Source organism: Hyphomicrobium sp. (genome assembly GCF_036833075.1).
Taxonomy (GTDB): Bacteria; Pseudomonadota; Alphaproteobacteria; order Rhizobiales; family Hyphomicrobiaceae; genus Hyphomicrobium_C.
The window spans coordinates 1-114171 of the sequence record NZ_DAITQL010000002.1; the positions used below are offsets into that span (position 1 = coordinate 1).

105 protein-coding genes (1 of these 105 only partly in view) are annotated in these 114171 nt (G+C 65.0%); 51 read left to right on the forward strand and 54 right to left on the reverse strand.

The window, feature by feature from the left end; all coding sequences use genetic code 11:
- The 15 genes from flgA to V7082_RS01105 all read left to right on the forward strand — a co-directional run.
- The coding region (flgA, locus tag V7082_RS01035) for a flagellar basal body P-ring formation chaperone FlgA (RefSeq protein WP_334145571.1) at nt 1-209 on the forward strand (209 nt) is incomplete at its 5' end.
- Nucleotides 206-1318, forward strand: a complete 1113-nt coding sequence (gene flgI / locus V7082_RS01040) for a flagellar basal body P-ring protein FlgI (RefSeq protein WP_334145572.1) — start codon at nt 206-208, stop codon at nt 1316-1318. The genes flgA and flgI, both read left to right, overlap by 4 nt.
- Nucleotides 1315-2346: a MotE family protein gene (locus V7082_RS01045; protein ID WP_334145574.1), complete on the forward strand. Its 1032-nt coding sequence runs from the start codon at nt 1315-1317 to the stop codon at nt 2344-2346. Before flgI ends, V7082_RS01045 begins: the two co-directional genes overlap by 4 nt.
- On the forward strand, nt 2343-3113 hold the full coding sequence (gene flgH / locus V7082_RS01050) for a flagellar basal body L-ring protein FlgH (RefSeq protein ID WP_334145576.1): 771 nt from the start codon (nt 2343-2345) through the stop codon (nt 3111-3113). The genes V7082_RS01045 and flgH overlap by 4 nt, the downstream gene beginning before the upstream one ends.
- Before the next feature lie 11 nt (nt 3114-3124).
- Entirely contained in the window at nt 3125-3631 is a 507-nt protein-coding gene (locus V7082_RS01055; RefSeq protein WP_334145577.1) for a flagellar basal body-associated FliL family protein, read from the forward strand.
- On the forward strand, nt 3628-4368 hold the full coding sequence (gene fliP / locus V7082_RS01060) for a flagellar type III secretion system pore protein FliP (RefSeq protein WP_334145579.1): 741 nt from the start codon (nt 3628-3630) through the stop codon (nt 4366-4368). The genes V7082_RS01055 and fliP overlap by 4 nt, the downstream gene beginning before the upstream one ends.
- Before the next feature lie 220 nt (nt 4369-4588).
- Nucleotides 4589-5512, forward strand: a complete 924-nt coding sequence (locus tag V7082_RS01065) for a flagellin N-terminal helical domain-containing protein (protein ID WP_334145581.1) — start codon at nt 4589-4591, stop codon at nt 5510-5512.
- Between the two features lie 240 nt (nt 5513-5752).
- The gene (locus V7082_RS01070; protein ID WP_334145583.1) at nt 5753-6676 is read left to right on the forward strand and encodes a flagellin N-terminal helical domain-containing protein; all 924 of its coding nucleotides are present in this window, start codon (nt 5753-5755) and stop codon (nt 6674-6676) included.
- 161 nt (nt 6677-6837) lie between these two features.
- A complete protein-coding gene (locus V7082_RS01075; RefSeq protein ID WP_334145585.1) occupies nt 6838-7791 on the forward strand; it encodes a flagellin N-terminal helical domain-containing protein in 954 nt (317 codons plus the stop codon).
- Between the two features lie 273 nt (nt 7792-8064).
- Nucleotides 8065-9747 carry a flagellar basal-body MS-ring/collar protein FliF gene (gene fliF / locus V7082_RS01080; protein ID WP_334145586.1) on the forward strand — a complete coding sequence of 561 codons (1683 nt, stop codon included), beginning with the start codon at nt 8065-8067 and terminating at the stop codon, nt 9745-9747.
- Nucleotides 9744-10346 (forward strand): hypothetical protein, encoded by a 603-nt coding sequence (locus tag V7082_RS01085; RefSeq protein WP_334145588.1) that lies wholly within the window; start codon nt 9744-9746, stop codon nt 10344-10346. The genes fliF and V7082_RS01085 overlap by 4 nt, the downstream gene beginning before the upstream one ends.
- Entirely contained in the window at nt 10343-11512 is a 1170-nt protein-coding gene (locus V7082_RS01090) for a flagellar motor protein MotB (RefSeq protein ID WP_334145590.1), read from the forward strand. Before V7082_RS01085 ends, V7082_RS01090 begins: the two co-directional genes overlap by 4 nt.
- Nucleotides 11509-12789 carry a hypothetical protein gene (locus V7082_RS01095; RefSeq protein WP_334145591.1) on the forward strand — a complete coding sequence of 427 codons (1281 nt, stop codon included), beginning with the start codon at nt 11509-11511 and terminating at the stop codon, nt 12787-12789. Before V7082_RS01090 ends, V7082_RS01095 begins: the two co-directional genes overlap by 4 nt.
- A complete protein-coding gene (locus tag V7082_RS01100; protein ID WP_334145592.1) occupies nt 12786-14246 on the forward strand; it encodes a flagellar hook-length control protein FliK in 1461 nt (486 codons plus the stop codon). The genes V7082_RS01095 and V7082_RS01100 overlap by 4 nt, the downstream gene beginning before the upstream one ends.
- An 84-nt stretch (nt 14247-14330) precedes the next feature.
- Entirely contained in the window at nt 14331-14690 is a 360-nt protein-coding gene (locus V7082_RS01105; RefSeq protein WP_334145594.1) for a hypothetical protein, read from the forward strand.
- On the opposite strand, the gene V7082_RS01110 is transcribed toward V7082_RS01105, so the two are convergent.
- Complete coding sequence (locus tag V7082_RS01110; RefSeq protein ID WP_334145596.1) at nt 14638-14862, reverse strand: hypothetical protein; 225 nt, start codon at nt 14860-14862, stop codon at nt 14638-14640. The two genes, V7082_RS01105 and V7082_RS01110, sit on opposite strands and share 53 nt — an antisense overlap.
- A 176-nt stretch (nt 14863-15038) precedes the next feature.
- Nucleotides 15039-15332, reverse strand: coding sequence for a hypothetical protein (locus tag V7082_RS01115; protein WP_334145598.1), 294 nt, complete (start codon nt 15330-15332; stop codon nt 15039-15041).
- 154 nt (nt 15333-15486) lie between these two features.
- Between V7082_RS01115 and V7082_RS01120 the strand changes: the two genes are divergently transcribed.
- Nucleotides 15487-16263, forward strand: coding sequence for a lysozyme (locus V7082_RS01120; protein WP_334145599.1), 777 nt, complete (start codon nt 15487-15489; stop codon nt 16261-16263).
- Nucleotides 16264-16296: 33 nt separating this feature from the next.
- Here the strand turns inward: V7082_RS01120 and V7082_RS01125 are convergent, their stop codons facing one another.
- From V7082_RS01125 to V7082_RS01215, 19 genes are all read right to left on the reverse strand, one after another.
- Nucleotides 16297-17226: a CheR family methyltransferase gene (locus V7082_RS01125; RefSeq protein ID WP_334145601.1), complete on the reverse strand. Its 930-nt coding sequence runs from the start codon at nt 17224-17226 to the stop codon at nt 16297-16299.
- A gap of 75 nt (nt 17227-17301) precedes the next feature.
- Entirely contained in the window at nt 17302-17667 is a 366-nt protein-coding gene (locus V7082_RS01130) for a response regulator (protein ID WP_334145603.1), read from the reverse strand.
- A gap of 71 nt (nt 17668-17738) precedes the next feature.
- On the reverse strand, nt 17739-18209 hold the full coding sequence (locus V7082_RS01135) for a chemotaxis protein CheW (RefSeq protein ID WP_334145605.1): 471 nt from the start codon (nt 18207-18209) through the stop codon (nt 17739-17741).
- Complete coding sequence (locus V7082_RS01140) at nt 18206-20815, reverse strand: chemotaxis protein CheW (protein WP_334145607.1); 2610 nt, start codon at nt 20813-20815, stop codon at nt 18206-18208. Before V7082_RS01140 ends, V7082_RS01135 begins: the two co-directional genes overlap by 4 nt.
- 40 nt (nt 20816-20855) lie before the next feature.
- Nucleotides 20856-21392 carry a hypothetical protein gene (locus V7082_RS01145; protein ID WP_334145609.1) on the reverse strand — a complete coding sequence of 179 codons (537 nt, stop codon included), beginning with the start codon at nt 21390-21392 and terminating at the stop codon, nt 20856-20858.
- Between the two features lie 218 nt (nt 21393-21610).
- Nucleotides 21611-22570, reverse strand: coding sequence for a flagellar motor switch protein FliM (locus tag V7082_RS01150; protein WP_334145611.1), 960 nt, complete (start codon nt 22568-22570; stop codon nt 21611-21613).
- Nucleotides 22567-23607: a flagellar motor switch protein FliG gene (locus tag V7082_RS01155; RefSeq protein WP_334145613.1), complete on the reverse strand. Its 1041-nt coding sequence runs from the start codon at nt 23605-23607 to the stop codon at nt 22567-22569. Before V7082_RS01155 ends, V7082_RS01150 begins: the two co-directional genes overlap by 4 nt.
- A gap of 322 nt (nt 23608-23929) precedes the next feature.
- Nucleotides 23930-24526 (reverse strand): L,D-transpeptidase, encoded by a 597-nt coding sequence (locus V7082_RS01160; protein WP_334145615.1) that lies wholly within the window; start codon nt 24524-24526, stop codon nt 23930-23932.
- A gap of 173 nt (nt 24527-24699) precedes the next feature.
- Nucleotides 24700-25086 (reverse strand): DUF4186 domain-containing protein, encoded by a 387-nt coding sequence (locus V7082_RS01165; protein WP_334145616.1) that lies wholly within the window; start codon nt 25084-25086, stop codon nt 24700-24702.
- Nucleotides 25087-25180: 94 nt separating this feature from the next.
- Complete coding sequence (locus tag V7082_RS01170) at nt 25181-25390, reverse strand: hypothetical protein (RefSeq protein ID WP_334145617.1); 210 nt, start codon at nt 25388-25390, stop codon at nt 25181-25183.
- A gap of 164 nt (nt 25391-25554) precedes the next feature.
- Entirely contained in the window at nt 25555-26931 is a 1377-nt protein-coding gene (locus V7082_RS01175) for a sensor histidine kinase (protein WP_334145619.1), read from the reverse strand.
- Nucleotides 26918-27595 (reverse strand): response regulator transcription factor, encoded by a 678-nt coding sequence (locus V7082_RS01180; RefSeq protein WP_334145765.1) that lies wholly within the window; start codon nt 27593-27595, stop codon nt 26918-26920. Before V7082_RS01180 ends, V7082_RS01175 begins: the two co-directional genes overlap by 14 nt.
- A 458-nt stretch (nt 27596-28053) precedes the next feature.
- A complete protein-coding gene (locus tag V7082_RS01185; protein ID WP_334145621.1) occupies nt 28054-28650 on the reverse strand; it encodes a hypothetical protein in 597 nt (198 codons plus the stop codon).
- 55 nt (nt 28651-28705) lie between these two features.
- Nucleotides 28706-28963, reverse strand: coding sequence for a DUF883 C-terminal domain-containing protein (locus V7082_RS01190; protein WP_334145623.1), 258 nt, complete (start codon nt 28961-28963; stop codon nt 28706-28708).
- 120 nt (nt 28964-29083) lie between these two features.
- Complete coding sequence (locus tag V7082_RS01195; RefSeq protein ID WP_334145625.1) at nt 29084-30670, reverse strand: GTPase family protein; 1587 nt, start codon at nt 30668-30670, stop codon at nt 29084-29086.
- Nucleotides 30667-31947, reverse strand: a complete 1281-nt coding sequence (locus V7082_RS01200; RefSeq protein WP_334145627.1) for a YcjF family protein — start codon at nt 31945-31947, stop codon at nt 30667-30669. Before V7082_RS01200 ends, V7082_RS01195 begins: the two co-directional genes overlap by 4 nt.
- 220 nt (nt 31948-32167) lie before the next feature.
- On the reverse strand, nt 32168-34699 hold the full coding sequence (gene secD / locus V7082_RS01205) for a protein translocase subunit SecD (protein ID WP_334145628.1): 2532 nt from the start codon (nt 34697-34699) through the stop codon (nt 32168-32170).
- 92 nt (nt 34700-34791) lie between these two features.
- Nucleotides 34792-35163, reverse strand: coding sequence for a hypothetical protein (locus V7082_RS01210; protein WP_334145629.1), 372 nt, complete (start codon nt 35161-35163; stop codon nt 34792-34794).
- 131 nt (nt 35164-35294) lie between these two features.
- Nucleotides 35295-35873 (reverse strand): sugar transferase, encoded by a 579-nt coding sequence (locus V7082_RS01215; RefSeq protein ID WP_334145631.1) that lies wholly within the window; start codon nt 35871-35873, stop codon nt 35295-35297.
- 257 nt (nt 35874-36130) lie between these two features.
- Between V7082_RS01215 and V7082_RS01220 the strand changes: the two genes are divergently transcribed.
- The 14 genes from V7082_RS01220 (at nt 36131) to V7082_RS01285 (ending at nt 54677) form a co-directional block, all read left to right on the forward strand.
- The gene (locus V7082_RS01220; RefSeq protein ID WP_334145632.1) at nt 36131-37378 is read left to right on the forward strand and encodes a glycosyltransferase family 2 protein; all 1248 of its coding nucleotides are present in this window, start codon (nt 36131-36133) and stop codon (nt 37376-37378) included.
- Nucleotides 37379-37494: 116 nt separating this feature from the next.
- Entirely contained in the window at nt 37495-38640 is a 1146-nt protein-coding gene (locus tag V7082_RS01225; protein WP_334145634.1) for a DegT/DnrJ/EryC1/StrS family aminotransferase, read from the forward strand.
- A gap of 10 nt (nt 38641-38650) precedes the next feature.
- Nucleotides 38651-39412 carry a cephalosporin hydroxylase family protein gene (locus V7082_RS01230; protein ID WP_334145635.1) on the forward strand — a complete coding sequence of 254 codons (762 nt, stop codon included), beginning with the start codon at nt 38651-38653 and terminating at the stop codon, nt 39410-39412.
- Nucleotides 39413-39469: 57 nt separating this feature from the next.
- Nucleotides 39470-40195, forward strand: coding sequence for a WbqC family protein (locus V7082_RS01235; RefSeq protein WP_334145636.1), 726 nt, complete (start codon nt 39470-39472; stop codon nt 40193-40195).
- Nucleotides 40192-41052, forward strand: coding sequence for a phytanoyl-CoA dioxygenase family protein (locus V7082_RS01240; protein ID WP_334145638.1), 861 nt, complete (start codon nt 40192-40194; stop codon nt 41050-41052). Before V7082_RS01235 ends, V7082_RS01240 begins: the two co-directional genes overlap by 4 nt.
- Nucleotides 41049-42200: a methyltransferase domain-containing protein gene (locus V7082_RS01245; RefSeq protein WP_334145640.1), complete on the forward strand. Its 1152-nt coding sequence runs from the start codon at nt 41049-41051 to the stop codon at nt 42198-42200. The genes V7082_RS01240 and V7082_RS01245 overlap by 4 nt, the downstream gene beginning before the upstream one ends.
- A gap of 322 nt (nt 42201-42522) precedes the next feature.
- A complete protein-coding gene (locus tag V7082_RS01250; RefSeq protein WP_334145642.1) occupies nt 42523-43830 on the forward strand; it encodes an O-antigen ligase family protein in 1308 nt (435 codons plus the stop codon).
- A 384-nt stretch (nt 43831-44214) separates the two neighbouring features.
- The gene (locus V7082_RS01255; RefSeq protein WP_334145644.1) at nt 44215-46332 is read left to right on the forward strand and encodes a heterodisulfide reductase-related iron-sulfur binding cluster; all 2118 of its coding nucleotides are present in this window, start codon (nt 44215-44217) and stop codon (nt 46330-46332) included.
- Complete coding sequence (locus tag V7082_RS01260; protein ID WP_334145646.1) at nt 46304-47716, forward strand: variant leucine-rich repeat-containing protein; 1413 nt, start codon at nt 46304-46306, stop codon at nt 47714-47716. The genes V7082_RS01255 and V7082_RS01260 overlap by 29 nt, the downstream gene beginning before the upstream one ends.
- Nucleotides 47717-47748: 32 nt before the next feature.
- Nucleotides 47749-48543 carry an electron transfer flavoprotein subunit beta/FixA family protein gene (locus V7082_RS01265; RefSeq protein ID WP_334145647.1) on the forward strand — a complete coding sequence of 265 codons (795 nt, stop codon included), beginning with the start codon at nt 47749-47751 and terminating at the stop codon, nt 48541-48543.
- 2 nt (nt 48544-48545) lie between these two features.
- Nucleotides 48546-49523 carry an electron transfer flavoprotein subunit alpha/FixB family protein gene (locus V7082_RS01270; RefSeq protein ID WP_334145648.1) on the forward strand — a complete coding sequence of 326 codons (978 nt, stop codon included), beginning with the start codon at nt 48546-48548 and terminating at the stop codon, nt 49521-49523.
- Nucleotides 49524-49879: 356 nt separating this feature from the next.
- Nucleotides 49880-52090, forward strand: coding sequence for an oxidoreductase (locus V7082_RS01275; protein WP_334145649.1), 2211 nt, complete (start codon nt 49880-49882; stop codon nt 52088-52090).
- A 264-nt stretch (nt 52091-52354) separates the two neighbouring features.
- The gene (locus V7082_RS01280; protein ID WP_334145651.1) at nt 52355-52618 is read left to right on the forward strand and encodes a cupin domain-containing protein; all 264 of its coding nucleotides are present in this window, start codon (nt 52355-52357) and stop codon (nt 52616-52618) included.
- A gap of 280 nt (nt 52619-52898) precedes the next feature.
- On the forward strand, nt 52899-54677 hold the full coding sequence (locus V7082_RS01285; protein WP_334145652.1) for an APC family permease: 1779 nt from the start codon (nt 52899-52901) through the stop codon (nt 54675-54677).
- Nucleotides 54678-54985: 308 nt separating this feature from the next.
- On the opposite strand, the gene V7082_RS01290 is transcribed toward V7082_RS01285, so the two are convergent.
- The gene (locus V7082_RS01290; RefSeq protein WP_334145654.1) at nt 54986-56368 is read right to left on the reverse strand and encodes a PAS domain-containing protein; all 1383 of its coding nucleotides are present in this window, start codon (nt 56366-56368) and stop codon (nt 54986-54988) included.
- A 22-nt stretch (nt 56369-56390) separates the two neighbouring features.
- Between V7082_RS01290 and V7082_RS01295 the strand changes: the two genes are divergently transcribed.
- The 3 genes from V7082_RS01295 to V7082_RS01305 all read left to right on the forward strand — a co-directional run bounded on the left by V7082_RS01295 (nt 56391) and on the right by V7082_RS01305 (nt 60434).
- Nucleotides 56391-58268: a histidine kinase gene (locus tag V7082_RS01295; RefSeq protein ID WP_334145655.1), complete on the forward strand. Its 1878-nt coding sequence runs from the start codon at nt 56391-56393 to the stop codon at nt 58266-58268.
- Nucleotides 58269-58287: 19 nt separating this feature from the next.
- Nucleotides 58288-59040: a two-component system response regulator NarL gene (narL, locus tag V7082_RS01300; protein WP_334145657.1), complete on the forward strand. Its 753-nt coding sequence runs from the start codon at nt 58288-58290 to the stop codon at nt 59038-59040.
- A 386-nt stretch (nt 59041-59426) separates the two neighbouring features.
- The gene (locus V7082_RS01305) at nt 59427-60434 is read left to right on the forward strand and encodes a lipid A oxidase (RefSeq protein WP_334145659.1); all 1008 of its coding nucleotides are present in this window, start codon (nt 59427-59429) and stop codon (nt 60432-60434) included.
- A gap of 403 nt (nt 60435-60837) precedes the next feature.
- Here the strand turns inward: V7082_RS01305 and V7082_RS01310 are convergent, their stop codons facing one another.
- The 9 genes from V7082_RS01310 to V7082_RS01350 form a co-directional block, all read right to left on the reverse strand.
- Nucleotides 60838-61359, reverse strand: a complete 522-nt coding sequence (locus V7082_RS01310; RefSeq protein ID WP_334145661.1) for a DUF2478 domain-containing protein — start codon at nt 61357-61359, stop codon at nt 60838-60840.
- Between the two features lie 201 nt (nt 61360-61560).
- Nucleotides 61561-62871, reverse strand: a complete 1311-nt coding sequence (locus V7082_RS01315) for a porin (RefSeq protein WP_334145663.1) — start codon at nt 62869-62871, stop codon at nt 61561-61563.
- Nucleotides 62872-63002: 131 nt separating this feature from the next.
- Complete coding sequence (locus V7082_RS01320) at nt 63003-64295, reverse strand: beta-ketoacyl-ACP synthase (RefSeq protein WP_334145664.1); 1293 nt, start codon at nt 64293-64295, stop codon at nt 63003-63005.
- A 7-nt stretch (nt 64296-64302) separates the two neighbouring features.
- Nucleotides 64303-65526 carry a beta-ketoacyl-ACP synthase gene (locus V7082_RS01325; RefSeq protein WP_334145666.1) on the reverse strand — a complete coding sequence of 408 codons (1224 nt, stop codon included), beginning with the start codon at nt 65524-65526 and terminating at the stop codon, nt 64303-64305.
- A 16-nt stretch (nt 65527-65542) separates the two neighbouring features.
- The gene (locus V7082_RS01330; protein ID WP_442909739.1) at nt 65543-66568 is read right to left on the reverse strand and encodes a zinc-binding dehydrogenase; all 1026 of its coding nucleotides are present in this window, start codon (nt 66566-66568) and stop codon (nt 65543-65545) included.
- A gap of 84 nt (nt 66569-66652) precedes the next feature.
- Nucleotides 66653-67936 carry a beta-ketoacyl-ACP synthase gene (locus tag V7082_RS01335; protein ID WP_334145669.1) on the reverse strand — a complete coding sequence of 428 codons (1284 nt, stop codon included), beginning with the start codon at nt 67934-67936 and terminating at the stop codon, nt 66653-66655.
- Nucleotides 67937-67947: 11 nt separating this feature from the next.
- Nucleotides 67948-69165: a beta-ketoacyl-ACP synthase gene (locus V7082_RS01340; RefSeq protein ID WP_334145670.1), complete on the reverse strand. Its 1218-nt coding sequence runs from the start codon at nt 69163-69165 to the stop codon at nt 67948-67950.
- A complete protein-coding gene (locus tag V7082_RS01345) occupies nt 69162-69614 on the reverse strand; it encodes a 3-hydroxyacyl-ACP dehydratase FabZ family protein (protein WP_334145671.1) in 453 nt (150 codons plus the stop codon). Before V7082_RS01345 ends, V7082_RS01340 begins: the two co-directional genes overlap by 4 nt.
- 30 nt (nt 69615-69644) lie before the next feature.
- Nucleotides 69645-69926: an acyl carrier protein gene (locus tag V7082_RS01350; protein ID WP_334145673.1), complete on the reverse strand. Its 282-nt coding sequence runs from the start codon at nt 69924-69926 to the stop codon at nt 69645-69647.
- A gap of 229 nt (nt 69927-70155) precedes the next feature.
- On the opposite strand from V7082_RS01350, the gene V7082_RS01355 reads away from it, so the two are divergent.
- From V7082_RS01355 to V7082_RS01400, 10 genes are all read left to right on the forward strand, one after another.
- Nucleotides 70156-71349 carry an SDR family oxidoreductase gene (locus V7082_RS01355; RefSeq protein ID WP_334145675.1) on the forward strand — a complete coding sequence of 398 codons (1194 nt, stop codon included), beginning with the start codon at nt 70156-70158 and terminating at the stop codon, nt 71347-71349.
- A gap of 11 nt (nt 71350-71360) precedes the next feature.
- Nucleotides 71361-73598 carry an HAD-IIIC family phosphatase gene (locus tag V7082_RS01360; protein WP_334145677.1) on the forward strand — a complete coding sequence of 746 codons (2238 nt, stop codon included), beginning with the start codon at nt 71361-71363 and terminating at the stop codon, nt 73596-73598.
- Nucleotides 73599-73853: an acyl carrier protein gene (locus V7082_RS01365; RefSeq protein ID WP_334145678.1), complete on the forward strand. Its 255-nt coding sequence runs from the start codon at nt 73599-73601 to the stop codon at nt 73851-73853. It abuts the gene before it with no gap.
- A gap of 235 nt (nt 73854-74088) precedes the next feature.
- Nucleotides 74089-74781, forward strand: coding sequence for a Crp/Fnr family transcriptional regulator (locus V7082_RS01370; protein ID WP_334145680.1), 693 nt, complete (start codon nt 74089-74091; stop codon nt 74779-74781).
- 174 nt (nt 74782-74955) lie between these two features.
- Nucleotides 74956-75072, forward strand: a complete 117-nt coding sequence (gene pqqA / locus V7082_RS01375) for a pyrroloquinoline quinone precursor peptide PqqA (protein ID WP_334145682.1) — start codon at nt 74956-74958, stop codon at nt 75070-75072.
- A gap of 43 nt (nt 75073-75115) precedes the next feature.
- Nucleotides 75116-75403, forward strand: coding sequence for a pyrroloquinoline quinone biosynthesis peptide chaperone PqqD (gene pqqD, locus V7082_RS01380; protein ID WP_334145684.1), 288 nt, complete (start codon nt 75116-75118; stop codon nt 75401-75403).
- A gap of 10 nt (nt 75404-75413) precedes the next feature.
- On the forward strand, nt 75414-76514 hold the full coding sequence (gene pqqE / locus V7082_RS01385; RefSeq protein WP_334145686.1) for a pyrroloquinoline quinone biosynthesis protein PqqE: 1101 nt from the start codon (nt 75414-75416) through the stop codon (nt 76512-76514).
- Nucleotides 76515-76534: 20 nt separating this feature from the next.
- The gene (locus V7082_RS01390; protein WP_334145688.1) at nt 76535-77041 is read left to right on the forward strand and encodes a urate hydroxylase PuuD; all 507 of its coding nucleotides are present in this window, start codon (nt 76535-76537) and stop codon (nt 77039-77041) included.
- An 11-nt stretch (nt 77042-77052) separates the two neighbouring features.
- Entirely contained in the window at nt 77053-78120 is a 1068-nt protein-coding gene (serC, locus tag V7082_RS01395) for a 3-phosphoserine/phosphohydroxythreonine transaminase (RefSeq protein ID WP_334145690.1), read from the forward strand.
- Nucleotides 78121-78122: 2 nt separating this feature from the next.
- Nucleotides 78123-78899, forward strand: coding sequence for a dihydroorotate oxidase (locus tag V7082_RS01400; protein WP_334145692.1), 777 nt, complete (start codon nt 78123-78125; stop codon nt 78897-78899).
- Nucleotides 78900-79015: 116 nt separating this feature from the next.
- Here V7082_RS01400 and V7082_RS01405 read toward each other — a convergent pair whose 3' ends face one another.
- Genes V7082_RS01405 through ubiT form a run of 4 tightly spaced genes read right to left on the reverse strand, consistent with a single transcriptional unit; the run spans nt 79016 to nt 82500 of the window.
- Entirely contained in the window at nt 79016-80011 is a 996-nt protein-coding gene (locus V7082_RS01405) for an FAD-dependent oxidoreductase (protein WP_334145694.1), read from the reverse strand.
- A 15-nt stretch (nt 80012-80026) separates the two neighbouring features.
- A complete protein-coding gene (ubiV, locus tag V7082_RS01410) occupies nt 80027-80914 on the reverse strand; it encodes a ubiquinone anaerobic biosynthesis protein UbiV (RefSeq protein ID WP_442909740.1) in 888 nt (295 codons plus the stop codon).
- Between the two features lie 27 nt (nt 80915-80941).
- The gene (gene ubiU / locus V7082_RS01415; RefSeq protein ID WP_334145697.1) at nt 80942-81943 is read right to left on the reverse strand and encodes a ubiquinone anaerobic biosynthesis protein UbiU; all 1002 of its coding nucleotides are present in this window, start codon (nt 81941-81943) and stop codon (nt 80942-80944) included.
- Nucleotides 81940-82500: a ubiquinone anaerobic biosynthesis accessory factor UbiT gene (ubiT, locus tag V7082_RS01420; protein ID WP_334145698.1), complete on the reverse strand. Its 561-nt coding sequence runs from the start codon at nt 82498-82500 to the stop codon at nt 81940-81942. The genes ubiU and ubiT overlap by 4 nt, the downstream gene beginning before the upstream one ends.
- 98 nt (nt 82501-82598) lie before the next feature.
- Here ubiT and V7082_RS01425 point away from each other — a divergent pair, with 98 nt between their 5' ends.
- The 4 genes from V7082_RS01425 (at nt 82599) to V7082_RS01440 (ending at nt 86975) form a co-directional block, all read left to right on the forward strand.
- Nucleotides 82599-84143: a UbiD family decarboxylase gene (locus V7082_RS01425; RefSeq protein ID WP_334145699.1), complete on the forward strand. Its 1545-nt coding sequence runs from the start codon at nt 82599-82601 to the stop codon at nt 84141-84143.
- Nucleotides 84143-84739, forward strand: a complete 597-nt coding sequence (locus tag V7082_RS01430; protein WP_334145701.1) for a UbiX family flavin prenyltransferase — start codon at nt 84143-84145, stop codon at nt 84737-84739. Before V7082_RS01425 ends, V7082_RS01430 begins: the two co-directional genes overlap by 1 nt.
- A gap of 263 nt (nt 84740-85002) precedes the next feature.
- Nucleotides 85003-85545, forward strand: a complete 543-nt coding sequence (locus tag V7082_RS01435; RefSeq protein ID WP_442909737.1) for an iron transporter — start codon at nt 85003-85005, stop codon at nt 85543-85545.
- Nucleotides 85542-86975 (forward strand): 4Fe-4S binding protein, encoded by a 1434-nt coding sequence (locus V7082_RS01440; protein WP_334145703.1) that lies wholly within the window; start codon nt 85542-85544, stop codon nt 86973-86975. Before V7082_RS01435 ends, V7082_RS01440 begins: the two co-directional genes overlap by 4 nt.
- Nucleotides 86976-86984: 9 nt before the next feature.
- Here V7082_RS01440 and V7082_RS01445 read toward each other — a convergent pair whose 3' ends face one another.
- From V7082_RS01445 to V7082_RS01515, 15 genes are all read right to left on the reverse strand, one after another.
- On the reverse strand, nt 86985-87278 hold the full coding sequence (locus V7082_RS01445) for a hypothetical protein (RefSeq protein WP_334145705.1): 294 nt from the start codon (nt 87276-87278) through the stop codon (nt 86985-86987).
- Nucleotides 87279-87289: 11 nt separating this feature from the next.
- A complete protein-coding gene (locus V7082_RS01450) occupies nt 87290-88123 on the reverse strand; it encodes a peptidylprolyl isomerase (RefSeq protein WP_334145707.1) in 834 nt (277 codons plus the stop codon).
- A gap of 6 nt (nt 88124-88129) precedes the next feature.
- A complete protein-coding gene (gene narI / locus V7082_RS01455; RefSeq protein WP_334145709.1) occupies nt 88130-88870 on the reverse strand; it encodes a respiratory nitrate reductase subunit gamma in 741 nt (246 codons plus the stop codon).
- Between the two features lie 10 nt (nt 88871-88880).
- Nucleotides 88881-89630 (reverse strand): nitrate reductase molybdenum cofactor assembly chaperone, encoded by a 750-nt coding sequence (narJ, locus tag V7082_RS01460; protein WP_334145711.1) that lies wholly within the window; start codon nt 89628-89630, stop codon nt 88881-88883.
- Nucleotides 89630-91150, reverse strand: a complete 1521-nt coding sequence (gene narH, locus V7082_RS01465; protein ID WP_334145713.1) for a nitrate reductase subunit beta — start codon at nt 91148-91150, stop codon at nt 89630-89632. The genes narJ and narH overlap by 1 nt, the downstream gene beginning before the upstream one ends.
- Entirely contained in the window at nt 91147-94911 is a 3765-nt protein-coding gene (locus tag V7082_RS01470) for a nitrate reductase subunit alpha (protein ID WP_334145715.1), read from the reverse strand. The genes narH and V7082_RS01470 overlap by 4 nt, the downstream gene beginning before the upstream one ends.
- A 16-nt stretch (nt 94912-94927) precedes the next feature.
- Nucleotides 94928-97663 carry a nitrate/nitrite transporter gene (locus V7082_RS01475; RefSeq protein WP_334145717.1) on the reverse strand — a complete coding sequence of 912 codons (2736 nt, stop codon included), beginning with the start codon at nt 97661-97663 and terminating at the stop codon, nt 94928-94930.
- Between the two features lie 358 nt (nt 97664-98021).
- Entirely contained in the window at nt 98022-98555 is a 534-nt protein-coding gene (locus V7082_RS01480; RefSeq protein ID WP_334145720.1) for a hypothetical protein, read from the reverse strand.
- Between the two features lie 34 nt (nt 98556-98589).
- Nucleotides 98590-99213, reverse strand: coding sequence for a Crp/Fnr family transcriptional regulator (locus V7082_RS01485; RefSeq protein ID WP_334145722.1), 624 nt, complete (start codon nt 99211-99213; stop codon nt 98590-98592).
- Nucleotides 99214-99518: 305 nt separating this feature from the next.
- Complete coding sequence (locus V7082_RS01490) at nt 99519-99863, reverse strand: hypothetical protein (protein ID WP_334145724.1); 345 nt, start codon at nt 99861-99863, stop codon at nt 99519-99521.
- A gap of 173 nt (nt 99864-100036) precedes the next feature.
- The gene (gene mog, locus V7082_RS01495; RefSeq protein WP_334145726.1) at nt 100037-100564 is read right to left on the reverse strand and encodes a molybdopterin adenylyltransferase; all 528 of its coding nucleotides are present in this window, start codon (nt 100562-100564) and stop codon (nt 100037-100039) included.
- 256 nt (nt 100565-100820) lie between these two features.
- The gene (locus V7082_RS01500) at nt 100821-101192 is read right to left on the reverse strand and encodes a PilZ domain-containing protein (protein ID WP_334145727.1); all 372 of its coding nucleotides are present in this window, start codon (nt 101190-101192) and stop codon (nt 100821-100823) included.
- A gap of 140 nt (nt 101193-101332) precedes the next feature.
- Nucleotides 101333-102157 carry an SDR family NAD(P)-dependent oxidoreductase gene (locus V7082_RS01505; protein WP_334145729.1) on the reverse strand — a complete coding sequence of 275 codons (825 nt, stop codon included), beginning with the start codon at nt 102155-102157 and terminating at the stop codon, nt 101333-101335.
- On the reverse strand, nt 102154-102591 hold the full coding sequence (locus V7082_RS01510) for a hypothetical protein (protein ID WP_334145730.1): 438 nt from the start codon (nt 102589-102591) through the stop codon (nt 102154-102156). Before V7082_RS01510 ends, V7082_RS01505 begins: the two co-directional genes overlap by 4 nt.
- Before the next feature lie 154 nt (nt 102592-102745).
- Complete coding sequence (locus V7082_RS01515) at nt 102746-104410, reverse strand: acyl-CoA dehydrogenase family protein (RefSeq protein WP_334145731.1); 1665 nt, start codon at nt 104408-104410, stop codon at nt 102746-102748.
- Between the two features lie 559 nt (nt 104411-104969).
- Between V7082_RS01515 and V7082_RS01520 the strand changes: the two genes are divergently transcribed.
- Nucleotides 104970-105821 carry a YihY/virulence factor BrkB family protein gene (locus V7082_RS01520; RefSeq protein WP_334145732.1) on the forward strand — a complete coding sequence of 284 codons (852 nt, stop codon included), beginning with the start codon at nt 104970-104972 and terminating at the stop codon, nt 105819-105821.
- A 12-nt stretch (nt 105822-105833) separates the two neighbouring features.
- Complete coding sequence (locus tag V7082_RS01525; RefSeq protein ID WP_334145734.1) at nt 105834-106247, forward strand: hypothetical protein; 414 nt, start codon at nt 105834-105836, stop codon at nt 106245-106247.
- 50 nt (nt 106248-106297) lie between these two features.
- On the opposite strand, the gene ccrA is transcribed toward V7082_RS01525, so the two are convergent.
- Nucleotides 106298-107626 carry a crotonyl-CoA carboxylase/reductase gene (ccrA, locus tag V7082_RS01530; RefSeq protein ID WP_334145735.1) on the reverse strand — a complete coding sequence of 443 codons (1329 nt, stop codon included), beginning with the start codon at nt 107624-107626 and terminating at the stop codon, nt 106298-106300.
- 355 nt (nt 107627-107981) lie between these two features.
- Here ccrA and V7082_RS01535 point away from each other — a divergent pair, with 355 nt between their 5' ends.
- Both V7082_RS01535 and V7082_RS01540 read left to right on the forward strand, forming a co-directional pair.
- Entirely contained in the window at nt 107982-108356 is a 375-nt protein-coding gene (locus V7082_RS01535; RefSeq protein ID WP_334145736.1) for a hypothetical protein, read from the forward strand.
- 92 nt (nt 108357-108448) lie between these two features.
- Nucleotides 108449-110452: a protein meaA gene (locus V7082_RS01540; protein ID WP_334145737.1), complete on the forward strand. Its 2004-nt coding sequence runs from the start codon at nt 108449-108451 to the stop codon at nt 110450-110452.
- Nucleotides 110453-111119: 667 nt separating this feature from the next.
- Here the strand turns inward: V7082_RS01540 and V7082_RS01545 are convergent.
- The 3 genes from V7082_RS01545 to V7082_RS01555 all read right to left on the reverse strand — a co-directional run.
- Entirely contained in the window at nt 111120-112955 is a 1836-nt protein-coding gene (locus V7082_RS01545; protein ID WP_334145739.1) for an SLC13 family permease, read from the reverse strand.
- 363 nt (nt 112956-113318) lie between these two features.
- Nucleotides 113319-113792, reverse strand: a complete 474-nt coding sequence (locus tag V7082_RS01550; RefSeq protein ID WP_334145741.1) for a hypothetical protein — start codon at nt 113790-113792, stop codon at nt 113319-113321.
- Between the two features lie 92 nt (nt 113793-113884).
- Nucleotides 113885-114171, reverse strand: partial view of a cupin domain-containing protein gene (locus tag V7082_RS01555; RefSeq protein ID WP_334145743.1) — the 3' portion only. 199 nt of this gene lie beyond the right edge of the window; 287 of the gene's 486 nt are visible here — the last part of the coding sequence; its start codon lies off the right edge, out of view; its stop codon occupies nt 113885-113887.

Below are 114171 nucleotides of genomic sequence, written 5' to 3' on the forward strand. Positions count from 1 at the left end.
TCGGCGGTGTCCGCGAGCCCTATGCGGTTCAACAGGGCCAGCCGGCCGTCATCTTCTTCAAGTCGGGGGGGCTCGTCATCTCCGCGACGGCGACCTCCCTCCAATCGGGGGCGCCCGGGGATATCATCAGTCTGCGCAACACCGATAGCGGAACGACCATCCGCGGTCGGGTGCAGGCCGATGGCACCGTGCTCGTAGGGATACCATGAGGCGCACGCTCGCAGCTCTCGGATTTCTGCTGCTGACATGCCTGCCCGCGCTCGCGGGCAGCAGCGCGAGCGTGCGGATCAAGGACATCACCGCCGTGCAGGGCGTGCGTCAGAACCAGCTCATCGGCTATGGCCTCGTGGTCGGCCTCAACGGCACCGGCGACAGCCTGCGCAACGCGCCCTTCACCGAGCAGTCGCTGCAATCCATGCTCGACCAGATGGGCGTCAATATCCGCAGCACGAACGCGCGCACGCGCAATATCGCGGCCGTGCTCGTTACGGCCGACCTGCCGCCGTTCGCGGGCAACGGCTCGCGGATCGACGTGACGGTGTCCTCGCTTGGCGATGCCACCTCGCTCTCCGGCGGATCGCTGGTGATGACGCCGCTCTCGGGCGCCGATACCCTGGTCTATGCCGTCGCACAGGGGCCGGTTCAGGTCAGCGGCTTCAGTGTGACGGGACGGGCGGAATCGGTCAGCCAGAACGTTCCCACGACGGGGCGGATCCCCAACGGCGCGCTCGTCGAGCGCGAGGTCGCGGGCATGCTCGACGACGAGCAGATGCTCGTGCTCGAGCTGCGCAACCCTGATTTCACTACGGCCGTGCGCATCGCCGACACGATCAATGCCTTCGCGACGGAGAGATACGGCCGGCAGGTGGCGCGCGAGCAGGATCTGCGCACCGTGGTGCTGCAGCGGCCGCGCAACGTGGGGGCGGCCCGGTTTCTCGCCGAGGTCGGCGAGCTCTATACGGAGGCCGATGGGCCGGCGCGGGTGGTGATCGACGAGCGGACCGGGACGGTGGTCATCGGCCGCGACGTGCAGATCCACACGGTCGCGGTCTCGCACGGCAGCCTCACGGTCCGGATCACGGAAGGCGCCAATGTCTCGCAGCCGGAACCCTTCTCGGATGGGCGGACGGTGGTCGTCCCGGACACGCTCGTCTCCGTCAACCAGGAGGGCGCGAACCTCGCGATCATGGGTGGCACCAACCTCGAGACGCTGGTGCGGGGGCTCAACATGATGGGCCTCAAGCCGACGGGGATCATCGCGATCCTGCAAGCGATCAAGACGTCGGGGGCGCTTCAGGCAGAGCTGGTGGTGCAATGATGGCGCTCCGTCAGGCTAAGAGCAGGGTCCGGGGTCTGGTCGCGGCGGGCGTGGCGGGGCTTCTGCTCGCCGTGTCGGGTGCCGCAGGCTGCCTCGTGCCGCCTGCTGCGGCCCAGGGCTGGACGCCGACGGTGGCGACGGCGCCGGGCGGGACGCTCACCGTGCCGATGCCGCAGGGCTCCATGAACCGCGTGCCGGCCTATGTCGATCCCCGCTACTTTCCTTCGCCGCACTCCACCGCTCTGTCGTCTCGTCCTGCTGCGCCACAAGGCGCGTGGTCGCCGATCGTGACCGGGGCATTGCCCCAATCGGGGGCGCAGGCGCCGGCGACGATCCAGGGGGTGCCTCCGGCGGCTCAGGGGGCGGCTCCGCGCGGCGTGCCCGAGATCGGCCGCGACAGCCTTTCGCCCGTGCGGCCCCTCGCTCCCCAGGCGGTGGCTGCGGCGGGTGGGACGAGCGCCGTCGAGACGGGCGCCTCCTCGCTCCCGGGCGACGGTGCAGAGGGGCTTTTTCAGAAGCCCGGGCCGCTCGATGCGCTGCCCTCCAATGCCAGCACCGCCCAGCAATACTGCTTCAATACCGCCGACAGCGCGGCCGACGCGCGCTTTGCGTGGCAGGCGAAAAAGATCGCCGACATGGAGGCCGAGCTCGACAAGAAGGCCCGGCAACTCGAGATCAGGACCGAGGAGTACAAGCGCTGGCTCGAGAGGCGTGACGACTTCTCACGCAAGGCTCACGAAAAGCTCGTGGGGCTTTATACGCGCATGCGGGCCGATGCGGCGGCGGTGCAGCTGGCGACGCTCGACGAGGAAATGGCTGCGGCCGTGGTGATGAAGCTGGAGACGAAGGTGGCAAGCCAGATCATGAGCGAGATGGATTCGGAGCGCGCCGCCAAGATCGCTTCCATCATTTCGGGCGCGGGGCGGGTTTCGTCCGGCAGGCAGAGCGCGGTGCGGCAGGCCTCGCCGGGCTCGCCTCCGGAGGGTGGACCGCAGGATGCGGGCGGTCCCGCGGAGGTGCCGAGATGACGCAGCAGGCCAAACCTCGATCTTCACCGAAGCCGGCGCGCCCAAGCGTGCCGGCCTTGGCCGTTTGTGCGGTGCTGGCGCTCGCGGCCGGCGGCTGCGCCACCGAGATCTCAGACATCAATCGTCAACCGGCGCTGAGCGCCGTCGGCTCGGGGCTGCTTGCGGACCGCGTGCCGCTGCCCGCTGAGCCCATGCCCCAGCCGGCTTACCGCCCCGGAAACTCCATCTGGCAGGATGCCAGCGCCGATCTTTTCCGCGATCCGAGGGCGCGCAAGATCGGCGACGTCGTCACGGTCAAGATCTCGATCAAGGACAAGGCGACGCTCGACAACAATTCGAAGCGCTCGCGGGATGCGAAGAGCAGCCTCAAGCCGAGGGTCGGGTATGACTTCCAGACCTCGGGCGGGCTCAATCATCAAGGCGATCTCTCCGTCGAAGTCGAGGCGGCAGGCGAAACCTCGACCGACAGCAAGGGCGGCATCACGCGCTCGGAGAAGATCGAGCTCCTGATCGCAGCGGTGGTGACCGGCGTGCTGCCGAACGGCAACCTCATCATCAGCGGCAGCCAGGAAGTACGCGTCAATTACGAGGTCCGCGAGCTCAGCGTGGCCGGCATTGTGCGGCCGCGCGACATCTCGACCGACAACTCGGTCGAATACGACAAGGTTGCCGAAGCGCGCATCTCCTACGGAGGACGCGGCCGCATCACGGAGGTGCAGCAGCCGGCCGTCGGCCAGCAGCTCTTCGATCTCCTCACTCCGTTCTGAGGGGCGAGCTGATGGCCAGCGCGGAGGCGACGGGGGATGGCAAGGACGGCGGCGGACTGATAGGGTTCGTCATCGTCACCGTCCTTGCGCTGGGCCTCGGGGCAGGCTTCGGGTTTTTTCTCGCCGATCTGTCGGCGCCACAGGTCGAGACGGTGGACGTTGCAAGCGCGAAGAGCGAGCCAACGGACCGGGATGCGGCGAAATCGGTGGTCCAGGGCGTGGACGGCACCGCAAAGCTCGTCGCCATGACGCCGATCGTCGTCAATCTCGCGCAGCCGCAGGATGCTTGGATCCGCATCGAAGCCTCGCTCCTGGTGCAGGGAATGGACTTCGGCGCCGATATCCTGGCGGGCCAGGTGGCCGAGGATTTCGTCGCTTACCTCAGAACGGCCACGCTGTCGCAATTCGAGGGGCCGAGCGGGTTCCAGAACCTGCGCGAGGATTTCATCGACAGAGCCACGATCCGCGACCGGGAGCATATCAAGGACGTCATCGTTCATGGTGTGGTGATCGAATGAAGCGGCTCGCCGTCTTCTCGCTCATGATGCTGATCCTGCTCCCCGGCGCGGCGCTCGCGCAGGGTCTCAGTCTGGAGGGTCTCATTCCCTCCGGCGAGCAGACCGTCACCGGGCGCATGGTGCAGCTCATCGTGCTGATCACGATGCTGTCGGTGGCGCCGGGACTCTTGATGATGGTGACGTGCTTCACCCGGTTCGTCATCGTCCTGTCCCTGCTCAGGTCGGGGCTCGGCCTGCAGACGACGCCCGCCAACATGATCCTGGTCAGCTTGGCGCTGTTCATGACCTTCTATGTGATGGCGCCGACCTTCGACCGGATCTGGCAGAACGGCCTCAAGCCGTTCGCCGAGAACAAGATCAGCGAGGAGGAAGCCTATCAGCAGATCACGCAGCCGCTGCGCGAGTTCATGCAGGCTAACGTCAGGCCGAAGGACCTCGAGCTGTTCGAGGATCTCGCGCAGGAGCGTTTCGGCCCGCGCACGGCGGATGCGCCGGTCGAGCTCAGGGTGCTGATCCCGGCGTTCATGATCTCGGAGCTTCGCCGCGGCTTCGAGATGGGTTTCCTGGTCGTCCTGCCGTTCCTGGTCATCGACCTCATCGTGGCGACGCTCACGATGTCGATGGGCATGATGATGCTGCCGCCCACCGTGATGAGCTTGCCGTTCAAGGTGCTGTTCTTCGTGCTGATCGACGGCTGGAATCTGCTGATCGGGGGCCTCGTCAGATCTTTCCCGTGATCCGTCGGATCCGGGACGTCGAGACCTCCCGACGCCCCCGGCCATGACCGGGACGATTTTATGGGGGGCGGCAAGCCCTGTTTAACTCGGGATCAATATATCGGGCTTATGGTGCATGTCAGTGGCAGATTGGGTGTCGGGGGGAATAAGCCCGAGCGCGCTGCCGCGGTGTAGCGTGGCCGATTGATCGGCCGTTATCGCGTAGCGTAAGGGTAAAGATATGAGTAGCCTTAATACGAACATCGCGGCCATGACCGCGTTGCAGTCTCTTCGTTCGACCAACTCCGAAATGCTTCAGACGCAGAACCGCATCTCGACCGGTCTGCGCGTCGCCAGCGCCTCCGACAACGCCGCCTACTGGTCCATCGCGACGACGATGCGCGGTGACAAGAGCTCGATCTCGGCTGTTTCGGATGCCCTCGGCCTCGGCTCGGCCACGGCTGAGATCGCCTCCAAGGGCATCGAGAGCGCCCTCGATATCGCCGGCAAGATCAAGGACAAGCTGCTTGCAGCCCGTACGCCCGGCGTCGACCGCTCGAAGATCCAGAGCGAAATCACGGAGCTCCAGGAGTCGCTCAAGGCCGTCGTCGACGGCGCAAGCTTCAACGGCCAGAACTGGCTGACGGGCGACAGCACGGCCACGACGACGTCGCGTTCGATCGTCTCGTCGTTCACGCGCGGCTCGGATGGCTCGATCTCGATCGGCACCATCACCGTCGATCTCGACAAGACCCGTCTCGTCGATACCGCTTCTTCGGGCTCGGCTACGGGCTTCCTCAATGCGGAGAGCACCAGCGGCTCGACGACGTACACCGTTCTCAACCTCGACATCAGCTCGCTCACCGACGACACCGACGATCTCTCCGTCATCACGGACATGATGAGCTCCGTCGATGAAGCGATCGGCTCGATGACCGACGCGGCAACCAGCCTCGGCGCCATCAAGACGCGTATCGACATCCAGAAGGATTTCGCGGACGCCATGAAGACGGCGATCGACAAGGGTGTCGGCCAGCTCGTCGATGCGGACATGAACGAGGAATCGACCCGTCTGCAGGCCCTGCAGGTTCGCCAGCAGCTCGGCATCCAGGCGCTCAGCATCGCCAACCAGCAGGCACAGTCGATTCTGTCGCTCTTCAGATAGTCTTTTTCTTCTCTCTCACGATCGAAGGCCGCGCCCCCCGGGCGCGGCCTTTTCTGCGTTCTGCCGCCGAAACTTACGCCGGCCTTGAGCGAGGCTTGCAGGACGCCGGATCGGAGGCTTGGAGAACCGCATTTGGTGATTTTGGAACACACTTTAACCGTTCGGTAAGCAACACATCCTACGTTTGACCATCGAAACCCGACTTGGAGCGGGTCAGACGAGTCGGAAGGGGATTCCACGATGGGCAGCAGTATCAATACCAATATTGCAGCGATGACGGCGCTGCAGGCTCTCAACCAGACCAACAAAGAGACGCTGATCACGCAGAACCGCGTTTCGACCGGTTACCGGGTCAACAATGCCTCCGATAACGCGGCGTATTGGTCGATCGCGACGACGATGCGGGCGGACAAGAGCTCGATCTCGACGGTCGCCGACGCCCTCGGCCTCGGCTCGGCCACGGCCGAAATCGCTTCCAAGGGCATCGAGAGCGCCATCGAGGTCGCCGGCAAGATCAAGGACAAGCTGTTCGCAGCCCGCACGCCCGGCGTCGATCGCTCGAAGATCCAAAGCGAAATCAAGGAACTTCAGGAATCGCTCAAGGCCATCATTGAGGGTGCAACCTTCAACGGCCAGAACTGGCTGACGGGCGATAGCACGGATGCCACGACAACCCGCACGTTGGTGTCCTCGTTCGCGCGCGCAAGCGATGGCTCGATCTCGATCGGCACCATCACCGTCGATCTCGACACGACCCGCCTTATCGACACCGCCTCGGGTTCCGCCAGCGGCATTCTCAACACCGAGCAGACGGTGGGTTCGACAACCTTTACCGTGCTCAATCTCGATATCAAGGCGCTCACTGACGACACCGCCGATCTCGACCTCATCAAGGATATGTGGGAAACGGTCGATACGGCCGTCAGGGACATGACCGACGCGGCGACGGCGCTCGGCGCCATCAAGACACGCATCGATATCCAGAAAGACTTTGCCCAGAGCCTGATGGATGCCATCGATACCGGCGTCGGCCAGCTCGTCGATGCAGACATGAACGAGGAATCGACCCGGCTGCAGGCTCTGCAGGTTCGCTCTCAGCTCGGCGTGCAGGCGCTCAGCATGGCCAACCAGTCGGCGCAGCAGATTCTCAGACTGTTCCAGTAATCGCCGAGAGGCGTCTCCGCTTCAGCGAAGGCCGCGACCCGCCCAGGGTCGCGGCTTTTTTTTGATTCGCTGGGCAGGCGTCCTCGGGGGAGGCCCGTCCGCAATCCCCGCACAAGGTTCGAACGAAACAATGTCGTACGAATCGGTGAAGGGGCACTGGAATGAGCAGTATCAACACCAACGTCGCGGCCATGACCGCGCTGCAAACCCTGTCCCAGACCAACAAGGAGCTGCTGGTCTCGCAGAACCGCGTCTCGACAGGCCTCAAGGTCAAGGATGCGTCCGACAACGCCGCCTACTGGTCGATCGCCACGACGATGCGCAGCGATCGCGCCGCCGTCTCGACCGTCGAGGACGCGCTCGGTCTCGGGGCTGCAACCATCGAGGTCGCCGTCACGGCGCTGAACAGCGCCATCGAGACCATCACCAAGATCCAGGCCAAGCTGGTCGCCGCCTACACGCCCGGGCTGGACCGCGGCAAGATCCAGAAAGAAATCTCGGAGCTGCAGGCGGAGCTCAGGAACACCGCAAGCTCGGCGGTGTTTTCGGGCGAGAACTGGCTGCAAGGTGATTCGGTGGCTGGTCCGAGCACGAAGACGATCGTCGCCTCGTTCTCCCGCGATAGCACCGGGTCCATCGTGATCGGAACGATCGAGCTCAACGTCGGGCCAACGGGCACGATGCTGTTCGACACCGGCACCGGGGCGGCGGCTGGCATCCTCGATTCGGTTGCCTCATATACGCTCGCCGGCACAACGGCGAGCTTTTCCATCGCGGGAGCCGGCAACGGCATCGACATCAGCGGCATAACGGACGATCCCGTGGACCTCGCCGGTCTTGTTGCGATGGCGGAAGGGGTGGATGCCGCCCTCAAGACCATGACGGATGCGGCGACGCTGCTCGGTGCCGCCAAGTCGCGCACCAGCCAGCAGAAGGATTTCGTCAACAAGCTGATGGATTCAATCGATACTGGCATCGGCCAGCTCGTCGATGCGGACATGAACGAGGAATCGACACGGCTGCAGGCCTTGCAGGTGCGCCAGCAACTCGGTGTGCAGGCGCTCGGCATCGCCAACCAGTCGGCGCAGATGATTCTGCGGTTGTTCCAGAGCTAGAGCGTTGGGTTTGATCCCGACGGAGCCATACGCCAGATTTTGATGGAACCGATATCTCACGCTTCGGACCCGTAGGTTCGGAGCGATCGGGGTCCATCCTTTCCCGCCTCAACGGCGTCAGGCTTGCGCAAAGGCCACGTCATAAGACGTGGCCTTCGGCTTTTGGGCCCACGGGCGCGCCGCGCGCGGCCATGGCAATTCCCGCGCAAGCTTGATTTCTCAAAATATCGTTCGGCATCAATCCGTAAATGCGCGCAGGCAACTGGGTCGGCAATGCTCGGACTCGAACAACTCGAAAAGCTTTGGGGAAACCTGCTTGCGCTCGGAATGAAGCGTCTGGCGGCGCTCGGCATCGTGGGGCTCGCCGTGTTCGCTTCCGTCGCGTTCGGCAGCTACTACCTCAGCCGGTCCGACTACGACACGCTCTATGCCGGGCTCAACGCGCAGGACGTCAGCCGGATCGGCGCCGTGCTCAAGGAGGCGGGGATCGACTTCGACGTCAACGCGGAGGGGACCAAGGTCATGGTTCGCCGCGAGGAGACGGCGCAGGCCCGCATGCTGCTCGCCGAAAAGGGGCTGCCGTCCAGTTCCAACGCCGGCTACGAGCTGTTCGACAAGCTCGGCCCCATCGGCCTCACCTCCTTCATGCAGGAGGTCACGCGCGTGCGCGCCATCGAAGGCGAGCTGGCCCGCACGATCCAGGCCATGAAGGGGATCAAGGCCGCCCGCGTCCATATCGTGCTTCCGGAGACGGGCTCCTTCCGCCGCGGACGTCAGCCGGCGTCGGCGTCCGTCGTGATCCGCACGGAAATGGCGGCGGATGCTTCGACTGCGCAAGCCATTCGTCATCTCGTGTCGGCGGCCGTGCCGGGTCTCGGGGTCGACGACATCAGCGTGCTCAACACCGACGGCACGGTGCTCGCCTCGGCCGGCGATGCCAGCTCCTCGACGTCGAGCCGTAAGATCGAGCTCGAGAAGACCGTCAGCAAGGATTTGAGCGATAACGTCCGCAAGACGCTGACGCCGTACCTCGGGCTCGACAACTTCGAGGTCAGCGTCGCGGCCAACCTCAATCTCGACAGGCGGCAGACCAACGAGACAACTTTCGATCCCGATTCCAAGGTCGAGCGCTCGCTGCGCGTGGTCAAGGAGACCGGCAAGCAGGAGAATACCGCCAGCCGCTCGCCGGTGGGCGTCGAGCAGAATGTTCCGGACCAGGCCGCGGACGGCGCCGGGGGTGATCAGTCGAAGCGCACGAACGAGAAGCGCGAGGATCTCTCGAACTACGAGCTCAACACCAAGACAGTGCAGACGACGAGCGAGGGCTACCGCATCGAAGCCCTGACGATCGCCGTCGTGCTGAACCGCAAGCGACTGCTCGAGACGCTCGGCGAGTCGGCCACGCCCGAGGCCGTCCAGGCCCAGGTGAAAGAGGTGGAGCGGCTCGTCGGGACGGCGGCCGGCGTCGACCTCAAGCGCGGCGACCAGATCAGCGTGGTTGCGGTCGAGTTCGCGGAGACCGCGCATGCGGACGCGAGCTTCAATTCCGCAAACCTCGTGGGGCCGCTGATCGATCTCGCAACCGGGCTGATCAAGGCTCTGACGGTGCTGGGGCTGGTCTTCATCGTCGTGACGTTCGGACTGAGGCCGGTGATACGCTTGCTGCTCGAGCAACGCGAGGGGCAGGTCGCGGGCGGCGCGCTTGCAACCTCCGTGGCGGAGGATGCGGACGACGGATCGCTGCTGACGGCGACCGATGAGCCCGAGGTGCCGGCTCTCGATTCGACGGTCGCGACGGCCGAGTTGCTCGGCATCAAGCGCGATCCCAACCTGATCGCGGACATCACCAACGACGTCATGCGGCTCTCGCAGCGGCGGCTCGAGCAGATGGTTGCCCTCGACGAAGAGCAGGCCGCCAACATCCTCAAGGCGTGGATGCGTGAGGGCATCGCATGACGGCCCTTCCGGTTGCCTTCTATCTCAGGGACCTCTCTGCAGATGCATCCCGCCGGCGCGGCCTTGGCGCGATCGATACGGAGGATGCCTCCGATCTTGATTTCCGCATCAAGGAAGCGCATGCGCGCGGTGTTCTCGAGGGGCGCGCCGCGCTACAGGCGGAGCAGGAGGCGGGGGCTGCCGCTGAGGCTCAGGCGTTCGCGCAGAAGCTCGCGGCAGAGCGGCAGGCGTGGGCTGCCGGAGAGGGCGAGCGTCTCGGCGGGTTGCTTGCCGGGGCGATCGCGGATTTCGAAAGGCGCATCTCGGATCTCGTGAGCGACGCGCTGAAGCCGGTGCTCCACGCCGAGGTGCGGGCGCGCGCGGTCGAGGCGCTGTCTCGTGTGCTGAACGACATGCTTTCGAAGGGCACGTACGCCCGGATCGCGATCACCGGCCCGGCCGATCTTCTGGAGCGCATCGAGGCGCGCCTTGCCGCTGGCCATGCCGGCGTGTCCTTCGTGGCTGGGGCGGGGGTCGATGTCACCGTCAACGCTGACGAGACGGTCCTCGCGACCGAGATCGGGGCGTGGGCGGACGCCATTTCGGGGAGCGAACGATGAGTGCCGACGGCGATGCGACGGCTGCGCACGAGGTCGTCATCGTCCGCCGGCGCGGCGGCGAGGGCGACGACGGGCACCATGGGGGCGCCTGGAAGATCGCGTTCGCCGATTTGATGACGGCGATGATGGCGTTCTTCCTCGTCATGTGGCTGCTCAACGTCTCGGACAAGGAAAAAATCCAGCAGATCGCAACCTATTTCAACCCGCTGAAGCTCAATTCGAAGCGGCCGACGGTCAAGGGTATCCAGGAGTCGCAGGAAACCCCGAAAGCCGCGCCTTCCGAGAACGCCGCCGACGACGACGCCAAGCTCAGCGCTGTCGACGGCACGCACAAGAAGAAGGGCGGGGCGGCGTCGGGCGGAGACGGCGTGCGTCCCGAGGGGTCCGCGCAACAGGCCGAGGAGGAGCTGTTCAACGATCCCTACGGGGTCCTGGCGCGTCTTGCCGCGACGGCCGCAGGCCAGTCCAGCCAGACGAACGTGTCGAAAGACGACACGACGCTCAGCAGCGGCGACAGCTATAGCAACCCGTTCGACCCGTTCGCCGGCCAGGCGAGAGCGCCGCCGAAATCGGTGCAGAGCGAGCACGAGCAGCTGACGCTCGCAGAGCCCGGACGGCATCCGTCGCCGCCGGGCCTCGAGCCGTCGCTCGAGGTGAGCCCGGAGGCGGCCAAGGACGCGGCGTCCGCGGCTGCGGCGGCCATCGACAAGACCGTAGAGGCGCTTTCGGATGCGCTCACCGACGCGCTCAAGGGGCTCGCTTCGGACAAAAAACCCGAGATCGAGGTCAAGCGGGTGGACGAGGGGGTGCTGATCAGTCTGACGGACGACTTCCGTTTCGGCATGTTCGACAGCGCGTCCGCACAGCCGCGGCCGGAGCTGGTCGTCGTCATGGAAAAAGTGGCCAAGGTGCTGGCGTCCTACGACGGCGGCATCATCTTGCGCGGCCATACGGATGCCCGGCCGTTCAGGACGGAGCGAAATAACAACTGGCGCCTGTCGATGGAGCGCGCGCAGATGGCCTATTACATGCTCGTGCGCGGCGGCGTGAGCGAGGTGCGCTTCGAAAGTATCGAGGGGCACGCGGACCGCGCGCTCAAGATCGCGTCAGATCCGGCCGCGGCCCAGAACCGGCGGATCGAGATCCTGGTGAGGCCCAAGCCGTGATCGACCCTTGTCTGCGGCGGATGCTCCCGTTTCTCGCCGGCTTCCTCGTCGGTGCGGCTTGCGCGGCCCAGCCGCTCGTGACGGCGGCCGCGGCCGCGGCGAATCATGAGGCCCCGCACGCGGCGGCGGGCGATGACACGGCCGCGAGCGAGGGCGGAGAGACGCCCGCGCTGCCGCCGCTTTGGCCTGAAGCCGCGCCCGTCGAGACCGCGCAGCAACCTTACATGCTGATCCGCTCGTTGCGCTCGGTGCAGGATGCCGTCGCATCCGGCAGCCTCTCGGCGCATGAGCAGCAGCGCCAGATGATGCGCGACATCGGCGCGCAGATGAGCGGGCTTCCCGTTGCGGTCTGGGACGACGTGCGCAACGTGCGCGCGGTGATCTTCTTCGTTCTCTCGGGCGGCAATCCCGTCGTCCTGAAGCCCATTCTGGATCGCCCCAAGACGGCGCATACGGAGCGGCGCGCGCTGCGCGGTGCGCTAGCCTATGGAGAGGGCCGCGTCGTCGATGCGATGGGTCTCCTCGGCAAGCTCGAGGCGCGCACGCTCGATCCCCTCCTGGGCGGGATCGTCGCCCTCATTCAAGGAACGCTGGCCAGCAGGAAGGATGCCGCCAAGGCGATCGCGTTCTTCGACGAGGCGCGTCTCCTCTCGCCCGGAACGCTGATCGAGGAGGCCGCGCTACGCCAGCAGATCCTGCTGCTGGCACGGGAAGGCGATCTCGAGCGCTTCGACCTTCTCACCGCGCAATACTCCCGGCGGTTCCCGAATTCGCTCTTCGCGCATAGCTTCCGCCGCCAGTTCTTCGCCGGCGTCGCCAAGCAGAACTTCAAGCGCGCCTCCGACTGGATCTCGCGCGCCGAGACCGAGCTCATGAAGGTCCCCGCGGCGGAGCGTGTCGGGCTCTATCTCGCGATCGCGGAGGAGGCGACGAAAGGCGGCAACATCGACATCGCACGCTTTGCGGCCGGAAAGGCGCGGGAGCTTTCGCAGGCCGGCAGCCGGTCGTATCAGCGCGCGAAGCTGTTCGAAGGCGCAGCCCTTGCGGCGACGCCGGATTTCGGACAGGGACTCGAGATCCTGAATGCAGTGGACGCGACGCAACTGGCGATCCCCGACCGTGAGGTGCGCGATTCGGCGATCGCGGTCGCGGGGGCGGTGGGACGGTGGCCGTCGCCGCCGCCGGCCGCGCTCGACGAGCCGGCGCCTGAGTCGGTCGCCAGGGCCGAGGTGCTGCTCGGCAAGGTCAACTCACTTCTGGAAGAGGCGTCGCCATGAGTGCTGCACAGGCCCTGAGCTCAGGCCCCATCGCCCCGGCGTCGGGTGCGCGGCCGTCGTCATCGGGCGGCTCTGCGGGAGAGAGCGGCGCGCCCTCGTTTCGCGATGCGCTCGAGACGGCCTCACGTTCGGGCGAACCGGCCCAGGAGAGCCGCGTCGCGTCGGATCGCACGCGCGAGAACGGCCGGAGACGCAACGATGCGGGCCAGGATCGCGGGGGCGACCGGCCGGGCGGTGAAACGGAGGTGCCGCGGGCGGAGCCGGCCACGGCGGCCGAGCTTTCGGCGATGCTGGTCGCGCTCGGTGCCGGGCCGGGCTCGCACGGCGATGCGGCGGATTTCCCCGGTGCCGGAGGATCTCCGGGCGCTTCCTCCGGAACGGGGGATAAAGGCAGCGAACACGCCGGGCTCTCCGCAGACGGCGGCGAGACGCTCGATGCGGCGCAGTTGCTGGCTCTCCTGAGATCCGGCAAGGCCGTGTCCCGCGACCTTCCGGCGGACGCCATGACCCTCAAGGTCACGGTCACTGGCCAGGAGACGCACCTTGCGCTCGATCGGTCATCTGCGGAGGCTTTCGCGGCACTGTCGGGCGCTGAGGGGACGGCAGACGCGATCACGCAGGCCGCAGGTCTCTCGCAATCGGCGGACGAGGCGGCGAGGCTCGTGCGGCTGCGCGATGGGGTGGGAGCGGTGGTGGAGGCGAAGCCCGAGGGCGGTCTTGCACCGCGCGTGGCAGCGACGGCAGAGGCCTCGGATCAGGGCGGCTCCACGGCGTTCGCGGATCAAGGCATCGCCGGGCATGACGGCCGGCCGGCGGATGGGCGCGGGGCGTCCGGTGGCGGCGCGCAGCAACAGGGTTCGGCGGTGTTCATGGCGCTCGCCGGCGCCACGCCGCAACCGGCCGGCGCGGTGGGCGGATCAGACGGCGCCGACGTCGCTCCGGAGCCCATCAGCGAGCAGATCGCCCGGCATGTGCGCGCCGAGGTCAAGACGGCCGGACTGGGCGAGGCGTCGGACGGCGTGGTGAAGGTGCTCAATCTCGAGCTCAAGCCCGCCAATATGGGTGCCGTCACGATACGCATCGCGCTCAAGGACAATGCGATCGTCGTCCATCTCGAAGCGCAGCGGAGCGAGACGCTTCAGGTCATCGAGCGCGAGCGGCAGGCGCTCACCAACGCCCTCTCCGCAGCGGGCTATTCCGTCGACGGCATCACGGCCGCGCCGCAGAGCGAAGCGGGCCGCTCCCTCGGCGGGGCTTTCGCCGGGCTCGGCAATCCGGGCTCGGCTGCGCCGCAGGGGCAGTCGTCCGGTCCGGGGCAGGGACTTGCGGGCTCATCGGGCGGTCAGGGCGGCTCGGCAGAGACCGGGGGTGGTCATCCCTCGTATCGTCCCCCACCTGATGATAAGGATACCGGTGGCGGAGGTCTTCGCAGGGGTGGCGACGGCCTCTATGTTTAGCGTCGCCTGAAGAGTGTCAGTGTCGTGCGTGAGAGTCCGAAAATGAACGTGATCTACCTATCGGATGTCAGACGGGCGAGAACTATGACAAGCACTGGACTTCTTGGGCCCTTCCGGCTCGCGTACGATGAGATCACCAACGCCATCCCGCGCGTTGCGCCCGGCGCCTTCGTGCTCGGCCACAAGGGGCCCGACGGCCGATTCTACGTCCACTATGTCGGCCGCGCCGATGGGGACATCCGCGACAAGCTTCTGCAACTCATCGGCTCGGGCAACCTGTTCAAGTACCGGTGCGTGACGACGGGCGAGGCGGCCTTCCACGCGGAGTGCGAGCTCTTCCACGAGTTCCAGCCGCCCGGTAACCGCATGCATCCCGACCGTCCGGCCGGCACTAATTGGGAATGCCCGAGGTGTCGGTTTTTTCGCCTTCAAGGGCGAGCATAGCCATGATGTCCGTCAGAGCGGCCTGATAGCCGTGGTGCCAGTAGGCGCGCTCGGGCGTATGGGCGTCGAGGTGACGCTGATCGACCTCGGTGTAAGGCGCTTCCTCGTCGAGCCACTCGCGGATGTTGTCGCGACGCTGACGCAGTACGGTGGCTTGAGACTTGTCCTGCATGATTGAACGACCCTGATCCCTGCTTTTGCTTGCCTCTTCTCGGCGGGCAGCTTCATTCTTTTACCCCAGGGCCTGTTGAGGTCGGCTTAGACGCCGGCGCAAAAATTGGCTCAAATTTTATGGGTTTTTGGGGCTCGGGGCGCGGGTCTGCCGAGACCCGGCGCGGGCGGCCTCAATCATGCTTTGCCATGGATTTCCGGCAGCACGTCGCCGATGCGGCGTATGCCCGATCGTCGTGCGCCTGCGTCCGGTGCCGGGGCCTTCTCGGCGATCTCCGCGGCCAGCCGGCGGATCCAGGCATCGATGGTGGGATCGGGGTTGCGTCCCTGGCTCACGTCGGCGGCAACCGCGGCGGCGAGGGCACGGGCCAGGGTCGCGGCCCGCGTCTCCCCCAATGGGCGGGAGAGCTCGCCGAGCGCCGAGATTCGTGCGCGGAGGCTTACCGAAAGCTGCATGTTCGTACCAAACAAGGACACATTGATCCCTACGCAATTGCCGTGCCAGAACAGCGCTCCCCCGCTCGGGGGCGCCTCTCGTTGCGCGGGGACGATCGTGCGAGGTCCCGTCAGCCTTGCGCAAGGGCGCCGGGTTAACAAGGCAGGCCGGAGGAGAGCGATCCCTGCCATGCACAGCTTTTATCTGGATGCGATCCGTACCTTCGAGGGCTACACGCCCCAGGCGTCCTGGGACTACGCGCAGTTCTCGAACGGGTACGGCACGCGGGCGAAGTTCGCAGGCGAGGTCATCGACCGCGCCGAGGCCGAGCGACGCTTTCAGAACGAGATTTCCGCGGCGCGTTCGATCGTCGAGAAGGCGGCGCCTCATCTCGACGAGGGCACCAAGGCCGCGCTCACGTCCCTGACCTACAACGCCGGCACGGCCTGGATCGGGAGCGGGCTCGGAGATGCGGCGCGGCGCGGCGACCTCGATGCCGTGCGCGATATCTTCCAGCAGTACAACAAGGCCGGTGGAGAAGTGTTGCCCGGGCTCGTCAGCCGGCGTGCGCGGGAGGCGCTCTGGATCGGCAACGCGGGTGCGGCCGGGGCTAACGGGGATCTCGCGCAGGCCGCTCAAACCCTCGCGGGCGACGGCCGGGTAGCGGGAATCGGCACTGCCCATCGGAGCATCTCCGCACTCCAGCAGATGATCGCCGCACGGCCGGCCGCTTCGACAGGCGTCGAGCCCGCACGCGGCGAGGCGACGAGCTTCGGCCGTCTCCAGCCGACGGGGCGGAGCGGACACCGGGAGGCGCTGGCGAGCACCGCGCTTGCCGCGCTCGTCGATGTCGACCTCAAGGGCGCGGAAGCGGCCGACCTCGCCCGGGTGGCTCAGCTCAAAAGAGGCAGCGAGCTCGCTAGGTCCGACAAGGAACGGCAAAACGGCGAAACGCGGCGGGTGTGAGCCGCCGCGCTGCATCCAGGATCGCGATCTCGATCAGCCGGCGGTGCGGAAGCGGGCGGATGACGCCATGGCGGTCGCCGCGAAGCCAGCGGGCAATGTCGGGGCCGGTTGCGCAAGGCGCTGGGGGAGCGGGGCGGGGTCGGCCGCCGGAGCCGTCCCCGTGCGCAGGAAGATGCCGCGGTGCTCGGGGTGCGAGATGAGATCGGTCTTGAGGCCGATCAGGCTCTCGGAGGCGCCGAGGAGCATATAGCCGTCGGACGCCAGGCTCCGGGTCATGCGCCCCAGGATGTCCGCTTTGCGGGCGGCGTCGAAATAGATCAGCACGTTGCGGCAGAAGATGATGTCGAAACGGCCGAGCGTTCTGAAATCCGACAGCAGGTTGAGCGGGCGGAACGTCACCTTGGAGCGGATGTGGTCGGAGAGCTGCCAGCTTTCACCGATCTGGTTGAAGTGCCGCAACAGCATCGGAGTGGGCAGGCCACGCTGAACCTCGAACTGCGAATAGACGCCCTTGCGCGCCTTCTCCAGCACCTGCTCCGAGAGGTCGGTGGCGATGATCTCGATCTTCCAGCCTGGCGTGCGGAAGGCAAACTCGTCGAGGATCATGGCTAGCGAGTAGGCTTCCTGGCCGGTCGATGCGGCCGCCGACCAGATGCGTAGCCGCTTGTCGTTCTGGCGCGCGGCCAGGAGGGCCGGGAGCATAAAGGAGCGGAACTGGTCGAAGGGAGACTTGTCGCGGAAAAAGTAGGTCTCGTTGATCGTCATCGCCTCGATGACGTCCTTTGCGAGCTTCGGGGACTGGCCCTTCATCAGCAAGGCCACGAGCTCGTCGAGGCTTGAGAGCTTCTCGCGCCGAACGATCGGCATGACGCGGCTGTCAACGAGGTATTTCTTGCTTTGCTCCATCACGAGGCCGGAGTTGCGCCGCAGATACTCGCAAAGGGCGTCGAACGCTTGGGACATGATACCTTGCAACTTCTTGATGGGGAGCCGATTGCGGAGCGAGGGCAGCGGCGAGCGCCGCAGGTCGCCGCGATCTCAGACCATTCCGATCTGCTCGAGCTTCGTGCGGATGATCTCCTGATCAAACGGCTTCATGATGTATTCGGTGGCGCCGGCCTCGAGCGCGGTCAGGATCTTGTCGCGCGTGTTCTCCGTCGTGCAGAAGACGACCTGCGGGCCATCGCCGCCCGGCATCTTGCGGAGCTTGGTCAGGAACTCGAGCCCGCTCATGACGGGCATGTTCCAGTCCAGAAGAACGAGGTCCGGCAGCGAGGTCTCGCACTGCTCGAGCGCGTGGGCGCCGTCTTTGCCTTCCGCAACCTCGAAACCCATGTTCTCGAGGATCTGTCTCGCAATCTTCCGGATGAAGCCGGAATCGTCCACCACGAGCGCTTTCTTCATGTCACTCACCTATACGCGTCACATCATATCCCGACGCCCGTCGCTTCAAGGAAGTCGCGAGCGGCGGTCGCCTAAGCCGTAAAATCGAAGAGCGTCCCGATATTGAGGGCCGGGACGAGAAGATTTCCCACTTTGTAGAGCCCCGACATGAAGCGGGACCGCGCGGGGTCGAAGTGCGCGGGGATCTGCACCCTCATGGAGCCGTCGAGCGTCATGACGTCACCGACCTCGTCGACGATGAGCGCGAAGTTCTCGCCCTTGTGCTCGATGCCGATCGCAAGCGAGTTCTGGACGTCATCCTGGGGAATGCGCAGACGGCGGCGCAGGCTGACGGCGGTCACGATCTTGCCGCGCAGGTTGACCAGCCCCACGATGTCGGCCGGGCCGAGCGGGATCGGCGTCACGTTGGTGATGCGGAAGATCGTTTGCGTGTGCAGGACGGAGAGGCCGAACGCCTCGCCTCCGGCGAACACCGTGAAATAGCTTTCCTCTCCGGCGGTCGGGACGTCCGAGGTCGAGGGAAGGGCGGCGGCGGCGCTCATGCTGCGAGCTCCATGCTTGCGGCCTTGGCGTCTGCCGCGGCGTCGAGGGCGTAGGCCAGGGTCTCGATCAGCGTGTCGCGATCGTGCTTGCTGAGGAGGGCGACCATGCCGTTGTCGGTTGCAATGCGCGTGGCGCGCGGCGTGGGGTTCCGGCTGATGCCGATGGCCGGCGTGCGGGCGGCATCCTTCCTGTCCTTCAAGGCGCGGAGCATGGCGGGCGATGCGAGGCTCGATGCGTCCGCGTCGAGGATGACCGCATCGTACGATGCCATCTGGGCGAGGAACTCGCCCGTGTCGGACGGGATGGCGGTGGCGACCAGGCTGAAGCCGGCGGCGGAGAGCGCGGGGCAGAGCATGTCGCGCACCAGTTGATCGTCGGCCGCGAAGAGGACGCGCTGGGGCGTCATGATCCTCTTTTCGGCCTCGGCCAGGCGGATGAAGTGCGAAACGTCGATCAGCTCGACGGCCTCGCCGCGAATCTCGGCCGACCCCACGAGCGCGGAGTTGGAGCTCGCGAGCTGGATCTCGAGCTTCTCCTCGATGATGTCGACGATCTCGTCGGCCACGAGACCGATGGCGCGGCCGTCGGCGGCGACCACCAGCACGGGATAGGCCGGCTGCGACATATCCATCTCGGAGGAGATCGGCACGATCGGCATCAGACGATCCTGGAGTAGCACCATCAGGCGGCCGTCCGAGCTTTCGATGCGGCTGGTCTCGACCATCTCGATGCGGGAGACGAGGGAGAGCGGCAGAACCTTCGCCGCGCCTGAGCCCGCCTTGAACATGACGAGGCGGCGGCGCTCGAGGGCGTTCTGGTCGCGGGCCGTCTCGCGCTTCTTCTCGGTCGACTTCTCGATGCCGAGGTTCGAGGCGAGGCCCGAAGGATCCAGAATGAGGACGACCGAGCCGTCGCCGAGGATGGTGTGGCCGCTGAAGACCTTGAGGTGCGCCAGGGAAGCCGAAAGCGGCTTGACGACGATCTCCTGAATATCGGCTACGCCGTCGACGATGATGCAGAACGAATCCGTGCCCACCCGCATGACGACGGCGAGCTTCTCGCTCGGCTCGCCGGCCTCGGCGCCGAGACCGACCACGTTGCGCAGCTCGACCGCGGGAATGACCTCCTCGCGCAGCTTGAGAACGAGCGCGTTCTGGACGTTCTGTATGAGCTCCTTGTAGTTGGCCCCGAGGCTCACGGCCTCGACGACCGAGGTCTGCGGCAGGGCGAAGCGCTGGCCGGCCACCTCGATGATCAGGGCCGGCGCGATGGCGAGCGTCAGCGGAATGCGGAGCGAGAAGCGGCTGCCTTTGCCCTCCACGGAGGACAGGGAGACGGAGCCGCCGATGGCCTCGATGTTCGAGCGCACGACATCCATGCCGACGCCGCGGCCCGAGACGTTGGAGACGACCTGGGCGGTCGAGAAGCCGGGCTCGAAGATGTAGCGGTAGATCTCCTCGTTGCTCATCGCGCGGAGCTCCTGCTCCGTGGCGAGGCCCTGCGAGACGATCTTCTTCTTGATGCGCTCGGTGTCGAGACCCTTGCCGTCGTCGGCGATGTCGATGGTGATCTGGCCGGCCTCGTGGGCGGCGGAGACGCGGATCTCGCCGCGCTCGGGCTTGCCGGCTGCCAGTCGCTCCTCAGGGCGCTCGATGCCGTGGTCGGCGCAGTTGCGGATCAAGTGAGTCAGCGGATCGCGGATGACCTCGATCAGCTGGCGGTCGAGCTCGGTATCGGCGCCCTCGGTGACGAGGTCGATGCTCTTGCCGAGGCTGGTCGACAGCTCGCGGACGAGACGGGGAAGGTTCGCGTAGAGACGGCCCACGGGCTGCATGCGGGCGCGCATGACGGCGTCCTGCAGGTCGCTGGTGAGCGTCGAAAGATGCTGAAGCGGCGTCTTGATCGCATCGTCCTCGCGGTGGCGCGCCAGCTCGAGAAGCTGATTGCGCGAGAGGACGAGCTCGGAGACGAGCTGCATCATGCGCTCGATGGTATCGACCGAGACGCGGATGGATTCCTGGTTGGCCGTGGAGCCGCCCTTGGCCTTCTCCTGCGACTGGGCACCGGGATCGGCCGCCCTGGCGGCGTCCTTGACGGGGGCAGGCTCGGGCTCGGGGGATGCGGCTGCGATGGGAGCGGACGGCTCGGGCGCCGGCGCAGGCGTGCTCTCGCTCTCAGCGGCGGGTGCGGGCGGCTCAGCATCTGCGGCCGGTGCGGAGGCTGTAGCGGTGCCGGCGGCGTAATAGGCTTCGAGTGAGTCGATGATCGCGCTGTCGTCGCCAGGAGGCTCGGCGCCGTGAATGCCGATCTCCTCGATGATCGTCTTGATGCGATCGATGGCAGCGAGAATGAGGGTGACGGAATGCTGCGTCGGGGGAACGCCGTCGCGCAGCATGCCCATGACGGACTCGGCAGCATGGCCGACACGCTCCAGGCGCTCGAGGCCGAGGAAGCTCGACGTGCCCTTGATCGTGTGGACGAGGCGGAAAATGCTGGTGATCAGCGACGCGTCGGAGGGGTTGCGCTCGAAATGGACGAGCTGGGTCTCCGCGCCTTCGATATGCTCCGTCGTTTCGGTCAGAAAGTCTTTCAGCAGCTCATCCATTGGAAGTGCCCCTTGGCGTCCAGCGATATCTTGTTGGTTTTTACGCGACGCATGGAATCAGTCGATCCGCCATGCCTTGAGGCGTTTCGACGGGCTTGTCTCTTCCGTTGTTGACGAGATCGGAGGCGCGGTTGAGGGCGCTGCGGATGGCGCACGAGGCGTTCTCGCAGAAGTCGGACACGCGCGCGGGGTCGACCTCGCCGTCGGGCCCGCGATGGGCGCGGATGACGTCGATCGACGCCGTGGCCATCGCGTTGACGCCGTCGATGATGCACTCGAAGTCGCGGCGGAAGCCTTCGTCGAGCCCTTCGTAGATCTCGAGGGCGTCCGAGCTGCCCGGGAGCTGCGATTTGGCGAAATATTCCCGGTAGGTCACGGGCCTCCACTCAAGCAGCTCGTCGAGCATCTCCGGAAGCAGGGTCGGCAGGTTCTCGATCAGGAGGAGAACCTCGTTGAAATGATTGAGGTAGTCGTTCGCAATTCCAGATGCGGGATTGACGAGGCTCGCCGCGCGCCGTTCCAGCGTCTCGCCAGCACCGGCCTCGTGAGGCCCAGTCCCCGTATCAGCAATGTCCATCTCTTCGCCGCCCGCGCTGGAGTTTTGATCCGCTTATTCGACGATACTCCACGGTGATACCTAAAAATCTGTTACGAGCAGAAGGATAGGTCCGGGGGGCGGGGGCATCGCAGGCACCGCTGCTCCGTCAGGCCCGTCGCCGGGTCGACGCAGCGCGTGTCCCGGGGAAGACGCGGGCGTGCGATGCAGAGGCAAGTCGTTCGAAGAGGTCTTGCGGCTCAGCGGGCCTGGGAGCCCGAGATCAGATCGGCGACGAGCTCTTTCTCGCGATCGACCGGATTTTCGATGACGAGGGCGAACTGGCTCTTCGACTGTGCCAAGCGGCACATGAAGATGCGCTCGTTCTGGCATTCGAGCGGGATCAGGCTCTTGGTATCGACGTTGAGGCGGAGGATCTGCCCCGGCTCGAGCGCGGCGATCTGGTCCAACGTCATCTCGGGGCCTTCGAGGACGCCCTTGAGCAGCATGTCCGAGGAGGCCAGGCCGTCCTGCATCTTCTTCTGCCACTCGGGATCAACGGTCGTTCCGTCGAGGGCGCGCGTCCGCTCGAGGAGCTTGCGGATGGGGTGCAGCGCGGCCTGCGGGATGATCATGAACATGCGCCCGCCGTTGTCGAGGATCTGAAACAGAACCTGCACGGCGATGACGGGAATGTCGGTCTGGCCGAGAATCTGGAAGTCGAGTTTCGTTTCCAGCTTCTCGAGCTCGAAGGTCACCGGCGTGATCGGGGTGAGGAGGTCCTCCAGCTCCGGAATGATGATGCCGAAGACGCTGCGCGCGAGACGCGCCTCGAGCGAGGTGAACGGGCGGTCGGACTCGAAGGGCGGCATGCTGCCGTCACCGCCGAACGCGGCGTCGATCAGCGAGAAGATGAAGCGGCGGTCGAGGCCGATCACGATCTTGGAGTCCCACTGACGGGAATAGTAGATGCCGGCGATGCTGTCCTCGTAGGATTCGAGGACGTCCCATGCGTTGCCGCTTTCCATCTGGTTGACGAAAAACGACGACGGGACGTTGCAATAGTCGCGGAAACGCTCGGCCAGCGTGGTCACCAGGCGCTCGAGCACGCCCTTGAGTACGTGCAGGCGCTCGACCTCGAGCTTCGGCGGCTCGAGAAGCTTTTCGGTCGCGGGCTGGCCGCCGGATTCGCGGATTTCGACATGCTCTTCCCGCATCATTCCTCGTCCTCGTCCGGATTGCCGATCTCAATGATGCCCTTCTCGATCATTTCCATCGCCGCGTCGGCGATGGCGCGGCGCGCCTTCTGGACCTCGCGCGCGGTGGCCCTCTTGCCGGTGGTGAGCTCCTGCTCGATCATGCGCCGGGCTCTCGTGGGCGTCGCCTCGAGGATCATGTCGATCATCCGCGGCTCGGCGCCGAACAGCGCCGTGATCGTGCGGTCGGCGGGGATGCCGTCGAACAGCGTGACGAGGGCCGGCTGCGACAGCTTGGAGAGGTCGTCGAAGGTGAACAGCAGGCTGCGGACGAGCTCCGCTTCCTTGGGGCGATGCTGCTCGAGGTCGGTCAGGATCTCGTCCATCTGCTTGCGCTCCATCTTGTTGATGATGTCGGCAAGCCGGGCGTGAATGGTGGGGCCGGCGTTCTTGGCGCTCTTGTAGAGCAGCTCCTCCTTTACGGCGCCTTCCAGGATCTGAATCGGCTTCTCGAGCACGATCTTGAGCGCGAGCATGCGGCGCATGATCTCGTTGCGGAGGGGAGCGGGCAGCATCTTGAGGGCGGCGGCCGTGTAGACAGGTGGCGTGCGCGACAGGACGAGCGCGGAGACCTGCGGATGCTCCTTCGCGAGGTATTGCGCCGTGCTCAGCTCCGGAACCTCGCCGAGCTTGATCCAGATCGACTGCAGCGACTTCGAGCGCACCTGAGTCATGATCTCGGCGATCTGCTCGGGCGGGACGACGCCGGAGAGAAGCGCCTCGACCTCATGGGCGGTGGCGATCAGATCGCCGCCGCTGCGCAGATGCTGGGCGAACTCCTCGACGAGCGCATCGAGCGTCTCCTTGGTCACCGCGCCAAGGTCGGTCGCCGTCTGCGCGATGAGCTTGATGTCGTCTTCGTCGAAGTGCTTCAGGATGCGGGCGGCAACCCTCTTGTCCATCGAAAGCAGCAGTGCCGCCACTTTCTTGGGGCCCGTCAGCTCGGCCTGCTCGGCGTCGTCGCCCCGGCTCGATCGTCTCTCGGCGTACGCCTGGGTCATCGGTCGTTCAAGATGCCATCGTTGGAGACGTGTCTGCCAAAGCCCGCGCGGGGCCGCTCGAAATCGCAACTTCCGGAAGTGCGCAATGCAACTCGAACGCTTTGCCTCACGCAGGAAGCCGGACAACCAAGCTTCCACGATTTGCCTTGAGCGAGGCTTGAGGTTTGTGGCGACCTACAACTCGGTACGGGCCAAACGTCTCGTTTTTCCGGCGTCTCCAACCGGGTTTGGGGCACGTTTGCTTTCAGCCGAACGGCACCCGCTCCACGCTTTTGACGAGATCGCGATGCTTCGGACGGACAGGGTCCGAAACGATCAGGACCTAGCTGAAGCGCTGCCAGGTCACCGTCACTTTCGTGCCGAGCGGAACGCGCGGATAGAGATCCAGGACGTCCTCGTTGTACATGCGGATACAGCCCTTGGAGGCGGCGGTGCCGATGGTCCAGGGCGCGTCCGTTCCATGGATGCGGTAGGTCGAGGAGCCGAGGTAGAGCGCGCGCACGCCAAGCGGGTTCATGGGATGGCCGCCCGGGACCCAGCTTGGGAGGCGCGGGTTCTCGCGCAGCATGGTGGGGGTCGGCGTCCAGGCCGGGTTGACGCGCTTGTCGGAGACGTTGGTGACGCCCGACCAGCGGCTTTGCTCCCTCGGCACCGCGATCGGATAGCTGATCGCCTGGCCCTTCTTGTGGATCCAGTAGAGCTTGCGGTCGCCGAACGAGACGATGATCTGGCGCGGGGCGTACTGCGGGCTGAAGGGGATCACCGAACGCGATCCGCCGTCCCAGAAAAACGAGAACATATCCTGCGCCCACGCCCGCGACGGGGCGAGAGCGGCAACGCTCATCGCCACTGCGGACAGAACCGCCAAGCGCCATGTGTCCTTGCGCAGGCTCCGGCTCGTGGAACGCTCGGTCGTCATGCGGGAAGGCCCCCCTTCTGGTTCAGGCTGCTGCGACGCGCAACGCGGATGTGCGACAAGGTGCTATCGGCGGTTGTCGCATGCAAGCACGGGCTTATCCGTAAGGGGGATCTGCCCGCCTGCAGTGTTGCTTTTCTGCACTTATTGTCGGCAATTCCGGCAGAAAATCGGCATCAGATGAGGAGCGGCTCGTCGGGTGGAGGCATTTCGCCCGCTGCACTTTGGAGCCAGCGCTCGAGGACGGCGAGAATGTAGTCCTGCTCCGACGCCTGCAGCGGGCGGCCGCGCGGGATCGCGTGCCATTTCTCGAGGCATCCGCGGCAGCAGGTGGCCGTCGCGTGCTGGGCGACGAAAACGGGGTGGCCGCGGAACGGCGTCTGTCGGCCGTCGTTCACCGGGTTTGCCGCGGCAAGGCGCGTGCCGATGAAGCCCCGTGCATGGGCGAGCACGGCCGGCAAACCCTTACGTACAAGGTAGGCCCGGTCCGATTTCCGCAACTCGAACCGGCGGCGGAAGGCGGATTTCGAAAGTCGTGCCAACACCTCGTCGATGTCTTTCATGCGCGTCGCGTCATCGGGGCGGGCGACCGGCCTTGCGCGACCCTGCCACGCGGCGGCCGGCAGGGGCGGGTCTACGCCCGCCCCTGCCGCTGGATTATTGCTCGGCGGGAGCCTCTTCGCCAGCCGGTGCCGCATCCGCGGGCGCCGCGTCGCTCGACGCTTCGCTCGCCGGATCGGCCGGTGCGTCGGCCGCCGGTGCCTCGGTGGTGGCGGCCGGCTCGTCCTGGGCGAACGCGGGGGCGCCCCCAAGGCCGAAAGCCAGCAGAGTCGCCAGTGTGGTCGACAGGAGCTTCACTTTTGTCATCTGCGTCTCCGTCCTCTCATGTGCATGGATTGCGCAAGCCTGGGCGTCCGATGCGCCCATTCGGGACCTCTCGGGACCCTGCGCGACTATGTCGGGGCGGCATTACGCTGGCCTGGAGGTGGCGTTACAAATCCCGTAAAGTCCGTGGCGCTTTCGCGGCCGCCTCAGGCGCGCGATGGAAAGGCGATCCGGACTTTAAGCCCGGGGTCGTTTGCCGCCAGCGTGACGGCCGCGCCATGGAGATCGGCGATGGCGCGCACGAGACTCAGGCCGAGGCCGTGTCCGGGGCTCGTGCGCTCGCGTTCCAGCCGATAGAACCTGCGGAACACGTTCTCGCGCTCACTCTCGGGGATCCCCGGGCCGTTGTCGGCCACGCTCAGCACCGGACCGCGCGGGGTCTGTCGCACCGCAAGCTCGATGGTGGTTCCGGCCGGGCAATGCTGGAGGACGTTCTCGATCAGATTGGCGATCAGTTGCACGAGAAGCTCGTGGTCGCCGCGCACGAACGGTCCCGGCTCACGGGCGGGCGCGCAGACGAGGCGGAAGCCCGAGTCCTCGATCACCGGATTGTAGGCTTCGACGGCGTCTGCCAGCACCCGTGAAAGATCGAGATCCACGAAGCGCGCCCGGCGGTCGCCCGCTTCGAGCTGGCCGATATTCAAAAGCGCCTCGAACGTGGAGACGATGCTGTCGGCCTCGGCGATGGCGTTCTCGAGCACCTGCTTCACGGCCGGGCTCTCGCCTTCGATCTCGCTCGCGCTCTCCAACTGCTGGCGAAGGCGTGTCATCGGGCGCTTCAGATCGTGGGCGATGTCGGTCGAAGACTGGTTGGCATTCTGCACAAGGCGCTCGAGCTGGGTCAGCATCGCATTGATGCGCTCGGCGACCTCGTCGAGGTCGTGATGGGGGATTTTGACCGGCACCCGGCGGTTCAGCTCGCCGGAGGAGACGGCGGACAGCGTGGCGGCGATGTCGTCGATCCGCCTCTGCGCGCCGCGCGCGAGGTAGATTCCGGACCCGACGCCCAGGATGGCGGTCGCCAGCAAGCCCCAGCCGAGGCTGCGCATGAGGATGCTGCGCGCCTGCTGCACCTCGCGATCGGACCGGCCGATCAGGAGCATGCCTTTCGAAACCGGCGCCCAGACGGCAAAGAAGCGGTCCGGGCCGGTTCCGCCGACGGCGATGTCGGGCAGGCTGCTGCGCGAGAGCACGCGCCAGCCCTCGAAGGGCTGCTCGGTGCGGATATTGCCGGCGACGAACGCGTTATTGGAATCGACGACGGCGAAAATGCTGTCCGTCTCGCGGACGGATTCGACCTCGTCCGCCACGACGCTCACCAATTCGTCGAATCCGTAGCGCCGGTCGATGGCGAGCAGCGCGTCGCGGGTGTTCAAGATGCGGGCGTGCAAGCCCTCCTCGATGCCCGCCGCCAGACGAACGATGAGGATGGCGAAGATCACCGAGACGGCGACCGTGATGATGAGGGTGAAGGCGGCGGCAGAGCGAACCTGCGTGCGCCGGAACAGGTCACGGATTGTCATTGATGGAGTAGCCGCTGCCGCGAATGGTGTGGATCAGCGGCCTCGCAAACGGACGGTCGATCTTGGCGCGCAGACGCGAGATGTGCGTTTCGACGACGCTGGTGCGCGGATCGAAGTGGAAGCCCCATACGCGCTCGAGCAGCATGGTGCGGGTCACGACCCGGCCCTTGTTGCGCATCAGAGTCTCGAGGAGCACCAGCTCTTTCGGCTGAAGGTCGATGCGATCGTGTCCGCGCGTGACCCTACGGCTCGCCACGTCGAGCTCGAGGTCGCCCGCGCGCAGGATGTCGCCCTCCGAGCGCATGGGCGCGCGCCGGCCGAGCGCGTTGACGCGCGCCAAGAGCTCGGCGAAGGCGAACGGCTTCACGAGGTAGTCGTCGCCGCCGACGTCGAGGCCCTGCACGCGATCGTTGACGCCGCCGAGAGAGGTCAGGAAGAGGATCGAGACGCGGCTGCCGGCGGTTCTCAGCGTGCGCGCGAGCGACAGGCCGTCCATGCCGGGCAGCATGCGGTCGAGGATCACGATGTCGTAGCTCTCGCGGATGGCGAGAGACAGCCCGTCTTTCCCGTCGGAGACCACATCGATGGTGTGCCCGGCCTGCACGAGCCCCTTCGAGATATACCGCGCCGTCTCCTTATCGTCCTCGACGAGAAGCAGCCGCATCATGAGGCTCCTTTGAGGCCCGTTCCGCCCTGATCCCGGCTCTAGAGCGTGATCATTTCGGATTGAATCGGGATCACGCTCTCTCTCTTTGATGAGACCGATGATTCACACTTCAGGCTGATAGGGCCTGAAGTGTTCATGGTCTATAGCACCAATCGCGGCCGGCCGAGAAACCGAGGCCCAAGAACCGAAAGAGCCCGAACGCGCAAGGCATTCGGGCTCCGGATACCCGGCAAGGCTCGGGTATCGATAAGGCAGTCCGCGAGGGGGACCAATTGTTCAGGAGCTGGCTGTGAGCGTCCAGAGGACGCTCACTCTCAGGGACTGCCCAGGCCCAGACTAGGCAAGTAAGCTTACCCTCGCATGTCGGCCGCCTTACATTTCCTGTAAGCTTTGCGCGCGATCGTCGGCGCGTGGCGGAGACGATCTCGCGGTGCGTCTGCCCGCTCTCCCCCGTGTCAGGCGGCGGCCGCCGGGGCCGGGGCGTCCACGTCCGGCGCCTCGCGTTGCACGCCGGTGGGCGACGCTGGGGTTCGCTCGGACGGGCTCCCCCCTTCCGATGAGGTCTGGGGCTCTGATGACGTCTGGGTAAAGCGCGAGATCACAAATCCGACGACCGCCAAGAGCAGGATGAGAGGAAGGTTCCTGGTCACGCCCCGCGCGATGCCGGGCACGGCGGCCGGAGCGATAGAGGCCAGGATCGCCCTCACCTCGGGCGTGAGGAGGGCGGTGAGGTCCATGTCGGACGCCGCATCGGCGTCGTCCGATGCGCCTCGGGCCTGCTCCGGTTCGGGCGCGGCACTTTCGGACGAGGCCTTCGCGGCGCTGCCCACTCCGAGAACCGCCATCGTTATCAGGCCGATCAGCGCAAACGCGCTGGCCATGAGGGCGTAGGCCGTGACGTGGCCGTAGTGCTCCACGAGCCATACGGTGAGCGCCGCGGTGGCGAAGCCGCCCGCCACGACGAGGGGTGCAGCCATCAGCGCCCGGTCGACGACCTTCGTGACGGCGGAATCGATCGAGCGCTCGGCGCGCTTCAAGAGACCTTGGAACATCAATCGTTCTCCGCTGCGGCCCGGAAGTCCCGGCCGGACGCTCTCTTTGCAGGACTCAGGACTTCCACAGCGCGCCGATTACAAAGCCCAGTCCGGCCGCGACGGCGAGCGTCGTCAACGGCTGCTCCTTCACCGATTTGTCGACGGCGGACTTGAAGTTATCCGCCACGACCTGAATCTGCTCCGTCGCCACCCGGCCCTGCTCGGCAACACGCTCGAACTGTTCGCCGGTGCGCTCTGCGAGGTTGGCCGCCTTGTCGGCAAGCTCGTTGGCAGCGTTGCGCGTATTGGTGCTCGATGCTGACTGTGCCATCGGAAACGAAGCTCCTTTTTGAGATGAGGTGGCGTTGCGATCAGGCGCTAAACGCCGATCCCGCGCCTTTGGTTTCACGGCGGAGCATCAGCCAACCGGGGCGATCCCGGCGCGGCTCGTTCACTTTTCGGGAGCGTCTCGCGTGGCCCCTTTGCGCAGGGCACCGGCGACGGAGCGTCCGGCGCCGACGGCCTGCGACCAGACGGATTTCCAGCTCCAGCGATCCTTGAGGTCGTGAAGGCTGCGCAGAAGCTGCGCGCGCCTCGCCTCGGGGAGGGCGGTGGCGATGCGCTGCCAGAGGCGCTCGATGTTGTAGGGATCCCGGCCCTCGGCGAGGCTGACGGGGACGGCTTCGGAGGCGGCAAAGCCGAGATCCCCGGCGGCGGCGGCGACGGCGGCGCGGATGGCCTGCGCTTTCTCGCGGCTGTCGCCTCCGTCGCTGTCGTAGGGGGGATCCCATTCGCCGAACGGCCGCAAGCGGTCGACATGGGTCGCGACGAGGACGAGCGGTGGGCGGCGCCGGTTCAAGCGCGCGGCGAAGTGGGCGCGGAGCGCGTCGAGAGCCTTGCGGTCCGCGTCGCGGTCGGCGCGGTGGGCGGCCACGACCCACAGCACGAGGTCGCTGTCGGCGGCCCGCTCCATCAACGCGGCGAGATCCTTGCCGGTGCCGCCGAGCCCCGGGCTGTCGATGACGAGCGCGGCGGGGATTCCTTCGCGCTCGATGAGGTAGGGCGTGAACGCCGAGGTCGCGGGGAGCGCGTCCGTCGCGGCGTTGGCCTCCTTGGCGAGGGCATTGACGAGGGCCGATTTGCCGACGCCGGTCTGGCCGGCGATGAGAATGCGCAGCGGCTCGGCGCGAAGTTCGCTCAGGGCCGCTCGGTCGGCGGCGGATTCGTCCGAGACGTAATCCGTGAGCGCCCGCGACGAGACGCGCAGCCTGCCGCCGTAGAGATCGATGGCCGCGCGTCCGATCTCCTCGATGTAAGCGTCCGTAAGCTGGCGGGCGACGGCATCGCGTCCCCATTGCATCATGGCCTTCGATAACTGCTCGCGCGCCTCGCTGGCGGCGGCCGTCGCGGGGTTGATGAGGCGGACCACGCGCCAGACGTCGTAGGCCCGCTCGGCCCAGTCGAGCGCGCTGCGCCAGCGGTAAAGCGCCAGCGCCTGCGCCAGCGTCAGGCGGTCGCCGAACGGGACGTTCTCCAGGACGAACAGGCGGAGGCGGCGGCTGACGCGCTCGACGATCGCGAGCGCCTCGGGCGTCGTGAACTGCCAGACCGGATCGCGGCGGCTGGCGTGGACGCACCTGGCGACGGTGGCGATCGTCTCCTGGCCGAGCGTCAGAAGAGCCTCGGGGCTCGAGATGCGTCCCGGATCGGTGGCGCGGGCAAGGGCCAGGACGTCCGCCCATGCCTGCTCCTCGAGCGGCGACCAGCCGTGCTGCAATGCCTCCTCGTCGGTGCTCTTTGGGAGATCCTCCTCGGCGGACTCCGGGACACGCTCGGGGAGAAGGCGGCGCTGGGCGACGTAGACGATCGCGACGCTCGCGAGCGCAAACGCCGTCCAGTGGAGCAGATAGCCGTTTTGCCACAGCCACACGCTGCCGAGGAGAACGAGCGACAGGGTGGGGATGAGCAAGCCGAAGGCGAGGAGGATGAGGGAGGCCGTGCGCCGTGTGTGCGCGGGAACGGCGGCTTTCTCGCTCATGGCTTGGCTCCCGGCGGCTCGCCGGCGGCCTTGCGCTCCCGCGCCATGCGGAAGGCGTCCCGCAGGGCCTGCTGGTAGGCTTCGGCGATGCCGCTGCGGTCGCTCATGCCGAGGCGGCGGCCGTGCAGGTAATATACCGCCGCCTTGCCGAGGGCGTAGGTGACGGCGAAGCTTGCGGCGGCGGACGCGGCCGTGCCAGCCGTCTGGCCGTAGACCGGCAGCAGCTTGGCGATCTGGCGCAACCCCACGCCGGCCGCGACCTTGGCGACCGTGCCGGCGCCGATGGCGGCGGCCAGCTCGGCGTAGGCGCGCCGGTCCCATGCGATACCGTAGAGCCGCCCGAGCTCGCGCAGCATGCGGGCCTGGACGGTCGAGGCGGCGATGGCGCCGGCAACCGGCACCGGCACCAGGTCGCTGCCGGCCGCGGCCATGGCGTGCTTCATCACGATCGGGTTCGCGGAGCGGGCTTTCGGATCGACCCTGAAGCCCGGCATCGATCCCAGGGCCGCCAGCATGCCGGCAGGCGCCACGGTCGCGAGCGCTTCCGTCAGCGCGTCGAGCCCGTAGTCGGCCGGCGGCAGTCCGTCGTCGGGTTTCGTGAGATCGACCGGAACGAAGAGAAGGGCGCCCCGTCCGGGCAGCTTGTCGAAGAGCAATCTCTGGTGGGCGAGCGCCCGCATCAGATCGACGGGGATGCGGGCGATGACGTCGGGCGGCGCGTTGGGCTCGAACGGATAGGGGAGGATGTGTCCCGCGCCTGGCGCATATGCCTCGTGGAGGCTGGTCTGGGCGACGACGACCGGCCAGTCCGGGTGGCGCGTCCGCACTTGACGCAGGGCTTCGAGCACGGCGCTCTGGTCGGCGTCCATAGCGCGTACGGTTGCGAGGATCACGTGTGCGGCGCGCTCGGCGAGGGCGAGATCCTCGGCCGGATCGTAGTCGGTTTCGCCAAGGCCGCGCGTATCGAGGAAGCGCAGAGCCGGCCTGTCGTCCGGGAATGCGTAGAGGCGCGAGGTGCGCGTGCAGGGGCGAAAGCCGTCGCCGATCTCGGCGTCGCTCTGTTCGGTGATCGCGCGGATGATGGAGGTCTTGCCGCTCTGGACCTTGCCGAGGAGCCAGACGACCGGCGCGTACACGTCGGGATCGCCGTCAGCAGGCTCCGGCCCGTCCCCGCGCCCGCTCGCGTGACGGTCGTCCGCTTCGGCGCGGGACCGGCTCGCGTGCTTGCCCGAGCGGCCGGGCAGCGCGCCCTTCAGCGCTGCAGCCCATCTTGCCATGGATGCCTCTCGCTCGTGCCGAGGTTAACACGAAGGTCAACCATCTCCCGCCGACAGCGGCAAGAACAAAAAACGCCGGAGCGGCCTTGCGGGTTCCCCGGCGAGGGGCGACCGGCGGCGGGCGAAGCGGCGGCCTTCCGCATTTGCCGGGACCGGCAAAAAAAGCACGCGGAGCGACGAGGCTCCGCGTGCGTCGTTGGCGTGTTTCGAAGCCTCGCGGTCAGGCTTTTTTCAGCGATGCGGGAGCGGTCCCGGCCGCTGCCGGTGCCGGGCCACCGCGGCGCAGGTAATGCTCGCCGATGTTGAGGAGGATCGGCGCGGCGATGAAGATCGACGAACTGGTCGCGAGCACGAGGCCGAAGAGCAGCGTGAGCGCAAACTCGCGCAGGGCCGGTCCGCCGAAGAGCGCCAGGGGCGCGATGGCCAGGAAAAGCGCCACCGAGGTGCCGATGGTGCGCGACAGCGTCTCGTTGATGCTGCGGTCGATGACCTGGCGCAGCGGCTCGCGTTTCGAGCGCACGAGGTTCTCGCGGACGCGGTCGTAGACCACCACCTTGTCGTTGATCGAGAAGCCCATGATGGTCAGGATGGCGGCGATCGACGTCAGGTTGAACTCGAAGCCGGTCAAGGCCAGGAAGCCCACGGTCTTGGTCAGGTCGAGGAACATGGTGACGATGGCGCCGACCGCGAACGGCCATTCGAAGCGGAAGGTGATGTAGGCGAACATGGCGACGGCGGCGAGGCCGAGGGCCCAGAGGCCGTCGCTCAGCAGTTCCGCACCGACCGACGGGCCGACCACCTCGACGCGGCGGATCTCCGCGCCCGGCGCCGCCTTCTCGACCTCCTGACGGGCGTTGGCGATGGCCGCCTGCTGCTCCTCGGGCGTGCCGTGCGGATGCTCGAAGCGCAGCAGCACGTCGGTGTCGGCGCCGAAGCGCTGAACCTGGACGGGACCGAGGCCCGCGTTCATGAGGGCGCTCTGCAACGCGGGGGCGTCGGCGGAGGTCGGGGTCTTGGCTTCGATCACCACGCCGCCCGCGAAGTCGATGCCCATCTTGAGGCCCGGATGGAAGGCGAGCCCGAGGGAAGCGAGACTGATCAGGGCGGATACGACCAGTCCCGAGTAGCGCGCGCGCATGAAGGGGATCGCGGTGTGGTCCGGGAAGAAGCGCAGCTTCGTGCCGATGGTCAGCGTCTTGGGGCGCGTGCGTTTCAGCCACCAGGCGGTCAGGAGGCGCACGAGCACGATGGCGGTGAACATCGAGACGATAATGCCGAGGCTGATGGTGACGGCGAAACCGCGGATGGCGCCGACGCCGACGACGAACAGGATCAGCATCTTGATCAGCGTCGTGAGGTTGGCGTCCATGATGGTCGTATAGGCGCGGCGGAACCCGGTCTCGATGGAGGCGATGACGCCGTTGCGCTTGCCGAGCTCCTCGCGTGTGCGCTCGTTGATCAGGATGTTGGCGTCGACCGCCATGCCGAGCGCGAGCAGAATGCCCGCCATGCCGGGGAGCGTCAGCGTCGCGCCCATCATCGACAGGCCGGCGATGGTGAGCGCGAGGTTGACCAGGAGCGCGGCCGCCGCGAAGAGGCCAAAGCGGCCGTAGGTCGCGATCATGAAGGCGACGACGAACGTGAAGCCGGCGATGATGGAATATAGGCCGGCGCGGATAGCATCGGCGCCGAGGTTCGGGCCGATGGTGCGCTCCTCGACAATGGTGAGCGGTGCGGGAAGCGCGCCGGCGCGCAGCAGGACGGCGAGGTCGTTGGCTTCCTCGACGGTGAAGTTGCCGCTGATCTGGCCCTGGCCGCCGACGATCGGCTCGCGGATCACGGGCGCGCTGATCACTTTGTTGTCGAGCACGATGGCGAAGGGCTGGCCCACGTGCTTGGTGCTGACGTCGGCGAAGCGGCGCGTGCCGACCGAATCGAGGGCGAAGCTCACCACCCAGCCGCCGGCGCGCTGATCCATTCCGGCGGAGGCGCGCGTCAGGTTCATGCCGTCGACCTCGATGTGGCGGCGGACGGGGAGCTTCGCTGCGCCCTCGGCGCGGTCGGTCATGGGCAGAAGCTCGACGTCGGGGCCGGCCGGCGTGCCTTCGGGAGCGACGAGGCGGAAGGTCATTTTCGCGGTGGAGCCGAGCAGGCGCTTGATGCGGTCGGGGTCTGAGACGCCCGGCAGCTCGACGATGACGCGGTTCTGACCCTGGCGGGCGACGACGGGCTCGTTGACGCCGGTCTCGTCGATGCGGCGGCGGACGATCGAGATCGACTGCTCGACGGCCTTGCTCGCAAGGTCCGTGACGGCCTGCGGGTCGAGGGTGAGAGACAACGTGTTTCCGGCGGTGGAGGTGGTGAAGACGCGGGCCTGGCTCGGGCCGTCGACGCGCTCGTTCAGGATGTCGCGCAGGGCCTGGCGCGCAGCGTCGAGCTGGGCCGCGTCGGCGACCGTCACGGTGACGTTGTCCTTGCCGGCGACGATGGAGGTGAACGGCACCTTGCCCTTGCGCAATGTGTCGGCGACGGAGGCGCGGGTGCTGGCGATGCGCTCCTTGATGACGGAGTTCATGTCGACCTCGAGCAGGAGGTAGGAGCCGCCCTGCAGGTCGAGGCCGAGATTAACACGGGGTTGCGGGATCCACGCCGGCAGTGCCGTGTGCGAGAGCACGTTCGGGATCGAGAGCAGGATGCCGAGCAGGCATAGGCCCAGAATGAAAGTCGTCTTGAAACGCGAGAAGTGAAGCATGATCGAAGTCCCCTAAAGCCGACGGCCGCCGGAAGCCGTGGCTCCGGACGGATCGACGCGAGATCGCTATGTGATGGAGAGGTTGGACGTGATCAGGCGTGGGGAGGGGCGCGCGTGCGGCCGTCGCGCATGCGCGCAACGTCGGCCGGGAGCGTGAACGCGGCCGGCACCGCGGATACGAGGCCGCCCGTCCACGGCGCGGGTTCGTAATCCTGTGCCGCGAGCGCGGCCGTCGGATCGTCGAGGCCGCCGACGTTCAGGGCAGCGTCGAGCCTGTCGGGGCGGACCGTCGCCGGCGTGCTGGTGGTGCGGGTGTCGGCGCTGTGGCCGGCGATCGACAGGCCGCCGGCAAAACTCGCCGAGAGCGTGAACGTCGACGCGCTGGCAACCACGCTGAGGAGGGCGGCCAGAAGGGCAGACCAGGTATTCCGGCTTCGCTGCCGGCCGCGCGGCCGATGTGTCACGGCGGTCGTCCCTTGGTCACGATCACCCCAACATAGGGCGCAGGGCGGAAATAGCTAGGGTCCTGGGTGGCCTCTCCCCACCGCGGGACAGCACATTCATCCGCTTCCAAAGGGACAGCCGGCCTCAGAAGTCACATCTCGCCGCGAGGTTCGGGGGGCTGTCGGACGCTGTCCCTGCGGCCGGCGCCGAACGCCGTGGCGACGATGAGCCGGAGATCGGCGCGAAGGGACCGATCCGAAAGGTAGGTCGCGTCCAGCGCCGCGAGCCGTTCGGGGTCCGCCATGTCCACGCCCTGCACCTGCGAGACGCCGGTGATGCCGGGACGGATGGCGTAGAGACCGTGTGCGCGGCGCGCGGCGATCAGGCGGGTCTGCGACGGCAGGCAGGGCCGCGGACCGACGAAGCTCATGTCGCCGCGCAGGATGTTCCAGAGCTGGGGCAACTCGTCGAGCTTGAGGCGCCGCAGCCAGGCTCCGACCGGCGTCACCGAGCTCGCCGGGGCCTCGTGGCTGGGCACGTCGCCCGTTCCGGTGCGCATCGTCCTTAGTTTGTAGCAGGTGAACGTCGCCTCGCCCGATCCGACGCGAGCCTGGCGGAACAGGGCTGGGCCTGGTGAGGTGGCCCGGATGGCGCCCATGCAGACAAGCACGACCGGCACCGCAAACGGCACGAGGGCAACCGCCAGGGCAATGTCGAGCGCGCGTTTCATGGGTCCGGGCCTGGGTCTCGCGTGCGCTTCGCCTTTTCCGGGGCACGTGCGCGGTTGGCGACGGGCTTTCCCGGATCGCACCCTCATAGCGGCTGCCACAAGCCTCGCTCAAGATCCCTGATCGATAAAGGCTCCGAGCCCCGAGACCGCCCGCCGTCTGTGGCGAGGTGGGTCTCCGGTGCATGACGCGTGGCGTTCATCCATCTTTTCAGGGCGTTGCGGCGCTCTCAAGAGCCACCGTGCCGGAGGCTGTCCCCGTGAGCGGCATCAAGCTCAGCATCTGCATTCCGACCTACAATCGCGCCCCCTATCTCCGGGCCGCGTTGAGTCGCTTCGAGACGCACTATCGCTTCGACTTTCCCTACGAGATCGTGATCTCCGACAATGCCTCGGAGGACGACACGGCCGAGGTCGCGGCGGAGTTCGCCCAACGGGGGTTGCCTGTCCACTACTATCGGCGGACGACAAATGGCGGCTCGCTGGCCAATACGGTGTGCGCCTTCCACCAGGCCGTCGGCACCTACGTCCTCTACCATGCGGATGACGATTTCCTGGTGCCCGAGGGGCTGAAGCAGGCGATCCGCTATCTCGACGACAATCCCGACGTGTCCGCCTGTCACGCCCCTTGGTATCTCTACGACGAGGTGGCGGACCGGGACGTCAGCCAGTTCTACGCGCTCGATGCGGACCGGAAGTTTGCGCAGGCAAGCTTTGCGGACATGTTCCAGTTCATTTTCGAGCGCCATGTCTTTCCCGAGACGGGGATCTATCGCCGGGCGGCGCTGCGCTCCGCATGGGTGCCGCGCGAGTTCTGCTTCTGGGCCTTCTCCTATCTCGCGCATTTTCTCGACCAGGGGGCCGTCGCCTTTCTCCAGCAGCCCTTCTACCGCTCGGTCGTGCTGTCCAAGATCGCTCCGACCCGACAGCAGGCCGGCAACGATCAGGTCATGACCGACTGGGACAAGTACCGGGGCGGACTGGAGTATTTTCTCTATCTCGGCCTCAAGCGCGGCTGCATCCCGAATACGCGGGAAGCCCGGCTCGCCTACGACGAAAAGTGCCGGATCTTCATGCTCAACCGGATGGCGGTCGCCATCCGCTTCTGGGCGGCGCGCAAGGACTACGTCAAGGTCTACGAGCTCTATACGCGCATGGCCGTCGGCGGGCTCGGTGAGCATCCCGAGGTCGTCAAGCTGCGCAACTCGCTACCGGTGATGGTCGCGCTGCAGACGCTCGCCTGGCATCTCACCTCGACGGCCGGCCTCAAGCGGCTGATGCTGTGCGGCGTCGCCGACCGGGCCGCGATCGGAGACATGCTGTCCGATTTCGGTCTTCCCCAGGAGATCGAAATCATCGACGAGCCAAAGGCGCACAGGGCGGAGGAGGCGGAAAACACGGCCGTGTTCATCGCCGACCCGGCGCGCCGCGACCAGCTCGTGTCTCTCGGCTATAAGCCCAATCTCATCTTCACGGACAACGATCTGGCCCAGCATATCGTCGTCTGAGGGCGCGATCCGTCGGCCGGCGCCGCCAAGCTTCGCGCCAGCTTCACGGCCTAGGGTCCGGACCGGTTGGCGTGCTCTCGTCGTACGTTGCAGGCTGCCACGAAGGACGTGGAGGCATGACCGGCAGAATCCCTTATACGAAGCCGTCGATCACCGAGCTCGAGACGCGCTATGCCGCGGATGCGGCCGCGAACGGCTGGGGTGCGGCCTGCTATGACTACATCGTGCGTTTCGAGCGGGAGTTCGGATCCTACATCGGTAGCGACTTCGCCATCGCCACCTCGAGCGGCACCGGCGCGCTGCATATGGGGCTCGCCGCGCTCGGCATCGGCCCCGGAGACGAGGTGATCCTCGCCGATTCCAACTGGGTCGCGACCGTGGCGCCGATCGTGCATCTCGGCGCAACGCCTGTCTTCGTCGATGTGCTCGACGAAACCTGGTGCATCGATCCGGCGGCGGTCGAGCGGCACCTCACGCCGCGCACCCGGGCCATCATCGTCACGCATCTCTACGGCAATCTCGCGGAGATGGACGCGCTGCTTGCCCTCGGGCGGCGGGCCGGCGTTCCGGTGATCGAGGACGCGGCGGAGGCCATCGGCTCCATGTGGGGCGATCGCCGCGCGGGCTCCATGGGGCTGTTCGGAACTTTCTCGTTTCACGGGACCAAGACGCTCACGACCGGCGAAGGCGGCATGCTCGTCACCAGCGATCCGGATTTCTACGAGTGCGTCCTGACGCTCAGCAATCACGGCCGGGCGCGCGGCCAGACGAAACAGTTCTGGGCCGATGAGATCGGCTTCAAGTACAAGATGTCGAATATCCAGGCCGCGATCGGCTGTGCGCAGCTTCAGCGCATCGAGGAGCTCGTGGCCCGCAAGCGCGAGATCCTGGCGTGCTACCGGATCCGGCTCTGCGTGCTTCCGGGCGTCCAAATGAACTGCGAGCTCGAGGGCACCGTCAACGGCGCGTGGATGCCGACGGCGGTGTTCCATCCCCTGACCGGCATCACGCGGGAGGCGTTGCAGCGGGGCTTTGCGGCCGCCGACATCGACGCGCGCGTGTTCTTCCATCCGCTCTCGAGCCTCGCGATGTTCGAGGACAGGCGCGACAACGTGAACGCCTGGGACATTCCCGGGCGGGCCATCAACCTGCCGAGCTATCACGACATGAGCGAGGACGATATCCGCCGCGTGTCCGAGACGCTGATCGCGATCGCGCGGGGCGAGGGTCGCCGTGACGCCCGTCTCAGCCGTTCGGCCTAGGAACCCCGACATGAGCGCTCAGACGATCAAGGACGACCGCCTCGAGTTCGAAGCGCACAAGCGCAGGATGTCGCTCGCGCTTGGCCAGGACGAGGAGGTGTTCCGGCAAGCGCTGAGCACGCTCGTCGGCCTCGACAGGTACGACTATTCCTACCTATGGTCCTGGATGGGCGTGCCGATCATCCAGATGCCCGCCGACATCCTGGCGACGCAGGAGGCGATCTGGGCGACGAAGCCGGATATCATCATCGAGACCGGCGTGGCACGCGGCGGCTCGATGATCTTCATGGCGTCGCTGCTGCAGGTGATCGGCAAAGGGCAGGTGATCGGCGTCGACATCGACATCCGCGCCCACAACAGAAGCACCATCGAAAGCCATCCGCTGGCGTCGCGGATCACGCTGATCGAAGGCCCTTCGACCGCGGCGGAGACGCTGGCGAAGGTGGCCGCGGAGATCCCGGCCGGGGCCTCCGTCATGGCCGTTCTCGACAGCGACCACAGCCGCGATCACGTGCTCGCCGAGCTTCGGGCCTATGGTCCCCTGGTCACGGAGGGCCAGTATCTCGTCGTTGCCGACACGCTGCTCGGCCGCGGAGACGTTTCGCAGACGCCGACCCGGCGCTCCAAGGTCTGGCATCCGGGCGACGAGCCCTACGCCGCGCTCAATGCCTACCTGCTCGAGACGGACCGCTTCGCGCCGGACGCCGTGCTCAACGGCAAGCTCGTGCTGGCCAGCTCGCCCGGGGGGTATCTGATTTGCACGCGCCCGTGACGCCCGGCCCGGACATCGCTTCATGTTGCGATCCCTGGATCGTCAGGGAGGCGTGACATGGCGACGGTCGTCATTACGCAGCCGATGCTGTTCCCGTGGCCGGGGTTCTTCGAGCAGCTCATGCTCGCCGACACCTATATCTATCTGGATGACGCGCAGTTCTCGAAGGGCAGCTTCACGAACCGCATCCAGGTCCTGCGAGGGCCCGCGCGCTCCTGGATGACGATCCCGCTCGCCGGAAAAGGGAGCTTCCAGACGATCTCCGCATTGCAAGCGGCGGGCGACGCCTGGAAGGCGAGCCACCGGGCGCTCCTCTGCCAGTCGCTCATCGGCGCCCCCTTCCTCGACGATGCACTCGCCATTTTCGATGCCGTCTATCGGCGCACGTCGCTCCTCGAGCTTCTGATCGCCAGCATCGAGGAGCCCGCGCGCTACCTCGGCGTCGGTAGCGGGTGTATCGTCGCGCGGTCGAGCGCGCTCGGCGTTGACGGCACGTCGTGGCGGCGCGTGCGCGACCTCGTGCGCCAGGCCGGCGGCACCCGCTACGTCACCGGTCACGGAGCGGCGAGGTACCTCGATCACGCCGCCTTCGCCGAAGCTGGGATCGACGTTGCCTACATGGCCTACAGCCGCACACGCTGGCCGCAGCCCGGCGGCGCCTTCACGCCCTACGTGTCGATTCTCGATCTCATCGCGCGGACCGGGCCGGCGGCGCGCGATCACCTCAATCCGGCGACGATTCCCTGGAGAGATTTCCTGCAGCAGGAGGCGCTCACGTCATGACGCATGGGACCGCACGGCTCTCGGACGCGGCACGCCAGTCCTTCGCCTCGAAGGGCTATGCCGTGCTGGCTCGATTTTACGATCCGGCCACCGACATCGCGCCGATCCAGGAGGGCATCCGAGAGATCGTGGCGCTCGCCTGCCGGAAGTATGGCGTCGATGCGCCGACGGGAACGCCGACCGAGGCCATGAGCATCGCCTATCCCGCGCTCATTGCGAAGAACCGCGGCTGGGGCGGCGAGATCTACGATGCAGTGAAGCAAATCCCGGCGTTCCTGCGGCTCGTCACGCAGGAGGTCAACAGCGACGTCTTCAGGATGCTGCGGCCGGGTAGCGTGCCGGGCATCGCTGCCGGGGGCTACGGGATCCGCATCGACAACCCGGGCGAGGAGAAATTCCGGGCCCAGTGGCATCAGGAGTTCCCCTCGCAATTGCGCAGCGTCGACGGCATCGTGTTCTGGACGCCGCTTTTGCCGGTGACGGCGGATATGGGGCCGGTTCAGATCGCCGAAGGCTCGCATGCCGAAGGGCTCGTTCCAGTTTACGAGGACGATGCGGGCGCCGGCAAGACGGGCGCCTACGCGCTGCATCTCGATCGCGCCGAGGAGCGGCTTCAACGCTACGACATCGTTGCGCCGTCGAGTGCGCCGGGCGATCTCATCCTCATGGATTTCCTGACGCTGCACCAATCGGGACACAACATCTCCCGGACACCGCGCTGGAGCATCCAGTTCCGCTATTTCAATTTCGCCGAGCCCTTGGGCATCCGCATCGGCTGGAAGGGATCGTTCGCGGCTGGGGTGAAGTTTGCCGACGTGCTGCCGGAGCTGGTCGCGCGCCGCGAGGATGCGGCATGACGGCTTGCCGTGTCTGCGGCGGCGACCTTCCGGTGCCGGTTTACGACGCGCCGGCGCCGGCGCTGACGTCGATCATGACGCTCCTCGACGTGCCGACGCGCGTTTTCGTGTGCGATCGATGCGGGCACGCCCAGGGCGACGACATTCCGGACATCGGCGCCTTCTACGACAGCACCTACCGGATTTCGCTTGCGGGCGAGGGGCACGATCAGGTCTTTGCCGTCAAGGCGGACGGGGCGGTGATCTTCCGCACGGATCATCAGGCCGCGATTGCGCTCGGGCTCCTGGGGCTGCCGCGGGATGCCCTCGTCCTCGACTACGGTGCCGCCAAGGCCGATACCCTGCGCAAGATGGTTGCGGCGCGTCCCGACATCCGGCCGCATGTGTTCGATGTCAGCGCGGACTATGCCGGCGCGTGGGACGGCTGGGTGGCCAAGGAGGCGCAGGCGATCTACACGGTGCCGGCCGCGTGGGCCGGTCGCTTCGACGCGGCGATGAGCCATTTCGTGATCGAGCATGTTGCGGATCCGGTCGGGTTCGTCCGCGATCTCGGTGCGCTGCTCAAGCCGGACGGCGTACTGCTGCTGTCGCTGCCGGATGTGGCCGCCAATCCGGGCGATATGACGGTCGCCGATCATCTCAACCATTTCAGCGCGGCGTCGCTCGCCTATGCTCTCTCGGCCGGCGGGTGCCGGCTGCGGACGATCGACCGGACGTCGTTTCCCGGCGCGTTTTTCGCGGTTTGCGAACGCGCGCCGGAGGCCCGTCCGATGCCGATCGCGACACCGCCAGCGGCGGAGGCTGCAAACGGTGCCCGGGATATCTGCCGGTCGTGGGAGACAGCCGCGGAGAGGCTCGAGGCGGAGGCAGAGCGGTTCCGCGGGCGTAAGGCCGCCGTTTACGGGGCCGGCTTCTACGGAAGCTGGATCTCGAGCCGGGTGGGCCGAAGCGTGAACCTCGTGTCGTTCCTGGACCGCAATCCGCATCTGGAGGGCACGACGCTTTTCGGTGTCCCGGTGATCCGACCGGAGCGGATCGGCTCCGATGTCGACGTGCTTTTCATCGGGCTCAATCCGCTCAAGGCGCGCGACGCCATCGCCGCGCAGCCGTGGCTCAACCGGGCAGGTCTGCAGCACGTCTGGCTCTGACCCCCGGCACTTTCGTCAGCGGTCGACCGAGGCTGGACTTCAGTCGCGCCCCACGGGCCGGCTGCGGCCGGCTTGCCTCCCGTCTCGCGCTCTTCTACAAGGTGCGGAACAGGCCGCGAGCCTTCCTGCGCTGCTGTTTTTCTCTTTTTTGTGAGCCGCGTTCCGTGACGCCACGTGTCCGGCGAGGGATTTATTTGAGAGGTCCCGTCAAAGCCGATGCAGCAAGCAATCGTGTGCATGAGGTGGGGCGATGGGCGGCGACGTGGCGCAAGAAGATTCACGAGCACGTGCGGCTCACGCGCTAAATGAAGGCGCAACGGGCTTGGACCGCTCATCCGTGAGGCCCTCCGACCGCGTCGTCGCCACCTTTTTTTGCATCGCCGCCGCCGCCAGCATCATCGCCGCACGCTCGACCGCGGTCATATTGCCGGTGCTTTTCGTCATGGTGATGGCACTCGCCCGTGCCGAGCGCGTGCCCTTGCGCACGCTCGTGAAACCGGTCCCGGAAGCGCTCCCCGTCGCGGCGCTGCTGATGTTCGGGATGCTGAGCGCGGCCTGGTCGGCGGATGTGGGCGTAACGCTCGCGAGCACCGTGACGGCCATGCTCGCTCTCTTTGCGTGGCTCGCGATCCATCGGTGGCTTGGTGAGCAACCTATCCGTCGCATCCGCCATACAGCCATCTGGTTCGTCATCGCGGTTCTGGTTGGCGGCGGCGTGCTCCTCACCGAGCTCTTTTCCGACCAGCTCATCCGGCGTGCGATCATCGATGCGTTCGGCCTGATACCGACGGCGCCGAACAGGCACTACTGGCTCGATGCGGGAGGCCGAGTCCGGGTTCCGGATTGGGATTTGAACCGATCGGTCGCGGTTGCAAACATGCTGCTGTGGCCGGCCGTTCTCTGCGCTTTCTGCTGTTGGGCGGGCTGGACGCGCCGGGTCCTTGCATTCCTGCTCATTGTGGGCACGGCCGTTGCGACGGGTGTCTCCAACCATGAGACGTCGAAACTTGCGATCGCGGCGGGGCTCCTGTGCTTCGGGCTCGCGTCCCTGCGGCCTCGCCTGGCCATCGGGCTCATGGCGCTGGTCTGGACGGTTGCCGTGCTCGGCTCCGTGCCTGCGGCACGGATTGCGTACGATCCGCTTGCTCTCCATGAGGCTTCCTGGCTGCAGGGGACGGCGCAGGCGCGGATCTTGATCTGGAGCAATGTGGCGGACCGCGTGGCCGATGCGCCGATCATCGGCTCGGGCGTGCGCTCGGGTCTGGTGCTGAGCGATCGCGAAGAGCTTGCGCAGAACCATCCTCAGGGCACCAGAGGCGAAACCGAAGTGCCGCGGCATGCCCACAACGTCTACCTGCAGACGTGGTTCGAGCTCGGACTGATCGGTGCGGCCTTGTTCCTCGTGGCGGGCCTGGCCGCCCTGCGTGCGCTCGCCCGGATGTCCGAGCGCGCGCAGCCCTACGCCCTCGCGACGTTCGCCGTGTTCATGGCCGAGATCTTCTCGAGCTGGGAGGTGTGGCAGGGCTGGTTCGTGGCGCTCTTTGCACTGACGCTGGTCTATCTCGCACTTGCGGTTCGCAGTGCCGAAGGTGGGCAGTGCCAGGGCCGAGCGGACGACGCGGCGCCGTAGCGGGCCGGACATCCCTTCTCGACGGAGGCGGCCCGGCCGACGCCCCCCCTAGATGCGCAGGCGCCGGGATCCCCAGAGACCCGTTCCGTCCCGACACGGCCGCAGCGGAGGTCAGTATTACCGGTGCTGGCGCGATGCGCGTCAGCGCGTTTTTCCCGCGTCCTCCGATCCTCTCAGGCCAGCGATCGAGATCCTATTATCCCGCCGTGGAATTCCAAGTACTCCCTTGGAGGTAGTTCGTCGTGGGGATTGCGAGAGAATCCTTCAGCGGTGAAGCTTAGAGTAGCAGAAGCGAGGCGAGTGGACGTTCATCGGCATGGGGCCCGCATGGTCTCATCGGTGATCGTGCAGAGCCGTTCCCTTACATCAGATCTGGGTGCTGCCGTGGATCCCAAAGACATAACACGCATACTGTTCGAGGATTTCCCACCGGCGGCCGTCTATCTGTTCTACGCCATCGGCTATGCGGCCATCGGCGTTTTCATCTACGGCGTCTACACGCAGATCCGGAAGTACCGGCGCGGCCAGCCGGACGGCGCATGGGGCATGCTCTGGGAGCGCTTCATGGACATGGTGAAAACCATGTTGACCCATCGCACGTTGAAGCGTCGCGATCCTGCCGCCGGCCGCATGCATGCCGCGATCTTTTTCGGCTTCATTCTTCTGTTCATCGGCACGGCGACCATTACGCTCGAGTACGACATCGTTGAGCCGTTGTTCGGGCTGCGTTTCTGGTACGGCAATTTCTATCTGTGGTTCTCGCTGATCATGGATGTCGCCGGCGTGGGGCTGATCGTCGGTCTCATCTACATGATGTACCGCCGCGGCTGGCTCAAGCCGCCGAAGCTCAACTACGCCCGTCCCGACCGCACGCCGGAGGATCCGGACTACGATCGTACCGCCTACCGCCGCGAGGATTGGGCGTTTCTCTGGACCCTCATCATCATCGGCATCACCGGGTTCTTCCTGGAAGCCGTGCGCCTCGTCTGGCTCGCCGATCGTCCGACCGTGTGGGATTTCCGCTGGTGGTCGCCGGTCGGTGCCATGCTGGCACACGCCCTGCAGGGCCTCGGCCTGACGGCGGAAGCGGCGGGGTCGCTGCGTCCTGCGGTGTGGTGGTTCCACGGCATCCTGGCGTTGACCTTCGTTGCGCTCGTGCCCTTCACGAAGGTCAAGCACATCTTCACGGCCGCGGCCTCGCTGATGTTCCGTGATCGGCAGGCCGGCCGCGTGTTGCCGAAAATTCCGGAAGAGCAGGAAAGCCCCGGATACAAGTACATCACCGACTTCACCTGGAAGCAGCTCCTGCACCTCGACGCCTGCACGAAGTGCGGCCGCTGCCATGAGGCGTGCCCGGCAAACGCCGTAGGCGCGCCGCTGTCGCCGCGCGACTTGATTCTGTCGCTGCGGGAGTTCGCCAACAATGCGTTGAACTCAAAGGATCTTCCCCCGGAAGTCGAATTGGACGTGCACGGCAAGAGCCGCAACCAGGTGATGATGGAGACGCTCTGGTCGTGCCGGACGTGCCTCGCCTGCGTCGAGATATGCCCCGTCGCCGTGGAGCACGTGCCGATCATCGTGCAAATGCGCCGCAGGCTTGTCGAGGAGGGCGAGATGGAGCCCATTCTACAGAAGACGCTGCAGACCATTCACAAGAGCGGCAACTCGTTCGGAGAGTCGAAGCGCAAGCGTGCGGCCTGGACCAAAGCGCTGCCGTTCCAGATCAAGGACGCGCGTAAGGAGCCGGTGGATGTCGTCTGGTTCGTCGGCGACTACGCCTCGTTCGATCCGCGCAACCAGAAGGTCTCGCAATCGTTTGCCCGCCTGCTGCACGGTGCCGGCGTCAATTTCGGCCTTCTGTTCGAAGGTGAGATGAACGCCGGGAACGACGTGCGCCGTGTCGGCGAGGAAGGGCTCTATGAGTTCCTGGCGACGTCGAACATCAACGCGCTCGCGGCGTGCGAGTTCAAGTCCATCGTCACCACGGATCCGCATTCGTTCAACACTATCCGCAACGAGTATCCGCACTTCGACGGCGTATTCACGATCGAGCACTATACGACGCTCGTGAAAAGGTTGCTCGAAGAGGGTACGCTCAAGCTGAAGAAGAAGCTCGATTGCCGCGTGACGTTCCACGATCCCTGCCATCTCGGCCGCTACAACAAGGGCTACGATGCGCCGCGCGACGTGCTGGCGATGCTGGGCTGCGAGCTGGTGGAAATGCCGCGTAACCGCGACAACTCCTTCTGCTGCGGCGCCGGTGGCGGCCGGATCTGGATCCCCGATCCCGTGGGTCTCGAGAAGCCGTCGCAAAACCGCATGAAGGAGGCGGGCGGGATCGAGGGCCTGCAGGTGTTCGTGGTGTCTTGTCCCAAGGATCTCACGATGTTCGAGGACGCCCTCAAGACAAGCGGGTTCGAAGGCCAGTTCGTCGTGCGCGAGCTGATCGAGTTGATCAATGAGTGTGTCGACGATGGGACCAGCGACGCCGCGGTCGCGTGAGATGGTGCCGGCGAGTGCCAGTGCGTTGGTGCGGCAGGCGTTGGCGCGCCGCGACGTCTACGCGGCGGCTGCCGTCTATGCGATTTCCGAAGGCAGCGATCGGGAGCGGATCGAGGTGTCGTTGTGCGGTGAACGGCGCACGGCGCTGGCGCTCGCCCGCTGGGAGCATACGCCGGCGCGCGTGCTGCATCTGCTGTCGGATCTCAAGGATGAAGCCGTTCAAACGCGTGTCGGAAAAAACGCCGCCACGCAGTCCCAAACGCTGGCCGAGCATTACAGCCTCAATGGAGGCGCGGTCTTGACGGCGCTTCTCGCACGCCATCGCCATACTCCGCCGGACGTATTGGAGAACATTGCCGAGCGCGAGCATGAGCACGCGGTGCTGCGCGACGTATGCAAGCATCCGGCCGCAACGGAGGCTGTGCTTTCCCTCATTGCCAGACGCTTTCCGGAGACTTTCGACAGCGAGATGGCAACGCATGCGGCAACGCCTACGGACGAGCTGGCGCGGATCTACGACCGGGGTGACATGTTCGTGCGTGCGGCCGTCGTATCCCACCCGAGATGCCCGCCCGACGTGCTGGCAAAAGCGGCGGCCGATCACAATCCGCTCGTCCTCTGCCATGTCGCGGCCAGCGCGCGCGTATCGGCGGATATTCTGAAGGCGTTGGTCGGACACGCGGATGTATCGGTACGGCGCGCGGTTGCAGGAAATCCGCTCTTGCCGCCTACCTGCCTCAAGACCTTGATGCATGACGCCTCCGAGGTCGTCCGGCGGGCTGTGTCGGCGCGCAAGGATCTCTCGGCTGCCATCCTCGATCGCATGTCGGGGGATGAGGATCATTGGGTGCGTCAGTGGGTTGCGCGCAATCCGGCCCTGCCGCAGCGCCGGCTTTCGGTCCTGGCGCGCGACGGCAATGCCGAGGTGCGCCGGGCGGTCGCCCGCAATCCGCGCTGTCCGCGCGGGCTGCTCAGGGTGATGGCTGAGGATGGGAGTGCCTGGGTCCGCTCCGCGGTGGCCTACCAGACGCGGGTTGCGCCGGCTCTCCTCAAAGTTCTCGCTGACGATCGAGAGGTCGATGTCCTGAGCGGCGTTGCCGCCAATCCGCGGACGCCGCAATGGCTGCTGCGCCGGATGGCGGCGTCGCTCGAGGCGGACGTGCGCCGTGGGGTCATTCTCAATCCGCGAGCCTCGCGGCGGACTCTGCTGTCTCTGCTGGAGGATCCCTATCCTCTGCATCGGATTCTGCTTGCGGGCAACAAAACCCTGAACGACGCGGACAGATGGAGTCTCAATGACGACCCCGATCCGTCCGTCAGGTTTTCCGTTTTCAGGTGGCTTGCCGCGAGGTTCCTGCCGCCTGCACCGTGTCATGCGTGCTAAATAATTAAGCCTGTCTAGGAGAGGAGTTCCCCATGAAAATACTGGTAGCGGTAAAGCAGGTTGCCGCTCTGGACGAGGATTTCCAAATAAGTGACGACGGACGCGACGTCGAAGAGGATTTCCTTCTCTACGACCTCAACGAATGGGACGACTACTCTCTCGAAGAGGCGATGAAGATCAAGGAAGCGGCCGACGGGGCGGTGGAAGTCGTCGTTGTGTCCGTTGGGCCGGATCGCGTCGATGAGAGCTTGCGCAAATGTCTGGCCAAGGGCGCCGACCGTGCGATCCGGGTCTGGGACGATGCGATGGAAGGGTCCGATTCCATCACGATTGGCCAAATCCTGGCAGCGGTTGCCAAGAAAGAAGGAGTGAGCCTCGTGTTCGCGGGCGTGCAGTCCTCCGACGAGGCGAACGCGTCGACCGGAATCTCGACGGCCGCTTTTCTCGAGTGGCCGCATGCCGCGGTTGTTGCGGGTCTAACCTACGCGGCGGGAGGCAGCACGGCGAAGGTCGCCCGCGAGCTCGAGGGCGGCCTTCAGCAGAACGTCGAGGTTGCCTGTCCGTCCGTTCTGACCATTCAGCTCGGTATCAACAAGCCACGCTACGCATCGCTGCGCGGCATCAAGCAGGCTGCGGCCAAACCGATCGAAACTCCGGCACTTTCCGAGCTGGGGCTGACACCGGCCGATGTGGGCGCCGGCTGCGCGCTCTCCAGCGTGCGGCGCATGTACGTGCCGGCCGCCGGTCAGGCGGAGATGATTGAAGGCACGCCGGCGGCACAGGCGGCCAAGCTTTTGCAGATCATTCGCGACGGCAGGGGAGCATAAACATGAGAACGATTTTGGTTGTCGCGGAGCATCGGCGTGGTGAGTTGCGTCCGATTTCCCTGGAGTTGATCACCGCGGCCCAGGGCTTGCGGCAGGCGGACGACAAGGTGGTGGTGGCGTTGATCGGGTCGAAGGCGGATGCCTTGGTTCCGGCCGTGTCCGTCGCCGGCGTCGATGAGGTCGTTACGGTCAAGGTGGCCAGCGAGGAGTTCGACCCCGATATTTTCGAGGCGGCGGTGGCGCAGTTGATCGAGGAGAAAAAGCCGGCCGTCGTGCTGCTGGCGCACTCCGTGGACTCGCTCGGCTATGCCCCCACCCTGGCAAGACAGAGAAACTTCGGGTTCTCGACGGACGTATTCAAGCTCGAGTGGGACGGTGAAGGTCTGGTGGCGACACGCGCCGGATACAACCAGAAAGTCAACGTGGAGGTCGAGTTCCCGGGCAAGACCTGCGTGGTGCTGACGGTTCGGGGCAGCGTGTTCAAGCCGCCCGAGGGCGCCGCTTCTCCGGCGGTGAGCGCACTCGACCTTACGTCGAAATCCTCGCGTAGCACGAACCTCGACTACGTCGAGGCCAGTGGGGCGGGCGATGTGGATATCACCACGGCCGAGTTCATTCTGTCCATTGGCCGCGGGATCGCGGAGGAGGACAATGTCGAGCAATTCCGCGAGTTGGCCGACACGATGGGGGCCACGCTCTGCTGCTCGCGCCCGATTGCTGATGCCGGATGGCTGCCGAAGTCGCGTCAGGTCGGCCAGTCCGGAAAGGTGGTCGGCGCCTGCAAGCTTTATCTCGCTCTGGGTATTTCCGGATCGATCCAGCATATGGCAGGCATGAAGCATGTGCCGACCATTGTTGCGGTCAATACCGATCCCGGCGCATCGATTTTTACCATCGCAAAATACGGGATTGTCGGCGATATTTTCGAAATCGGGGAGGAGCTCCGGAATCAATTGGCCGCCCAGCCGCTGGACGGGTGATACCCGGCCGCCTGCGTGTAGGCTTTTCCAGAATGAGCCCTAAACCGACGGGCTACCTCCAATAGCCCGGAGTGCTTTTGCTGCGCTTGCTCAGTGCAATCGCGGTCGAAGCGGCTCCGGCGCTCGTCTGTTCTGCAATCGAAAGACAAGGGATGGATTCCCTTGTCTTTTTTTGTGGTCGCTCGTGTCCGTTATACGCGCGGGCTGACAACGTTTGGCACTTCGAGGCGGCTACTCAAAAGGTGGTAGTCGCTTTGAGTTATGGACGCTCAATCCGATTTCGGTATGCTTTTTAAGCAGGATGATAAATCCGCAAAAAGTCAATGATAGAGTCGTCTATTCGGAGGGACGCGGGAATGGCTAGGGATCCACGGTTTGATATTCTTTTTACGCCCCTAAAAATAGGTCCCAAAACTATACGTAACAGGTTCTACCAGGTTCCGCACTGCAACGGTTCGGGTACCAATCATCCTGGCATGAACATGGCCAACCGGGGCATCAAGGCCGAAGGCGGCTGGGGCGCGGTTAACACCGAGCAGTGCTCGATCCACCCGGAATGCGACGATACGCTGAGAATTACCGCCCGCATCTGGGATCAGGGCGATATGCGCAACCTGAGCGCGATGGTGGATCACGTTCATAGCCATGGGTCGCTTGCTGGATGCGAGCTGTTCTACGGCGGTCCCCATGCGCCCGGACTCGAGTCGCGCACCATCTCGCGTGGCCCCAGCCAGTACGCGTCCGAATTCGTCACCGTCCCGGGCTGCCCCGGCTTCACGTACAACCATGCGGCGGACAAGGACGAGCTTCGCCGCCTTCAGCAGCAGTATGTCGATGCTGCGCTACGCGCCCGCGATACCGGGTTCGATCTCGTCAACGTCTACGGCGCCCATGCCTATGGGCCGATGCAGTGGCTGAACCCGTACTACAACAGGCGCACCGACGAGTATGGCGGCAGCTTCGAGAACCGCGCCCGCTTCTGGGTCGAGACCCTCGAGCAGATCCGGAAGGCGGTGAATAATGACGTCGCCCTGGTGACGCGTTGCGCCGTTGACACGCTGTACGGCGGCAAGGGCGTCGAGCTCGGCGAGGACGGATTGAAGTTCATCGAGTTGGCCTCGCCTTATCTCGACCTGTGGGATGTCAACATCGGTGACATCGCCGAGTGGGGCGAGGATGCGGGTCCGTCGCGCTTCTATCAGATCGGACACGAGAACGATTGGATCCGTCATATCAAGCAGGCAACCAACAAGCCGGTTGTCGGCGTCGGACGCTACTACGATCCGGAAAAGATGCTGCAGGTCGTGTCGGGCGGTATCGTCGACATCATCGGCGCGGCGCGGCCTTCGATCGCCGATCCGTGGCTGCCGCGCAAGATCGATGAGGGGCGCGTCGACGACATTCGCACCTGCATCGGCTGCAACGTGTGCATCTCGCGTTGGGAGATGGGCGGCGTTCCGTTCATCTGCACTCAGAACGCGACCGCCGGCGAGGAGTATCGCCGCGGCTGGCATCCGGAGAAGTTCGAGCCTGCGAAGTCGGATCACGACGTCCTGATCGTCGGCGCCGGTCCTGCGGGCTCCGAATGCGCGCGCGTCCTGATGGAGCGTGGCTACACGGTGCATCTGGTCGACAGCCGCGAGAAGGTTGGCGGCTACGTCAACGAAGTCGCGACGTTGCCCGGACTTGCGGAGTGGAGCTTCCATCGCGACTATCGCGAAACGCAGCTCACGAAACTCCTCAAGAAGAACAAGAAGTGCCAGCTGGTGCTGGGCCGCAAGCCCATGACGGCGGACGAAATACTGTCCTATGGCGCATCGCGCGTCATCATCGCCACGGGCGCGCGCTGGAGCGGAACCGGCGTGAATTTCAAGACCCACGACATCATCCCGGGAGCCGACGCCAGCCTGCCTCACGTCCTGACGCCGGAGCAGGTCTTCGAAGGCAAGAAGCCGATCGGCAAGCGGGTGATGATCATCAACTATGATGCGTACTACATGGCGCCGAGCCTGGCGGAGAAGTTCGCCCGCGCCGGCCATGAGGTGACGGTGGCCACGATCTGCGGCCTCGGCGCCTACATGGAGTACACCCTGGAAGGGGCGAACATGCAGCGCCTCATCCATGGGCTTGGCATCAACGTGATCGGCGAGACCGGCTGCTCGAAAGTCGAGAAGGGCCGCGTGCAGCTCTTCAACATCTGGGGCGAAGGTTACAAGCGCGAGTTCAAGGGAGCCGGACATCTGCCTCGCAAGGAGAACGACAGCCATACGTGGCACGAGTGCGATACCGTTATCCTTGTGACGGGCCGTCAGTCCAATGACACCCTCTACCGCGAGCTCAAGGCTCGCAAGGAGGAATGGGCCAAGAACGGCATCTCGGATGTGTTCGTCATCGGAGACGCGGAATCGCCGCGGATCATTGCGGATGCGACGTTCGACGGCCATCGGTTGGCGCGCGAAATCGAGGACGCCGATCCTCAGCACCAGAAGCCTTACAAGCGCGAGCAGCGCGCTTGGGGTACGCCGTACAATCCGGGCGAGGATCCGGGCTTGGTATGGCGGTTGTAGGCTTTGCCGGCCTCCTAAGCGGGAACATCAGAAAAAAGGGGCGGCGTATCCTCCGCCGCCCCCGAAAGACCCCACCCCATCAAGGGGTGCGCGCTTCGCTACCGGGCATGTCTTCGCTCACAAGCCGTTAGTGGAAGCTCGCAACCCGCAACATCAGGACATGGTGCTATGGCGATAACGAAGTTTGGAACTTGCAGCGCTCCGAAATCCGAGCCGATTACCTCGGATCTCGATGGGTGGAAGCCGATCGAAGGGTCTCCGTCCATGAAGACGTGGATCGAGAACAAGACCGATGACGGCAAGTTTCTCACGGGGTTCTGGGAGTGCACTCCTGGGACCTATCACGTGACGTACAAGGCGGATGAGCTCATTCATATGTTTGAGGGCAAGATGACGCTGACGCCGGACGGCGGCGGCCCGTCCCAGACGTTCTCGGCCGGAGACAGCCTCCATATTGCGGCTGGGTTTGTCGGAACCTGGAAGACCGAGGCGAAGATCCGCAAGATCTTTGCGATCAGGATCCAGTGAGTTTCTGACGGTCATTTCGTCAGCGCCTTACAGAAAACCGCTTCATAGCGTGGTTTTCTGTAAGGGGGCGGTTGTCGTGCATTGGGATGAGTTTTCAAATTTTTTTGCCGCGTGTTGACTAGGCGTACAGCTCCGCATGGGGCGTCTTCCAAATATGTTTCTTGCTCGACCCAATCGAATGACCGCCTGCGTCCATGACGCTCCGTAGCGTTCAATCCGCGCTATCGGGCGAGAACAAAAAACAGAGCCTCGAAAAACAAAGCCTCTAGGGAAGGGAACCATGAACATAGCTACGGGTCACGTATCGGGGGGCCACCCACCGACGCTTCACCGCACGATCAGCTGGACGGGTGCGTTCTGGGTCGCGAGCGGCGTTCCTGCTCTGGTGCTGTTCTCGATCGGCGGCATCGCCGGCACGACCGGAAACGTCGCGTTTCTGGTCTGGATCGTCAGCATGTGCATGGGCTTCATCCAGTCGTTCACGTACGCTGAGATTGCCGGTCTTTTCCCCAACAAGTCGGGCGGCGCCTCGGTCTACGGCGCGTCGGCCTGGGTGCGCTACTCGAAGCTGATCGCTCCGCTGTCCGTGTGGTGCAACTGGCTTGCGTGGACGCCAGTGCTTTCGCTCGGATGCTCGATTGCGGCCGCTTACATTCTGAATGCGCTTGGTCCGATTCCGGGCGCTGAATCGGCTGAAGTTCTCGCATGGGTGAAGGCGAACGCGAGCTCGATCGCTGCCGACAGCCCGCGCGTTGCCGAATGGCTGGCCGCGAACGCAGGTGCGACGGCCGACGACGCCATGGCGGCGCTTCTCGCGCAGGATGGCGTGGCGGCTCTGACGCCCGCGTTCCGCAACTGGACGCTGGCCACGGGGGCGATCGGTCCGGTGTCGTTCTCGCTCAACTGGACGTTCTTCATCGGTGTCGTGCTGATGCTGATCACCTTCGCCATTCAGCACCGCGGCATTCTCGGCACGGCGAGCGTGCAAAAGTACATCGGCATGCTGGTCATCGTTCCGATGCTGATCGTGGGCATCGCTCCGATCCTGACCGGGCAGATCAACTGGGACAACTACTCGCCGCTGGTTCCGCTCAAGGAAGCCTACGTTCCGGCCAACGGTGAATGGAACATCGGCGGCTGGACGCTGGTGCTCGGCGGCATGTTCATTGCGGCCTGGTCGACCTACGCGTTCGAGACGGCGATCTGCTACACGAGCGAGTTCAAGAACCCGAAGACCGATACCTTCCGAGCGATCTTCTACTCGGGCCTTCTCTGCCTCGTGCTCTACACGCTGGTTCCGTTCACGTTCCAGGGCGTTCTCGGCCTCAACGGCATGCTCGAGGACTCGATCGTTGATGGCTCGGGCGTGGCTGCGGCCATGGGCCAGATGGTCGGCGGCGGCGGCTTCATCACCTCGTTGATGGTCATGATGATGATCTTCGCGCTGATGCTGGCCATCATGACGGCGATGGCCGGCTCGTCTCGCACGCTCTACCAGGGCTCGGTCGACGGCTGGCTTCCGCGTTACCTGTCGCGTGTGAACTCGCATGGTGCACCGACGGCTGCGATGTGGTCCGACCTCATCTTCAACCTCGGCCTGCTTGCGATCGCGGCTGCCGATGCGACGAGCTACTTCTTCATCCTCGCCGTCTCGAACTGCTGCTACATCATCTTCAACTTCCTGAACCTCAACTCGGGCTGGATCCATCGGATCGACAACGCGCACATCGTGCGTCCCTGGAAAGCCCCGACGGTCCTCTTGGCGCTCGGCACGATGTTCGCGTTCGTCAACGCGACGTTCCTCGGCGCCGGCGCCAAGGTCTGGAACCCGGTTGCGCTGTGGGCCGGCATGATCGCCGCCAGCCTCATCATCCCGGTGTTCCTGTTCCGCCACTACGTGCAGGACAAGGGTGTGTTCCCCGCGCACATGCTCGAGGACCTGAACCTCACGCAGGAAGAACTCAAAATCCGCAAGGCTGGGATCCTGCCCTACCTCACGCTGATTGCGGGCGTCGCGGTCGTGCTGACAGCAAACTGGTTCTTCCAGTTGCCAGGGTAAACGAAAAGCGACGGCGCGGCGGCATTTCTCCACTGAGGGAGCTGCCGCCGCGCCGGACCAAAGGAACAAGTCTATCGCAAGGCTTTCTGCCACCAAACAACGGCATCAGACAGGCGACGAGGTCATTCTTTCCGAGCCACCCGGCTCAAAACTTACTCCCCGTACGCGGCTCAGTGCAGGCCGCGTACCCTCAACTGGCCGGAAGCTTCGCGCTTCCGGCTCTTTTTTTTGTAAGCCGGGCAGTCCGCCATTCTTAGCATCAAGACGCAGAACGGCAATCACAATCGAACATATCCCCGGCGACGGGATCAGGATCTGAGCCTGTGCTGGTCAAGCAGCAGCCTCTTGAAGCCTCGCACAGCCTCGTCGTCGCCGTCGCTGGCGATGTCGGTAATAAACCCTTCCAATGCCAGCGGTTCTCCCGTGCTCGAGAACACGCCCTTGCCCTGCTCCCAGACCCATTTGATGGCTCCGGATCGATGAACGATCCGATAGATCAGCTGGAATTTTCGGCGCAGGGCAACCTGCTGCCGCACGAACTCCCAGGCATAAACCCTATCCTCGGGATGGATGATCTCGACGTAAGAAAACTTGGGATCTCCAACAATTTCATAGGGTTCGTAGCCGGTCACATCCAGACATCCGTCGCTGGCAAAATCAAAGCTCCAGTTCCGGTCGTTCTTGCAGCGGTACACCATCCCCGGGATGTTGCTGAGCAGCATGCTGAGCGAGCGCCGGTTGGCCTGGAGGCTGGCCTCCGTGCGCTTCATCTGGCTGACGTCGGTAAAGGTGCCGATGACGCTGGTCCGCTCCCTCTTGATTAAAGACATGGATCGGGCGCGCAATACGACCCAGTATGATGTCCCGTTCCTGCCGATCATGCGGGTTTCGATATGGCAACTGTTTCGCTTTCCGCGGGTGAGGGCAGTAACGTGCGCTTCGACCAGCGACCTGTCTTCTGGATGGATAAAAGATATCAATGGCTTGCCAAGACTGTCCTGAATGGCGTGGTCGAGCAGCGTCGCCCAGGAGGAATTCAGGAAGATGAGCTCCCCGTCCGGGTTGATCTGGAAGACGATCTGCTCGATGCGGTCGATCAGCAAGCGGCAGTCGTAATCGCCCACGGCATCGCCGCCGGCTGCCCGATGGGGCGACAGCAGCGAGACCTGGAGGAGGTTGAGCTCGGAGGTCCCCTCCTCATGCAGCGGGGAGAGAGAGATGTGAACCGGTACGGCGGTACCATCTGCGCAAAGCATGCGCAGAGCCACCGGGGCGTTGTTGAGGTTGCTCCGACCCGCCGTCGCAATTACCTTCGCGAGGGTGCGACGATCGCTCGGATAGACAAGATTGGAGATCGGCATGCCGACGATCTGCTCGCTCATCTCGTGCATGCCGAGCTCCGTGAGGAACGTCTTGTTTGCGACGACAACAGTCGCACGGTCGTCCAGAACGGCCGCCGGAGCGGAGAGCTTGCGCGCAATATCGCCGGCCCATTCGGTCGCGTCGAGATCGCTCTTCTGAGCATTGAGCGGCTTGCCCGCTCTCGCGAACGGGAAGACGGCGATCGTCAGCGTGACGATAGAAAGACCAATCATAGCGGCAGTCAGGCTCGCCATATGGATCTTTAAAGAGAGGCTCCCGTCCCACCAGGTCCCGAGAACCACCAAAAAGACGATGCCCAGCACCGCCATACAGAAAACCTCTAGACTCATAATGCTGGCCTATGGGGATATGCGCAGCGGTCTCGCGCGCGTTGCCTCGATCATTCAGCCTTCGCGATTTCAGCGGATATTCGTCGAGCTCAGAAGGCTCGCGCAGCACGCCATCTACGTTCGCCTCTTGACGCTGCTTTTCTGCATAGCCGTCACCTCAATCCTGATCCAGGCCGGGTCACTGTTTTTGTTTGACTATATTCCTGCCGCCCGCTCCGTCGCCACCAAGATTCACCACCAGGAGCATTATTGGAAAAGCCGGCTCGATCTTGCGAGAGCGGAGTCTAGCACCGACGCAGAAGCGATCATCCGGCGACTGGGCGATGCTTATTTGAATCTGCCTGACAGCGAGACGTCGTGGCTGATCAGCCGAGCTCATCATAATCTGAGCGCAGAATTCGAGAATGTCGGCACTATTGAAAACAAACTCAAGCGTGCAACTCAGGATGGATGGCCTACCGCAAGCTGGTTGCAACTAGCGGATGAACTGGTAGCGTCATACGCTCAACTTGGTATCGCATTGCAGCATGATGCCGCCATCAAGCAGACGACAATTGTTGCACTGCAGTTTGTCGCCTTGCTTTACCTTATGTTCTGCATCGCCAGAATTGCATTGGAGATGCGGCATGTGCTCGTCGAGCGGTTGGATAGGCTTGTGGAGTTCATTCCGGAAAAATATTCCGACGGCTCCGCCCAAGCGGAGGGCGATGAGTTTCTGCGCCTCGAGCACAAAATATCGAGCGTGACGGCGCGTCTGGAAAGATACACCGCCGAGGCAACCTGGACGAGCAAGATCAGCGAGCATCTGAGACGCGTCGTCAGCGCTCAGGAGTTCCTCTTCAGGTTTGTCGAGATGATCAATGAGCATCCGCTCAACGAGGCGATGCTCCGAAGGATGCTCTATTCCCTCGAACGCGCATTGGACGTCAACAATGCCGCGATCATCTATACGGAAGACGAGCCTCAGACGTCGACGGGACGCTCGATGTATTCCAACCACGAGCCCCTTCCGTTGAGCGACGGCATCTTCAGCGAGCTGCGCGTGTCGGGCTCCTCGATGTTCATCGTGAGCAATCCGGATAACACGCAAGCGCGCTGCGTTGCCGTGGCCTTCGACGAACCGTCCGGGGAGAAGGGTGCGTTGCTCGTCGAGATGGATACGGAGCGCTTCCTTGACGATGCGGAGATGCAGGTTCTGCAAATCACCGTCGGCCTGCTGTCCCTAACCTCGAAATTCCAGAACCACGATCAGGAAGGACGGCGCATCGCCGTGCTCGAGGAGCGAGCCGCTATCGCGCGCGAGCTGCACGATTCCCTCGCGCAGTCGCTCTCGTTCATGAAAATTCAATTGGCCCGTCTGCAATCGAGCAGTGTCGCCGTCAACAACGGTCCGGTCATCGGGGAATTGCGGGCAGGTCTCAATAATGCGTACCGGGAACTGCGCGAGCTTCTGGCGACTTTCCGCGTACATATGGATGTGCGCGGGCTGCGCTACGCGATTCAACAAGCCATCGACGAGTTCTCTCAGCGATCCAGCCTTTCCATCTCGTTGGACAATCGGCTCGTAAACTGCGAGCTGACCGCGAACGAGGAATTTCATGTTCTGCAAGTCATACGCGAGGCGTTGTCCAACATCGTGCATCATGCCTCAGCGGACAGCGCCTTCATCGAACTCGCCATGGAGGCGAACGGGTCGGTAGTGGTTACGATCGACGACGACGGCGTAGGCTGCAGACCTGCCACGGACGGGCACGGGCACCATGGGCACACGATCATGAAGGAGCGTGCTTTCAGCCTGGGCGGAAACATCGAAATCGTGACGAGACCGCAAGGCGGTACTCGCGTCAAGCTGACGTTCATACCGAAGTCGGCTCAATAAAAAACTATGGGTGGAGGAAATGATCAAAGTGATGCTCATCGACGATCATGCGTTATTCCGCAGAGGAGTGAGGCAGATCATGTCGGACGACTCGAACTTCGAGATCGTGGGAGAGGCGGCCTCGGGGTCGGAGGGATTGGCGTGCGCTCAGACGCTGCAGCCGGACATGGTCCTGATCGACCTTAATATGAAGGGGATGGATGGGCTGGAGACCCTTCGCCGCTTCAAGGCGACCGGCCTTGGCGCACGCTGCATCGTGCTCACCGTGTCTGATGCCGAGGAGGATCTGTTGGAGGCGCTACGCGCCGGTGCGGACGGTTATCTGCTCAAGGACATGGAGCCGGAAGACCTGTGCTCGAGCCTTCTCAAGGCCGCGACGGGGACCACCGTTTTACAGGACCGGCTTACGGACGTTCTGAAAAACGTCGCCCTGGAGCCTGCATACAAAAAGCACACCAGCGACGACGAGCTGACCGAGCGCGAGCGGCAAATCCTTCAATGCCTGGCCGACGGCCTGAACAACAAGGCAATCGCCCGCTCTCTGGGCATCAGCAGCACCACCGTCAAGGTGCATGTCAAGAACGTGCTACGTAAACTGAACCTGTCGAGCCGTCTTGAAGCGGCCGTCTGGAAGCATCAGAACAAGCCCCGTTGCGAGCTGTCGGGATGCTGCCCATACGGATCCGACCGCGAGGAGCGCGGCAAAAAAAGTATGCTATCGCAGCTGACCGATGCCATCCCGACGAAAAGCCAGGGGAGCGTCCGTCGCTAGTCTCATCCGTGCCTTACCTCGAGTGTGTTGTTCTCATGCGGATCGCAATGAGCTCCCCGTTCTTAAAGGGACGGACGGGCGACGCCTTGGACTGAAAGGGCCCCAAGCGATCACAGGCCAGGCGGTCAGTGCCCCAAGCGATCAGGGCCCAAGCGGCGAATATCTTCCTCGCGCCCGATGCGCTGTTTCATGCGCCGCTCAGCGTTCCCGATGGAACGGCGTTCCAATGTGACGCCAGCCGCGCCCGGCGAAGCAATCGGCCAGCACCTGATATCGGTCAAGGACCGACACCCGTCGACTTGCTAAAGCCACCGCGGCGGCTATCGGGCAACGGGATGACTGGCGCCCCGGCGGCCCAGCATCGCGATCTCAGGGACATCCAACACATGCATGCGACGCTTCGCTCCAGGATCGATCTCAATCCGTCTGCCAGCGCGCCGCTCGGCGCGGCAGTCGACAAGTTTACCGCCATCGCGGCCGCTGGAATTCTTTGTGCAGTGGCGGTATCCGCCAGCCTTTCGGCGTCGATCGAACCCGATGATGCCGCAAGCGCGCGGGGCGGAGTATCGACACCCTCGCCGGAAGAGGCCCGCTCCGATAGCGGCAAGGTGTTCGTCGGGGGTTATGTGGCGCAACCCTTCTACGCGCGCAGCGACGTTCACATGACACGTCCCGACGGAACCGATATCACGCTCAAGGGGCTCGGATGGGATGGGGACGCGCTTCAGTTTCCGATCGACGGCGGCGTGCGCGCGGTCACGGGGACGCAACCCCTCGCGTTTATGGTGGATTTCCTCCACAACAAGGCTGTCTCTCGTCTCGGCAAGGGCGCCCATGGCCGGAAGATCGCCAATCCGGTGATCGAGGACGCCGACACGGTCGGCACGCTCAAGGGAGAGCCGGCGCCGCCGCGCGTGAAGCTAACCGATGTCTTCGAGCGTCTCGAGTTCACGCACGGGCACAACGTGCTGCTGTTCACGCCAATCCTGCGGTTCGCCAATGTCACGCCGCGCATCCGTCCCTATATCGGCGTCGGCGCCGGCTTTGCGCTGCCGCATGTCGAGGTGTGGTTCCCCGGCGAAAGTAAGGAGCACAAGACCAATGAGTATCAGTATGCCGGGCCGGCCGCACAGGTGCTGGCGGGCTTCGAGATCAAGACCGGACGGGTCTCCGTCTTCGTGGAGTACAAGCACACCTTTGCCTGGATCTCCGCCGCACTGACGGGAGACCGATCCTGGCTCAACTTCGATATGCCGGGAGATCTCTTGAGGGGGCTTGGGCGGTGGTGGCGCGGTGAGGAGCCCAAATTCGGGCGGATCAGCACGACGCTCGCGGCCGATCAGATCGCCGTCGGGGCGGGCTATTGGCTGGGCGGACAGTCTCAGGGTCGCTAGAGCATTTGCGTTTCAGGTGGAAACAGCGGTTCGGCATGCGGAAGCGTGTCTGGACTCCGGCCTTCGCCGGAGTGACGTTGAGTTTGCGTAGCCGGCCTGCATACAAATGACGTCATCCCGGCATCATGGCGGAGCCATGCTCCGCATGGACGGCCGGGATCCAGACACGCCAATTGCTCGCATGACCATGTTTCCATCTAAGTCGGAACGACTCTAGACCAGCGTCATTATTCGATCGAGCATCGGCGAGCCGGACGGGCGCGGTCGTTCACACCTCGGCTCGTTTGCAAGAGCTTGCAAAATTCATAAGACCTGCTGCGCGACCGTTCCTCACGGCCGCATGGAAGTCCTCACGTCACGGCCCATCCAATTATGGGACCAGCCCGCTTGGCGAGATCGGGCTTCAAGGGGATGGCGTGCTTGATGCGGCCGCCTCGCACCAGCTTAGAACCTCGTCCACATCGGTCGGCAACAGAAGCGGATCGCCGCCGACGAAATCGGTCCATGCCTCGAGATGGATCTTTTTCAACCCGATGAGAACCGGCACCTCCAGGGAGACCGCGTTCTCGATCATGTCGCGGAAGCCATGACCTTCCGTTTCGCGTTTGCCGAAACGATTGACGACCACGAGCTTCGTCTCGGGATCGAGAGACGAGGTGGCGAGGCCGACCGAGTCCTCGAGCGCCTCCGTGTCGAGCCGGCAGCCGGCGGCGTTCGGGCCGAGGGTGTCGGACGTCTCGATGCAAGCGCCTGTGGCCAGGTCCTCGAGCGTCATTTCGCAACGGCTGTTGCGGACCGCCCCCGGAGACTGCACGGCACCGGCCAGTTTCCATCCGGCCTGACGCAGACAGTAGCTGACGCTGGCCAAGAGCGTGTCGACGGTCGAGCCCTGATTGCCTTCATACACGATTGCCGCGATGTTCATCGGTAGGTCCTCGGTCTCAGCGGAAAACCATGCCCGCCGGGCCTTCCCGGTCAAGGTCACGGCCTCTGCAGCAGACACCGAGAGTAAGCCAAGGATCGAAGCGGTCGGCGTTGACCTGGGTTAAGAGAGCGCGCGGGCCGGCCTCACCTCGACAGAGGTCCTGAATGCGGCGGCGCAAAGGCGTCTGCGCCGATCCTGCCCTCAGAAGTTGATGAGGCCGCCGAAGCTGACGAAGTCAGCGTCCTCGAGATTGTCGAGGTCGGAGATGCCGTCGATATCGGCCTGATAGTGCTGGTATTTGAGGTAGACCGTCATGGCCGCGGCGTCGATCTCCTGGGCGATGCCGCCGCCGATGCGCTCGAGCGTGCTCGAGGTGGCGCCCATGTTGATTGCGGCGGGGCCGAGCTGGTCGTTGTAGCGGGCATAGTCGCCGTAGACGATGGTGGCGCCGAGGGGCAGGACTTTGCGGCGGATGCCGGCCTTGACATAGTAGTGGTCGCTGTCGGGCTCCAGGCGTCCCGAGGTCAGCGCAGTGCCGTTGTTGTCCTCGTTGCCGTAGATGCCGTGCAGGAAGAGGCCGGTGGCGAGGTGCTGGACGTAGGCGCCGGCCTGGAAGAACTCGGAATCCTTGTGGTCTGCGGGGACGACGAAGGAGGTGGTCTCGCTGGTCATGGAGGTGTACCCGACACCGGCCGCCACCTTGAAGCCCGCGATCTCACCCGAGTAGCGGGCCGCGAGCTCCCAGAAGTCGTCCTCGCCCCAGCTCGCCGAAGCGGAGAAGCCGGCAAACGTGGGCGTGTCGTAGCGCACGCCGTTCATGACGATGCCGTTGCAGTCGCCGCCGAGGGGAGCGCCCTGCGTGTAGCAGAAGCCAAGCTGGCCCCAGGTCAAGGACGAAAGCTCGCCCGACGAGGTGCGGAGGCGAAACTGCGGGAAGCCGGCGAGGAAGGTGTAATTGTCGATGATCTGCGTGCCGGAGAGGTCCGTGAACATCCCCGCGCTCTTGGCGGCATGGGCGAGGCGGCCGACGCTGAGCTTGCCGAGGCTCTCGCTCTGCAGATACCAGAACGACATCTGCGTGTTGAGGTTGCCGTTGTTGCTGCCGTTGAGCTGGTTGATGGCGTTGTCGCCGCCGGCGAAGGCGTTGCCGGTCAGATCCTGGATGCGCAGCATGTAGCCCGCGGTCCAACCCGGCGCGATGGTCGCCTGGCCGTTGAACTTGACGTGCGAGGCTTGTGTGGGGCCGAGACCGTGGATGTAAACGTTGCTCTCGGTGCCGTCGTCCCACACCGTGATCTCCTGGGCGATATAGCCGGAGACGGTGAGGGAGACCTTGCGGTTGCCCTTGCGGGCGGTCGTGGCCTCGAGCTCGGCCACGCGCTCTTCGAGATCGGCGCAGCAGTCGCCGCCGAGATCGGCCGCAGACGCCGGCAAGGGAGCGAAGACGGCCAAGCCTGCGAAGGCCGCGAATAGTCCGGCCGATGCCAATGGCGCCGATGCGCGTCGAGACATTTCCTGTTTTCCTCTGCCGGACATCTCGTGCGCCTCGAAACCCGCCATGGCGCGAATCAGAATTCAGATCGGAAGCAAATTAGAACATTGTGGGATAAAAAGCGCCGTGCCTTTGCTGCTCCACGTCAAGGTCAGGCGGGGCCGGGTTCGGCGGCGCCCAGCACGAGGGAGGCGTTCTGCCCGCCGAAACCGAACGAGTTCGAAAGCACCGTCCTCACCCGCGCCGTGCGGGCGATATTCGCGACGACGTCAATCGGGATTTCGGGATCAGGCGTCGTGCAGTTGATGGTCGGCGGCAACACGCCGTTGCGGATGGTGAGCAGCGAGAACACGGCCTCTATCGCCCCCGAAGCCGAGAGCGTGTGGCCGATCATCGATTTGTTCGAGCTGACCGGCGTGGCCGCGAGATGGTCGCCCAGCACCGCATGCAGCGACAGGTATTCCATCTTGTCGTTCTCGGGCGTGCTTGTGCCGTGGGCATTGACGTAGTCGATCTGCCGGGGGTCGACGCCGGCGTCCGCGAGCGCGTTGCGGATCGCTCCGATGATCGCCGTGCCGTCGGGCTTGGAGCGGGTGCGGTGATAATCGTCGGCTTTCTCGCCGCAGCCCAGAACCTCGCCCAGGATCTCGGCGCCGCGCGCACGCGCCGCCTCGTAGGACTCGAGCACCAAGGCGCCCGCTCCTTCGGCCATCACGAACCCGTCACGATCCTTCGAGAACGGGCGTGAGGCTCCGGCCGGCGCGTCGTTGCGCGTCGAGAGCGCCGAGAGGAGCGAGAAGCGGATCAGGGCCTCGATCTGCACCGAGCTGTCGGTGCCGATGCAGAGCGCGGCCTCGGTATCGCCGCGGCGGATAGCTTCGACGCCGAGCTGGATCGCCGTCGCGCCGGAGGCGCAGGCCGTCGAGACCGAGACCGGCAGCCCGCGCGTGCCGAGCCCGCGGGCCACATGCTCGGCGACGCTGGCGAATTGGCAAAGCGCCTGCAGCTCGCTCCAATCGGACGCGCGCGCGGCGGCCAGCAGGCGCTTGTAACCCGTTTGAGCCGGCTCCGACGATGCCTCGTAGAGGGCTCTGCGTTGCGGCCATTCGATCTCGGCGGGAGGCGTCGCCAGGAAGAGCGGCCCCGGAAAGGCCGCCTTCGACCCGATGCGCGCCTGGCCGATGGCCTCGCTGCCGGCGGTGAGCGCCATGTCCGTCGAGAGCGCGGCGGCGGAGTAGGGCCGGGTGCTCGGAAAATCGACGGTGCCGGCGATGGTCGTGCGCAAGCCATCGGTGGGAAACCGGGTGATGGACCGGATGCCGGACCGCCCCTGCGTCAGCGCGGCCCAGTTGTCCCTCTTGCCCTCACCGAGCGAGGTGATGACCCCCATGCCCGTCACGGCAACGCGCGGACGGCCCTTGCTGTCACGATATGCCGTGCTCATTGCGGCCTCACTGGATTGCTTCGACGAGTGCAAGGCCTTCGCCCCGCCAATGGCCGACGCCGGTGACCAGCACATGCTCGAGCGGCGTCGAGAGCGGGCCCTCGATATCGGCTGGCCCCGAGGGCGGGAGCGAGGCTTTATGCTCGAGCGCCAGGGCGGCCAGCGCCACGCCCATCGGGAAGTGGGCTTCGACACCATGTCCGAGCAGGCTGCCGTAGGCGCGTGCCGCGACCACCCGATCGCGTGCGGCGAGGCGGGTGAGAAAGACGAGCTCTTCCTTGGTCGCCGGCTCAGCGCCGCTGGCGCCGCTCAGGACCAGAAGCGGGCCGGCCAGACTCTCGCGGTTCAGGCGCGGGAGAAGCTGCAGCAGAGTGTGCATAACCTCTCCCGGCTCCCGGTTTGCCCGGTCGGTTTCGATCGCGGTCAGGCGCGCATAGCGCTTGGCGCCTCGGGCTTCTGCATGCGCGGCAGATTCGAGCACGACAAAGGCGCCCATGCTGCCGGGACTGAAGCCGCCGCCGTCGTCGCGCCGCTCCCATACCGGCCGGACGGGGCCGCGCCACAGGTTGTGGCCGATCTCGTAGCCGAGCAGCAGATCCTCCCGCTCAGCGTTGAGCGCACCACCAACGAGAACGACATCGGCTTGCGAGGCGGCAATGCGGCGGAACGCGTTCTCCATGGCCGCAAGGCCCGCCATCTCTTCGCCCATGAACGTCCGCGACGAGCCGGTGACATTGTGCACGATCGAGATGTTGCCGGCGAGCATGTTGGAGAGCTGGGCCAGAAACAAGGTCGGGCGCAGGGCACTCGGCAGCACTTCCTTGGCCAGGAGCGCCGCGTCGTCGCGGGGGCCAAGCTTGTCGAGAACCTCGCAATCGACCTTGGTGTCACGCTCGCCGCTGCCGGCGGCGACAACGAGATGGGTTTGGTCGAGCAGATCGGGGTGCCCGGCGATGCCGGCGTCGGAGAGCGCCAGCCCGGCCGCGTGCACGCCGATCCGCTGCCACAGCTCCATTTGCCGCTGATCGCTCTTCTTCGGGATCTGTTTCGAGAAGTCGAGCTCCGTCAGGGGATGCACGGAGTAGGGCGCATAGCGGGTCTCGTCGACGACGGGCACGACGGGGGCGCCCGAGAAAAACCGTTCGGCGTGCTCGTTGGCGTCGGCCCCGAGCGAGCTCACGAGCCCCACGCCCGTGATCCAAACCTCGTTTTGTTCTGCCGGATTGCTCACATCAGCTCTCGAAATGTTAGAGGGCCACCACGATTTTTCCGAACACGTCGCGCGCTTCGAGACGTGCCAAGCCCTTCTCGATCTCGTCGAGGCGAATGACGGTGTCGATCGTTGGAGCGACGAGGCCCTTGGCCATCTTTTCCATGACGTCTCGCATGTTCTGCATGCGGCACCCGAAGCTGCCGATGAGTCGCAGCTGCTGCTGGAACAGCAGGTAGAGGTTAGTGCTCTGCGCGACGCCGGTGGTCGAGCCGCAGGTCACGAGGCGACCGCCGCGCTTGAGAGACATGATGCTGCCTTCCCAGGTCGCCGGCCCGACGTGCTCGAATACGACGTCGACGCCGCGCCGCCCCGTGATTTTTCGCACGCGTCCTTCGACCCGCTCCTCGCGGTAGTTGATGACGTGATCGGCGCCGAGGGCCGCGGCCTTCTTTGCCTTCTCTGCGGTGCCGACCGTCGTGATCACGGTCGCGCCCACGGCCTTGGCGAGCTGGATTGCCGCGGTTCCGATGCCGCTGCCTCCTGCGTGAACGAGCACCGTCTCTCCGGCCTTGAGTCCGGCATTGTCGAACAGCATGTGCTCCACGGTCCCGAACGTGATTGGCGCGCAGGCGGCCGCCATCACATCGAGCCCCTTCGGCGCCTTGACGGCGATGCGCGCGGGCACGTTGACATGGGTACGCAGGAAGCCGTCGATATGAAAGCCGTACATCGCCTGCGGCCCTTCGCAGAAATTGTCGCGACCCTCGCGGCAAGGCGCGCAGGTGCCGCAGGTTCTCGCGCCGTAGATCGCCACCGTGTCGCCGCGGAAGAGATCCTCGACCGCATCGCCCACGTCGACGACCTCGCCGGCCGCCTCGGCTCCGAGAATGATCGGCAATTCGCGCTTGGCGAAGGCCATTCCTCGCCAGCTCCACACGTCGATATGATTGAGCGCCACGGCGCCGATGCGGATCTTAACCTCATCGGGTTTGGGCGGCGGCACGTCGTCGACCACGTTGACGACGACATGGCGCTGGCCGTGAAGCTCGGCTGCCCGAATGGTCGTGCTGCGCATCCGCTCGCCTTCGCTACCGTACATGATGAGGACCTGTTCCGATGGTTGTGGAGCCGTTTCGACGTGAGGTCATGCGGGCTCTCCCGAAAAGACGACGCACACGTTCTGGCCGCCGAAGCCGAACGAGTTGGAGATGATCGTCGATACGCGGGCGGGCCGGCTGACGTTGGGCACCACGTCGAGCGGAAGATCTGGATCCGGCTCGTCGTAGTTGATAGTCGGCGGCAGCATGCCGGTCTCGAGCGTCAGCACGGAGAAAACCGCTTCCACCGAGCCGGCCGCAATCAGCGTGTGGCCGACGACGGACTTGTTCGAGCTGATCGGGGTTCGCGCCAGATGGTCGCCCATGACTGCCCGAAGCGACAGGTGCTCCATCTTGTCGTTCTCGGGGGTGCTGGTGCCGTGGGCGTTGATGTAGTCGATCTGCTCGGGCTCGACCCCGGCGTCGGCGAGGGTCTTGCGAATGGCGCCGATCATCGCCGCGCCATCCGGTTTCGAGCGGGTCCGGTGATAGTCGTCGGCCTTCTCGCCGCATCCGCGCACGACGGCCAGAATTCTCGCGCCGCGCGCCTTCGCCGCAGCGTAGGATTCGAGCACGAGCGCGCCGGCGCCTTCGGACATGACGAAGCCGTCCCGGTTCTTCGAGAAGGGCTTCGAAGCCTTTTGCGGCTGCTCGTTGGCCGTCGACAGGGCGGAAAGAAGAGAGAAACGGATCAGTCCTTCGGGGTGGACCGTCGCGTCGGTGCCGACACAGAGGGCCGCCTCGGTGTCGCCGCGCCGGATCGCCTCCAGACCGAGCTGGATCGTCGTCGCCCCCGACGCGCATGCGGTGCAGACCGAAAGGGGCTCTCCCTGAGTGCCGAACCGCTCCTGCAGGCGGTCGGCGATGGAGGAGAACCGCACATGCCGCGCCAGGCTCGCGAACGCGCCCGTCCGGGCGTTTGCAAGAATACGCCGGTATCCCGCGAGCTCCTCGTCCCGGCCGGCGCCGTGGAGTTTGCCGAGGTGGGGCCACTCGAGCTCGGAGGGCGGCGTTGCGACGATCAGCGGGCCGGGAAAATATGATGCGCGGCCGATGCCCGCCTGAGCGATCGCCTCGCTGGCTGCGGCCTCGGCAATGGCGGTCGAAAGATCGTGGGCGGACGTGGGGGCGACGGCGATATCATCGACGGTGCCGGCGATGGTGGTTCGCAGCCCCTCGGTCGGAAAGCGCGTGATGGACTTCACGCCCGACTGCCCGGCCAGGAGCCTGGTCCAGCAATCGGACGCGCCGACGCCGAGCGACGTCACGAGGCCGACGCCGGTGATCACGACCACCGGCCGGCCCTTATGGTCGAGGAGTGGGCCCTCCATGGTGCTCGCCCTCACCACGCCGATTGCACCAGTGCCAGCGCCTCGCCGCGCCAATGGCCGAAGGCGGTGACGAGAATCCGGTCGACGCGCAGGTTGGACGGGGTCTCGACCTCGGATGTGCCGAAAGGCGGGTAGAAGGCATCGTTGGACATCGCCAGGGCCGCCAGCGCCAGGCCCGCCACGAAATGCGCTTCGAGCGAATGACCGAGCAGGCTTCCCCACGCTCTCACTTGCGGGTTGAACCCGCGCCGCTCGATACCGGCGAGGAATTGCAGCTCTTCTGCCGTTGCGGGCTCGGCTCCGCTCGCGCCCGACAGTATGCCGATATTGGGGGTGTCCGAATCGAGCGGAAGGCGGCTGAAGAGCCGGGCCGCGGCGGCGGACGCTTCTCCGGACCTGCGGCGCGAGCGATCCGAGAGAACGGTGGACAGGCGTGCATAAGGCACCGCGCCCCTGGCGTGAGCGTGCCCTCTGGCCTCGAGAACCAGAAACGCACCGAGGCTGCCCAGCACGAGGCCGCCGCCCTGGTCGCGGCGCTTCCAGACGGGCCGATAAGGCCCGCTGCACAGGGCGCCGGCAAGCTCCGAACCGAGAAGCGCATCCTCGCGCTCGGCATTGAGCGCTCCGCCGACGAGGAACACTTCCCCTTGCCCGGCCTCGATCCTGTGGACGGCGTCAGCAACCGCCGACACGCCGGCCATCTCTTCGCCCTTGAAGGTGCGCGACGATCCGGTCGCCTTGTGAACGATGGAGATGTTGCCTGCGAGCAGGTTCGAAAGCTGCCCGAGGTAGAGCGTGGGGCGCAGCCCCGTCGCGAGCTGTTGATTGAGATAGGCGCCCGTGGGTCCCTCCGCGCCGCTTCCGGCGAGGATGCGCGAATCGAGGGCGAGGTCCCGCTCGCCGTTGCCGGCCGCGATGCACAGATCCGTCCGTTCGAGAAGCTCCTGATCTCCGGCAATATTGGCGTCGGCGAGCGCGAGCCCTGCGGAATAGACGCCAATTCTCTGCCAGCGCTCCATCTGGCGCTGGTCGCTGGTGCGGGGGATCTGATGCGCGAAGTCGATGTCCGCGAGGGGATGAACCGTGTAGGGCGCGAAGCGCTCGTGGTCGACAACCGGCTCGGGCGCGATCGGACGGCCGAGCTTTTGCCAATGTACGTCCGCGCCTTCGCCGAGCGAGCTGACAAGCCCGATGCCGGTTATCCAGACCTCCTCGCGCCCTTGCCTCATCGGCTCGCCTCTGCCGGCTTCAGGAAGCCGAGCCGTTCGCCCTCCCGCCGGACATGCTGCTCGAGTGCGCTCGAGGGAAAGGCCGTGGTGCGCATGGTGAGCTGGGCATCGCTGACGCGCTTGCCCACGCAGTCGAGGGTGGTCGACATGACCGCGTAGCCGGAGCCCGCATGAATGCGCGATGCGCTCACCTTCAATATCGATCCGGGGGCCACGAACGAGCGGAAGTTCGCCGTCTTGGCGCACGCGAAGAACGGCATCCGCGTGAAGCCGTCGAGCGTCATGAGCAGATACCCGGCGGCTTGCGCCATGGTTTCGAGAAGAAGTACGCCCGGCATGATGGGATAGCCGGGAAAGTGCCCTTCGAAGACAGGGCTTTCGATGGGTACGCGCGCCACCGCCACGAGAGAGGCCTGCTCGGCGTCGAGCGCCTCGATCTCATCGAGCATTTGGAAGTATTCTAAACGCATTGTCGGTCGTTATTGCGCGGCAGCGACGCGCAGGGAGTCGATCTGGGCGCAGATGTTGCCGACGATGAAATAGTCGTCGCCCTTGTCCTTGCCCTCGTTGACCCTGGCCATCCACTCTTCGACGGGAAGCTTGATGCCGAACGTCTGGTCGATCTCGAAGGTGATATCCAGGAAGGCGAGGCTGTCGACGCCGAGATCCTTCATGACATGAGACTGCGGCGTGATCTGCTCCACGGGGACGTCGCTGCTCGATGAGATAATGCCGGAAACGGTTTCGTAGGTTGAGGCCATCAGCATACTCCCGGTTTGGTAAACGTGCGGATCCCCCGCAGCCGCGCTCCGCCTTTCCCGAATCCGGAGCGCAAGCCTGGTCCGCGCGACAGGTTGGCTACTAGCAGCGCCGCCGCCGCCCCCGCTTGACGAAAATCAAATCCGCAAGCGATTGCGGCGGCTATCGCTTCGCAAGGCAGTGGACCGGGGCAAACCGTCAACCATGATCGCGAGCGCAACAGACCGTCTTATGGAGCTGGAGATCGGCCAGACGGAGAGCCTTGCGCGTACGATTTCGGCGGAAGAAGTGGCCGCCTTCGCCCGGCTTTCCGGGGATTGTAACGCGCTGCACATGGATGACGAATTTGCCGCACGCACCGAGTTCGGCCAGCGCGTGGTGCATGGATTCCTGCACGCCAGCCTTCTCTCGACGCTGGTCGGAATGAAACTGCCCGGTCGCGGCGCTCTCTACATTTCGCAAAGCATCGAATTCACCAAGCCGGTGTTCATCGGGGATACCGTCGAGGCGCGGGCGACGATCGAGAACATCGATAGGGAGACGCGCCTCGTCACGATGCGGACGGAAATCCTGCGCTCCGAGGACGATTGCGTCATGCGCGGGACGGCGACGGTGAAGGTGCTTCGCCTGGCCGAGCCCAGGAAGCGGGATCCGCTTCCGGCCGAGGCGGGTGCACTCCGACTTCTCGAAGGGCGCGTCGCCCTCGTCACCGGTGCCTCGCGCGGCATCGGCCGGGCCATTGCGCAACTCTTCGGCCAGCATGGCGCAACGGTCTGGATCAACTATCACAAGAGCCAGACGGCTGCCGAAACGCTTGCGCGAGAGATCGTCGAGCGAGGAGGCACATGCCGCCCGGTTCAAGCCGACATCACGCGCGAGGACGATGTCGCAAGGATGATGGAGCAGGTGACCGCAGAGGGCGGCCTCGACATCCTCGTCAACAATGCCGGTCCTAAGATCGTGTCGGCACCGTTCTCCCGCCTCCAATGGACCGACCTTTCCGATGCCTACGATCAGATCGTCGGCGGCGCCTTTCGCGTCACGCAGGCGGCGCTGCCGGCCTTGAAGGCGCGCAAGGGCAAGATCGTGACGGTTGTTTCGTCGGCCGTCCTCGGCCGCACCGCGCACAATTGGCTGCCCTATGTCGCGGCCAAGAGCGCGCTCCTGGCGATGAGCAAGAACCTGGCGCAGGAGCTGGGTCCGGACGGGATCACGGTGAACATGATTTCGCCATCGCTGGTCGAGACCGATCTCGTGGCCAACGTGCCCGACCGCATGCGGGAGATGACGGTTTCGCGCACGCCTCTGCGCCGTCTCGCAACGCCGGAGGATGTCGCGGGCGCGGCCCTGATGCTTGCTTCACCGTACGCAGCGTTCATCACCGGAGAAAACCTGCTCGTGACGGGTGGCGAGCACATGCTTTGAGGAGCCTCGGGATGTCTTCGGTCTTTCTCGACCCGCGAAACGGGGGTGGCGCGCAAAGCGCCGCGCGGCGGAGCATTGAGCCGGCGCCTGACAACAAGATCGACGAGATCGTCGATGCCGCCATTGCGGCGGCGCCGGAGTGCCTGCGCCAGCGCGTCATCCTGCCATCCATCGACTGGTCCCTGGTCGCTCCGCACAAGGTCGGTCTTCTTCTGTCGTCGCTCGATCAGGCGGGCCTCGGCATCCCGCGATGGCTGTCGCAAGCGCTGCTCCTCGCAGGCCACACGATCGACGGAGACGCCGCGCGGAAGCTGCCTGCGGGCCTGGCGGCCCTGAACCGCCTCAATCATGCGGGCGGAGACCGGCACGAGCGCAAGGCGATGTCTGCGGCGCTCGCCATGCTGGCCCACGAGACGGATCTGGAGCCCAGCGTCACCGCGGCCCTCGTGCAGAGGCTCATCGCGCTCAGCTGGGACGATGACGCTCTCAGTCTTGCGCTCGCGCAATTCTCCCGCGCTCCTGACGTCCTGAAATACACCGGCAAGGCGTTCGATGCCTATCTTGAGATCTTGCCTGCCGCACGGATCCGGCTCTCGGGTACCTCGACGACATGGATATTGATGGACGCGCTCCGTCCCGCGTTCGCCGTGCAGGGGTGGCGGGCGGAGGTCACGGAAGGCGCTTTCGGGAGTGCTCTCGCCGATCTCATGGCCCCGCCCGACGGGATCGACGCGCTGGCCGTGCTGCTCGACTTCAATAGCCTCGTGCCGCGGGATTGGCGTCTCGGATCGGCGGATATGCAGAGCCGTCTCGCCGATGTGGCGGACATTCTGGGCGATGCCTTGGACGCGTTCGCTGCGCGCGCGGACGTCCCGTTGCTGATCAGCACGATCCCGCTCCCTCAAGCCCCCACGGCGGGATTTCTGGATCGGCGCCATGCCATGGGGATCCGTTGCGGCGTCGATATGCTGAACGCGCGAATTCTCGACGCGGCCGAGAAATCGAACCGCATCGTGGTCGTCGATGCCGACCAGGCGCTCGCCCCGCTCGCGGTCCGCGATCAGAGCGATGCCCGGCTTTGGTACTACGGCCGGATCTCCTATTCCGCGGACGCGACGCGGCTCATGGCGAACGCGTTCGCGGAGGCATGGCGGCTGCTGCGGCGCGGGCCGGCGAAGGTGCTGGCCGTCGATTTCGACAATACGCTGTGGGGCGGCGTCTATGGCGACGACGGCATCGAGCGGCTTGCGTGCGGCGAGGAGTTTCCCGGCAATGCCTTCCAAGCCATGCAGCGGGAGTGCCTGAGGCTCAAAGCCCAAGGGTTTCTGCTGGTCGCGTTGAGCAAGAACAATTCCGACGCGCTCTCGGTGTTCGAGCGTCATTCTGGCATGACGCTGAGGTCGGATGATTTCACGGCCGCCGCCGTCAACTGGGAGCCGAAGCCAGACAACATCCGCAAGCTTGCGGGGGAGCTCAACCTCGGCCTCGACAGCTTTGTCTTCATCGACGACAGCCCGCATGAGCGCGAGGCCATGCGGCGCCTTTGCCCGGAGGTGCTGGTCCCGGAAATGCCGTCCGATCCGGCCGAGAGGCCGCTCTGGCTGCGCCGGTTGAGCGCGACCTGGCTTTTGCGCCTCACGGCCGAGGATGAATCGCGCGCGCGTCTCTATGCCGTCGAGCGCAAGGGGCGGGACGCGAAGGCGGGCGCCGTCAGCGTGGAAGCCTATCTCTCCTCTCTGGAGCAGCGCCTGGTCGTGAGCTTCGTCAACGAGAAGACCGTGGCGCGCGCGGCGCAAATGCACCAGAGAACCAATCAGTTCAATCTGACGACGCGGCGCCTGACCGAGCCCGACATCGCGGCGCTGATGAAGGACGAGGCGGGCGGCATGGCCGTCGTGGGCCGGGTGACGGACAAGTTCGGCGACCACGGCATCGTCACCGTTGCGACGGTTACCATCCGCGATGAGGAGGCGGTCATCCGTACGCTGCTCATGAGCTGCCGCGTGATCGGCCGGGACGTCGAGCGCGCGTTCATGGGCGAGTTGCTCCGGGAGCTCAGCCGGCGCGGCGTGCGGCGCGTCAGCGGCGAGTATATTCCGACGCCCAAGAATGCCATGGTCCGCGATTTCTATAGCGCGTGCGGTTTCGAGCAGACAGGCGCCGGCGAGGGCGGGACGACTTGGCTATTCCCGATCGACGTCAACGACCCGCCTGTTTCGCCTTATGTGACTCCAAGCTGGGAGGCTTGAATGGACGTTTATGCCGCGGGGACAGCCTTGTCCTATCCGGAGATCGTATCGATCTTCACCGAAGTGTTTCAGCACACCGGTCCGCTCACGCGGGCGACGTCGCCCGATGACATTCCGAAATGGGATTCGCTGCGGCATATCGCTTTGATCCGCGAGCTGGAGACGGCGTTCTCCATTCGTCTCTCGATGGACGAGATGATGGAAATTCGCAGTGTCGGCGACATCGAGAACGTGCTTCAGCGCCGCGGCCTCTGATCAAGCCTTGGAATTCTGCGATTGCCTGCGCCAGGCCCCGATCGATCAAGCAAATGTGATCCAGGGTGAAGGTTGATTTCTCTCAGTCGCCGGCCGGCGACCGGGAGGATGTGGCAAACTGGGCAAAATGTGGCAATAAGCGTGTCGGTTGTTTGCTTTGCGTCAAATGCGCTCCGCGCAGAATGGCGCAAGAGGACACGCAGCAGAAATCGAACATCCAGGCTCTCGCCAGATCATGGACGCAGCGGACTGGGATATCGTCAAGTCCACCCCGCTTTTCGGGGCGATGGCATCGCAGACGGCGCAAGCGCTTGTCGGTAACGCTGTGCCGCGCCATTACGAGAAGGGCGTCACGCTCTTCATGCAGGGAGAGCCTGCGGATGCCTTCTTCATCGTTCTCGACGGATGGGTGAAGATCTATCGCACGACCCCGGATGGGCTCGAGGTCGTTCTGCACGTCTTCAAAAGCGGCGAGACCTTTGCCGAGGCCGCCATATTTCTCGGCGGGCGCTATCCGGCAAGTGGAGAGACTGCAGCGCCCTCCCGCCTTCTCCGAGTGGATGGCGCGGCCTTTCGCACGCGCATCGAGGAGCGTCCGGTGCTCGCCATGTCGATGCTCGCGTCCGCCTCCTATCAGCTCAAGTTCCTCGTCGAGCAGATCGAGCAGATCAAGGTGCGCTCGGCGCCGCAAAGGATTGCCGATTTCATGGTCCGCATGACGCAAGTCAGAAACGGCCCTGCGGTCATCGAGCTGCCTTTCGAGAAGGGGCTGATTGCCAACCGGCTCGGCATGAAGCCGGAGAGCTTCTCGCGGGCGCTGGCTCAGCTCCGCGCATACGGCGTGACGGTCGAGCGTGGGACCGTCAGCATCGCCGATGTCCGTAGCCTTCTGAGCTTTGTCGAGTACGCGCCCGATGATGATGCATAGGCACGGCTTCCTGTCCTACAGCAGACAGATCATCAAAACAGCGTGAGCGCGCCCTTTCCCGGCGCCGGCTCCCACCCTCCGCTTAACGGAAGTCAAAAGGCCCCGAAAGGCAGGCGGGGATAGTGCGCGCGAGGTCGCAACGGCCTCTTACATGAAAAAAGGAGGAAATTCGCGATGACATCCCTGGATGCCGCCTGCCTCGATGAGACCACGACGCTTGTCTGGGCTGCGCCCGCTTATTGCGATGTGCGTCTCGGCTTCGAAGTGACCGCTTACGTTTACGTTCGCTAAGGGGGCGGGGTGCCGGAGACGGCCCCCGATCGTGGAGGAGCGCATGCAAGCTGAGAGGCAGCTCGGGCTCAAGGACGTGGTCGAGCTCAATCCGAACTACCACTTCCGATGGGAAGAGCCGCAACAGGCGCATGTGCTCCTCTATCCTGAAGGGATCGTGAAGCTGAACCAGACCGCGGCCGCGATCCTCGAAGCGTGCACGGGGGCCGCATCGATCGCAGAGGGCGCCGCGGAGCTCGCGCGCCGCTATCGCAAACCCGATCTCGACGCTGAGGTTCTCAAATTCTTGGAGGTCGCCCATGCCAAAGGCTGGATCCGGATTAAGTCTTGACGGCCTGGGCATGCCACTTTGGCTCGTGATCGAGCTGACGTACAAGTGCCCGCTCAAATGTCCCTGGTGCAGCAATCCGGTCGATTTCGACCGCTATCGCAATGAGCTCACCACGAGCGAATGGAAAGAGGTCCTGCGCGAGGGGCGCCGGCTGGGGTCGCTGCAACTTGGCTTCTCGGGAGGCGAGCCGATGCTGCGGCGCGACCTCGAGGAGCTGGTCGCGGAAGCGGATCGGCTCGGGTATTACACGAACCTGATCACGTCAGGCGTAGGGTTAAATTCGAAACGGCTTCGCGCACTGAAGAAGGCCGGGTTGAAGCAAGTCCAGCTCAGCCTGCAAGCCTGCGATCAGGAGCTCAACGAGAAGCTCGTTGGGCTCGACGTGTTCGACCATAAGATTGCCATCGCGCGCGAGATCAAGGCCGAGGGGTTTCCCATGGTCCTGAACGTGCCGGTCAGCCGCTACAACATCGATCATACTGAAGCCTTCATCGAGCTCGCAGCCGATCTCGGCGTCGAATACATCGAGCTCGCGAACCTGCAGTACTACAACTGGGCGCTTCTGAACCGCGCCGAGCTCTTGCCCACGCGCGAGCAACTCGTCCGGTCGGAGGCCCAGGTCAACGCCGCGCGTGAGCGTCTGGGCAAGAAGCTCACCATCTACTTCGTCGTACCGGACTACCATGACAAACGCCCCAAAGCCTGCATGAACGGCTGGGGATCGATCCATCTGACGATTGCGCCGGACGGGACGGCGCTGCCCTGCCAGGAGGCGCGCCTCATCAAAGGCATCGAATTTCCGAACGTGCGCGAGCACGGCCTGGACTGGATCTGGAAGACGTCGCAGGCTTTCAACGAGTTCAGGGGCGATTCCTGGATGAAGGAGCCCTGCCGAAGCTGCAGCGAGAAGGAAAAGGACTTCGGCGGATGCCGCTGCCAGGCCTTCCTGCTGACGGGCGATGCGGCGAACACGGATCCCGTCTGCGCCAAGTCGCCCCACAGGCACCTCATCGACGATCTGGTTGCTGGTGCCGAGAGGCGCGGGAGCTGCGGCTCAAAGCCCCTGATCATGCGTGAAGGCGGCACGCCGAGGCGCGCAGGCGTCGACTGACGCACAAGCAGGAACACAGAATGGATTTCGGAGCCTTGGACCTCGCGGCACGGTTTCTCCACGTCGCGGGCGTCATCATCTGGGTCGGGCACAACTGGGTTAATGTGGTCCAGACACCGGTGTTCCGGCGCGTCCTGCCGGCCGATCCTCCGGAGAACGTGCGTGCGGTCTTCATCGGCGCCTCGAAACGCGAGCACGGCATCTTCCGTCATGCGTCGCTGATCGTGCTCGCGACCGGCGTCTATATGCTGTGGCGGCGCGGCGATCTTTTCGACGCTCTCGCTCTCTCCGGGCCGTCGGCCACCATCGGCCTCGGTGCGTGGCTTGGAACTCTGATGGTGATGAACCTCTGGTTTGTCCTGTGGCCCCACCAGAAGAAGGTTCTGGGCTTCATCCCGGCTTCGACCGAGGAGCGCCTGCGGTGCTCCCGCATCACATTCCTGTCCTCGCGGACCAACACCGTTCTCTCGGTGGCCACGCTCCTGCTCATGCTCAGCGGAGCCCATGGCGTCCTTCTCTTCGGATGAAGGGATCCGGCGTGACGATCCACAGTTTCGCCTCGGCCTCATCCATGCTGCCCCGCGATGTGCGGGCGGCGCTGGGCTCCGATGTCGCCGTGTGGCAAAACTCCGGGCTCTCGGCGCTCGAGCTGCCGTTCACAGGGAAAGAGTTCGCCGACATTCTGGCGCTTGCGGAGCACGATCTCAGGGCGCTTCTCGATCTTCCCGACACCTACAGCGTGCTTTTCCTGCAGGGCGGAGCATCGGCGCAATTCTCTCTGCTTCCCATGAACCTTCTCGGGGGGCTCAAGCATTGCGACTATGTCGAAAGTGGGCACTGGTCGAGGCGTGCGATCGCGGAAGCCCGCCCGTGGTGCGACGTGCGCATCATCGAGTCCCGGGACGAGGGGTCGTTGCCGCCGCCCGGCGAATGGGACCGGTCTCACGACGCGGCCTATTGCCACTTCACGACCAACGAAACGGCGAACGGCCTGCAATTCCACTCCTATCCCGAGGCGTCGGACGTTCCCGTTGTCGCCGACATGACGGCCGATTTTCTCACGCGTCCCGTTCCCGTGGAGCGCTTTGGCGTGATCTATGCGAGCGCCCAGAAAAACCTGGGTGCGGCGGGCCTCACGATCGTGATCGTGCGCAGGGATCTTCTTGGTCGCGCCAGAAGCGGGACGCCGGCGCCCTTCGACTATGCGCGCCAGGCTGAAGCCAAATCCAAGGTCAACACCCCGCCGACGTTCGCCGTGCTGGTGGCGGCCCGGATGCTGGGCTGGCTCCGGAAGACCGGCGGACTCGCAGCGGCCGAGGAGAGGAACAAGAGGAAGAGCGCCAAGCTCTATGCCGCGATCGACGGCGAGTTCTACCGCTGTCCGGCGCCGCCGCCGCATCGCTCGTCGATTAGCGTGTGCTTTCGTCTCCATGACCCGGCGCTCGATCTCATGTTTCTCGAAGAGGCGCAGGCGAGGGGACTTTTGCACCTGCGCGGCCATCCCGCCATCGGTGGCATCCGCGCATCCCTCTACAACGCCGTTGAGGAGCGCTCCGTCGATGCGCTCGTGAGCTTCATGTCCGATTTCAAACGCCGCAGAGGGTAGCGATGCACAGCTTGCACAAGAACAGGCCGTATCGTCAGGGCAGCGGATTGGCCGGGTCGGCGACGGCCTGCCCCCCGCCGGGCCGTCCGGTCACTGCGATGGGCCTGTCGTTCGCCAATCCGTTGGGGCTCGCCGCCGGATGCGACCGCACGGGGGAGCTGGTGCCGTCCCTTCGCGCATGCGGGTTCGGGCACGTCGAGGTCGGCACGATCACGCCCGCGACTGGATACGTGGGCCCACCCGGCCGGCTTCCGTCCCTGCGCGTCGGCATCAATATCGGCAGCGATCGCCCTGGGCTCGACGAGCGCGTGATCGAGGATTACACGACGACGTTGAAGCGGGTGTTCGGACACTGCGACTACGTGGTCGCCAATCTCAGTGCGCCGGATCTGCGTCGGAACGGCAACACGGCGGGCGTTGCAACGCTCGTCAATCGTCTCACCGTGGTACGGGATGTCCTGTCGGCCGTCGGTGGCTATCGCGTGCCGCTGCTGCTCAAGCTCGACGCGGGGCTGCACGGGACGAGCTTTCCTGCCGCGATCATGGCGGCGCGTGTCAGCAGTCTCGACGGCATCGTCCTGGTGTCGAATTGCCTCGATCGGATCGCCGCGATCTCGACCTATCTCGACGGATTGGCGCTGATCAACGTTGGCGAGGTCGGGTCGGCGGACGATGTCAGGGCGCGCATCGGTGCCGGAGCCAAGCTGGTTCAGGTCCACAACGCTTACGCGACCGGCGGCAGGGCGCGGATCCAGCGCATCCTGAAAGAGCTTGCCTAGAGCCTCGCCTCAGAGGCGAGGCTCTTTGCTTTTGGTTTGACGCGTTTTCTTAACGCGAAGTGGTGCCCACTTCGCTTGAAAACGCACCGGCGGCGGGCGCCATCCGTGATGGGGGCTCACTCTTCGCTGATGAGAGGACTGAGGACCACGCTCCCCGCCAGATAGTCTGCGACGAGCTCCGCGAGCGCCGGGGCGAGCAAGAATCCATGGCGGTAGAAGCCGTTCACGATGATCTTCCGGCCGCACACGATCACCCGCGGGATGTTGTCGGGAAAGGCCGGCCTCACTCCGGCATCGATCGACACGATGCGGGCGTTGCCGAAAGCCGGGTGCAGGGCATAGGCCGTGGCGAGCAGATCCATGGCCGAACGCAGCGTGACGGGACCCTGCTCGTCGCTCTCGAGGACCGTGGCGCCGATCATGTAGGTCCCCATGTCCCAGGGAACGACATAGAGCGGCGAGCGCGGGTGGAGGAGGCGGATCGGACGCCTCAGCGAGATGTCGCGATTTTGAACGATGAGCCGCTCGCCTCTGACGCCGCGAAGCGCCGTCACGTCCTCTTTGGCGCCCATCCCGCGGCAGTCGATCACGTAGTCCGAGCCGTCGTCCTCCGACCAGGTCTGATCGAATGTGATCTTGGCTCCGAGACGGCGCATGGTTCGCAGGAGGAATGCCCCGGCCGCCGCCGGCTCGAGGTGCGCTTCCTCCGCATAGAAGAGGGCGGTCTCGAAGCGGCCTCCGAGATCCGGCTCGAGCTCAGCCACGTCGTCGGGCCCGAGCGATCGATGCCCATCGGTCAGCCGCGAGAAACGGATGAGCTCGCTTCGGTCCCGCGGAAGCGCGACGACCAGCGTGCCGTTGCTGACCACGCCTCCGAATGTCGAGCGCCAGATATCGAGCGACCTCAGTCCGAGATCCTGCACGATCGGAGACGCGCCCTCACGTTCGCAGAACGGAGCCAGCATGGCTCCGGCGTAGGCGCTCGCGGTTTTGTTGAAGGGAATCTTGGCGCGATCGACGAGATGAACGGCGTACCCTCGGTGGGCCAGCGTGTACGCCTGCCACAAGCCGGCGATGCCGGCGCCAACGACGGTGACGGTCGGTGCCTTCATCTCAGGTCATGTCTCCTAACCCATGACATAGAGCGCTCCGTTTGCGCCGTGCACGAAGCCGTTCGAATAGGCGGCGCTGGGCTCGATGGCGCGCAGGAGGCGCATGCCCTGCTCCGGCTCGCGTCGGTCGTCGAGAACGTCGCGGAAGATTTTTGCCACGGCGACCATGTCGCACGTGTGCGGCGAAAGACGCAGCGCGGAGACGCCGATCTCTCCGAGCTGCTTCGCCTCGGGGACCAGATTGCAGTAGGTATGAGAGAGCGTCTGCACGCCGTTGATGGTCAGGAACTTTTCGTCGTCGAGCGTGTCCACTCGAAGGCCGTCCGGATCCTTTTCACACACGAACTGGCAAGAATCCTTGGTGAGCCCGTGCACCCGCGCGTGGTAGCAGCGGGCCGAGATGGCGAGCGGAATGCGCCCGAACGCCCACACCTCGATCTCCGTTTCGGGCGCGGCGGCGGCGATGGCGGCAATCGACGTCATCGGCAGCTCGGGGGGAAGCGCGATCCGACGGGCCCCGCCCCGGATCAGGAACAAGGCGGCGGCTTCATTGTACACGTTGAGCAGAGGCCCGATGGCGTGTGGACGGCCGGCGAGGTGAGGGATCATGGAGACATCGTTGGCCTCCACCATCTGCGGCGCATCCGCGAGAGACGCGCCGTATTTGAGCTCGCGCGCGAGCGTCGGCTGCGCCAGCGAGGTCAGCATCACCGTCTTGCCGGCGCGTTCGAGACGCTCGATCACGTCGGGGAGCGCTTCGGTAAAGAAGGGCTGGCGCTTCGAGCAGACGACCTCGCCGAGGCAGACGAGGTCGACGGGCGCCTCGTCAGCGATGCGCGCGTAGAAGTCGCGCCAGCGTTCGACCGGCCAGTTGAAGAGCACGGGCCCGAGAGTCAACGATATCCGAGACATGTTTGACCGTCTTGCTCCTCATCGCCATGTTTTCTGGTAGGCCCCTCCGGTGACGCTCTGCCCCTCGGCGATCGATGCGAGCGAGTCGACCGGAATGTTTTTTCCGGCAGCGAGTGCGTCCAATGACGCGCGAAACGCGCTGACGACAGCCTTGATGTAGGCGCGGCTGCGCTGCCGCCCCTCGATCTTGATCGCCGTGACACCGGCGTCGCGCAGAGCCGGAAGAAGCCGACGCGCGTCGAGGCTCACCGGCTCCTCGAAGAGATACCCCTCTTTGACCGCCGTCTTGAAGCGCCCCTTGCAGAGGGTCGGATAGCCGACGGGCTGATCTGCGGCGGCGCGGTTGATCGTGAAATCGCCAAGGCGCGAGACGAAACTGTCGCCGTCCTCGCGGTAGCTGACGTGGCTCGCAGGGGAGCAGACGCCGTTCATGTTCGGCGACTTTCCGGTGGCGTAGGAGGACAGCGAGCACCGCCCTTCCGTCATCACGCAAAGACCGCCGAAGGCGAAGGTCTCCGTCTCACATGGGATGGCTCTGGTTACCGCGGCGATCTCGGCGACGCTGAGCACGCGCGGAAGTACCACGCGCTTAACGCCGAAGGACTTCGCGTAGAACCGGATGGAGTCGGCGCTGGCTGCGGCCGCCTGCACGGACAAATGCAGCCGCAGGCCCGGATGTGTCTCCGCCGCATAGCTGAGCAGCCCGAGATCAGCAAGAATGACGGCATCGGCTCCGAGCGCCGCCGCGTCGTCGATGGCCTGCCGCCAGGGGTCGACGGCGCCAGCACGCGCGAACGTATTGATGGCAACCAGGACCTTCGCGCCCCGCTCGTGCGCATAGGAAATGGAGGTGCCGAGCTCGTCGCGGGTGAAGTTGAGGCCCGGAAAATTGCGGGCGTTCGTTTCGTCTCGGAACCCGCAATAGACCGCGTCTGCACCTGCATCGATGGCCGTGCGCAGGGCCCCAGGCGTGCCTGCGGGGCAGACGAGTTCGAGCGATCGCGCGCCAATGGCTGTCACCGGGCATTCCCTCGATAGAAGCCGTCGTTGCCGGAAAGGGCGATCCCCAGAAGACGCGTGATGCCCCGAGCGGACTGGTCGAACGGCGCCGCAAACGGCCCCAATGTCGCCGCGACCTCGCCGATCATGTCGACGTCCGCATTGTCAATCGCGTTACGAAGAGCGAGCACGGCCTCGACGTCGCCTTCGATCACAAGGTCGCGCGAGAAGAACAAGGCGTCGCCATCGTAGACCCCGTCGACGAGACCGATCAGCGCCAGCAGAGGCCCTCTGATGCGGGAGTCTGCAGCCTCGTCCGAAACCGTACGCGCGACCCGCAGGGATATCGTCCCCTTGCCAATACTCAGGAGAGTGACGAACGGAAGATCGCTCGGTTCCACGGCAATGCGCCGCCCCTCGACGGGAGCGAGCCTGCTGATGAGATCAGGGTGACGCTTGAGAATGCTGGCCAGCAAGCGCTCGAGTGCAAACTGCAAGGGCGGCAGAGGCAACGGCCTCAGGGCCCATGCGCAGATGCGGGGCAAGCGTATGACCTGTTGCGATGCGCTCTCGAGCATGACACCTCTCACGCGCTCTTCTTTAGAGAGAGTTGCCGACTCGGGGCTTAACCGAGGTCAATCCGTTCGAAAACGTCCAGTGTTTAGTGCCGCGAGCGATGTTTGGAGGGTCGCGTCTCGTGCGGCATTTGCCTAAATTTCGCGACCTGCGCGCCTTCCTGAGCTTCCTTGACGCGAGAGGTGCGCTCAAGCGCGTCAGCGAGCCGGTCTCGGTCGTCCACGACATGACGGAGGTTCACAGGCGCATCCTCGAAGGAGGGGGGCCGGCGCTGCTGTTCGAGCGCCCGATGCGCGCCGACGGCTCGCACTCGAACGTGCCTGTCCTCGTTAATCTCTTCGGCTCCGCGGCTCGGGTGTCCTGGGGATTGGGCGTTGCGCCTCAGGGGATCCGCCATCTCGGCGAGCTGCTTGGCGCGCTAAAGGAGCCCGATGCGGTCGACGGGCTTCGTGGCGTGCTAGAGCGCTGGCCGGCGGTCAAGGCGGCACTCAGCATGACGCCGGCGTTCGTCAGCCGCCCGGCGGTGCAACAGCGCGTGGCGACCGGCCCGGAGATTGCGCTCGACCGGCTTCCGATCCAGACCTGCTGGCCGGGCGAGCCAGGCCCGCTCATCACATGGCCGATCGTCCTGACGCGCCCGCCCGACGACGAGTCCGTCTCGCGCTACAATGCCGGCATCTATCGCATGCAGGTGCTGGGAGCCGATCAGGCCATCATGCGGTGGCTGGCGCATCGGGGCGGCGCCGCGCATCATCGCATGTGGCAAAGCGAAAACCGCGACATGCCGGTCGCGATCGTGATCGGCGCCGATCCTGCGACGATCCTCTCCGCCGTGCTTCCGCTTCCCGAGACCATATCCGAGCTGCGCTTCTCCGGTGTTCTGCGGGGGGAGAGGCCCAGGCTTGCCCGCTGTGTGAGCGTGCCGCTCATGGTGCCGGCCGATGCCGAGATCGTCATCGAAGGCCTCGTCTCGCCGCATGAGACGAGGCCCGAGGGGCCGTTCGGCGATCACACCGGCTATTACAACTCTGTCGAAGAGTTCCCGCTGATGCGGGTCACCGCCGTCACCAGCCGCGCCGACCCGATCTATCTTTCGACCTATACGGGCCGTCCTCCCGACGAGCCCTCAATCATAGGCGGGGTACTGAACGAGCTTTTCATACCCATCCTGCGCCGACAGCTTCCCGAGATCGTCGATTGCTGGCTTCCCCCCGATGCCTGCTCGTACCGCATGGCGGTCGTATCGATCCGCAAGCGTTACGCCGGCCAGGCGCGCCGCGTGATGATGGCCCTCTGGAGCCTCATCATGCAGTTCTCCTATACGAAGGTGATTATCGTGGTCGATGAGGACATCGACGTGCGCAGCTGGCGGGATATCTCTTGGGCGCTCGCGACACGCATGGATCCGTCGCGCGACCTCACGGTCATCGATCGCACGCCCATCGACTATCTCGATTTCGCGTCCCCGGTGTCGGGACTCGGCGGAAAGCTCGGCATCGATGCCACCACCAAGATCGGCACCGAGACCGAACGCGAGTGGGGACGGGTGCTCGCGATGCCTCCGGACGTGGGCGCGCGCGTGGACGAGATGTGGCACCGGCTCGGACTGGACGACGGCACGCGGCCGCACGAGGGAGACCGTTGATGGAGCCGAAACGTGTCGTCCTCGGCGTCAGCGGCGCATCGGGCGCACGCATTGCCCTCAGGATCGGCACCCTTCTCAGCGCCATGCCGGGCCTCGAGGTCCATCTCGTCGTGTCTGAAGCGGCCGAACGGACGCTCGCGCACGAGGCCGGACCGGATGCGCTGCGCGCGCTCGAGACCGTGGTCGCCTGCCGCCACCCGATCGGCGATATTGGCGCATCGATTGCCAGCGGCTCCTTCCGGACGGAGGGCATGATCGTCGCGCCCTGCTCCATGCGGACCACGTCGGCCATCGCCTCGGGGATTGCCGACAATCTGCTGATCCGCGCCGCGGATGTTCATCTCAAGGAGCGGCGGCGGCTGGTGCTGGTGGTGCGGGAGAGCCCGCTGCATCTCGGCCATCTGCGCGCCATGGTATCCGTCACGGAATACGGTGCCATTGTCGCGCCGGCGGTGCCGGCCTTCTATCTCGCGCCGGAAACGGCGGCCGATATCATCGATCAGATCGCTCGTCGCGCCATCGATCTTCTGTCGCTCGACACCCCGGTCCTGTCGGCCTCCTGGCGAGGATGTCCGGACAGCGAAAGCAGGGCCTGAGTGCCCTCGCGAACGCTCCGCTCATGACCGCGCCCTGATCGCGGCGCGCCGCATCGGGGTTTTTTTCGCTCCCGGCTCCGCCCGAGCGACGATGCCGCGGCATCGTCTGCGCGGACGTGCGGCTCGAGCGGCAGCCATAACTTGACGAAAGTCAAGTTGGGGGCATGCAAAACAATACTAATATTGTCATGTTTTAGTCGCCTGCACGGCGCGCCCGCTGCGGGTCCGCCGGGCGAGCGGAGATTTCCAGGGAGACAGCCAAGATGTCCTGCGCGAGAAGGCTTGCGATATCCTGCATGGCCGTCGCCGGGCTCGCGTCGCACGCGACCGCCGCCGAATACAGGATCGGCTCTGCGCAGACCCTCCACGGCATGGAAATCGCGACCCTCTATCTTCAGCCGGTCGAGATGGACCCGGCCGGCATGATGCGGAGCGCGGCCCTGTCCGACATTCACCTCGAAGCCGATATCCGCGCGACGGCGGACAACAGGAACGGGTTCCGGGAAGGGTCGTGGGTGCCCTACCTGTCGGTTCGCTACGAGCTGACCAAGGTCGGCGGCGAGACCGTCACCGGCGACTTCATGCCCATGGTGGCCAGCGACGGCCCCCACTACGGGGACAACGTCAAGCTCTCGGGGGTGGGCTCCTACAAGCTGCGCCTCACGATCAGTCCGCCGGGAGATGCCAAGCACGCTCATTTCGGCCGCCATACGGACCGCGAGACGGGTGTCGCCGAATGGTTCGCGCCGTTCACGCTCGACTATGAGTTCGTGTATGCGGGAACGGGAAAGAAGGGGGCCTATTGATCGCCGCATCGAAGCTGCAGGATCGCCCGGCTCCGGCTCTCCCGGCCATCCCGTTGCGATCGGATGTCTGGGGCGCTTTGGGGGATTGGCTGCTCCGCCATCAGCGCGCGATCCGGAAGACCCAATGGGGCGTGGTCGCAGCCTACCTTCTGCTGCTGATCGTGCCGGCTGCTCTCCCACTGCCGCACCGCCTCGCCCACATCTGGACCGACGTGACGCTCTTCGCCCAGTTCGTTTTCTGGGGGCTCTGGTGGCCGTTCGTGTTGCTCAGTACGGTTTTGGTGGGCCGCGCGTGGTGCGGGCTTCTCTGCCCGGAAGGCGCGCTCAGCGAGTTCGCCAGCCGGCACGGGCTCGGCCATGCGATCCCGCGCTGGATCACATGGCCTGGCTGGCCGTTCACGGCCTTCGCAGCCACCACCGTGTATGGTCAGCTGGTCAGCGTCTACCAATACCCGGCTCCGGCACTCCTCATCCTCGGCGGGTCCACGCTGGCAGCGGTCGCGGTGGGTGCGGCATTCGGACGGCGCAAGCGCGTGTGGTGCCGCTACCTGTGTCCCGTGAGCGGCGTCTTCGGCGTCCTGGCGAAGCTCGCGCCTTTGCATTTCCGGGTCGACGCCGACGCCTGGCATGCCTCACAGCAGCTCCCCAAGGCGCGGCCGACGCGCATCGACTGTGCGCCGCTCGTGCCCATCCGGACCATGCGCGGGGCGAGCCAGTGCCATATGTGCGGCCGCTGCAGCGGTTTTCGCGGCGCGGTTCAGCTGGCCCGCCGCTCGCCCAATCACGAGATCGTCGAGGTGTCGGCAGAAACGGCGAATGCCGGGGAGAGCGTGTTCATCATCGTCGGCATGATCGGCATTGCGGCCGGCGCCTTCCAGTGGTCTCAGAGCCCTTGGACCGTCTCCATGAAGCAGAGCCTTGCCGGATGGCTCGTCGGACAGGGCATGGTCTGGCCACTCGAAACCACGGCGCCGTGGTGGCTCCTGACCAACTACCCGGCCAACAACGACGTTCTGACGCTGCTCGATGGCGCGGTGCTCGTCGCCTACGTGTTCATGACGGCGGCCATATTGAGCGCGGTGATCTCGCTCAGTCTCGCGTGCGCCACGCTCGCGGCGGGCCGCTGGTCGTGGCCGCGTTTTCACCACCTGACGCAAAGCCTGATCCCGGTTGCGGGGTGCAGCATCTTCCTCGAGCTCTCGAGCCTGTCGGTCACGCTGCTGTGCGCGGAAGGTTTCCAGCTCGGCTGGGTGAGCACGGCACGCATGGCATTGCTCGTGGGCGCCTCGCTCTGGACGCTGGCGTTGGCGCGAGCCATCGCCCGTCGCTACACGGATTCGCGCCTCAGGCGCATGGCGGCAGTCGTTGCGGTCTCGGCTGCGGTGGCGGCAGTGAACATCGGCCCGGTTCTGCTCTTCTGGCTCTGGTGAGCCGGGCGCTCAACGACAGATGTGCTCGTCGGCGTGGAGTGCGGTCTCGATCATGCGCCGCAGCGCGGCCAACCCGGGATCGGCCGCATTGGAGCACGCCGTCATGAGGCCAAGCCAGCGTTCGTCGTCTGCGGAGGTGACGAAACGGCCGACGGCCTCATGCGCCCACGCGGCGACATCCATTCCTGCACTTTCCGCCGCGGCCTGCACGCGCGCCATCAGCGCCAGATCGCCCATCGCCAGCAAGGTCTCGAGAACGACTGTCTCGTCATCGAAGCGGGACAGGAGCGCGCCGAGCTGCATGACGGCTCTCCTTACGCGACACGCAGATCGGCTGGCATCGGCAGCGCGACGCCTTCGATCTCGGCCCGCCCGGCGAGCCGGGCGACATACTGCGCGACGGCGATTCTGTGGACCCGATCGGCGAGATAGTCGGCAACACGTTCGCGCACCAGCTCGAACGGAAGTTCCTGACCGGCGATCTTCCGTTCCAGGCGGATGATATGAATGCCGTAGCGTGTCTCGACCGGATGCTCGGTCGTCGCGCCCGGCTCCAAATCCTGCATGGCGGCTTCGAACTCGGGCGTGGTCTGTCCAGCGGTGATCTGGCCGAGGTTGCCGCTTTGAGAGGCCGACGGGCAGGCGGAATGAGCGCGGGCGAGCTCCGCGAAGCGTCCCGGTTCGCGCGCCAGAATTTCGAGGGCCGCGTTTGCGGCCTCCCGCGCACGGTCGAACGAGGGCGCGTCGTCCTTTCGGGCCGCGAACAGAATGTGCGAGACTTCGAAGATATCGGCGGAACGGAAACGTCGCCGATTGAGGTCGTAGTATCGGCGGCAGGCGCTCATGTCGGCCACGGGAGTCGTGACCTCGCGCTCGATGAGGGCCCGGATCATAGCCTCCTCGTCGGTCTCCCGACGCCCCCGGTCATCGCACAGGGATCCCGCAGTGATATTGAGCCTTCGTGCCTCGCTGAGCAGGAGGGCGCGGACGACCAGGGCGCGGGCGGCGGCCGTCCACGCTGCCAATGGCGATCGCGCCTTGTGGTTCTGCGCCTCCCGTGAAATGGCGTGGTGGGGAATGGTGACGCCATTGACAGCAACGCGTGTGCGGGGTGTTTCCGAAAGATCGGTGTGAAGCGAGCATCCCATCGCGCATCACTCCGCAGGTTGGGGCCGCGGCCGCGACACGGCCGGTTTCTGGCCGTTCGCGCCCGAGCGCGAGCGCACCACCTGATAGCCGCGCCGCCCCAGATACCAGACCGGCGCGCTCCAGATGTGCACGAGACGCGTGAAGGGGAAGACGAGGAAGATCGTCATGCCCAGGAACAGGTGCGCCCTGAAGATCGGGTGCGCATCGGCGATCAGGCTCGAGACGCCCGGTTGCAGCGTCAGAATGCCTTGCGCCCAGGTCATGAACCGGACCATCTCGTGGCCGTCGAGATGGCCGAGCGAGATGTAGATCGTCGCCAGGCCGAGGGTGAGCTGGGCATAGAGGAGCAGCAGAACGGCGATGTCGCCGAAGGACGACGTCTTGAAGATGCGCGGATCGAAGAGGCGACGGTGAACGAGGAGCGTGATGCCGATGAAGCATGCGACGCCCGCAATTCCGCCGACCACGATGGCCATCAGCTGCTTGAATTCGTGCGAGATGCCGAGGGCGTCGAACACCCAGATGGGCGTGAGCAGACCCACGAAGTGGCCGAAGAAAATGACCAGAATGCCCACGTGGAACAGGTTGGAGCCCCAGGTGAGCTGGCGTTTGCGCAGCATCTGGCTCGATCCGGACCGCCACGTGTATTGCTCGCGGTCGAAGCGCGCCAGCGAGCCGAGAAGGAACACGGTCAGGCAGACATACGGATACCAGCCGAAGACGATATGATTGATTGTTTCTTGCATGGCTGTCCCCTCAAATTCGCGTTGACGGGGTGTGCGTGACGACCGGGCGCTGGGGGCCCGGAACCACGACCCCCGGCGCCGGGCGTCGGGCCGCTCGGATCTTGGAAGCGATCCCCTCGGTGCCGCAGGCGGCGCTGTCGGCACCCGGTCCGAACTTGACCTCCTCATCCATCCACGCCGCGTCGAGGGCGGCGAGATCGTTGGGGTCATCGTCGGGACCGGCGAGGAGTGCGTCCAGAGTTTCCACGTCCGGTTTCCCCGCGCTCAAATCCTCGAGCGCTGCGAACACGCCCGCGTAGGCCGAGTCGCGTTTCTCGAGGCGTTGGCGCAGGGCTGCGAGAATATGAACGGTGTCGGCAAGTGTTCGGCGCGCATCCGCTTCCGGAATGGCCGACAGGAATTCAAGGAACAGCGGGATGAAATCCGGCAACTCCGATGTGCCGAGCGCCAATCCATGCGTCTCGTAAAGCTGCACCAGATCGACCATGGCCTGTCCCCGATCGCGGCTCTCGCCGTGGACATGCTCGAAGAGATGCAACGAGAGCGAGCGCGTGCGGTCGAACAGCAGCACGTAACGCTCCTGGACGTCGTAGAGATCGCCCGTCGCGATCTCGTGCAGAATGCGGCCGACCCCGTCCCGCGCGCCCCGTGTCAGTACGCCGTCCGCGTCGAGCGCGGCCTGCATTTCGGGAACCGCCGCCTGCAGCTCGGCGCTGGGATAGGTCAGCAGCACCGAGAGCGTCTTCAGTGTCCTCCTCATCACGCGACCTCCATCGGAGTCTTGGATTTCTGCGGTACGCCGAACAAATTCGTCTCCGTGCGCCCGTCCGAGCAGCCGTTGCCGAACGAGAACCCGCATGCGCCGCGCAGATTGTAGGCGTCCTCGCCGAGCTCGCGGTGGGCGGTGGGGATGACGAAGCGGTCCTCGTAATTGGCAATCGCCATCACGCGGTACATTTCGTCGATCTGCGCCGCTGTGAGCCCCACTGCCTTGGCGATGCTTTCGTCGATCACCCCGTCGATGGTCTTTGCCCGCATATAGGCGCGCATGGCGAGCATGCGCTCCAATCCGAGCGCGATGGGCTCTTCCTTGCCGGCGGTCAGAAGGTTCGCGAGGTATTTGAGCGGGATGCGCAGGCTACGCACGTCGGGCATCTCGCCGTCGTGGCCGATCTTGCCGGCCTCGGCCGCGGATTGGATGGGCGACAGCGGCGGAACGTACCAAACCATCGGTAGGGTGCGGTATTCGGGATGCAGCGGGAAAGCGACCTTCCATTCCATCGCCATCTTCCAGATCGGCGAGCGCCTGGCGCCCTCGATCCAGTTGTCGGGAACGCCGTCCGCACGTGCCTGGCTGATGACCTTCGGGTCGTTGGGATCGAGGAAGATCTTGAGCTGCGCCTCGTAGAGATCCTTCTCGTCGGGCGCGCTCGCGGCGTCCTCGATGCGGTCGGCGTCATAGAGCACGACGCCGAGATAGCGGATGCGCCCGACGCAGGTCTCCGAGCATACGGTCGGCTGTCCGGCCTCGATGCGCGGATAGCAGAAGATGCACTTTTCGGATTTGCCGCTCGACCAGTTGTAATAGATCTTCTTGTACGGGCAGCCCGAGACGCACATGCGCCAGCCGCGGCACTTGTCTTGGTCGATGAGAACGATGCCGTCCTCCTCGCGTTTGTAGATCGCGCCCGAGGGGCAGGAGGCGACGCAGGCCGGGTTGAGGCAGTGCTCGCACAACCTCGGCAGATACATCATGAAGGTGTTTTCGAACTGTCCGTAAATCTCCTTCTGGACGCCTTCGAAATTGTAGTCCTCCGAGCGCTTCGCGAACTCGCCGCCGAGGATCTCCTCCCAGTTCGGGCCCCAGTGGATCTTCTCCATCCGCTCGCCGGTGATGAGCGAGCGTGGCCGTGCGGTCGGAAACGCCGGCACCTCGGGCGCCTTCTGCAGGTGCTCGTAGTCGAAGGTGAAGGGCTCGTAGTAGTCGTCGATCTCGGGCAGATCCGGGTTGGCGAAGATGTTGGCGAGGACGCGCCACTTCGAGCCGATCCTCGGCTCGATCTTGCCGTTCTTCCTGCGGATCCATCCGCCGTTCCAGCGATCCTGGTTCTCCCAGTCTTTGGGGTATCCGATGCCGGGCTTGGTCTCGACGTTGTTGAACCACGCGTATTCCATGCCTTCGCGGCTGGTCCATACGTTCTTGCAGGTGACCGAGCAGGTGTGACACCCGATGCATTTGTCGAGGTTCAGCACCATGGCGATTTGAGCGCGGACTTTCATTCTGCTGCCTCCGCAGTGGGGGTTCGGGTGAGGGCGTCCGGCTGATCGGCGGTCGGTTTGTCGAGCCAATCGATCTCGGTCATCTTGCGTACGGCGACGAACTCGTCGCGGTTGGAGCCGACGGTTCCGTAGTAATTGAAACCGTAGGATTGCTGGACGTAGCCGCCGATCATGTGCGTCGGCTTCAGCACGGCGCGCGTCACGGAATTATGGATGCCGCCACGCTGGCCGGTGAGCTGCGAGCCCGGCACGTTCACGATCTTCTCCTGTGCATGGTACATCATACACATGCCTTCCTTGACCCGCTGCGAGACGACCGCACGGGCCACCAGCGCACCGTTGCTGTTGAAGGCTTCGATCCAGTCGTTGTCGACGATCCCGCCCTTCTTGGCATCGGCCTCGCTGATCCAGACGATCGGGCCGCCGCGCGACAGCGTCAGCATCAGGAGATTGTCGGTGTAGGTGGAGTGGATGCCCCACTTCTGATGCGGCGTGATGAAGTTGAGCACGACCGGGTCATGGCCGTTGGGCTTGCGGCTGATCACCGGACCGACGGTCTTGGTATCGATCGGCGGTCGATAGACGCAGAAACCTTCGCCGAAGGCGCGCATCCAGAGATGATCCTGGTAGAGCTGCTGGCGGCCCGTCAGCGTGCGCCAGGGGATCAGCTCGTGGACGTTGGTGTAGCCGGCGTTGTAGCAAACGCTCTCCGACTCGAGGCCCGACCAGATTGGCGAGGAGATGATCTTGCGCGGCTGGGACACCACATCGCGGAAGCGGATCTTCTCGTCCTCTTTCGGGATCGCGAGATGGGCGTGGTCGCGGCCGGTGAACCCGCCGAGCGACTCCCACGCCTTGACGGCGACCTCGCCATTGGTCTCCGGCGCAAGCGTGAGGAGCACCTCCGCCGCGTCGATGTCAGTGTCGATGCGGGCCAGTCCCTTGGTGGGGCCGGGCTCGGTGACGACGCCGTTCAACTTGCGCAGGAACTCGACTTCGTGCTGCGTGTTCCAGGCCATCCCCTTGCCGCCGTTGCCGAGCTTGTCCATGAGCGGCCCAAGCGACGTGAAGCGCTTGTAGAGGTTCGGATAGTCGCGCTCGACCACGGTGATCTGCGGCATGGTTTTGCCGGGGATCGGCGCCACCTCGCCGCGCTTCCAGTCCTTGACGTCAAGCGGTTGCGCGATCTCGCCGGCCGTGTCGTGCATGATGGGCGTCAGCACAACGTCTTTTTCGACGCCCAGCACCTCGGGCGCAACGCGCGAGAACGCCTTGGCAATTCCCTTATAGATCTCCCAGTCGCTCTTTGCCTCCCAGACGGGATCCACCGCCGCTGTCAGCGGATGGATGAAGGGGTGCATGTCGGATGTGTTGAGATCGTTCTTTTCGTACCAGGTCGCCGTCGGCAACACGATGTCGGAATAGACGCACGTCGTCGACATGCGGAAGTCGAGCGTGACGAGGAGGTCGAGCTTCCCTTCCGGCGCCTCGTCGTTCCAGACGACCTCGCGCGGCTTCTGGCGCCCATCCTGGCCGAGGTCCTTCCCCATCACGCCGTGCGACGTGCCGAGCAGGTGCTTCAGGAAATACTCGTGCCCCTTGCCCGACGAGCCGAGAAGATTTGAGCGCCAGACGAACATGTTGCGCGGCCAGTTGACCGGGTTGTCGGGGTCCTCGCACGAGAGCTTGACCTCGCCCGACTTCAACGCTTGCGGGAGGTAATCCTTGACGTCGAGGCCCTTGGCGGCGGCAGCGGCCACGAGCGTGAGTGGGTTCTGCTCGAGCTGCGGGGCGGACGGCAGCCAGCCCATGCGCTCGGCGCGCACGTTGTAGTCGATGATGGCGCCGTCCCATGGCCCGGGAGGTGCGGTCGGTGACAGGATCTCCTTGACGTCCAGGGTCTCGTAGCGCCACTGGTCGCTGTGGGCGTAGAAGAACGACGTCCCGTTCTGCTGGCGCGGCGGTCGGCCCCAATCGAGCGCGAAGGCGAGCGGCAGCCAGCCCGACTGCGGGCGCAGCTTCTCCTGTCCCACGTAGTGCGACCAGCCGCCGCCCGATTGCCCGATGCATCCACACATCACCAGCATGTTGATGACGCCGCGGTAGTTCATGTCCATGTGGTACCAGTGGTTCATCGCCGCGCCGATGATCACCATGGAACGTCCACGGGTCTTCTCGGCATTGAGCGCGAACTCGCGCGCAACGGTGATGATCTGGTTGCGCGGGACGCCGGTGATCCGCTCGGCCCAGGCCGGTGTGTAGGGCACGTTCTCGTCGTAGCTCTTGGCGACGTGATCGCCGCCGAACCCGCGGTCGACGCCGTAGTTGGCGACGAAGAGGTCATACACGGTGGCGACGAGGGCCTCGCCGTCGGCAAGCTGCAGCTTCTTCACCGGAACCCGCCGATTGAGAACACTCGGATGGTCGGTGCCGGTGAAGTGGTCGTGCTCGATGTTGCCGAAGTACGGGAACGCCACGTCGGCGAACTCGTCCTTGGTCTCGGCCAGTGTCAGCCGCAACTTGGTGTCGCGCCCGGTCGCCTCCTTCTCCTCGAGGTTCCACTTGCCTTTCTCGCCCCAGCGGAATCCCACCGAGCCTCGAGGAACGACGATCTCGCCCGTCGTGTCGTCGTAGGCGACGGTTTTCCATTCTGGATTGTTGCTCTCGCCGAAGCCACCTGTGAAGTCGGACGCCCGCAAGAGCCGCTCCGGCACGAGCTTTCCATCCTGTGCCACGAGCCTGACCAGCATCGGCATGTCGGTATACTTGCGCACGTAGTCGCCGAAGTAGGACGCCTGCCGGTCGATATGGAACTCGCGCAAGATCACGTGGCCCATGGCCATGGCGAGGGCCGAATCCGTTCCCTGCTTCACGGAGATCCACATGTCGCCGAACTTGGAGGCTTCCGAATAGTCGGGACATATGACGACGCTCTTGGCGCCCCGGTAGCGCGCTTCCGTATAGAAATGGGCGTCGGGCGTGCGCGTCTGGGGCACGTTCGAGCCCCAGAGGATGAGGAATCCGGAATTGTACCAGTCGGCCGATTCCGGAACGTCCGTCTGCTCGCCCCAAGTCTGCGGCGAAGCTGGCGGCAGGTCGCAGTACCAGTCGTAGAACGACAGGCAGGCACCGCCGAGGAGCGACAGGTAGCGTGCGCCTGCCGCGTAGGAGACCATCGACATGGCGGGGATCGGCGAGAAGCCGGCGACGCGATCGGGCCCGTGCGCCTTCGTCGTATAGGCGTTGGCCGCGCCGATGATTTCGTTGACCTCATCCCAGGTCGCGCGCACGAATCCGCCGTGACCGCGCTTCCTGGTATAGGCGGCGCGTTTTTTGGGATCGGTCACGATCGAGGCCCAGGCCGCGACAGGCGTCTGAGATGCCCGCGCCTCGCGCCACAGCTTGAGCAGACGCGAGCGTACCATCGGATATTTCACTCGATTGCCGGAATAGAGATACCAGGAGTAGCTCGCGCCTCTGGCGCAGCCGCGCGGCTCGTGATTGGGGAGCTCGGGGCGCGTACGGGGATAGTCCGTCTGCTGCGTCTCCCAGGTGACGATCCCGCCTTTCACGTAGATCTTCCAGGAGCAGGAGCCCGTGCAGTTGGCGCCGTGCGTCGAACGCACGATCTTGTCATGCTGCCAACGCTTGCGGTAGCCGTCCTCCCAGCGACGATCCTCGCGTGTGACCACGCCATGGCCGTTCGAAAAATCATCGACGACGCGGTTGAAGAAGGTCATACGATCGAGAAAATTGCTCATATCGTTATCTCCCTGCTTATTCTGCCGGTTGGATGCTGGGTGCGAGCGATGTCTTGCGGCCGCGCTCGATGTCGTAGAGCAGGCCGCCGCGGCGCGCGTACACCCACCACGTGATGGCGATGCATGTGAGGTAGAAGATGAAGAACCCCCAAAGGGCTGCCTGCGGGCCGCCCGTGAGGGCGATCGAGGAGCCGTATCCCTTGGGAATGAAGAATGCGCCGTAGGCGGCGATCGCCGAGCTGAAGCCGATGATCGCGGCGCTTTCCTTCTCGGCGTTGCGCAGGCGCGTCGGATCGTCGGCATTGGGCATCAGGCGGCCCATCTCATTGCGCATGATCGCGGGGATCATCTGGAACGTCGAGGCGTTGCCGATGCCGCTGACGAGGAACAGGAAGATGAACATGGCGAAGAAGCCGGGGAAGCTTCCGATGCTGAGGAAGTAGAGGACGCCCGTGACGCCGACCGCCATGCCGATGAAGACCCAGAAGGTCACGCGTGCGCCGCCCCATTTGTCCGCAATCCAGCCCGTGGCCGAGCGCGACAATGCGCCGACGAGAGGGCCGAGGAAGGCGTAGGCGAAGACTTTGACGTCGGGGAACTGGGTTTTCGCGAGCAACGGGAAGCCGGCCGAATAGCCGATGAACGATCCGAAGGTTCCGGTATAGAGCCAGCACATGATCCAGTTGTGCTTGCGCTGGAAAATGACCGACTGCTCGCTGAAGGATGCCCGTGCGGAGGCGATGTCGTTCATGCCGAACCACGAGGCGAAGGCGGAGGCGACGATGAACGGAACCCAGATATAGCCGGCATTCTGCAGCCACATCGGGTATTGCCGGTCTCCTTCCGTCACCGTGACGGGATCGCCGCCGAACCAGCCGAAGACGCCGATCGTGATGACGATCGGAACGAGGAACTGCGCGACGCTCACTCCGAGATTGCCGAGGCCCGCGTTCAAGGCCAGCGCGTTGCCCTTCTCGCTCTTCGGGAAGAAGAACGAGATGTTCGACATGGAGGACGCAAAGTTGCCGCCGCCGAACCCACAAAGCAGGGCCAGGATCAGGAAGATCCAATAAGGCGTATCGGGGTTCTGCACCGCCATGCCTATTCCGATCGCCGGGAAGATCAGAGACCAGGTCGCAAGGGTGGTCCACAGCCGGCCGCCGAGGATCGGCACCATGAAGGAATAGAAAATCCGAAGTGTGGCACCGGAAAGTCCGGGAAGCGCGGCGAGCCAGAACAATTCGTCGGTCGTGTATTGGAACCCGACGTATGGCAGCTGGGCGACGACAACGGACCACACCATCCAGATCGCGAATGAGAGCAGGAGCGAGGGAATCGAGAGCCAGAGATTGCGCCGCGCGATCTTGCGGCCCGTCTGCTCCCAGAACACCGGATCCTCCGGCCGCCAGTCCTCTATGACCGCAGGCCCCATCGCGCCGACGTGGTGCGGCTTGTGGATCGGCAGCATCTCAGGAAGCTGCGGAAGCTGCGTGAGATCGGTTGCGGCTGCCTCATGCTCCATGCGCCGGATGGATACGTGCATCCAAATGAGCGAGGTCGACACGATCAGGAACAGGAGCGCGAAGCAGCTCGTCCAGATCCCTGTGAGGTCGTTGAGCGCGCCGAATACGATCGGCAGGACGAAGCCGCCGAGGCCGCCGATCATGCCCACAAGTCCGCCGACGGCGCCGACGTTGTTGGGATAGTAGACCGGGACGTGGCGGTAGACGGCCGCCTTTCCAAGGCTCATGAAGAAGCCGAGGACGAAGATGATGATCGTGAAGGACACGAGGCCCATTTCGATCTGGAAGGATATCGGGCCTTTTATGCCGCGCACCACGTACTCGGTGGGCGGGTAGGACAGGACGAGCGTGCAGGCGATCGAGACGAGAAACGTCCAATACAGAATACGCCGTGCGCCGTACTTGTCGGACAGATGGCCGCCATACGCGCGGAAGATGCTCGCCGGAACCGAGTAGGCCGCAGCAATCATGCCGGCGGTGGTGATGTCGACCCCGTAAACCCCGATCAGATAGCGGGGCAGCCATAGCGCGAGCGCGACGAACGCGCCGAAGACGAAGAAATAATACAGTCCGAAGCGCCAGACCTGGATATTCTTGAGCGGCGCAAGCTCGAGCCAGGCGCTCTGGGGCTTCTCGCCGCGCAGTTTCCGCTCGCGCAGCACGGGATCGTCGCTGGTCGTGAACCAGAAGATGATCCCCATGAGGGCGATCCCGAGTGCCCAGACTTGCGCAACGGTCTGCCAGCCGTAAGCAACCAGCACGAAGGGCGCGATGAATTTGGTGACGGCGGCGCCGACATTTCCGGCGCCGAAGATGCCGAGCGCCGTTCCCTGCTTGCCGGCCGGGTACCAGCGCGACACGTAGGCGACTCCAACGGAGAAGGCGCCGCCGGCGATGCCGACGCCGAGTGCCGCAACAAGCATCTGCGGGTAGGTCTGAGCGTAGGTGAGGAGCCAGGTTGCGGCGGCTGCCGAGAGCATGACCAGCGTGTAGATGCGCCGGCCGCCATATTGATCCGTCCAGATGCCGAGCAAGATGCGGATGAGCGATCCCGTCAGGATCGGGGTGCCGACCAAAAGTCCGAATTGGGTTTCATTGAGACCCATCTCCTCTTTTATCTGCACGCCGATAATCGAGAATATGGTCCAGACTGCAAAGCAGACCGTAAACGCAATTGTCGAGAGCGCCAGCGCCCGGCTCTGACCTTCAATGGCTGCGGCGGGTTTCATTCTTGCCTCCTGGCAGGAACTGGTGTAGGACCGCTGTAGTCAATTGGATATGACGGCTGGTCCTGCACGTGATTGTTCGGAAATCCACCGACGAGCGTCCGCTACCGCCGAAAAGTTTATCGACCGCCGTTTGCCGGCGGAGTTATCGGAACGGTGAGGCCGTTTGATCGGTGTTCACCTCCCGCAGCACGCGGGGCTGGAGCGTCCTCTCGTTCTGCTTCTTTGCAGTTCGACTATCGCCCTCGACGCAGATCCAGAAATTGATGTCGGTTAAATTGCCGGCTGAAAGGCAGTATGTCGCGGGACGTGTCCCATTTCGGGAGACGAAGCGCCGGCGAAACGTTTCGGCAAACTGAGATCAGTTTGGAGAAAGCCGATATTTCGCATGGCAAGCGGTGCAGTTCGCCAGGATGGCGCCGAGGTGCGCCGTTGTCTCCGCCTTGGAGTCTCCGGCTTCGGCCGAACGTGAGAGCGCGTCGAACTTCTGGTGCGTGTCCATGCTCAGCATCAGAAACTCCGGCGGCAGGTGGACTGCGACCGAGACGGAGACGCCCCGCAGCATGTCCATGCCTGCTTTTTGTGCGCTCTCAGATATTTGTGCGCGGTTGCTGTGAGCGAGAGCCTCGACGATGCCTTGCACGCTCGCAAGGTATTGGCGCATGCCGCGGCGGAAGGTCTCGCGTTCGGCTTGCGACAGACGGATCGTTTCGCGGACGTCGCCCTGACCGCGGGCGGGAATATCCTGACTTCCGGTGCAACCGCCCACCAAGACGGAGACGATCACCAATGCCGCAACCGGTGCGGTCAGAGTTCGCATGGGGGCCGTCACCGGATCGCTCCTCACCTCGCTGCGCAAACCACAGGGAACCGGCAAAGAGAGCGCCGAACTCATGACTGGAGAGCGGGCGTTCCGAGAGGAAGCCCCGTCAGACAACCCCGCCTGCGGCGGCACTCAATGCGGCGAGGCACGGGATCGTCACCCTGCGCCGGCCTTCCGCGACAAGCACGCGCTGGGATTTCATGTTTCGGATCTGCCGGCTCACCGTCTCGATGGTCAAACCCAGGCAGTCTGCGAGCTCGGAGCGCGAGAGCGGCAAATCGAATGTCAAGGAGGATCGCGGGTCTTTCGTTTCGGGGCGTGCGCGCGTCATCTGATTCGCGATCAGAAGGAGAAGGCTTGCCAGTCTCTCCTCGGCAGTCTTTCGACCTATAACGAACATCCATTCGCGAGAGGCGTCGAGCTGCTCGAGCGTGCGCTTCAGGAACGCTTGCGCGAGCGAGGGATATTCGAACATCAGATCCTCGAAGGCCGCTCGCGGAAAGCAGCAGACATCGAGATCGGTTGCGGCTTCCGCAATGAGCGAATTGTTTCGAGAGTAGGGGCGGCCGATAAAGTCCGAGGGAAAAAGCAGGCCGACGATCTGCTGGCGACCGTCAGGCTGCGTTTTCACCAGCTTGACCACGCCGGAAATGATGAAGGCAAACCAATTCGGATCGAGATAGTCGTTATGAATGACGTGTCCGGCCACGAAGCGCCGGGTGTGAGACATCCGGTTGAGCGCCGCGGCACCCGAAGCGGGCAATGCGCAGCAAAGCGCTCGTTCTCTGACGGGGCAGTGGCGGCAGCCATGCGCGGCTCGGGCGCCCGTGCTTCGCGTAAAGCTTTGCGTCGCAACTGTCATCCAAACGCCCTTGCCTCGCCGGTTCACCGGAGGAACACGCAGCACACACTATGGTTGAACGTTTTTGCGAGGCTCTTGACCTATGTTAGGCTGCCTGGGTCGTGGAGGCCGGGCCCGCACGCCACCGGCCGGCCTCCCCATCAGGGGCCAGTCCCCTGATGCGAACGCACCGCTTACTTGCAGGGCCTGGCCTGGACCGAGCAGCCCCAACCTGCGACAGATTGCTCGCACTTCACCGATTTGCTGGCGGCACGTGAGAAGCGCGCCCAGTCGCTGCCGTACTCCAGATCCACGAATTCGGCCCAGGATTTGATGGCTGCGCGTTCCGCAGACGCACGCGTCTGCTCCTTGGCGCTGCTGCCGTAGTGGAAATGGTCGAGGAAGCAGCTGCGGCCGCCTTCTTTGCGCAAATCGTGCAGAACTGCGAGGCCGGTTTCGTCCGCGAGGACGGGACCAGTGGTGGCGCTCAACGCAACGGCCACCGTTGCAGCCCATGAACTCAGAGTTCTCATCGTCATTCGTGCTTCCCCTCGAAATCTCGTGTCGAGAGGCGGGACGTGAGCAGATTCGCGTGCGGCGCGAGGGGATCTAGATCAAATATCGCGGGGCGACCGCATGCGGCATTGCCGACCCGAGTGCAATCCGGCTGACGGGCGCCGGCTTCTCGCGGATGCGAGATCCGTAAATGGATCTATGACGGCGGCCGGAACGCCTGGCATTTCGCCGGGTCGGTTTCGAGCCGCGCTCCGCCGATGAGGTCGACGCAATAGGGGACTGCGGGGAAGACCGCGAGCATGCAGAGGCGTATCGACCCCGGCCGGCCCGGAAGATTGACGATCAGCGTTCGCCCACGGATTCCAGCGGTTTGCCGCGATAGGATGGCGGTCGGAACCTGCTTGAGGCTTTGCTGGCGCATCAGCTCGCCGAAGCCGGGCAACATCTTGTCGCATACGGATTGCGTGGCCTCGGGCGTCACGTCCCGCAAGGCAGGCCCTGTCCCGCCGGTCGTGAGAATGAGGCTGCAGGCCTCGATGTCGGCCAATTGGATGAGGGCCGCTTCGATCTCTGCGACATCGTCCGCCACCAGGCGCGTGGCCGGCTGCCACGGTGAGACGAGGATCTCGCCCAGCACGTCGATAATCGCCGGACCGCCCTTATCCTCATAGACCCCGGCGCTGGCGCGGTCGGACACGGTGACGACTCCGATCTTTGCGAGCATGACTGTCGATCCCTTTCTGATACCCGGCCGCAATCTCATTACGCGATGAGGTCGCGATGGGCCAGAATTGATCAGGAGCCAGGAACATCTCCCGCGCCGCCGTTCGTCGTAAAGCGTAGAAATCAATGGATTTGCTGCGCGTCCGCTCCGCCCCTCGATGAGGGCCGGGGCCATTGAGCGGCGGAGACGATACGGCCTGCCGTCGGGAGACGCCGTGGCAAGGCGCTCTCTTTCCGCTGTTTCCGGTCGCCCGGTCTTATTTGTATTTGCGCGACGGCGGGCGCGGGCGGCCTTCGAACTTGAGGCCCAGCATGGAGCCCTTCATCCAGGCAACGGCGCACGGAACCTCGTGCTTCTCGGTTTCGAAGTAGAGCTTCACGCCGTCGAGGAGGAGGCTCATCTTGATCGGCTCGCCGAGGATCTCGACGCGCGCGCCGCCCGTCGAGAGGTCACGGAACATGCAGGCGCGCGGCGTGATCAGCTTGTCCGTCCACACGTAACCGCTGCGCATCCGTTGCGGGATGCGCCGTGTCCTGCGGAGATCCGCTGCGCTCTTCCCGCGCTTGCCGCGCGCGCTGTCCGTCGTTCGGCCGCGGAACAATGCGGTGATCGTTTCGAGGAGCGGCATATCCGGCCAAATCCACGCTGCCATGGCGGTAGGGGCGCGTGCGCAACGCACACGTGTCATCTCTGCAACATCAGAGGATGCAAGATAAAAGTTCAAGGTTGAAGAAGTGTGAACCGGACGCGGGCCGGCGGGTGCGGCGCTCAAAGGCGCTGTATCAGCCAATCGGCGAGGGAGGGGGGAAGCGCGCGCTTTCCCGCCGCCGCGAGGTACGTCGGGATCGTCACTTTGTAGCGTCGCCGCGGCCGCGGGCTCTCCACGGCATGGACGAGTTTGGCGGCGACGGCCTCGGGCTCGAGCTTGAACGTCGACTTGCCTCCCTGCTCCATCGACGCAAGGCGCGCGAGGTAGGTGGCGCGGTGCGGAGAGCCATCGATGTCGATATTGGCGCGGAAGTTTGCGAGCGCGTGCTCGACGAACCGCGTCCGGATCGGGCCCGGCTGGATGATGGAAACGCGGATGCCGGTGCCCCGGAGCTCATGGTGCATCGCATCGCTCAGCGCTTCGAGCGCGAACTTCGAGGCGCAGTAGGCGCCGCGATAAGGCCCGGCCACGAACCCGAGCACGGAGGAGCACTGCACGATGCGCCCCCGGCCGGCGGCCCGCATGGCGGGGATGAGCTGTCGCGTGAGGTCGTGCGTGCCGATCAGATTGACCTCGATCTGCCGGCGCAGGATCTCAGGGGAGAGGTCCTCCACCGCGCCGACCTGGCCGAACGCCGCATTGTTGAAGACGGCATCGAGGTTGGCGTCGGTGCGCTCGAGCGCCTCCGTCGCGCAGGCGGCAATCGAGTCCGCGTCGGCGAGATCGAGATGCAGGGCCTCGACGCCGAGCTCGCAAGCGAGCATCTCGCGGTCCTCGGGGGTGCGCGCCGTCGCCAGCACGCGCCAGCCGCGCTCATGCAGGATGCGCGCCGAGGCCAGCCCGATGCCCGATGAACAGCCGGTGATGAGGATGGAGCGACTCACTCTGCCGGCCCGTCTCTGAAGAAGAAAACCGTGTCCTGGAGCGACATGCCCTCGGGGCCGAAGACAAGCGTCGCCGCTTTGCCCTTGCAGCGAATGTCCTTGGCGGCGTTGCTGTCGAACGACAGAAAGATGCCGTTGACGCGGAAGCTCTCGGGCGCCGCCTCGAACGCGCACCCCTTCTCGATGAACACATCGCTGACGAATGTCTGCAGCGCGAGACCCGGGGTCTGGTCGCCGGGATTGCTGATCGCCTCGATGACCTCCGGTGCCGCGGACTTGCAGCTGACGTAGCGGTCGGCCTCGAAGGTACAACCCGAGAACCAGATTTTTCCCGATCCCGGCTCGAAGGCGCCGAGCTTCGGGAATTCGACCGCAGCCGAGGCGGCCGCGAGTGGCAGGACAGTCGCAAGTACGGACGACAAGAGACGACGCATTCGTAAGCTCCGGCTCAATCGGCAGATCAGGCTTTAAACTGCGAAACCGCCCCCGAAATCAACTGCTCCGGGCAAGGAGCCCGAAAACCCAAAAAACACGGGGCCAGACCCGCCGGCCTGACCCCGAATAAAGAACGGCTCGCGAGAGCGGACCTCAGCCCTTGTCCTCGAGCAGGCGGCGCGCAATGACCTGGGCCTGGATCTCGGCGGCGCCTTCGAAGATGTTGAGAATGCGCGCATCGCAGAGCACGCGCGAGACGGGATACTCGAGCGCGAAGCCGTTGCCGCCGTGGATCTGCAGCGCGTTGTCTGCGTTGGCCCAGGCGACGCGAGCACCAAGCAGCTTCGCCATACCGGCTTCCAGGTCGCAGCGATGACCCTCGTCCTTCTCGCGCGCCGCGAAATAGGAGAGCTGGCGTGCGATCATGGTCTCGACCGCCATCATCACGACCTTGTTGGCGACGCGCGGGAACGCATAGATGGGCTTGCCGAACTGAACGCGCTCGAGCGCGTACTTGAGCGCGAGGTCCATGGCGCACTGGGCAACGCCCACCGCGCGCGCCGCCGTCTGGATGCGCGCGCCCTCGAACGTGTTCATGAGCTGCTTGAAGCCCTGGCCCTCGACGCCGCCGAGAAGGTTCTCCGCCGGCACCTCGAAGCCGTCGAAGGAGATGTCGTACTCCTTCATGCCGCGATAGCCCAGGACCTCGATCTCGCCGCCCGTCATGCCCTTGGCCGGGAAGGGATCCTCGTCCGTGCCGCGCGGCTTCTCGGCGATGAACATCGAGAGGCCCTTGTAGCCTTTCTCGTCCGGGTTGGTGCGCGTCAGCACGGTCATGATGTCGGCACGCACCGGATGCGTGATCCAGGTCTTCTGGCCCGTGATCCTGTAGACGTCGCCCTCCTTGACGGCGCGCGTCTTGAGCGAGGCGAGGTCGGAGCCCGTGTTCGGCTCGGTGAACACCGCCGTCGGCAGCCATTCGCCGCTGGCGATCTTGGGCAGATACTTTTCTTTCTGTTCCGGCGTGCCGTTGTTGTGGATCAGCTCGCCCGCGATCTCGGCGCGCGTGCCAAGCGAGCCGACGCCGATGTAGCCGCGGCTCAATTCCTCCGAGACGACGCACATGGCGAGCTTGCCGAGGCCGAGCCCGCCGTACTCCTCGGGCAGCGTAAGGCCGAACACGCCGAGCTCGGCGACCTGCTGGATGATCTCGAGCGGGATGTACTCGTTTTTGAGATGCCACTCGTGCGCATGCGGGACGACCTCGGCCTCCGAGAACGAGCGCATCTGCTCGTGAATGGCAGCCATCGTCTCGTCGAGGCCCGAGTTGCCGAACGTCGTGGCGCCCTGCGCATGCTGGATGAACTCCGCGAGCCTGGCCTTCACGCTGTCGGCGCTGCCCGCCGCGATCACGTCCGCCACCGCGTCCTCATAGGCGCGGATGTCGGCCTTGGCGATGCCGAGCGCCTCCGGGCGGATCAGCTCGAGCTGGCTCATGGGGATGCCGCCCGCGATCTGGGCGCCGTACTCGGCGAAGGCCGCGATCAGGAGCAACTGCTCGAACTCGCCGAAGGAGCCTTCCTCCTGGAGCCGCGCGGCCCACAGGTTCATCTGGCGCAGCGCTTCGACCGTGGTCGCAAGCCAGGCGAGGCCGTGCGCGGCGTGCTGGGCCTGATCGACCCCGCCCGCCTCCGCGATCCGGCCTCTGACGCCGGTCTTGGCGAGGTCCAGGATTTTTTGCGCGGCCGTGACGGCGTCCGCCGTTCGTGAAATCAGCCGTTGCGGGCCCGCAGCCAGAAGGTTCTCAACAGCCGACATCGATCCGTCTCCTCCGCTCGCCCTATGATTAGGGACTGTTTCTTTCGCGGCCCGCGAGCCCGCTTTTTCAAGACGCCATCTGCAAAAGTCCGACCCCGACGTCAAGTCAATCCCGCGTCCCAGCGACAGGAACACACGGGGGACGCTCGCTCGGGCGTCCCTGCAGGCCCGGACGATGAGCGTGGGTCTGTTTCGTGGCGGGCGTGGCGGCGAGGGCATGGACCGAGCCTCCCGCGATGGACTAGGCTCGGCCTCCCGTATCCGATGGAGCATCGATGAGGCAGGCCCGGCCAAGGGCGGTTTCAAACCGCTTGCGCGATGCATGCGGCTCGCGCTACGCGGTTTTCCTGGCCCTTGGCCAATTTTTTGCTCATTCGGGAGGAGCGCGGCCCTTTCCGGCTGCCGGCTCGTCGCCAAAGCTTGCTTGCCCTGGAGGGTTGCAGTGCTTTCGCTCCGGCCGGCCGCACGAAGGTTCCCGCGTCGATGCCCCTCCAGTCCTCACGTCACAGCCTAGGGTCGCGGCGCGCCAACAGCCCGACCGCCGCCAGATTGCCTGCCGATGAAGCGTTATCGCACCCTGCTCGCCGCCATCTACCGTCTCTATGAGCACTCCGGCTTCGCCATGGCGGGGGCGGTCGCCTTCTCGTTCGTCGTGTCTCTGTTCCCGTTCTGCATCTTCCTCGGCGGGCTCGCGGGCCTGTTCGGCGGCCGGGAGCTCGCGGCGGAGGCGGTCGCGCAGCTCTTCCAGAACCTGCCGCCGGACGTGGCCGAGGCGCTGGCGCCGCAGGTCGACGCCATCATGGGGCGCACGCGCATCGATCTCCTGACCTTCGGCGGCTTTCTGGCGTTCTTCTTCGCGACCAGCGCCGTCGAGACGTTGCGCGCGGCGCTCAACGGCGCCTATCGCGTGGTGGAGACCCGCTCATACCCCGTCTGCCTTGCCTTCAGCATGCTGCTCGTCCTGATCAGCGCCGCCTCGATGCTGGTCTTGACCTGGGCGGTGGTCGTCGGGCCGGCGCTCGCGGCTCAGTTCGAGCCGTCGTGGGTGAAGCCGTCTCTGATGCGCTCCATCGTCGATTCGACATGGCTGGCGCCGGTGGTGCGCTACATGCTGGGTGCTGCCGTCATCGGCTCGCAGCTTCTCGCCTTCCATCTCTGGCTCGCGGCCGGCAAGCGCCGCCTCGCCGACGTATGGCCCGGCGTCGCCTTGTCCGTCGTGCTTTGGCTCGCGATCGCCGCCTTCTATTCCTACTATCTTTCGATCAGCAACTACGCGCGTTTCTATGCGGGCCTCTCGCAGCTCATGATCGCGATGATCTTCTTTCAGGTGACGGCGGTCATCATCCTGCTCGGCGCCGAGCTCAACCGCGGCATCATGGAGCTGAAGAAGCTCGCCAACGGCAACCACTAAGGGAGCCTGTCGATGCATCCACGCACGTTTGCAGCGTTGCCCGTCGGGCTGGCGCTGGCGGCCATCCTCGGTTGGTCGCCCGCACGCGCGGACGACGAGGCACATATCCCCAATCTCGTCGGCACATGGGTCGGCGAGAACCGCACGGTCTCCGACAAGAAGGGCTATCGGATCTGGGGCACCAAGACGGTCGAGATCACCGAGCAGCAGGACCGCCGCTTCCGCGGCCACTTCACATACGCCGGCGGCACAAAGAGCTTTTTCGGCGTGATCTACCCAGACGACATCTCATTTACGTGGGTCGCCTCCGACAGCCACGGCTATAACCACGGCCGCATCCTGGGCCCGGACCGCATCGCCGCCTGCTACGTCGAATCCGGTCCCGAAGCCACTGCCGGCTGCGCCGACCTCACGCGCAAGAAATGAAAAAGCGCGGCATTCCTGCCGCGCTTTCCCGACTGCCGAGTGCAGATCTCTCAATCCGCCCCGAACCGCGCCTGGCTCGCCTCGAGCACGTCCTCGAACGTCCGGAGGCCCGTCGTCGGCGCCGAGACCAGCACCGCCATGTTGCCCGGTTTGTGCTCGTTCTTGAGCATGCGCATGTGCGCCTTCGGGATCTGGGACCAGGAGAACACTTCCGACATGCACGGATCGATGCGCCGCTCGACGACGAGCTTGTTGGCCTGGCTCGCCTGCTGCAGGTTGGCGAAGTGCGAGCCCTGTACGCGCTTCTGGTGCATCCAGAGATAGCGTGCGTCCATGGTCAGGTTGTAGCCGGACGTGCCGGCGCAGATGACCACCATGCCGCCGCGTTTCACGACCTGCACCGAGACCGGGATCGTCGCCTCGCCGGGATGCTCGAACACGCAGTCGACGTTGACGCCCTTGCCGGTGATATCCCAGATCGCCTTGCCGAAGCTACGCATCTCCTTGAGCCAGGCGTTGTACTCGGGCGTGCCGACCTTCGGCAGCTGCCCCCAGCACTTGAAGTTCTTGCGGTTGATGACACCCTTGGCGCCGAGCTGCATGACGAAGTCGCGCTTGTCGTCCTCGGAGACGACGCCGATGGCATTGGCGCCCGAGGTGGCGCAGAGCTGCACGGCGAACGAGCCGAGGCCGCCGGAGGCGCCCCAGACGAGCACGTTATGGCCGGGACGCAGCACGTGCGGACGGTGGCCGAACAGCATGCGGTAGGCGGTGGCGAGAGTCAGCGTGTAACAGGCCGCTTCTTCCCAGGTGAGATGCTTGGGGCGCTCGAGAAGCTGGCGGTCCTGCACGCGGCAGAACTGCGCGAAGCTGCCGTCCGGCGTCTCGTAGCCCCAGATGCGCTGGCTGGGCGAGAACATCGGATCGCCGCCGTTGCACTCCTCGTCGTCACCGTCGTCCTGGTTGCAGTGGATGACGACCTCGTCGCCAACCTTCCAGCGCTTCACCTTGGAGCCGACCGCCCACACGATGCCCGACGCGTCCGAGCCCGCCACGTGATACGGGTTCTTGTGCACGTCGTTGATGGGCGAGATCGGCGTGCCGAGCGACGCCCAGACGCCGTTGTAGTTGACGCCGGCCGCCATGACGAGCACGAGCACGTCATGGCTGTCGAGCTCCCACGTGGGAAGCACCTCGACCTGCATGGCCTTGTCCGGCTCGCCATGACGATCGGCACGGATGGCCCAGGCGTACATATTCTTCGGCACGTGGCCGAGCGGCGGAATTTCTCCGATTTCGTAGAGATCTTTCTTGGCCTCAACCACCTGAGGCGCAGCCTGACTGGCGGTGCCCTTGGTTGCGGCGCTTTGGCTCGACATGCTCTCGTCTCTCCCTGACGCGAAAGTGAAGGCTCCCCAAGGCCGGAGGTTGGCCGTGGACCCGCCATTCGAGAGGCGCATGACGTGCCCCGTCGAGAACGTGGATCAGGCCAAAAGATTGCGCCCTGCGGCCCATCCGAACCTTTCAGCCACCGTTTCAAGCACTTTTTCGCGCCGCAATAAAGGGTTTGTCGCCAGATCGCCCGCCGGGGCCGGCCTCAGGCCCGGGAACGGCGCGCGGAACGCAGCGGGGACGGGGGGCCGGCATGCCGCCAAACCATACGAAGGGTTAATCAAAACGGGCTAGAAACTTGTTCTCGCGGACATTCGCGCGCGCGAACGGACATGGAACGCCATGAGCTATGAGAGCGTTTTCAAGGTGCTCGGCGAGATCGCCACGGCCGACGGGCTGACCTACGGCATCGTCGCGGTGCTGGCGCTCGCAGCCTTTGTCCTCATGCATGCCACGCTACCGACAAAAGGCTTGGCCTACGTCTTCGCGCCCTTCCTGTTCTGGGGCGGCTTGGCTGGGATCTACACCGCAACAGCCGCCGGTCTCGTCCTCGGAATGGAGAAGGCCGTCAATAGCGCGGTGTTCGGGACCGCCGGCATGACCGTAGCACTCGTCGTCATGGTGCTCCTGACGCGGTTCGCCCAAGCTGCGCTCCGCATCCGCACGCCGCTCACCAACGATGCCCCTGCCCCTGTCGATCGCCGTCTGCACGTCTGAGCCCTCTTTCCCGTGACGAATTAGAGACTTTTGCCTTGCGCCCGGCGGCCGGTACGCTATGGGACAGCATAGTCTGCGGGCGAGGAACGAGCATGTCGGACAAGAAGGCGAGCGGCGCGGCAGGCAAGGGCCCGGAGCGGGACAAGCCATGGCTGTTCCGCACCTACGCCGGCCACTCCACCGCCGCCAAGTCGAACGAGCTCTACCGGAAAAACCTGGCCAAGGGCCAGACCGGGCTCTCCATCGCCTTCGACCTGCCGACGCAGACCGGCTACGATTCCGATCACGAGCTCGCCCGCGGCGAGGTCGGCAAGGTCGGCGTCCCGGTCTCGCATCTGGGCGATATGCGCCGCCTGCTCGAGGGCATCCCCCTCGACCAGATGAACACGTCGATGACGATCAACGCCACCGCGGCCTGGTTGCTGTCACTCTATATTGCGACCGCAGACGAGACCGGCGCCCCGCGCGCCAAGCTTACCGGCACGATCCAGAACGACATCATCAAGGAATACCTGTCGCGCGGCACCTACGTCTTCCCGCCGGAGCCCTCGCTGCGGCTCATCAAGGACACGATCGTCTTCTCCTACCGCGAGGTTCCGAAGTGGAACCCGACCAACGTCTGCTCCTACCACCTGCAGGAAGCAGGCGCGACGCCGGTGCAGGAGCTCTCCTATGCGCTCGCCACCGCCATCGCCGTGCTCGACACGGTGAAGGCATCGGGCGAAGTGCCGGCGGCCGAGTTCGGCACCGTCGTGGGCCGCGTGTCGTTCTTCGTCAACGCGGGCCTGCGCTTCGTCACCGAGATCTGCAAGATGCGCGCCTTCGGCGAGCTCTGGGACGAGATCTGCCGCGAGCGCTACGGCGTCACCGACGCCAAGAACCGCATGTTCCGCTATGGCGTGCAGGTGAACAGCCTCGGCCTCACCGAGCCGCAGCCCGAGAACAACGTCTACCGCATCCTGCTCGAGATGATGGCGGTCACGCTGTCAAAGAAGGCGCGCGCCCGCGCCGTGCAGCTGCCGGCCTGGAACGAGGCCCTCGGCCTGCCCCGTCCGTGGGATCAGCAATGGTCGCTCAGGATGCAGCAGATCGTGGCCTACGAGACGGATCTGCTCGAGTATGGCGATATCTTCGACGGCTCGGCCGAGATCTCGCGCAAGGTCGCGCAGCTCAAGGAGGAGGCGAAGGCCGAGCTCGCAACCATCGAGCGCCTGGGCGGCGCCATCGCGGCGATCGACTACATGAAGCGCCGCCTCGTCGAGAGCAACTCGGCCCGCCTGCGCCAGATCGAGACCGGCGAGCAGATCGTCGTCGGCGTCAACCGCTGGACGGAGACCGAGCCCTCGCCGCTGACGGCGGGTGAAGGCGCCATCATGGTCGTCGATCCGGCCGTTGAGGCCGAGCAGGTGGAGCGCCTCAAGGCATGGCGCACTGCGCGCGATGGCAAGGCGGTGGAAAAGGCCCTCGGCGACCTCGAGGCGGCGGCCAAGGAAGGCCGCAATATCATGGAGAGCTCGATCGCCTGCGCCAAGGTCGGCGTGACGACGGGCGAATGGGGCACGACGCTGCGGCGTGTGTTCGGCGAGTATCGCGCGCCCACCGGCGTCGCTCAGGCCGCGCCCGAACGCCCCGGCGGCGAGCTCGATGCCGTGCGCGCGGCTGTGGAGGCCGTCTCAGCGAGGCTCGGCCGGCGCATCAAGTTCCTGGTCGGCAAGCCCGGCCTCGACGGCCACTCGAACGGCGCCGAGCAGATCGCCGTCCGCGCCCGCGACGTCGGCATGGAGGTCGTCTACGAGGGCATCCGCCTCACCCCGATGCAGATCGTGCGCGCCGCGGTCGACGAGAGCGTGCACGTGGTCGGTCTCTCGATCCTGTCGGGTTCGCATCTGCCGCTCGTCGGCGAGGTGATGGAGCGCATGCAGAAGGAAGGGCTCGGCGACATTCCGGTCGTCGTCGGCGGCATCATCCCGCCCGAGGATGCGGCGAAGCTCAAGTCCGCCGGCGTCGCCGCGGTCTATACGCCGAAGGATTTCCAGTTGAACGACATCATGGCCGACATCGTCCGCCTCATCGAAGTCCAGGACAAAGCCGCCTGAGGCCCCGGCCGCTTCGGATCCTATCCGCCCGAAGCCTCACGCATCGGCCTCATCCTGTGCCTCCACGCTGCGGTCTTCGCTCGGCGGACGCAACGGCAGCCATTTCTCTTCGTGTTGAGAATAAGGGGGCGACGGCGCGGGCGGGGCGCAAAACGAAAGCGCCAGGGCGGGGCCCTGACGCTCGCAAATGTATTTCCGGCGTGGGATCAGCTCAATCGTGACGGCGGCTCACCAACGGCAGACGCGGCGGCCGTTCCGCCACCAGCAATGACGAGGCCCGCGCCGATGGCCAACCCAGCGGCAATGCCGACGGCCGTTCCGCCACCAGCACGTGTAACGAGCCTCCTCGACCATCCCGGCCTGCGCGCCCTGGAGCGCGTGTGCGCCGGCGGCCAGAGTCGTCGCGTTCGCATTCGGACTGATGGCGATATCCGCGATGGCAATCGCGCCGAAAAGTGCGATCAGTGACAACAATATTCTCATGATATCCTCTCCTACTCAGCGCTCTGATCATCCTTGCCGATGAAACCGAGCACCCGATCATGATAGCAACTTTGGGATCAAACAACATACCGTTCAGTGAGCCTGTCGTTCGGAAACGTAAATCGCAGGGGCTGGCGCGAAGTTCCGCTTTTCGGGGGCCGGTCCATGCAGGTGCAGGCCGCGTTTACCGAAGCGGCAGCAAGATCGGGACGAGCAGCACGCTCACGATCGCGACGATGATGGCAAACGGCGTGCCGACCTTGACGAAATCGCCGAAGCTGTAGCCGCCCGGTCCGACCACCAATGTGTTCACGGGGGACGAGATCGGGGTCATGAACGCCGTCGAGGCCGCGAGCGCGACGATCATGGCGAAAGGATAGGGCGAGGCGCCGAGGTCGTTGGCAATGGCGATCGCCACCGGCGCCATGAGCACGGCCGTCGCGGTATTGGAAATGAAGAGGCCGAGGCCGGCCGTGATCACGAAGAGGGTTGCCAGCACTAGGTGTGGGGAAGCGTCCCCGACGAGCTGGACCACTCCGTCCGCAGCCAAGTCCACGCCTCCCGTCCGCTGCAGCGCGAGCGAGAAGGGCAGCATGCCGACGATCAGGATCAGGGTCTTCCAGCTGATCGACCGGTAGGCGCTATGGAAATCCACGCAGCCGAAGGCCCCCATCAGCAGGCAGCCGATCAGGGCCGCCTGGACATTCGGCAGGGCGCCGCTCACCATCAGCACGACGACCAGGCCGAGGATCGAAAGCGCGTAAGGCGCACGGCTGGCAGCGGGCAGAACGTCCTCGAGCTCGGCCGGCATGTTGAGCACGACCATATCGGCGATCTCGTCCTGAAGGGTGCGGATGTCGGACCAGAAGCCGACAAGGAGAAGCGTATCGCCGGCCTTCAGCGTCTCGTTTTGCAAGCCTTCGGCCACGACGTCGTTGCCGTGCCGCAGGCCGATTGCGGTCAGATGGTAGTCCGGAGAGATGTTCGCCTCGCGGACGGTCTGGCCGACGAGTCTCGACTCGGGCGGAAGGATCGCCTCGACCAGGCCGATCTCCTGCGACCGGTGGCTGAAATAGTCCGTGCTGTCGTCGAAGGGACGCGGCTCCAGCGCGTAGACCGTGTGCAGGATCTCGTCGGCGTTCGTCGAGGCGTCGACGTCGATCAGCAGGATGTCTCCGGCTTCGATCTGCATCTGCGGCGTTGGGCGGAGCATCTTTGCGGATCGGCCAGTTCCCCTTTCGACCGCGATGATGTTCACGCCCTGGGCCGCCAGGGACAGCTCGTCGATCTCTTTGCCGACGAGGGGCGAGCGCGCGGTCACGAAAGCCCGCTGCTCGCGCTCCTTGAGCCTGTAGCGCTCGGTCCATTCGCGCCAGGTGGGCTGACGATTGGAGGCCGTGGGGTCGGTTGCTCCCCCCGTCAGAAGCCGACGTGCGAACATCATATAGAGGATGCCCAGAACGAGCACAGGCAACCCGAACGGCGTGAAGCTGAAAAAGCCGAACTCGTTGGCGCCCTGACGGGCCAACTCGGCGTTGACGACAAGGTTCGGTGCGGTCGCGACGAGGGTCAGCATGCCGCTGATGAGGGCCGCGAAGCTGAGCGGCATCATGAGATGGCCGGGCGACATCCCGCGGTTTCGCGAAATGCGCAGCACGACAGGGATGAAGATGGCGACCACCGCGGTCGAGCTCATCAGCGAGCCGAGGCCGCCCACCGCCGCCATGAGCAGGACGAGGAGGCGGTTCTCGCTTCCACCGGCCCGGACGTCGAGCCAGTCGCCGAGCCGGCGCGCCACGCCCGTCCGCACGAGGCCCTCGCCGATCACGAACAGGGCGGCAATCAGGATGATGGAGGAATCGCTGAACCCGGCCAGGACCTCGTTCATGGTGACGATGCCGGTGAGGGGCATCGTCACCAGGACAAGAAGGGCGACGGCGTCCATTCGCGGCCGATCGATCACGAACATTGCGACCGCAGTCGCGAGCATCAGCAGCACGATGGCGAGATCGAAGGTCATCAGCGGTTCCCCGTCTAGGATCTGGAAAGGCTTGCGTTGCCGATCAGGCGGCCGGCCCCGGAGTGCGGCGACCCCGGCAAAGCTGGCTCAACGAGCACAAAAAAGCGAGACCGGGAATTGCCGTATCTGAGCGCAACGTCACACGCTCGATCTTGATCGCCGCGGAGCCTCTCCGCGCGAAGCGCCGATCATCGATCTCGTAAAAAACGCTGGGGGAATGTGGCCGGCCGTGGCTCTGGGAGTTTTAGCGCCGGACATTCTCGTTTTCCGCGGCGAGGCGCTTCGTGTGCTCGGACGCGCCGGGAAGAAATCGAGGGTATCGGATCTCGACGCGCGCCCGTATTGCTCGGCGGCAGGCAAGAGCTACTGGCCTTGCGTTTGCTCGGGGACGGCCGGCCCGCAATCTCCGAGGCGTTCGCCGTACTGGATTTCGACATTGGTGAGCTGACCGTTGCCGTCCTTGACCTCGATGCGACCGCGAAAGTTGTCGGGTTCGAGGGCAAACATTCCGACCGCGGACGTCGGCGAGGCGGGAACACAATGGGCCATGAACCCGGTCCGCGTTTCGCCCGCGCAGATTTCGTATTTCGGGCACGTGGATGCGGGCGTATCGCTCAGCATTTCGAAGATGACGTGGTTGGTGATGGCCTGCGGCTCAAGGCACCGTTCGATGTGTCGAACGGTCTTCTGTAATCCGTTATGGGGATTTTCGACGATCACTTCGATCTTATAGCGACCGGGCTTAAGAACGTGATTGAAGCCCGTCGCCCAAGATGGCGACACGAGTGCGAGCAGGAGCAGAAGCGAGGCGCTTGCGACGGCCATCGGTTTGATCATCTTGCTTCGCCTCCCGAATGTCGAGACGCCGGAGAAGTGCGCAGGAACCGCCGGAACGGCGGGTATCAGGCGATCCTGCACGCGGGACGAGACTATCTTTTGGGCGGCGGCTCGGGGAAGTACTGGATATCGAACGGGCGCGAGAGCTTCAGGTAAAGCACGCACGGGGCGCCCTCTCCACATTCCAGTCCGTGCGGGGGCGCGTTGCCCGGAAAGCTGATGTAGGCGGGACCGGCAAACGCGGTCCGCGTGCCGTCATGAGCAATCAGCGTGAAGCCGCCACTGATCCACATGTAAAGCTCGTCGGATGTGTGGCTATGGTTGGGGACTATGTAGCCGGGCGGGAAGCGAAGCAACGCCTCGGCTTGGCCCTTGCTGA

Excerpts from the sequence above, each read along its gene's own strand:
- flgI (WP_334145572.1), top strand. The coding sequence starts at position 206 with ATGAGGCGCACGCTCGCAGCTCTCGGATTTCTGCTGCTGACATGCCTG.
- V7082_RS01045 (WP_334145574.1), top strand. The coding sequence starts at position 1,315 with ATGATGGCGCTCCGTCAGGCTAAGAGCAGGGTCCGGGGTCTGGTCGCG.
- flgH (WP_334145576.1), top strand. The coding sequence starts at position 2,343 with ATGACGCAGCAGGCCAAACCTCGATCTTCACCGAAGCCGGCGCGCCCA.
- V7082_RS01055 (WP_334145577.1), top strand. The coding sequence starts at position 3,125 with ATGGCCAGCGCGGAGGCGACGGGGGATGGCAAGGACGGCGGCGGACTG.
- fliP (WP_334145579.1), top strand. The coding sequence starts at position 3,628 with ATGAAGCGGCTCGCCGTCTTCTCGCTCATGATGCTGATCCTGCTCCCC.
- V7082_RS01065 (WP_334145581.1), top strand. The coding sequence starts at position 4,589 with ATGAGTAGCCTTAATACGAACATCGCGGCCATGACCGCGTTGCAGTCT.
- V7082_RS01070 (WP_334145583.1), top strand. The coding sequence starts at position 5,753 with ATGGGCAGCAGTATCAATACCAATATTGCAGCGATGACGGCGCTGCAG.
- V7082_RS01075 (WP_334145585.1), top strand. The coding sequence starts at position 6,838 with ATGAGCAGTATCAACACCAACGTCGCGGCCATGACCGCGCTGCAAACC.
- fliF (WP_334145586.1), top strand. The coding sequence starts at position 8,065 with ATGCTCGGACTCGAACAACTCGAAAAGCTTTGGGGAAACCTGCTTGCG.
- V7082_RS01085 (WP_334145588.1), top strand. The coding sequence starts at position 9,744 with ATGACGGCCCTTCCGGTTGCCTTCTATCTCAGGGACCTCTCTGCAGAT.
- V7082_RS01090 (WP_334145590.1), top strand. The coding sequence starts at position 10,343 with ATGAGTGCCGACGGCGATGCGACGGCTGCGCACGAGGTCGTCATCGTC.
- V7082_RS01100 (WP_334145592.1), top strand. The coding sequence starts at position 12,786 with ATGAGTGCTGCACAGGCCCTGAGCTCAGGCCCCATCGCCCCGGCGTCG.
- V7082_RS01105 (WP_334145594.1), top strand. The coding sequence starts at position 14,331 with ATGACAAGCACTGGACTTCTTGGGCCCTTCCGGCTCGCGTACGATGAG.
- V7082_RS01110 (WP_334145596.1), bottom strand. The coding sequence starts at position 14,862 with ATGCAGGACAAGTCTCAAGCCACCGTACTGCGTCAGCGTCGCGACAAC.
- V7082_RS01120 (WP_334145599.1), top strand. The coding sequence starts at position 15,487 with ATGCACAGCTTTTATCTGGATGCGATCCGTACCTTCGAGGGCTACACG.
- V7082_RS01125 (WP_334145601.1), bottom strand. The coding sequence starts at position 17,226 with ATGTCCCAAGCGTTCGACGCCCTTTGCGAGTATCTGCGGCGCAACTCC.
- V7082_RS01130 (WP_334145603.1), bottom strand. The coding sequence starts at position 17,667 with ATGAAGAAAGCGCTCGTGGTGGACGATTCCGGCTTCATCCGGAAGATT.
- V7082_RS01135 (WP_334145605.1), bottom strand. The coding sequence starts at position 18,209 with ATGAGCGCCGCCGCCGCCCTTCCCTCGACCTCGGACGTCCCGACCGCC.
- V7082_RS01140 (WP_334145607.1), bottom strand. The coding sequence starts at position 20,815 with ATGGATGAGCTGCTGAAAGACTTTCTGACCGAAACGACGGAGCATATC.
- V7082_RS01145 (WP_334145609.1), bottom strand. The coding sequence starts at position 21,392 with ATGGACATTGCTGATACGGGGACTGGGCCTCACGAGGCCGGTGCTGGC.
- V7082_RS01150 (WP_334145611.1), bottom strand. The coding sequence starts at position 22,570 with ATGATGCGGGAAGAGCATGTCGAAATCCGCGAATCCGGCGGCCAGCCC.
- V7082_RS01155 (WP_334145613.1), bottom strand. The coding sequence starts at position 23,607 with ATGACCCAGGCGTACGCCGAGAGACGATCGAGCCGGGGCGACGACGCC.
- V7082_RS01160 (WP_334145615.1), bottom strand. The coding sequence starts at position 24,526 with ATGACGACCGAGCGTTCCACGAGCCGGAGCCTGCGCAAGGACACATGG.
- V7082_RS01165 (WP_334145616.1), bottom strand. The coding sequence starts at position 25,086 with ATGAAAGACATCGACGAGGTGTTGGCACGACTTTCGAAATCCGCCTTC.
- V7082_RS01170 (WP_334145617.1), bottom strand. The coding sequence starts at position 25,390 with ATGACAAAAGTGAAGCTCCTGTCGACCACACTGGCGACTCTGCTGGCT.
- V7082_RS01175 (WP_334145619.1), bottom strand. The coding sequence starts at position 26,931 with ATGACAATCCGTGACCTGTTCCGGCGCACGCAGGTTCGCTCTGCCGCC.
- V7082_RS01180 (WP_334145765.1), bottom strand. The coding sequence starts at position 27,595 with ATGCGGCTGCTTCTCGTCGAGGACGATAAGGAGACGGCGCGGTATATC.
- V7082_RS01185 (WP_334145621.1), bottom strand. The coding sequence starts at position 28,650 with ATGTTCCAAGGTCTCTTGAAGCGCGCCGAGCGCTCGATCGATTCCGCC.
- V7082_RS01190 (WP_334145623.1), bottom strand. The coding sequence starts at position 28,963 with ATGGCACAGTCAGCATCGAGCACCAATACGCGCAACGCTGCCAACGAG.
- V7082_RS01195 (WP_334145625.1), bottom strand. The coding sequence starts at position 30,670 with ATGAGCGAGAAAGCCGCCGTTCCCGCGCACACACGGCGCACGGCCTCC.
- V7082_RS01200 (WP_334145627.1), bottom strand. The coding sequence starts at position 31,947 with ATGGCAAGATGGGCTGCAGCGCTGAAGGGCGCGCTGCCCGGCCGCTCG.
- secD (WP_334145628.1), bottom strand. The coding sequence starts at position 34,699 with ATGCTTCACTTCTCGCGTTTCAAGACGACTTTCATTCTGGGCCTATGC.
- V7082_RS01215 (WP_334145631.1), bottom strand. The coding sequence starts at position 35,873 with ATGAAACGCGCGCTCGACATTGCCCTGGCGGTTGCCCTCGTGCCGTTT.
- V7082_RS01225 (WP_334145634.1), top strand. The coding sequence starts at position 37,495 with ATGACCGGCAGAATCCCTTATACGAAGCCGTCGATCACCGAGCTCGAG.
- V7082_RS01230 (WP_334145635.1), top strand. The coding sequence starts at position 38,651 with ATGAGCGCTCAGACGATCAAGGACGACCGCCTCGAGTTCGAAGCGCAC.
- V7082_RS01235 (WP_334145636.1), top strand. The coding sequence starts at position 39,470 with ATGGCGACGGTCGTCATTACGCAGCCGATGCTGTTCCCGTGGCCGGGG.
- V7082_RS01240 (WP_334145638.1), top strand. The coding sequence starts at position 40,192 with ATGACGCATGGGACCGCACGGCTCTCGGACGCGGCACGCCAGTCCTTC.
- V7082_RS01245 (WP_334145640.1), top strand. The coding sequence starts at position 41,049 with ATGACGGCTTGCCGTGTCTGCGGCGGCGACCTTCCGGTGCCGGTTTAC.
- V7082_RS01260 (WP_334145646.1), top strand. The coding sequence starts at position 46,304 with ATGGGACCAGCGACGCCGCGGTCGCGTGAGATGGTGCCGGCGAGTGCC.
- V7082_RS01265 (WP_334145647.1), top strand. The coding sequence starts at position 47,749 with ATGAAAATACTGGTAGCGGTAAAGCAGGTTGCCGCTCTGGACGAGGAT.
- V7082_RS01270 (WP_334145648.1), top strand. The coding sequence starts at position 48,546 with ATGAGAACGATTTTGGTTGTCGCGGAGCATCGGCGTGGTGAGTTGCGT.
- V7082_RS01275 (WP_334145649.1), top strand. The coding sequence starts at position 49,880 with ATGGCTAGGGATCCACGGTTTGATATTCTTTTTACGCCCCTAAAAATA.
- V7082_RS01280 (WP_334145651.1), top strand. The coding sequence starts at position 52,355 with ATGAAGACGTGGATCGAGAACAAGACCGATGACGGCAAGTTTCTCACG.
- V7082_RS01285 (WP_334145652.1), top strand. The coding sequence starts at position 52,899 with ATGAACATAGCTACGGGTCACGTATCGGGGGGCCACCCACCGACGCTT.
- V7082_RS01290 (WP_334145654.1), bottom strand. The coding sequence starts at position 56,368 with ATGGCGGTGCTGGGCATCGTCTTTTTGGTGGTTCTCGGGACCTGGTGG.
- V7082_RS01295 (WP_334145655.1), top strand. The coding sequence starts at position 56,391 with ATGCTGGCCTATGGGGATATGCGCAGCGGTCTCGCGCGCGTTGCCTCG.
- narL (WP_334145657.1), top strand. The coding sequence starts at position 58,288 with ATGATCAAAGTGATGCTCATCGACGATCATGCGTTATTCCGCAGAGGA.
- V7082_RS01305 (WP_334145659.1), top strand. The coding sequence starts at position 59,427 with ATGCATGCGACGCTTCGCTCCAGGATCGATCTCAATCCGTCTGCCAGC.
- V7082_RS01310 (WP_334145661.1), bottom strand. The coding sequence starts at position 61,359 with ATGAACATCGCGGCAATCGTGTATGAAGGCAATCAGGGCTCGACCGTC.
- V7082_RS01315 (WP_334145663.1), bottom strand. The coding sequence starts at position 62,871 with ATGTCTCGACGCGCATCGGCGCCATTGGCATCGGCCGGACTATTCGCG.
- V7082_RS01320 (WP_334145664.1), bottom strand. The coding sequence starts at position 64,295 with ATGAGCACGGCATATCGTGACAGCAAGGGCCGTCCGCGCGTTGCCGTG.
- V7082_RS01335 (WP_334145669.1), bottom strand. The coding sequence starts at position 67,936 with ATGGAGGGCCCACTCCTCGACCATAAGGGCCGGCCGGTGGTCGTGATC.
- V7082_RS01340 (WP_334145670.1), bottom strand. The coding sequence starts at position 69,165 with ATGAGGCAAGGGCGCGAGGAGGTCTGGATAACCGGCATCGGGCTTGTC.
- V7082_RS01345 (WP_334145671.1), bottom strand. The coding sequence starts at position 69,614 with ATGCTCGATGAGATCGAGGCGCTCGACGCCGAGCAGGCCTCTCTCGTG.
- V7082_RS01350 (WP_334145673.1), bottom strand. The coding sequence starts at position 69,926 with ATGGCCTCAACCTACGAAACCGTTTCCGGCATTATCTCATCGAGCAGC.
- V7082_RS01355 (WP_334145675.1), top strand. The coding sequence starts at position 70,156 with ATGGAGCTGGAGATCGGCCAGACGGAGAGCCTTGCGCGTACGATTTCG.
- V7082_RS01360 (WP_334145677.1), top strand. The coding sequence starts at position 71,361 with ATGTCTTCGGTCTTTCTCGACCCGCGAAACGGGGGTGGCGCGCAAAGC.
- V7082_RS01365 (WP_334145678.1), top strand. The coding sequence starts at position 73,599 with ATGGACGTTTATGCCGCGGGGACAGCCTTGTCCTATCCGGAGATCGTA.
- V7082_RS01370 (WP_334145680.1), top strand. The coding sequence starts at position 74,089 with ATGGACGCAGCGGACTGGGATATCGTCAAGTCCACCCCGCTTTTCGGG.
- pqqA (WP_334145682.1), top strand. The coding sequence starts at position 74,956 with ATGACATCCCTGGATGCCGCCTGCCTCGATGAGACCACGACGCTTGTC.
- pqqD (WP_334145684.1), top strand. The coding sequence starts at position 75,116 with ATGCAAGCTGAGAGGCAGCTCGGGCTCAAGGACGTGGTCGAGCTCAAT.
- pqqE (WP_334145686.1), top strand. The coding sequence starts at position 75,414 with ATGCCACTTTGGCTCGTGATCGAGCTGACGTACAAGTGCCCGCTCAAA.
- V7082_RS01390 (WP_334145688.1), top strand. The coding sequence starts at position 76,535 with ATGGATTTCGGAGCCTTGGACCTCGCGGCACGGTTTCTCCACGTCGCG.
- V7082_RS01400 (WP_334145692.1), top strand. The coding sequence starts at position 78,123 with ATGCACAGCTTGCACAAGAACAGGCCGTATCGTCAGGGCAGCGGATTG.
- V7082_RS01405 (WP_334145694.1), bottom strand. The coding sequence starts at position 80,011 with ATGAAGGCACCGACCGTCACCGTCGTTGGCGCCGGCATCGCCGGCTTG.
- ubiT (WP_334145698.1), bottom strand. The coding sequence starts at position 82,500 with ATGCTCGAGAGCGCATCGCAACAGGTCATACGCTTGCCCCGCATCTGC.
- V7082_RS01425 (WP_334145699.1), top strand. The coding sequence starts at position 82,599 with ATGTTTGGAGGGTCGCGTCTCGTGCGGCATTTGCCTAAATTTCGCGAC.
- V7082_RS01430 (WP_334145701.1), top strand. The coding sequence starts at position 84,143 with ATGGAGCCGAAACGTGTCGTCCTCGGCGTCAGCGGCGCATCGGGCGCA.
- V7082_RS01435 (WP_442909737.1), top strand. The coding sequence starts at position 85,003 with ATGTCCTGCGCGAGAAGGCTTGCGATATCCTGCATGGCCGTCGCCGGG.
- V7082_RS01445 (WP_334145705.1), bottom strand. The coding sequence starts at position 87,278 with ATGCAGCTCGGCGCGCTCCTGTCCCGCTTCGATGACGAGACAGTCGTT.
- V7082_RS01450 (WP_334145707.1), bottom strand. The coding sequence starts at position 88,123 with ATGGGATGCTCGCTTCACACCGATCTTTCGGAAACACCCCGCACACGC.
- narI (WP_334145709.1), bottom strand. The coding sequence starts at position 88,870 with ATGCAAGAAACAATCAATCATATCGTCTTCGGCTGGTATCCGTATGTC.
- narJ (WP_334145711.1), bottom strand. The coding sequence starts at position 89,630 with ATGAGGAGGACACTGAAGACGCTCTCGGTGCTGCTGACCTATCCCAGC.
- narH (WP_334145713.1), bottom strand. The coding sequence starts at position 91,150 with ATGAAAGTCCGCGCTCAAATCGCCATGGTGCTGAACCTCGACAAATGC.
- V7082_RS01470 (WP_334145715.1), bottom strand. The coding sequence starts at position 94,911 with ATGAGCAATTTTCTCGATCGTATGACCTTCTTCAACCGCGTCGTCGAT.
- V7082_RS01475 (WP_334145717.1), bottom strand. The coding sequence starts at position 97,663 with ATGAAACCCGCCGCAGCCATTGAAGGTCAGAGCCGGGCGCTGGCGCTC.
- V7082_RS01480 (WP_334145720.1), bottom strand. The coding sequence starts at position 98,555 with ATGAGTTCGGCGCTCTCTTTGCCGGTTCCCTGTGGTTTGCGCAGCGAG.
- V7082_RS01485 (WP_334145722.1), bottom strand. The coding sequence starts at position 99,213 with ATGTCTCACACCCGGCGCTTCGTGGCCGGACACGTCATTCATAACGAC.
- V7082_RS01490 (WP_334145724.1), bottom strand. The coding sequence starts at position 99,863 with ATGACGATGAGAACTCTGAGTTCATGGGCTGCAACGGTGGCCGTTGCG.
- mog (WP_334145726.1), bottom strand. The coding sequence starts at position 100,564 with ATGCTCGCAAAGATCGGAGTCGTCACCGTGTCCGACCGCGCCAGCGCC.
- V7082_RS01500 (WP_334145727.1), bottom strand. The coding sequence starts at position 101,192 with ATGCCGCTCCTCGAAACGATCACCGCATTGTTCCGCGGCCGAACGACG.
- V7082_RS01510 (WP_334145730.1), bottom strand. The coding sequence starts at position 102,591 with ATGCGTCGTCTCTTGTCGTCCGTACTTGCGACTGTCCTGCCACTCGCG.
- V7082_RS01515 (WP_334145731.1), bottom strand. The coding sequence starts at position 104,410 with ATGTCGGCTGTTGAGAACCTTCTGGCTGCGGGCCCGCAACGGCTGATT.
- V7082_RS01520 (WP_334145732.1), top strand. The coding sequence starts at position 104,970 with ATGAAGCGTTATCGCACCCTGCTCGCCGCCATCTACCGTCTCTATGAG.
- V7082_RS01525 (WP_334145734.1), top strand. The coding sequence starts at position 105,834 with ATGCATCCACGCACGTTTGCAGCGTTGCCCGTCGGGCTGGCGCTGGCG.
- ccrA (WP_334145735.1), bottom strand. The coding sequence starts at position 107,626 with ATGTCGAGCCAAAGCGCCGCAACCAAGGGCACCGCCAGTCAGGCTGCG.
- V7082_RS01535 (WP_334145736.1), top strand. The coding sequence starts at position 107,982 with ATGAGCTATGAGAGCGTTTTCAAGGTGCTCGGCGAGATCGCCACGGCC.
- V7082_RS01540 (WP_334145737.1), top strand. The coding sequence starts at position 108,449 with ATGTCGGACAAGAAGGCGAGCGGCGCGGCAGGCAAGGGCCCGGAGCGG.
- V7082_RS01545 (WP_334145739.1), bottom strand. The coding sequence starts at position 112,955 with ATGACCTTCGATCTCGCCATCGTGCTGCTGATGCTCGCGACTGCGGTC.
- V7082_RS01550 (WP_334145741.1), bottom strand. The coding sequence starts at position 113,792 with ATGATCAAACCGATGGCCGTCGCAAGCGCCTCGCTTCTGCTCCTGCTC.